General features: G+C 61.1%; 98 protein-coding genes, 2 tRNA genes and 1 rRNA gene (2 of these 101 cut by a window edge). 46 read left to right on the forward strand and 55 right to left on the reverse strand.

Annotation, left to right across the window (positions count from 1 at the left end; all coding sequences use genetic code 11):
- Nucleotides 1-87 (reverse strand): 16S ribosomal RNA (locus BR24_RS13515); it reaches 1,467 nt to the left of the window's first position.
- 582 nt (nucleotides 88-669) lie between these two features.
- Here BR24_RS13515 and BR24_RS13520 point away from each other — a divergent pair.
- Together BR24_RS13520 and BR24_RS13525 are read left to right on the forward strand one after the other, a co-directional pair.
- A complete protein-coding gene (locus tag BR24_RS13520) occupies nucleotides 670-1,539 on the forward strand; it encodes an AraC family transcriptional regulator (protein ID WP_496542011.1) in 870 nt (289 codons plus the stop codon).
- Between the two features lie 14 nt (nucleotides 1,540-1,553).
- On the forward strand, nucleotides 1,554-2,018 hold the full coding sequence (locus tag BR24_RS13525) for an AraC family transcriptional regulator (protein ID WP_496542012.1): 465 nt from the start codon (nucleotides 1,554-1,556) through the stop codon (nucleotides 2,016-2,018).
- Nucleotides 2,019-2,075: 57 nt separating this feature from the next.
- Here the strand turns inward: BR24_RS13525 and BR24_RS13530 are convergent, their stop codons facing one another.
- A complete protein-coding gene (locus BR24_RS13530; protein ID WP_496542013.1) occupies nucleotides 2,076-3,458 on the reverse strand; it encodes an aminopeptidase in 1,383 nt (460 codons plus the stop codon).
- 261 nt (nucleotides 3,459-3,719) lie between these two features.
- Between BR24_RS13530 and BR24_RS13535 the strand changes: the two genes are divergently transcribed.
- Nucleotides 3,720-4,541: a hypothetical protein gene (locus tag BR24_RS13535; RefSeq protein WP_496542014.1), complete on the forward strand. Its 822-nt coding sequence runs from the start codon at nucleotides 3,720-3,722 to the stop codon at nucleotides 4,539-4,541.
- A gap of 134 nt (nucleotides 4,542-4,675) precedes the next feature.
- On the opposite strand, the gene selA is transcribed toward BR24_RS13535, so the two are convergent.
- Nucleotides 4,676-6,070, reverse strand: coding sequence for an L-seryl-tRNA(Sec) selenium transferase (gene selA, locus BR24_RS13540; protein ID WP_496542015.1), 1,395 nt, complete (start codon nucleotides 6,068-6,070; stop codon nucleotides 4,676-4,678).
- A gap of 30 nt (nucleotides 6,071-6,100) precedes the next feature.
- The gene (locus BR24_RS13545) at nucleotides 6,101-7,318 is read right to left on the reverse strand and encodes a bifunctional folylpolyglutamate synthase/dihydrofolate synthase (protein ID WP_496542016.1); all 1,218 of its coding nucleotides are present in this window, start codon (nucleotides 7,316-7,318) and stop codon (nucleotides 6,101-6,103) included.
- 112 nt (nucleotides 7,319-7,430) lie between these two features.
- Between BR24_RS13545 and BR24_RS13550 the strand changes: the two genes are divergently transcribed.
- Nucleotides 7,431-7,507: transfer RNA gene (locus BR24_RS13550), tRNA-Arg, on the forward strand.
- Nucleotides 7,508-7,845: 338 nt separating this feature from the next.
- Here the strand turns inward: BR24_RS13550 and BR24_RS13555 are convergent.
- Complete coding sequence (locus tag BR24_RS13555; RefSeq protein WP_496542017.1) at nucleotides 7,846-8,553, reverse strand: hypothetical protein; 708 nt, start codon at nucleotides 8,551-8,553, stop codon at nucleotides 7,846-7,848.
- A gap of 227 nt (nucleotides 8,554-8,780) precedes the next feature.
- Here BR24_RS13555 and prxU point away from each other — a divergent pair, with 227 nt between their 5' ends.
- Nucleotides 8,781-9,503: a thioredoxin-dependent peroxiredoxin gene (gene prxU, locus BR24_RS13560; protein WP_496542018.1), complete on the forward strand. Its 723-nt coding sequence runs from the start codon at nucleotides 8,781-8,783 to the stop codon at nucleotides 9,501-9,503.
- A 67-nt stretch (nucleotides 9,504-9,570) separates the two neighbouring features.
- Here prxU and BR24_RS13565 read toward each other — a convergent pair whose 3' ends face one another.
- The 4 genes from BR24_RS13565 to BR24_RS13580 form a co-directional block, all read right to left on the reverse strand.
- The gene (locus BR24_RS13565; RefSeq protein ID WP_496542019.1) at nucleotides 9,571-10,584 is read right to left on the reverse strand and encodes an electron transfer flavoprotein subunit alpha/FixB family protein; all 1,014 of its coding nucleotides are present in this window, start codon (nucleotides 10,582-10,584) and stop codon (nucleotides 9,571-9,573) included.
- A gap of 16 nt (nucleotides 10,585-10,600) precedes the next feature.
- Nucleotides 10,601-11,407, reverse strand: coding sequence for an electron transfer flavoprotein subunit beta/FixA family protein (locus BR24_RS13570; RefSeq protein WP_496542189.1), 807 nt, complete (start codon nucleotides 11,405-11,407; stop codon nucleotides 10,601-10,603).
- A 557-nt stretch (nucleotides 11,408-11,964) separates the two neighbouring features.
- A complete protein-coding gene (locus BR24_RS13575; protein ID WP_496542020.1) occupies nucleotides 11,965-13,812 on the reverse strand; it encodes a 4Fe-4S ferredoxin in 1,848 nt (615 codons plus the stop codon).
- Nucleotides 13,813-13,866: 54 nt separating this feature from the next.
- Complete coding sequence (locus BR24_RS13580) at nucleotides 13,867-15,951, reverse strand: acyl-CoA dehydrogenase family protein (RefSeq protein WP_496542021.1); 2,085 nt, start codon at nucleotides 15,949-15,951, stop codon at nucleotides 13,867-13,869.
- 221 nt (nucleotides 15,952-16,172) lie between these two features.
- Here BR24_RS13580 and BR24_RS13585 point away from each other — a divergent pair, with 221 nt between their 5' ends.
- The 3 genes from BR24_RS13585 to BR24_RS13595 all read left to right on the forward strand — a co-directional run bounded on the left by BR24_RS13585 (nucleotide 16,173) and on the right by BR24_RS13595 (nucleotide 21,313).
- Nucleotides 16,173-19,997: a class I adenylate cyclase domain-containing protein gene (locus BR24_RS13585; RefSeq protein ID WP_496542022.1), complete on the forward strand. Its 3,825-nt coding sequence runs from the start codon at nucleotides 16,173-16,175 to the stop codon at nucleotides 19,995-19,997.
- Nucleotides 19,998-20,120: 123 nt separating this feature from the next.
- A complete protein-coding gene (locus tag BR24_RS13590; protein WP_496542023.1) occupies nucleotides 20,121-20,906 on the forward strand; it encodes an urease accessory protein UreH domain-containing protein in 786 nt (261 codons plus the stop codon).
- Entirely contained in the window at nucleotides 20,903-21,313 is a 411-nt protein-coding gene (locus BR24_RS13595; protein WP_496542024.1) for a MarR family winged helix-turn-helix transcriptional regulator, read from the forward strand. Before BR24_RS13590 ends, BR24_RS13595 begins: the two co-directional genes overlap by 4 nt.
- Here the strand turns inward: BR24_RS13595 and BR24_RS13600 are convergent.
- From BR24_RS13600 to BR24_RS13610, 3 genes are all read right to left on the reverse strand, one after another.
- Nucleotides 21,300-22,805, reverse strand: coding sequence for a sensor domain-containing diguanylate cyclase (locus tag BR24_RS13600; protein ID WP_496542025.1), 1,506 nt, complete (start codon nucleotides 22,803-22,805; stop codon nucleotides 21,300-21,302). The genes BR24_RS13595 and BR24_RS13600 overlap by 14 nt on opposite strands.
- Before the next feature lie 74 nt (nucleotides 22,806-22,879).
- A complete protein-coding gene (locus BR24_RS13605) occupies nucleotides 22,880-24,271 on the reverse strand; it encodes a sigma-54-dependent transcriptional regulator (protein WP_496542026.1) in 1,392 nt (463 codons plus the stop codon).
- Entirely contained in the window at nucleotides 24,264-26,672 is a 2,409-nt protein-coding gene (locus BR24_RS13610) for a c-type heme family protein (RefSeq protein WP_496542027.1), read from the reverse strand. Before BR24_RS13610 ends, BR24_RS13605 begins: the two co-directional genes overlap by 8 nt.
- A gap of 257 nt (nucleotides 26,673-26,929) precedes the next feature.
- Between BR24_RS13610 and BR24_RS13615 the strand changes: the two genes are divergently transcribed.
- From BR24_RS13615 to BR24_RS13635, 5 genes are read left to right on the forward strand one after another with little or no spacing between them, the layout of a single operon-like run.
- Complete coding sequence (locus BR24_RS13615; protein WP_496542028.1) at nucleotides 26,930-28,561, forward strand: YeiH family protein; 1,632 nt, start codon at nucleotides 26,930-26,932, stop codon at nucleotides 28,559-28,561.
- A 14-nt stretch (nucleotides 28,562-28,575) separates the two neighbouring features.
- Nucleotides 28,576-28,755 carry a hypothetical protein gene (locus tag BR24_RS13620; protein ID WP_496542029.1) on the forward strand — a complete coding sequence of 60 codons (180 nt, stop codon included), beginning with the start codon at nucleotides 28,576-28,578 and terminating at the stop codon, nucleotides 28,753-28,755.
- A 57-nt stretch (nucleotides 28,756-28,812) separates the two neighbouring features.
- A complete protein-coding gene (locus tag BR24_RS13625) occupies nucleotides 28,813-29,259 on the forward strand; it encodes a universal stress protein (protein WP_496542030.1) in 447 nt (148 codons plus the stop codon).
- Between the two features lie 40 nt (nucleotides 29,260-29,299).
- A complete protein-coding gene (locus tag BR24_RS13630) occupies nucleotides 29,300-29,878 on the forward strand; it encodes a hypothetical protein (protein WP_496542031.1) in 579 nt (192 codons plus the stop codon).
- 12 nt (nucleotides 29,879-29,890) lie between these two features.
- The gene (locus BR24_RS13635) at nucleotides 29,891-30,196 is read left to right on the forward strand and encodes a hypothetical protein (RefSeq protein WP_496542032.1); all 306 of its coding nucleotides are present in this window, start codon (nucleotides 29,891-29,893) and stop codon (nucleotides 30,194-30,196) included.
- Nucleotides 30,197-30,699: 503 nt separating this feature from the next.
- Here the strand turns inward: BR24_RS13635 and BR24_RS13640 are convergent.
- From BR24_RS13640 to BR24_RS13665, 6 genes are all read right to left on the reverse strand, one after another.
- Nucleotides 30,700-32,457 carry an ABC transporter substrate-binding protein gene (locus BR24_RS13640; RefSeq protein WP_496542033.1) on the reverse strand — a complete coding sequence of 586 codons (1,758 nt, stop codon included), beginning with the start codon at nucleotides 32,455-32,457 and terminating at the stop codon, nucleotides 30,700-30,702.
- A 108-nt stretch (nucleotides 32,458-32,565) separates the two neighbouring features.
- Entirely contained in the window at nucleotides 32,566-32,838 is a 273-nt protein-coding gene (locus BR24_RS13645) for a DUF2160 domain-containing protein (RefSeq protein ID WP_496542034.1), read from the reverse strand.
- A gap of 21 nt (nucleotides 32,839-32,859) precedes the next feature.
- Nucleotides 32,860-33,663, reverse strand: a complete 804-nt coding sequence (locus BR24_RS13650) for a carbohydrate ABC transporter permease (protein WP_496542035.1) — start codon at nucleotides 33,661-33,663, stop codon at nucleotides 32,860-32,862.
- Nucleotides 33,660-34,541 carry a carbohydrate ABC transporter permease gene (locus tag BR24_RS13655; protein ID WP_018125623.1) on the reverse strand — a complete coding sequence of 294 codons (882 nt, stop codon included), beginning with the start codon at nucleotides 34,539-34,541 and terminating at the stop codon, nucleotides 33,660-33,662. The genes BR24_RS13650 and BR24_RS13655 overlap by 4 nt, the downstream gene beginning before the upstream one ends.
- Before the next feature lie 11 nt (nucleotides 34,542-34,552).
- On the reverse strand, nucleotides 34,553-35,641 hold the full coding sequence (locus tag BR24_RS13660) for an ABC transporter ATP-binding protein (protein WP_496542036.1): 1,089 nt from the start codon (nucleotides 35,639-35,641) through the stop codon (nucleotides 34,553-34,555).
- Between the two features lie 17 nt (nucleotides 35,642-35,658).
- Nucleotides 35,659-36,741: an ABC transporter ATP-binding protein gene (locus BR24_RS13665; RefSeq protein WP_496542037.1), complete on the reverse strand. Its 1,083-nt coding sequence runs from the start codon at nucleotides 36,739-36,741 to the stop codon at nucleotides 35,659-35,661.
- Between the two features lie 233 nt (nucleotides 36,742-36,974).
- Here BR24_RS13665 and glpA point away from each other — a divergent pair, with 233 nt between their 5' ends.
- The 6 genes from glpA to BR24_RS13695 all read left to right on the forward strand — a co-directional run bounded on the left by glpA (nucleotide 36,975) and on the right by BR24_RS13695 (nucleotide 44,654).
- Nucleotides 36,975-38,528, forward strand: coding sequence for an anaerobic glycerol-3-phosphate dehydrogenase subunit GlpA (glpA, locus tag BR24_RS13670; RefSeq protein WP_496542038.1), 1,554 nt, complete (start codon nucleotides 36,975-36,977; stop codon nucleotides 38,526-38,528).
- The gene (gene glpB / locus BR24_RS13675) at nucleotides 38,525-39,805 is read left to right on the forward strand and encodes a glycerol-3-phosphate dehydrogenase subunit GlpB (RefSeq protein WP_496542039.1); all 1,281 of its coding nucleotides are present in this window, start codon (nucleotides 38,525-38,527) and stop codon (nucleotides 39,803-39,805) included. The genes glpA and glpB overlap by 4 nt, the downstream gene beginning before the upstream one ends.
- A gap of 1 nt (nucleotide 39,806) precedes the next feature.
- Nucleotides 39,807-41,444, forward strand: coding sequence for a 4Fe-4S dicluster domain-containing protein (locus tag BR24_RS13680; protein WP_496542040.1), 1,638 nt, complete (start codon nucleotides 39,807-39,809; stop codon nucleotides 41,442-41,444).
- The gene (locus BR24_RS13685; protein WP_496542041.1) at nucleotides 41,444-42,223 is read left to right on the forward strand and encodes a heterodisulfide reductase-related iron-sulfur binding cluster; all 780 of its coding nucleotides are present in this window, start codon (nucleotides 41,444-41,446) and stop codon (nucleotides 42,221-42,223) included. Before BR24_RS13680 ends, BR24_RS13685 begins: the two co-directional genes overlap by 1 nt.
- Nucleotides 42,224-42,292: 69 nt before the next feature.
- Nucleotides 42,293-43,804: a glycerol kinase GlpK gene (gene glpK, locus BR24_RS13690; RefSeq protein ID WP_496542042.1), complete on the forward strand. Its 1,512-nt coding sequence runs from the start codon at nucleotides 42,293-42,295 to the stop codon at nucleotides 43,802-43,804.
- 55 nt (nucleotides 43,805-43,859) lie between these two features.
- Nucleotides 43,860-44,654: a hypothetical protein gene (locus BR24_RS13695; protein WP_496542043.1), complete on the forward strand. Its 795-nt coding sequence runs from the start codon at nucleotides 43,860-43,862 to the stop codon at nucleotides 44,652-44,654.
- Nucleotides 44,655-44,713: 59 nt separating this feature from the next.
- On the opposite strand, the gene acs is transcribed toward BR24_RS13695, so the two are convergent.
- Nucleotides 44,714-46,633 carry an acetate--CoA ligase gene (gene acs / locus BR24_RS13700; protein WP_496542044.1) on the reverse strand — a complete coding sequence of 640 codons (1,920 nt, stop codon included), beginning with the start codon at nucleotides 46,631-46,633 and terminating at the stop codon, nucleotides 44,714-44,716.
- Between the two features lie 106 nt (nucleotides 46,634-46,739).
- Nucleotides 46,740-47,609: a LytR/AlgR family response regulator transcription factor gene (locus BR24_RS13705; protein WP_496542045.1), complete on the reverse strand. Its 870-nt coding sequence runs from the start codon at nucleotides 47,607-47,609 to the stop codon at nucleotides 46,740-46,742.
- Nucleotides 47,610-47,838: 229 nt separating this feature from the next.
- On the opposite strand from BR24_RS13705, the gene BR24_RS13710 reads away from it, so the two are divergent.
- The 3 genes from BR24_RS13710 to BR24_RS13720 are packed head-to-tail and all read left to right on the forward strand — an operon-like array spanning nucleotide 47,839 to nucleotide 51,444.
- A complete protein-coding gene (locus tag BR24_RS13710) occupies nucleotides 47,839-48,726 on the forward strand; it encodes a methylenetetrahydrofolate reductase (RefSeq protein ID WP_496542046.1) in 888 nt (295 codons plus the stop codon).
- Nucleotides 48,727-48,765: 39 nt separating this feature from the next.
- Nucleotides 48,766-49,509, forward strand: a complete 744-nt coding sequence (locus BR24_RS13715; RefSeq protein WP_496542047.1) for a metallophosphoesterase family protein — start codon at nucleotides 48,766-48,768, stop codon at nucleotides 49,507-49,509.
- A 42-nt stretch (nucleotides 49,510-49,551) separates the two neighbouring features.
- The gene (locus BR24_RS13720) at nucleotides 49,552-51,444 is read left to right on the forward strand and encodes a molybdopterin-dependent oxidoreductase (RefSeq protein ID WP_496542048.1); all 1,893 of its coding nucleotides are present in this window, start codon (nucleotides 49,552-49,554) and stop codon (nucleotides 51,442-51,444) included.
- Between the two features lie 2 nt (nucleotides 51,445-51,446).
- Here the strand turns inward: BR24_RS13720 and aat are convergent, their stop codons facing one another.
- From aat to BR24_RS13745, 5 genes are all read right to left on the reverse strand, one after another.
- Nucleotides 51,447-52,160, reverse strand: a complete 714-nt coding sequence (aat, locus tag BR24_RS13725; protein WP_496542049.1) for a leucyl/phenylalanyl-tRNA--protein transferase — start codon at nucleotides 52,158-52,160, stop codon at nucleotides 51,447-51,449.
- A gap of 2 nt (nucleotides 52,161-52,162) precedes the next feature.
- Entirely contained in the window at nucleotides 52,163-52,552 is a 390-nt protein-coding gene (locus BR24_RS13730) for an acyl-CoA thioesterase (protein ID WP_496542050.1), read from the reverse strand.
- A gap of 7 nt (nucleotides 52,553-52,559) precedes the next feature.
- Nucleotides 52,560-54,815 carry an ATP-dependent Clp protease ATP-binding subunit ClpA gene (gene clpA, locus BR24_RS13735; protein ID WP_496542051.1) on the reverse strand — a complete coding sequence of 752 codons (2,256 nt, stop codon included), beginning with the start codon at nucleotides 54,813-54,815 and terminating at the stop codon, nucleotides 52,560-52,562.
- A 5-nt stretch (nucleotides 54,816-54,820) separates the two neighbouring features.
- Nucleotides 54,821-55,135, reverse strand: a complete 315-nt coding sequence (gene clpS / locus BR24_RS13740) for an ATP-dependent Clp protease adapter ClpS (protein ID WP_496542052.1) — start codon at nucleotides 55,133-55,135, stop codon at nucleotides 54,821-54,823.
- 73 nt (nucleotides 55,136-55,208) lie between these two features.
- Nucleotides 55,209-55,802 carry a class IV adenylate cyclase gene (locus BR24_RS13745; protein ID WP_496542053.1) on the reverse strand — a complete coding sequence of 198 codons (594 nt, stop codon included), beginning with the start codon at nucleotides 55,800-55,802 and terminating at the stop codon, nucleotides 55,209-55,211.
- A gap of 38 nt (nucleotides 55,803-55,840) precedes the next feature.
- Between BR24_RS13745 and crcB the strand changes: the two genes are divergently transcribed.
- Nucleotides 55,841-56,215, forward strand: coding sequence for a fluoride efflux transporter CrcB (gene crcB, locus BR24_RS13750; RefSeq protein ID WP_496542054.1), 375 nt, complete (start codon nucleotides 55,841-55,843; stop codon nucleotides 56,213-56,215).
- Between the two features lie 48 nt (nucleotides 56,216-56,263).
- Nucleotides 56,264-56,602: a DUF190 domain-containing protein gene (locus BR24_RS13755; RefSeq protein ID WP_496542055.1), complete on the forward strand. Its 339-nt coding sequence runs from the start codon at nucleotides 56,264-56,266 to the stop codon at nucleotides 56,600-56,602.
- Here the strand turns inward: BR24_RS13755 and BR24_RS13760 are convergent.
- The 19 genes from BR24_RS13760 to BR24_RS13850 all read right to left on the reverse strand — a co-directional run bounded on the left by BR24_RS13760 (nucleotide 56,599) and on the right by BR24_RS13850 (nucleotide 75,350).
- Complete coding sequence (locus BR24_RS13760; protein ID WP_496542056.1) at nucleotides 56,599-57,672, reverse strand: protein-glutamate methylesterase/protein-glutamine glutaminase; 1,074 nt, start codon at nucleotides 57,670-57,672, stop codon at nucleotides 56,599-56,601. The genes BR24_RS13755 and BR24_RS13760 overlap by 4 nt on opposite strands.
- 29 nt (nucleotides 57,673-57,701) lie before the next feature.
- Complete coding sequence (locus BR24_RS13765) at nucleotides 57,702-59,951, reverse strand: chemotaxis protein CheA (protein ID WP_496542057.1); 2,250 nt, start codon at nucleotides 59,949-59,951, stop codon at nucleotides 57,702-57,704.
- 84 nt (nucleotides 59,952-60,035) lie between these two features.
- Nucleotides 60,036-62,138 (reverse strand): methyl-accepting chemotaxis protein, encoded by a 2,103-nt coding sequence (locus BR24_RS13770; protein WP_496542058.1) that lies wholly within the window; start codon nucleotides 62,136-62,138, stop codon nucleotides 60,036-60,038.
- Nucleotides 62,139-62,345: 207 nt separating this feature from the next.
- Complete coding sequence (locus BR24_RS13775) at nucleotides 62,346-62,867, reverse strand: DUF2062 domain-containing protein (RefSeq protein ID WP_496542059.1); 522 nt, start codon at nucleotides 62,865-62,867, stop codon at nucleotides 62,346-62,348.
- Nucleotides 62,868-62,874: 7 nt separating this feature from the next.
- Nucleotides 62,875-64,923 (reverse strand): elongation factor G, encoded by a 2,049-nt coding sequence (fusA, locus tag BR24_RS13780; protein WP_496542060.1) that lies wholly within the window; start codon nucleotides 64,921-64,923, stop codon nucleotides 62,875-62,877.
- On the reverse strand, nucleotides 64,920-65,714 hold the full coding sequence (locus BR24_RS13785; RefSeq protein ID WP_496542061.1) for a hypothetical protein: 795 nt from the start codon (nucleotides 65,712-65,714) through the stop codon (nucleotides 64,920-64,922). The genes fusA and BR24_RS13785 overlap by 4 nt, the downstream gene beginning before the upstream one ends.
- Before the next feature lie 30 nt (nucleotides 65,715-65,744).
- Complete coding sequence (locus BR24_RS13790; RefSeq protein WP_496542062.1) at nucleotides 65,745-66,479, reverse strand: outer membrane protein assembly factor BamD; 735 nt, start codon at nucleotides 66,477-66,479, stop codon at nucleotides 65,745-65,747.
- A 3-nt stretch (nucleotides 66,480-66,482) separates the two neighbouring features.
- Complete coding sequence (gene trxB, locus BR24_RS13795) at nucleotides 66,483-67,403, reverse strand: thioredoxin-disulfide reductase (RefSeq protein WP_496542063.1); 921 nt, start codon at nucleotides 67,401-67,403, stop codon at nucleotides 66,483-66,485.
- Nucleotides 67,404-67,407: 4 nt separating this feature from the next.
- The gene (gene trxA / locus BR24_RS13800; protein ID WP_496542064.1) at nucleotides 67,408-67,728 is read right to left on the reverse strand and encodes a thioredoxin; all 321 of its coding nucleotides are present in this window, start codon (nucleotides 67,726-67,728) and stop codon (nucleotides 67,408-67,410) included.
- Between the two features lie 144 nt (nucleotides 67,729-67,872).
- A complete protein-coding gene (gene tsaD, locus BR24_RS13805; RefSeq protein WP_496542065.1) occupies nucleotides 67,873-68,940 on the reverse strand; it encodes a tRNA (adenosine(37)-N6)-threonylcarbamoyltransferase complex transferase subunit TsaD in 1,068 nt (355 codons plus the stop codon).
- A gap of 3 nt (nucleotides 68,941-68,943) precedes the next feature.
- Nucleotides 68,944-69,966, reverse strand: coding sequence for a class 1 fructose-bisphosphatase (gene fbp, locus BR24_RS13810; RefSeq protein ID WP_496542066.1), 1,023 nt, complete (start codon nucleotides 69,964-69,966; stop codon nucleotides 68,944-68,946).
- Nucleotides 69,967-69,985: 19 nt separating this feature from the next.
- Nucleotides 69,986-70,780 carry a hypothetical protein gene (locus tag BR24_RS13815; RefSeq protein WP_496542067.1) on the reverse strand — a complete coding sequence of 265 codons (795 nt, stop codon included), beginning with the start codon at nucleotides 70,778-70,780 and terminating at the stop codon, nucleotides 69,986-69,988.
- Nucleotides 70,781-70,782: 2 nt separating this feature from the next.
- Entirely contained in the window at nucleotides 70,783-71,598 is an 816-nt protein-coding gene (locus BR24_RS13820; protein WP_496542068.1) for a tetratricopeptide repeat protein, read from the reverse strand.
- The gene (locus BR24_RS13825; protein ID WP_496542069.1) at nucleotides 71,582-71,911 is read right to left on the reverse strand and encodes an FtsB family cell division protein; all 330 of its coding nucleotides are present in this window, start codon (nucleotides 71,909-71,911) and stop codon (nucleotides 71,582-71,584) included. Before BR24_RS13825 ends, BR24_RS13820 begins: the two co-directional genes overlap by 17 nt.
- Nucleotides 71,908-72,180 carry a hypothetical protein gene (locus BR24_RS13830; RefSeq protein WP_496542070.1) on the reverse strand — a complete coding sequence of 91 codons (273 nt, stop codon included), beginning with the start codon at nucleotides 72,178-72,180 and terminating at the stop codon, nucleotides 71,908-71,910. Before BR24_RS13830 ends, BR24_RS13825 begins: the two co-directional genes overlap by 4 nt.
- Before the next feature lie 17 nt (nucleotides 72,181-72,197).
- Nucleotides 72,198-72,782, reverse strand: a complete 585-nt coding sequence (gene pgsA, locus BR24_RS13835; RefSeq protein WP_496542071.1) for a CDP-diacylglycerol--glycerol-3-phosphate 3-phosphatidyltransferase — start codon at nucleotides 72,780-72,782, stop codon at nucleotides 72,198-72,200.
- A 9-nt stretch (nucleotides 72,783-72,791) separates the two neighbouring features.
- Nucleotides 72,792-73,667 (reverse strand): Mrp/NBP35 family ATP-binding protein, encoded by an 876-nt coding sequence (locus tag BR24_RS13840; protein WP_496542072.1) that lies wholly within the window; start codon nucleotides 73,665-73,667, stop codon nucleotides 72,792-72,794.
- Nucleotides 73,668-73,696: 29 nt separating this feature from the next.
- On the reverse strand, nucleotides 73,697-74,719 hold the full coding sequence (locus tag BR24_RS13845; RefSeq protein ID WP_496542073.1) for a DUF368 domain-containing protein: 1,023 nt from the start codon (nucleotides 74,717-74,719) through the stop codon (nucleotides 73,697-73,699).
- Nucleotides 74,709-75,350, reverse strand: coding sequence for a protein-L-isoaspartate(D-aspartate) O-methyltransferase (locus tag BR24_RS13850; RefSeq protein ID WP_496542074.1), 642 nt, complete (start codon nucleotides 75,348-75,350; stop codon nucleotides 74,709-74,711). Before BR24_RS13850 ends, BR24_RS13845 begins: the two co-directional genes overlap by 11 nt.
- 157 nt (nucleotides 75,351-75,507) lie before the next feature.
- Between BR24_RS13850 and BR24_RS13855 the strand changes: the two genes are divergently transcribed.
- A complete protein-coding gene (locus tag BR24_RS13855; RefSeq protein ID WP_496542075.1) occupies nucleotides 75,508-75,933 on the forward strand; it encodes a CBS domain-containing protein in 426 nt (141 codons plus the stop codon).
- 121 nt (nucleotides 75,934-76,054) lie between these two features.
- Nucleotides 76,055-77,386: a M23 family metallopeptidase gene (locus BR24_RS13860; protein WP_496542076.1), complete on the forward strand. Its 1,332-nt coding sequence runs from the start codon at nucleotides 76,055-76,057 to the stop codon at nucleotides 77,384-77,386.
- A gap of 78 nt (nucleotides 77,387-77,464) precedes the next feature.
- On the opposite strand, the gene queF is transcribed toward BR24_RS13860, so the two are convergent.
- On the reverse strand, nucleotides 77,465-77,965 hold the full coding sequence (gene queF / locus BR24_RS13865) for a preQ(1) synthase (protein WP_496542077.1): 501 nt from the start codon (nucleotides 77,963-77,965) through the stop codon (nucleotides 77,465-77,467).
- A gap of 166 nt (nucleotides 77,966-78,131) precedes the next feature.
- Here queF and BR24_RS13870 point away from each other — a divergent pair, with 166 nt between their 5' ends.
- The 14 genes from BR24_RS13870 to BR24_RS13935 all read left to right on the forward strand — a co-directional run bounded on the left by BR24_RS13870 (nucleotide 78,132) and on the right by BR24_RS13935 (nucleotide 96,324).
- Complete coding sequence (locus BR24_RS13870) at nucleotides 78,132-78,773, forward strand: queuosine precursor transporter (RefSeq protein ID WP_496542078.1); 642 nt, start codon at nucleotides 78,132-78,134, stop codon at nucleotides 78,771-78,773.
- Between the two features lie 236 nt (nucleotides 78,774-79,009).
- Nucleotides 79,010-79,597 (forward strand): TetR/AcrR family transcriptional regulator, encoded by a 588-nt coding sequence (locus BR24_RS13875; protein WP_018125667.1) that lies wholly within the window; start codon nucleotides 79,010-79,012, stop codon nucleotides 79,595-79,597.
- A 486-nt stretch (nucleotides 79,598-80,083) separates the two neighbouring features.
- Nucleotides 80,084-80,386, forward strand: a complete 303-nt coding sequence (locus tag BR24_RS13880) for a phage regulatory CII family protein (RefSeq protein WP_496542079.1) — start codon at nucleotides 80,084-80,086, stop codon at nucleotides 80,384-80,386.
- Nucleotides 80,387-80,434: 48 nt separating this feature from the next.
- Nucleotides 80,435-81,481: a PDC sensor domain-containing protein gene (locus tag BR24_RS13885; protein WP_496542080.1), complete on the forward strand. Its 1,047-nt coding sequence runs from the start codon at nucleotides 80,435-80,437 to the stop codon at nucleotides 81,479-81,481.
- Complete coding sequence (locus tag BR24_RS13890; protein WP_496542081.1) at nucleotides 81,478-83,541, forward strand: hybrid sensor histidine kinase/response regulator; 2,064 nt, start codon at nucleotides 81,478-81,480, stop codon at nucleotides 83,539-83,541. Before BR24_RS13885 ends, BR24_RS13890 begins: the two co-directional genes overlap by 4 nt.
- 102 nt (nucleotides 83,542-83,643) lie before the next feature.
- Nucleotides 83,644-83,952 (forward strand): Hpt domain-containing protein, encoded by a 309-nt coding sequence (locus BR24_RS13895; RefSeq protein WP_496542082.1) that lies wholly within the window; start codon nucleotides 83,644-83,646, stop codon nucleotides 83,950-83,952.
- A gap of 19 nt (nucleotides 83,953-83,971) precedes the next feature.
- A complete protein-coding gene (locus tag BR24_RS13900) occupies nucleotides 83,972-86,377 on the forward strand; it encodes a hybrid sensor histidine kinase/response regulator (protein WP_496542083.1) in 2,406 nt (801 codons plus the stop codon).
- Nucleotides 86,377-87,594: an HDOD domain-containing protein gene (locus tag BR24_RS13905; RefSeq protein WP_496542084.1), complete on the forward strand. Its 1,218-nt coding sequence runs from the start codon at nucleotides 86,377-86,379 to the stop codon at nucleotides 87,592-87,594. Before BR24_RS13900 ends, BR24_RS13905 begins: the two co-directional genes overlap by 1 nt.
- Nucleotides 87,584-88,738, forward strand: coding sequence for a response regulator (locus tag BR24_RS13910; protein ID WP_496542085.1), 1,155 nt, complete (start codon nucleotides 87,584-87,586; stop codon nucleotides 88,736-88,738). The genes BR24_RS13905 and BR24_RS13910 overlap by 11 nt, the downstream gene beginning before the upstream one ends.
- A 91-nt stretch (nucleotides 88,739-88,829) precedes the next feature.
- A complete protein-coding gene (locus BR24_RS13915; RefSeq protein WP_496542086.1) occupies nucleotides 88,830-91,169 on the forward strand; it encodes an ATP-binding protein in 2,340 nt (779 codons plus the stop codon).
- Nucleotides 91,166-91,687: an alpha/beta hydrolase gene (locus BR24_RS13920; protein WP_496542087.1), complete on the forward strand. Its 522-nt coding sequence runs from the start codon at nucleotides 91,166-91,168 to the stop codon at nucleotides 91,685-91,687. The genes BR24_RS13915 and BR24_RS13920 overlap by 4 nt, the downstream gene beginning before the upstream one ends.
- Nucleotides 91,688-91,749: 62 nt before the next feature.
- Nucleotides 91,750-94,500 carry an ATP-binding protein gene (locus tag BR24_RS13925; protein WP_496542088.1) on the forward strand — a complete coding sequence of 917 codons (2,751 nt, stop codon included), beginning with the start codon at nucleotides 91,750-91,752 and terminating at the stop codon, nucleotides 94,498-94,500.
- 147 nt (nucleotides 94,501-94,647) lie between these two features.
- On the forward strand, nucleotides 94,648-94,944 hold the full coding sequence (locus tag BR24_RS13930) for a phage regulatory CII family protein (protein ID WP_496542089.1): 297 nt from the start codon (nucleotides 94,648-94,650) through the stop codon (nucleotides 94,942-94,944).
- 114 nt (nucleotides 94,945-95,058) lie between these two features.
- Nucleotides 95,059-96,324, forward strand: a complete 1,266-nt coding sequence (locus BR24_RS13935) for a class II fructose-bisphosphate aldolase (RefSeq protein WP_496542090.1) — start codon at nucleotides 95,059-95,061, stop codon at nucleotides 96,322-96,324.
- A 77-nt stretch (nucleotides 96,325-96,401) separates the two neighbouring features.
- On the opposite strand, the gene BR24_RS13940 is transcribed toward BR24_RS13935, so the two are convergent.
- From BR24_RS13940 to BR24_RS13955, 4 genes are all read right to left on the reverse strand, one after another.
- Nucleotides 96,402-97,361, reverse strand: coding sequence for an ABC transporter substrate-binding protein (locus BR24_RS13940; RefSeq protein ID WP_496542091.1), 960 nt, complete (start codon nucleotides 97,359-97,361; stop codon nucleotides 96,402-96,404).
- 105 nt (nucleotides 97,362-97,466) lie between these two features.
- Nucleotides 97,467-98,942, reverse strand: coding sequence for a betaine-aldehyde dehydrogenase (gene betB / locus BR24_RS13945; protein WP_496542092.1), 1,476 nt, complete (start codon nucleotides 98,940-98,942; stop codon nucleotides 97,467-97,469).
- 18 nt (nucleotides 98,943-98,960) lie between these two features.
- Nucleotides 98,961-100,601 (reverse strand): choline dehydrogenase, encoded by a 1,641-nt coding sequence (gene betA / locus BR24_RS13950; RefSeq protein WP_496542093.1) that lies wholly within the window; start codon nucleotides 100,599-100,601, stop codon nucleotides 98,961-98,963.
- A gap of 19 nt (nucleotides 100,602-100,620) precedes the next feature.
- Nucleotides 100,621-101,403: a FadR/GntR family transcriptional regulator gene (locus BR24_RS13955; RefSeq protein ID WP_496542094.1), complete on the reverse strand. Its 783-nt coding sequence runs from the start codon at nucleotides 101,401-101,403 to the stop codon at nucleotides 100,621-100,623.
- A gap of 351 nt (nucleotides 101,404-101,754) precedes the next feature.
- Here BR24_RS13955 and BR24_RS13960 point away from each other — a divergent pair, with 351 nt between their 5' ends.
- Nucleotides 101,755-103,683 (forward strand): methyl-accepting chemotaxis protein, encoded by a 1,929-nt coding sequence (locus tag BR24_RS13960; protein WP_496542095.1) that lies wholly within the window; start codon nucleotides 101,755-101,757, stop codon nucleotides 103,681-103,683.
- Between the two features lie 73 nt (nucleotides 103,684-103,756).
- Here the strand turns inward: BR24_RS13960 and BR24_RS13965 are convergent, their stop codons facing one another.
- Nucleotides 103,757-104,506, reverse strand: coding sequence for a nidogen-like domain-containing protein (locus BR24_RS13965; RefSeq protein ID WP_496542096.1), 750 nt, complete (start codon nucleotides 104,504-104,506; stop codon nucleotides 103,757-103,759).
- Between the two features lie 405 nt (nucleotides 104,507-104,911).
- Between BR24_RS13965 and BR24_RS13970 the strand changes: the two genes are divergently transcribed.
- Complete coding sequence (locus BR24_RS13970) at nucleotides 104,912-105,559, forward strand: outer membrane protein (protein ID WP_496542190.1); 648 nt, start codon at nucleotides 104,912-104,914, stop codon at nucleotides 105,557-105,559.
- Nucleotides 105,560-105,860: 301 nt separating this feature from the next.
- On the opposite strand, the gene BR24_RS13975 is transcribed toward BR24_RS13970, so the two are convergent.
- The 4 genes from BR24_RS13975 to BR24_RS13990 form a co-directional block, all read right to left on the reverse strand.
- Nucleotides 105,861-105,947, reverse strand: a tRNA-Leu gene (locus BR24_RS13975).
- A 110-nt stretch (nucleotides 105,948-106,057) separates the two neighbouring features.
- Complete coding sequence (locus BR24_RS13980) at nucleotides 106,058-106,396, reverse strand: tRNA-binding protein (RefSeq protein ID WP_496542097.1); 339 nt, start codon at nucleotides 106,394-106,396, stop codon at nucleotides 106,058-106,060.
- 141 nt (nucleotides 106,397-106,537) lie between these two features.
- Nucleotides 106,538-107,020 (reverse strand): 4Fe-4S ferredoxin, encoded by a 483-nt coding sequence (locus BR24_RS13985; RefSeq protein ID WP_496542098.1) that lies wholly within the window; start codon nucleotides 107,018-107,020, stop codon nucleotides 106,538-106,540.
- Nucleotides 107,010-107,987: a 4Fe-4S dicluster domain-containing protein gene (locus BR24_RS13990; protein ID WP_496542099.1), complete on the reverse strand. Its 978-nt coding sequence runs from the start codon at nucleotides 107,985-107,987 to the stop codon at nucleotides 107,010-107,012. Before BR24_RS13990 ends, BR24_RS13985 begins: the two co-directional genes overlap by 11 nt.
- A gap of 190 nt (nucleotides 107,988-108,177) precedes the next feature.
- On the opposite strand from BR24_RS13990, the gene BR24_RS13995 reads away from it, so the two are divergent.
- Complete coding sequence (locus tag BR24_RS13995; RefSeq protein WP_496542100.1) at nucleotides 108,178-109,590, forward strand: sigma-54 interaction domain-containing protein; 1,413 nt, start codon at nucleotides 108,178-108,180, stop codon at nucleotides 109,588-109,590.
- A gap of 240 nt (nucleotides 109,591-109,830) precedes the next feature.
- Entirely contained in the window at nucleotides 109,831-111,144 is a 1,314-nt protein-coding gene (locus BR24_RS14000) for a citrate synthase (protein ID WP_496542101.1), read from the forward strand.
- A gap of 74 nt (nucleotides 111,145-111,218) precedes the next feature.
- On the opposite strand, the gene BR24_RS14005 is transcribed toward BR24_RS14000, so the two are convergent.
- On the reverse strand, nucleotides 111,219-111,974 hold the full coding sequence (locus BR24_RS14005; RefSeq protein ID WP_496542102.1) for a substrate-binding periplasmic protein: 756 nt from the start codon (nucleotides 111,972-111,974) through the stop codon (nucleotides 111,219-111,221).
- A 173-nt stretch (nucleotides 111,975-112,147) separates the two neighbouring features.
- Between BR24_RS14005 and BR24_RS14010 the strand changes: the two genes are divergently transcribed.
- On the forward strand, nucleotides 112,148-114,850 hold the full coding sequence (locus BR24_RS14010) for a bifunctional acetate--CoA ligase family protein/GNAT family N-acetyltransferase (protein ID WP_496542103.1): 2,703 nt from the start codon (nucleotides 112,148-112,150) through the stop codon (nucleotides 114,848-114,850).
- A 1-nt stretch (nucleotide 114,851) separates the two neighbouring features.
- Nucleotides 114,852-115,343: the 5' portion of a glycosyltransferase gene (locus tag BR24_RS14015; protein ID WP_496542104.1), read on the forward strand. The gene runs 606 nt beyond the window's last position; 492 of the gene's 1,098 nt are visible here — the first part of the coding sequence; the start codon lies at nucleotides 114,852-114,854; its stop codon lies off the right edge, out of view.

Genomic DNA, 115,343 nt, shown 5'->3' on the forward strand with positions numbered 1-115,343 from the left:
CTCCCGAAGGAGACTTTCTCGCACGACTTGCATGTGTTAAGCACGCCGCCAGCGTTCAATCTGAGCCAGGATCAAACTCTCCAGTTGAATAACTTGGAGTATTAGTTTGATCACTCTCGTCACAAGCTGACCCTAACGGGTCATGTGATTAAGCGATCTTTCGCTCAACTCGCTATTTAATTGTCAAAGACCGAAGTTCCGTTTCTCGGAACGCCTTGCCGAAGCAAGGAAGGGCAAACTATGTTTTTGCGTCGCCCCTGTCAACCGTTTTTTTAACTTTTTTTCGGCCGCCCCGTTTGGGACATTCCGAAAAGCCGCTCCGGCTAACCGCTCGATATATTTGGAAAGAACAAGTCGCTCCGTTTGGCCCGTGCGGGCTGCCCCGTCGCGACGAAGAGAGGTTCTACGGAAACACCCTTCACAGGTCAAGCGCTTTTTTCGAAAAAATGCGCTTTTCTTTCATTCGATTTTCAAGATGTTGATTTTACACACTTATTTTGAAGGTCTTTTTGGGCCTCAAATTGCCCTTTCGTGCCGCATCGGGCATTATCGCATCCTTGGCCCTGTGCATGCCTGTCCATGTGAGGGCTTTTCACCCCCGTTTTTGATGAAATTCATCAAGCTGAACCTGCCGAACCCGACTACACAAAGGGCGAAAGGACACAGCAAATGAAGCCTACGACTTTATCATTATATAAAGAACGGCTCATCAAGGTGATGAACCATCTCCACGAACATCTGGACGAGGCTCTTGATCCCGAAGCCATCGCCGCCATGTCGCACTTCTCGTTGCCGCACTTCCACCGGGTGTTCAAATCCGTCACCGGGGAGTCGCTTGGCGAACATGTCCGACGGTTGCGACTGGAGCGTGCCGCAATCCGGCTGGCCTATGAGGTTCAACCTGTTACACGCTGTGCGTTCGATGCCTGCTATGAAACAGTAGAATCCTTCAGCCGGGCCTTCAAATCGCATTTTGGCGTTACGCCGTCGACGTTCAGGTCGCGGCACATGAAGAATCAGCGGTTCGGAATGACCGAAGCCGAGGTGGAAAGAGCCCTCAACACGCTGCCTGACATTGATGTGAATCGGACACGACTTGGAGAAATCCACTGTGCGTTCATAACCCATATCGGGCCGTACAAGGAATGCGAGTACGCATGGCTTCAGCTCTGCGAGTGGGCAGAGAGACGGGGGCTGATGCAGGACTCAACCGATTTCTTCGGCATCTGCTACGATGACCCGAGCATCACACCGGGCGAAAAAATCCGCTACGAGGCATGCATCTCCGTCCCCGAGCCGGTCGAACCGGACGGCATCGTCGGGAGCAAGACGCTCCCGGAGGGACCCTACGCCCATATTCGCCATGTCGGCCCTTACGATCACCTTGAGGCCGTCTACACTGACCTGATGGGGCGGTGGCTGCCCCACAACTCGGCGGCCATCGGGACCATCCCGTCACTGGAGTTCTATCGCAACGATGTCCGCCACACCCCGCCCAATCAATTGATAACCGACATATACCTGTCCCTTGAACCATGAACGGAGGTACCAGCATGGACGTTTCCATCGACACTCTGAATCAACTCACCGTGGCCTCGGTCCGCCATGTCGGCCCGTATCCCGAATGCGGAAAGGCATGGGAATCCCTGTCCGCGTGGGCCGGACCGAAAAGTCTCTTGAACGAATCCACCGCATTCTTCGGCATTTGCCACGACGACCCGAGGCAGGTGCCCGAGGACCAACTTCGATACGATGCCTGCATGACCGTGCCCGAAGACCAGAAAGGGGAAGGCGAAGTGACCATCCTCACCATCCCCGGCGGCAATTACGCCACGCTGCTCTACCAAGGGCCGTACGATAATCTGGGCGAACAGTGGATGGCGCTTTTCGAGAAAGGCCTCCCGCAACTCGACAAGGAGTTCGACTTCACCCGCCCCTGTTTTGAACAGTATCTGAACGATCCGGGGCACACCAAGCCTGAGGATCTGCTGACCAAGCTCCACGTTCCTGCCAAATAGAAAAAGGGGGCTTCGGCACAGTGCCGAAGCCCCCTTCCCATATAATATGTATATGTACTAGTTTTTCAGGAACTCCCTGAAAGCCTGCGTGGTGGCATACAAGTCCGCCTTGGATGCGAGCTCGAAAGGGCTGTGCATCGAAAGCACCGGCATCCCGACGTCGATGATATCCATACCATATATGGCAAGGAACTTTGCCACGGTTCCCCCGCCGCCCATGTCGACCTTGCCGAGCTCGGCCATTTGCCACGGCACTTCCGCACCGTCGAAGATGGAGCGCAACCAGCCGATGAACTCGGGATGCGCGTCGTTGGCCCCGACCTTGCCACGGTGGCCGGTGAACTTGTTGAAGCACGGCCCGTACCCGAGGAAGGCCGCATTGCGCTCTTCGTGCACATCCTTGAAGTTCGGATCCACGGCGGCGGCCACATCTGCCGAGAGAGCCGTACCGTTCATCATCACTCGCGAGAGCTTGGCGCTAGGCTCCCAGCTTTCCAGCAGTTCGTCCAGTGTATACTCGAAGAAGAGCGACTTGGCCCCGGTGGCGCCGTCCGAACCGATCTCCTCTTTATCCCAGAGCAGCACGATCTGCGTGAACTCCGGCTCCGGTTCATCGAGCAGGGCCTCCAGCGCGCAAAAGCAGCTGGAGCGGTCATCGTGGCCATAGCCGCCGATCATGGAGGAGTCGAGCCCGACATAACGCGCAGGTCCGGCCGGCACCGCCTGCAGCTCCGCGCTGATAAGGTCCGATTCATCAATTCCGTAGCGGTCGTGCAGCAGCCCGAGTATCATGTGCTTGACCCTCGACCCTTTTTCGGGCTTGCCCTCGCCCTCTCCGAGCAGCGGCACCGTACCGAGAACGACATTGAGCTTTTCCGCTTCAAAGGCTTCCGAGACCTTCTTCTCCATATCCTTGTGGGCAAGATGCGGCAGCAGGTCCGTCACTGTCAGCACCGGGTCTTCCGGCTTTTCGCCCACTTCCACGCGAACCACATCGCCGTCGCGTTTGACGACGACACCGTGCAGAGCAAGCGGCATGGTCAGCCACTGATATTTGCGGATGCCACCGTAATAGTGCGTTTTGGCGAGGCAGATTTCCGTGTCCTGATACAGGGGCCGCTGCTTGAGATCGAGGCGCGGTGCATCGGCGTGCGCCCCGACCAGTCGGAACCCTTCGGAAAGGGGTCTGCGCCCCTTGCGCGCAAAAAAGCCAGTCTTGCCCCGCTGAATGCGCATCACGGCATCGGCCCCGAAGTCTTCGACAAACCCGGCCTGCTCCGCTCTTCTGCGGGCGTAGTTCATGACCAGTCGTTCGGTTTTGCAGGCCGACAGGAAGTCAACGTAACGGGCGGCCATTTCATCCATGGCGGAAATGTCGGCCTCGGAGGCATAGGTCTCCCATGCGTTCTTCGGCGTATATTCCAAATGGGATTTACTCATAAGGTATTCCTCTCTGTTTTCGGAAGCGTCCTGTGAATGAAGCTATTTCTCGTGGCGTTCACCCGACGCAATGTATCGGGCCGAGTTCGGACTGCTCCCGTCGGGAGTCAGGGATACTATGTTCGGCGATATTTGAAAAGGCGGGGAGAAGATACGTACGTCCTATGTCAACAGGCGTCTACAACCCCAATATGCCCGTCGAGCAGCCAGTTTTACCATCGGCAGAATCCCCGTGGTATATTAACTGAAAAAGGAGATACTATGCCTCACTCGAACAGCAAGGATTGGATTTTTTATGAAGACGGAGCTGTCGAACCCGTGCGAAAAGACCAAAGCATCTACCTGAAACAACGAGGAAAAGGTATTCCGGATTGGTACGTTGATCGAAAACCAACCTCATGGAATCCTTCAGACGAAGGGTTATCATTCACAACGAACCATCGGTCAAAGGACGCCCCCAGGCCTACTCCCAATCGAGGCAAAATCGGGGGCACTTTGATCACAGGACATGTACCGACAGTTACAGCTGAGAATACCGGCTTTTCCGGTGGCATTCACGGATCGCGAAAAACCTCCGCAAAACGAAATGGACCTAGTTCCAATCATAGCTATGCTATCGCTCAAAAAATCTACAACAAAAACAGGAACGAAGAATTCGAAAGTTTTCTATACTCCGGGCAAGCTCGTGTAGGCAAGGCTCTCTCAAACCTTACCAGCCGAGCACCTCAAGCAATTGGTAAAGCATTCAGTCGAACTTATGACGAACTTACCAGTAATGAAGACATTCATAACGGGCTAAAGTTTGGGGTAGGAGCAGCATGGGACGTAACACAGGAAGTGGGTAAGGAAGTAGGGAGCAAAGTAGCGGGGGCCATATCAGAGCAATTGGCTCTGGACCGCATTTCTCATCTAAAGCATGGGAGAAAGCTAAAGGACATCCTTTCCAAACCATCCGTTCAATCAGCTAGAACTGCGTATGACCTAGGGCGACAGGTAGCTGACGGAGTTTCTGAGTACGAAGAAATGGCAAAGCGTATTTCCCAAAAAGTATCCAATCGAAGGAAGGATGTTTATGGCGAATAGGCATATGCCAACCTTGAACGCCCCACAGCACTGCAGTCACTTATCGTAGCTTTTTGCAATCTGGAAGGAATCCCAAATAAAAACCGGACATCCCGAGCTCGGGATGTCCGGCATGAAAACAATTCGGTAGGCTTCTATGATATCGCCTGACGGATGGCTGTCGCCACGAGACGGTATTCCTTGGGATCAAGCGTGCGCGGGTCCAGGCAGAAGACGTCGTCTTCGATGCGCGCCACCAACGGCGGTTCCGTATCCAGAAGCCGCTGCTTCAGTTCCGGAACGCTCAGGTCGCGCGGCTGGACCGTCACGAGAGCCGTGTCCAGATCCTGCTCCGGAAACGCGCCGCCGCCCACTCGGGAAACACCCTTCCTGACGCCCACATCGACCGCTTCGCCCAGTTCGTCACGCAGGACCCTCGCAAGACGGTTGGCGCGGCCACGCAGGTTCTTGTACGGCATGGTGATCATTTTTAGGGTAGGCACGCTCGTCCCGACCTTGTCCATGTCCAGATACAAACGCAAGGTGGCCTCAAGGGCGGCGAGGGTCATCTTGTCAATGCGCACCGCACGGTTGATCGGGTTTTTCTTGATCATGTCGATCCAGCGCTTGCGGCCGACGATGATCCCCGCCTGCGGTCCGCCGAGCACCTTGTCCCCGGAAAAGGAAACCACATCCGCTCCCTGCGACACCACCTCCTGCACGGTGGGTTCGTTGATCAGCCCCATACCGTCGAAACGGAACAGACTGCCGCTTCCCAGATCTTCCAGCACAGGCAGGTCGTACTTGTCGCCCAGCTCGCGCATTTCGGGCAGAGACACTTCCTTGGTGAAACCTATCAGCCGGAAATTCGATGTATGCACCCGCATGAGCGCGCCGGTATTCTCGTTGATCGCGCCCTCGTAATCCTTGACATGCGTGCGGTTGGTGGCTCCCACCTCGTGCAGAATGGCGCCGGTCTTGGACATGACATCGGGAATGCGAAACGAACCGCCGATCTCTACGAGCTGTCCGCGCGAAACCACGACCTCGCGCTCCTTGGCCAGCGTTTCCAGCATGATGAAGACTGCGGAGGCGTTGTTGTTGACCACCAGCGCGGCCTCGGCCCCGGTGATGTCGCACAGGAGCTTTTCCACGTGGCTGTAGCGGCTGCCCCGCTCACCGGTGTCGAGGTCGAATTCGAGATTGGAATAGTGCGCGCAGGCCTCCACCACAGCGTCGACGGCCTCTTTGGCCAGCAGCGAGCGGCCCATGTTGGTGTGCACGACCACCCCGGTGGCATTGAGCACGCGCCTGAAGTGCGGGCGCGCCTTGGTGCGAACGTAGGCCTTGATTCTCGGCACGAGAGCGTCCGGCGCCAGGGCGGCCTCTTCGGAGATGACACCGCTGCGGATCTCTTCTCGGCAGACATCCAGAAATTCATTGACCAGACCGCGCAACAGCGGGCGCGGCAGTTCCTTCATGTCCTGCTCGTCGTCGAGGGCGGTCAGGACCGCGTCCACCGAGGGCAGCTGCCTGAATAGATTGGACACGTATATTCTCCTTGGCTGTCGTGCGTTTGGCTACGGATTCAGAAGCTCCGGATATACCGAATAAACGTCGCCCAGTAAATACAGGGAACCGCAGACAAGGATCGGGCCGATTTCGTCGAGCGCCTGAGCCAGCGCGGTGCGGATATCCGCTGCCGCGACCGCCCTGCCGCCGAGAGCTTGCGCAAGCTCGCCGGGCTCTGCGGCGCGATCCCAGTCGGCACGGGTCACGATGATCCTTTCGGCCTGCATGGATTCCAACAGCGGCAGCATGGCCCCGATATCCTTGTCGGCCATGCAGCCGAAGACGATACTTTGCAGGCGGACACTTTCAGTACGCAGGGTCTTCGCCAGCGCCTTCAATGCATGGGCGTTGTGCGCTCCGTCCAGAAATACCGTTTTACCCTCGATGCGGCCCTGCTGAAAGCGTCCGGGGATGAATGCCCGCGCAAGGCCGGAAGCCTCGGCCGTCGGATCAGGATGCAGGCCGGAGCGCCGCGCGAAGCGACGCCACCCTGCAAGCGCGAGGCGGGCGTTGTCACGCTGATGGCCTCCCTTGAGTCCCAACTCTCCTTCCGGCATTTCGGCCTGCTGAACGCAATTCGACAGGGACGCGCCGACTTCAGCGGCACGGTGTTGCAGAACCTCCAACACGGCAGGAGCCTGCGCGGCGGTCACCGCCTCACCGCCCGGATGCATGGCTCCGGCCTTGTCCGAGGCAATGGCTTCCAACGTCCCACCGAGTACTTTTTCATGGTCCATTCCCACAGGAGTGAACACCGTCACCCCCGGACGATACACATTGGTGGCGTCGAACCGCCCCCCCAGCCCGGCCTCCATAACGGCAACATGAACGCCGGCGGACCGGAACGCCTCCATGGCCAGAGCCGTCTGGAATTCGAAATAGGTCAGCTCCTCACCACCGGGAGCATCAATTATGATACCGGCAAGACGAACCCACTCCTCACGAGGCAACATCCGGCCGTTGACGCGAATACGCTCTCGGGGCGTGACGAAGTGCGGCGAGGTGAATAGACCGGTTTTCAAGCCATGGGCCCGAGCAAGCGACTCGATGAAGGTGGACGTGGACCCTTTTCCGTTGGTGCCGACCACATGGATGACCGGAGGCAGTCCGTCGGTCCCGGCAGCGTCACGCAGGCGCTCCATCCTGCCAAGGCTCAGATCCATGCTGAAAAGCCCAAGCTCGTCCATGTAGTTCCGCAATGCCCGGTAGTCGGCGATTCGCGCCATGATCCACCCTCCTTCAGTCAGTGTGTGCAGGTGGGAATAACAGGAATGCTTGCGAATCGGAATCGCTTTTCTCTTGACCGTTGCTCCCGACTCCATTACGAAAATGCCGCACGCGCCCGTAGCTCAGATGGACAGAGCAGGAGCCTTCTAAGCTCTTGGCCGGGGGTTCGAATCCTCCCGGGCGCACCACGAATTTCAGGCGGCGGCACTTAAGTGCCGCCGCCTTTTTCATGGTCAAAAAAATTGGCCCTCCATAGGAGCACTGCGTCAAAGGTACAGTGATTTGTACTATCGCCATTCAATCACCTCGCCAGCCACTCAACACCAAAACACTGAAAACACTACACTTAAACAGATAGAATCCTTCAAACAACTTTTGGCACGGCAAATGCTAGGTTTAGCATACCTTCTTTCTTTTGCAATTTGCACCAAGACTCCCGGACGGTCCGGGAGTTTTTTGGTTTCAGGACATCAAAAAAGGCGCAGCCCATGGGCTGCGCCTTTTGTGGTTGTGTGGATGTCGGCAGCTATTCGGCAAGACCGCTTTCATTGATATCTTCGGGATGATCGGGTTTCACGGGCGTGGCATCCGGATCCTCCTCCACCTGCAGGTAGTCCGGCAGGTCCACTTCGTCGCCCGAAGGCTGAACTTCGGAGGCTTCTTCCTTGACAATATCACTGCCCAGATCGGTTTCGACCGGTTCGAGGGAGCCGGTCCCCCCCGACTCGGATGAGGATTCGGGAGCCTTGAACTCCCGGACGGTCTTGACGCGGCGCTCCTGCTCCGCAATACGCATATCAAGGTCTTCAATCATGTGGCGGGTTTTCTTCACCTCCGCCTCCAGCTCGAACCGCTCGTTTTCATTCTTGAGTCTGTCGGCGCGGTATTCGTTGAGCGCCTTCAAGTTCTTGGCCGGGCCTCCGAGCTTCTGCGCCTCAAGAGCTTCGAGCTTGGCGATCTCGACTTCGATTTCACGCTTTTCGACCGCGTTCTCCGCCAAGTCCTCCTTATGTTCCGCGAGCTGCTCCTGCTGTTCCGCACGGCTGGTCCGCAGTTCGGCAAGCCTGAGTTCCTCCTTGGCCAGATCAAGCCTGTCCATGGCCGAATAGACTTCGCCCATTTCCGAGGAAGGAATCTGCCCCATCAGCGAGTCATCCACTCCGCCGAACACCCCGGTTGTGGTACATCCGGAAAGCAGTCCCAACATACAGACGGCGCTCAATATCTTTTTCATTACGTCCTCCAAGACGGTAATTCCATTACTCAGTTACATGCAAATGGCTGATTCTCCGCCACATACCCCTAGTCCTGCCCGAAGGCAAGCTTGTGCAACCAGCCGGTCTCGATAGATTATAACCCTCCGAACCTTGCGGAATTACCCTCATGCAATAGAATGAGACCATCATCCAACCCCCTTTTGATCAGGACCGTCGATATCGGTCTTCAAAACAGGAGGATATCATGCCGGACAAACCCATCGGCTGCGCCCGCCCCACCGGCGGCGTAGTTGGCGAACCGGCCCCGAGCCGGGACGCATCGGCAACCCCGGAACCTCAAGGAGGACCGACCATGATCCAAGTCGGCAAGAAAGCGCCGGACTTTGTCGCGCCCGCATATTTCGAGGGTGACTTCACATCCGTCAGACTTTCCGACCAGCTCGGGAAGTGGGTGGTGCTCTGCTTCTACCCGGGCGATTTCACCTTCGTCTGAGCAACCGAGATTTCGGCGGTCGCCGAAATGAACGCTCACTTCGAAAAGCTCGGCGCACAGGTGCTTTCCATGAGCGTGGACAGCATGTTCGTGCACAAGATGTGGGTAGACCACGAACTTTCAAAGATGGTCGGCAACGGCAAAGTCCCGTTCCCCATGCTCTCGGACGGCGGCGGAAACGTGGGTCGCGCCTATGGCGTGTACGATGAGGACGCGGGCGTCGACGTACGCGGGCGCTTCCTTATTGACCCGGACGGCGTGGTGCAGGGCTTCGAGGTGCTCACCCCGCCCGTGGGCCGCAACGTGGGAGAGACCCTGAGGCAGATTCAGGCCTTCCAGCTCGTGCGGGAATCTCAGGGGGCGCAGGCCACTCCCTCCGGCTGGCACCCCGGCAGAAAAGCCCTCACCCCCGGCCCGGATCTCGTTGGTCGCGTCTGGGAGGAGTGGACCGTGGACATGGCCTTCGACGACTGATTCAGCCACCAAAAAAGGGAGCGGCCACGGCCGCTCCCTTCTGATCATCCGTCTTCGCTCCGGACGCTTAATCCTGAAGAAGCTCGTTGACCTTCTCCATGATCGCGAAGGCGTCACCGACATACAGCACGTCGGCCTTGCCCTGTGCCCAGCCGCAGGAAGCATCCTTGTTGATGGCCCGACGCTCCTGAATGAAACGCCACCCCACAACGTGCGGTTCCTCACCATGGCAGCAGGTGGCAAGCCCCTTGGTATGACGCGGCGTGGAACCGGTCTGCCCCACCTGATGCAGATGTGTCAGGAAGGAAATGACCGCCTGCCCCTCGCCGGAGATGTCCACGAGCGACTTGGAAGAACCGAGGGAGGCCTTGGTGCTGTCAAGGAAGCCCTTGATCACGCCTTCGGCGCGCTGCACGTGGATTTCCCCGTCCTCCTGCTTCTTTGTCCAGCCCGCGCCGGTGACGAACAGCATTTCCGCATCCGGGCGTATGGTCTGCTCGTCCACGTCCGGAGCCTTGATGCCGGTCACGGTGCTGCGAGTTGCGGATTCAGCCTCCACCGCCTGCACCTCGACATGTCCGGATTCGGAAAACGCCTCGTAACAACCCGGAGAAAGCGTCACGATCCAGGGACGCCCGTCACGCGAAAGCTCGCCTTTCATGCGCTGGCGATAAAACCAACGCTCGGCCACGGCCTTGCCGTCCTTGACGGAAACACCCGTGCAGTGCGTATCCACGCGACCATCCAAACGAACCGCCACGCCCGGCAGCGCCCGGCTGAACCGCATGGTCGCCGGAGCCACCACGATGTCCGCGCCGCTGGCCTTCACTAACGCTTCGCAGGCACTCACATCCGTCGCATACCGCGACTGACCGAACGCCTCGCCGAAGACACCGTAAAAACTCGCGCCGCAACCTGCCACGCTGTCCGCAGCAGCCTGCACATCCGCGCCCACAAGTCCCGCATGAAGCTCGACGCCCAACCCTTCGGCCAGCGCCTTGGCAGCCGTCAGCGTCTCAAGCGCATTGCGGGAAAGCGTTCCGTCAGCCTCTGTGTGGGCAAGAAAAAGTACTTTGCTCATTCCGGAATCCCTCCTGCTAGCTGCGGATCCATTCCACGATTTCACGGGCGATGTCCTCGGCCGGAACATCCTTCACCACACGCGTCTCACGACGCTGTTGCGGCAGCTCAACCGAACCGAACGACAGCCCTGAAGCATCCATGTCGGCCGCCTTGGCCTGCTGCAACGCAGGCATGATCAGACGCATGTTCTGCATCCCCACCTGCGGGTTGTTCGGCGGCTCAGGCAATTCGCCCGTAGCCCAGCCCAGCACAGCAGGCGCGCCGTCGCAAACCGCAGTCTGCCACGCGCCGCCCTCCACGCGCTCAAGAATCTCGAGCGAACCGTCGTCGCCCACAGCCAGTTTGTCCACGCCCTGGAACTGCTCGGAAACACCCAGCCGCTCCCCGACCATCTGCATCACCGCGCCCGAACCACGCGAAGCCGACTGCCAGCCGCCGAAAACAAGCATCTTTTCCTTGTCCAGACCCGCAATGCCCTCGATCGCACCCGAAAGCACCCGGGCCACCTCATAGGAATCATCAAAGCCGGAAGCCGGACCGTCCACGCAAACCAGCTCGAAAGGAACCTTCTGCGCCACATTCATCATCACCTGCTGCAACTTGGCCTTCGGCCCCAGCGTCACCAGCCAGACCTTGGACCCTTCATGCTTCTTCGCCAGCTCGGCAGCCTCAAACAAGGCATGCCCGGCCCAGGGATCAAGCACGGCAGGCAGCATCATTTCATTCTTCAGGGCAGGCCCGTCGGCACCCTGAACCGGCTCCAGCGTCTGAAGCGGGTCGGGAACGATGGAACCGCACACCACGATGTGGAATTCGCTCATGGAGTCGCTCTCCTTGCGGTTGTTGATATCCACTTTTTAAAAGCCGGGACAATTCATATTTGCCTCCGGCGGCTTAAGAACCTTTTTAGGAAAAGGTTCTTAAGAATCTCCAAAAACTTCTGGCTTGCCAAGCCGCTTTGCCGCTTTCCGGCAACCTAGGACCGTTGCGGCTTGGCGGTCCCCTGTGGCCGGTGGCTTCGAAACAGGATAGGTAGCCAGCATCGTTGCTGTTCACCATCCCACGACACGGGAAGGCTTGCCTCCGGCGGCTCAAGAACCTTTTTAGGAAAACGTTCTTGAGAATCTCCAAAAACTTCTGGCTTGCCAAGCCGCTTGACGGCCTTCCGACAGCCAGTGCCTCGTCGCGGCTTGGCGTAGCATCACAAATCATCCGGCTTTCCCGCACTCTTCCGCCATCCCTCGCCCTTTGGCATCGGCCGGGGACGGGGGCGTCTGCTTGCAGCGACTCCGTCCCCGGCCGATGCCAAAAGGCAACACAGGGATTCCAAAGGGGGGCCGCCCCTTTGGTCCGCCTGAAGGGCCCGCCGGAGGCCCCTTTAATTCTCGGCGGAGTGCAGCCCTCCTGATCCTGCCTTGAACCGGACGTTCGTCTTTTCCGGGTCTTCGGGATCGGGTTTGCTGCAGTTCCACATGCATGCGCCGCAGTGCACGCATTTCTCGCGATCAAAAAGCGGAACGCCGCCTTCGGGATTCACGGTGATGGCCTGTCCGGAGCAGATTTCAGTGCAGACCTGCTCCCGGCAGGATTCGCAGTAGTAATTTTCAGTGAAGGTGACGTGATCGGCGTAGCCGGGATTCGCGACGACCTTGCCGCCCATGAGCAGCGCGTCCTGATGCGAGATGAGAAGCTGTCCGTCCAGCGGGATCTCGGGCCACCCGGCGCGATCCATGAGCGCGTCGTGCAGGGGCTCGCCCTTGAGCTTGCATTGCTTGCGTATCTGGAGGATCTCGGTGGCCGGGATGACTCCCTTGTAATATTCTTCCACGGTGGGGAAACGCTCCCACGGGCGTTTGGATTTACCGGGGAGGTTGAGCTTGCCTTTTGTCAGGCCGCTGATGCCCATGCCGATGAATCCGAGCACGGTATTCAGGGTGAAGGCGTCGCGAGATTTCGTGGCTTCTTCGGCTTCTTCCTGAAGCCACGAGGTGCGACGGCGACGCACGTAGGCTTCGTCGAGATTGTCTTTGGTGTAAGGACGCCCTTCCTTCATGAGGTCGAGAACCGCTTCGGCGAGCATCTTGCCGGAAGCCCACGCTTCGTCCACGCCGGAGCCGGAAAGAATGTTCGTGGTTCCGGAGCCTTCGCCGATTCTGGCAAAGCCGTCGCCGACGAGATGTGGCTCGCCGCGCAGGCCGTCTTCCTGAAGAGATTTGGCGCCCCAAGACCGCAGGGTGCCGCCTTCAAGATGCTTCCAGAGGTACGGATGCATCATCCAGTGCTGCATGTAGCGATATGCGGTGCGGACCGGATTATCGAACCATGAGGGGACGAAAATTCCCAGTGAAGCGGAGTTGTCGGGGTAGACATAGAGGAATCCGAAGATTTCCGGCTCGGGATATCCGATGGTGTGCAGCACGGTTCCCGGCTTGAGCTGACAGTTTTCGGGCAGATCCACCACGGCTTTCATGCCGACGGCCCATTCGCGGCGGTGTTTGCCTTCGGGCAGGCCGATCTTCTCGTCCAGTTGCTGGCCTACGGCACCGACGGGACCGTCACCGATGACGGTGAGCGCGGCCTGAACGTCCATGCCGGGCATGAAGGTGGCTTCGGGGTTGCCCTGCTTGTCCACGCCCTGATCGCAAAGGCGCACGCCCTTGACCGCGCCGTTTTCCACGAGCGGCTCGGCCACGGGGCTGCCGGGCCAGACTTGCGCCATCCCCGACCCCATGACCTCCGAGCCGACCCATTGCATGAATTGCCCCATGCTCATGACGAATCCGCCGTGCTTTTGCAGGAACGGCGGGATATACGGCAGCTCGAAGGCTTCATCCTTCTTGAATTTGGAAAGCGCAAAGTCTGCCGTCCTGAGCGCGGCTGGGCGGCGACTGGCGCCGATCGGGTCCATGAGATAGGCAACGCGCTCTTCGGTAATGTCGTGGGCCAGGGGAATCCGGGAAAGATCGAGGTCGGGATAGGACTCGCGAATGGCGCGGCCCTTGGTGACGATGCCCGAAACGCCGAAACCGATGTCGTCGGCCCGTTCGTAACAGAGAATCTGCGGCGGCATTCCGGGCATGACCTTGCTTTCGGCCACCGGGGTGCCGTCCTCATTCATCATCGCGCGGGTCATGTGGGTCAGAAACGCGGCGGTGGCGGGACCAAAACCCACACAGACGATGTCCGCTTCCATGACCATCCTCTCCGGCAGGGGCATGTCGCTCATAATGTAGTACTCCTGAAAAACGCCGCCCGGCAGGACCGGGCGGCATGATGTTCTCTAGAGGGGGTAATCCAGCGCTTCGGGAATCATGACCTCGGCAACGGCTCTTCCGGCGCGGTCCTTGGCCATTCTTGCACCCGCCATGCACCCTTCGACCTTGCTGCGCAGCTGCACGAACTCGTTCAGCGGGAGCGGGCAGCACCCCTCGCCGCCGCAGTCTTCGGGAGCCTGTGCAAAGCCGAAACAGAGCTCGGAGCAGATACGGGCGGCCTCACCGGCTGCGCGCACGGCCTGCACGTGGCAGATGTCCTTGTAGAAGGCTACGAGATCATCCAGCCCTTCGGCCAGCGTCGGACTCATGGGGCCCTTGTCCATCAGCTCGACGACGTCCTGAATGAGGTAATAGGGGCCGAGCAGCCAGCCGAGCGCGTCGGCCATGGGGAAAGTCACGCCCTGCCGCTTGCCGTGGTACAGCTTGCGGCCTTCGGCGTCCTTGCTCTTCTGCAGGTGGTCCATGGTCCACTGCCACAGCTCCAGCGCCGCGGCCAGCGAGTAGGCGCCCATGCCGGGACGTTCGCCCCCGATGCGGCGCAGCTGCCCGATCCATGCGGAGACCGTGGCCTGAAACACGTCGCTGGTCATGGTCATGGTCATGTGGCGGCGCTGCACGGCTTCGGGACCTTCGTAGGTGGCCTCGAGCTGGGAGTCGCCCCACTTCTGCATCAGGAAACCGGGGCAATCCTCGGTGATGCCGTAGCCGCCCACGAGGCTGATGGCCTCGCGCATGACCGTGGCGCCGACGCCGGTATTCCAGAGCTTCACGCCGGGATTGAGGATGCCCGCCATGGCTTCCATCCATGCGTACTTCACGAGGGGGTCGCCTTCCAGTTCGGCCAGTCTGGCCGCATCCTGTTCGGCTTCGGGCAGGTGAATCTGCTCCACGTACTCAAGCACGCGGTCCTTCATCTTGCGAAGGGCCATCATCTGCTTGCGCGGGCTGGTCACGCCCTGTTCTTCGAAAATCCGTTCCTTTTCGCGCTCAATGGGGTCGAAGTCATCGGCAAGCCTTGCAGCCGCGAATCCGAGCGATGCTCCGGCCTCGCCGCTGGCCCAGACGTCCACCAGACGCTGCAGGGCGTCCTCGCTCTGCTGGATGCCCTTGTCGAAGCGCGGGGAGCCGGGGTGCGCCGCGTCGCCGCCGCGATAACGGGTGCGATGATAGCGAATGACCGGCTCGACTGCCGAGAGCAGCTTGGCGGTGGTCATAAGCCCAACGGGGATGCGGGTACGGTGGAAGACCGACCCGATGATTTCGGAATGATTGTATTTGGGGACAATCTGCCCGTCCACCACGTCGTAGCCGCCGATGATGCGGCTCGCCGGCACCCTGAGAGAGAGCACCGGATCGCGGGTGGAGGAAAGCTGGTGCACCATCTTGAGGGTGGGCGCGCCGCGGTCGAAGGTTCCCTCGTCCTCTTTTTCGAGGATGATCATACAGGAGCCCTTGATGCGCTCGTCGTCGGATTCGACGGCCGCAGTCACGAAGTCTGCGAAATCCATGTTGGTGATGAACCGGCCGCGTTTCTCCACGTGCAGAATCGGCTCGTCGCCGTCCCACTCCGCAACGCTGACTCTGCCCGCCACAACACCGGTGTCCACGCCAACATAGGGGAGCGGCTCCGTCAGGGCGAAGGCGCCGCGGCGAACCTCCCGGTCCTCGCCGGGCTGAGGCGGGACGCACTGGGACATGTAATGGTCACGCTGTTCGTCGGTGCCCTTCTCATGGATGGGCGCCAGCGCCAGGTTGTTCGCCAGCGAGCAGGTGGCCGCTCCGCCGTCCACCCAGGACAGCTCGAAAGCAACCAGAGAGAGCGCGAGGTTTTTGGGGCCTTCGATGTAGCCGCCCTGATGCGGATCCATGAACAGGGCGGTAAGCCCGGACTGGTCGAACGCAGTGAGCAGCTCGGCTTTCTGGTCGGTCCATTCGTGGGTATTGCGCGCGCCCTCGGCCACGAGCTTTGCGACCACGCTGCGGGCAATGGAGCGGGCTGACTGGACGGTCATCTGCAGATCGTACCGTTCGGCAAAACGCCACATGATCTGGCGCACGTCGTCGCCCGGAAGGGTGCGGAGTGTGTACATGTTCAGCTATCCTGAAATTGGGTGGGTTGTATGAAGAAAGACGGACATGACATTGAATCGGGAAGTTAGGTCATTCCACACCTGTAGTCAAAACCTTTCTGCCGGTTAAACGGCAGTTTAAGGCGCCGCTACCAACGGTTCCGACCATTTTTCGCGCCGATTCGGTTTTGACATGCCCGTCCCCCAGAGGCACTATGTGGAAATCGCATAAGGAATGACCGATGGCTCCCGACAACGTCGAATACACACAACGGATGCGCGCCCTTCTGGCAGCCAAGGAAGACGTCGGAAACGACGACGGCGCCTCCCTTTGCGCCGAGGCGCGCGCCCTGAGCAATCATGCCCGCAGAAAGGACGACGAGAGCGCCGACCTGCTCAAGGGCGAAGCCACGCTGGTGCTGCATCGTGTTCTCCGAGCGCGAAACGGCATGCCCGTGATGGCGCGCAACGTGCTCGAGACCCTGTGCGAGATGGGGCCTTTCGGTCGGATGCTGGCAGGACGCCACGTGCGCTCCGGCTCCGTCTCTTCCACCGAGCTCGCCGGAATGCTCGGCTCCCTTTCCGTTCCGACCCGGCTGGACATCGCGGACGAGATGCTGGCCGAGGGGGTGGAGGAGATGCCCCGCGGGGCACGTGAAACCGCCGACATGCTGGTGGGCAGCATCCGCAAGGACGAGGCGGAGGAGGTCGCCCGCTGGCTGGCCCGCCTCGGCACCCTCGGCAGGACCGTGTCCCACCCGCTCGCCATGTCCGTCGGCAGGATAGCCCTTGGCGCAGCCCAGCCCGCCGCACAGAAGGCGCAGGCCGCTCTGGCCCTCGGCGGATTCGGTGCGGAGCAGCAGATCCAGCAGACCCTGCAGGAGTCCCTGAGCCGCAAGGCACCCGACACGGAACTGCTGGAGGCGGCGGACCGCATCCTGGCCGCCAGCCATCCTTTCCGAAAACAGCTGACGCAGGCGGGAATCAAGGCGGGCGGCGCAGCCAGAAGGATGGCGACGCTCATGTTCGCCACGTCGACGCTGCCCGGAAACGGCAAGGTCCTTGCCCGACTGTACGAAACCGGCCGCAGCGAGACTGCCGCCCGGACCGCCGCCATGCTCCCCCCCGACGAGCTCGGCTCCTTTTTCAAGGCCCTGTCGGGCAAAGTCCGCACCGCGGCCATTTCCGAGATGTTCACGGCCGCGGCTGAAGCCCTGCCCGCCGAACTCATCGCCGCCCTGAAACATGAGTCTGCCCGCAGCCCCAAGCAGACTGCTCCATTTCTTGCCTTCGCGGAAAAAACGCGCGACCGCGCAAAACCATCCACTCGCTCTGCCGGACGCTGCCGCTCTGCTGTCCCGGAGCAGAAGGGACTCTTCGACCGCGTCTTTCGCGAAGGCAGACACCGTAAACTGGAACGCCTGTTCGACGACGGCAAGCTCCGCGACAGCGAGATGTCCATGCAGATTCTCAAGGACCGTGAAGTCTCACGGTACAACGGGAAAGACTGCTCCATACCGGAGTCGACCATCCTTCAGTGCAGCTTCGACCATTGCGCTTTTTCCGACTGGTCCTTCCGTGACGTTCACTTTTCCGGCTGCCACTTCAGTAAATGCACTTTTTTGCGCTGCGACTTCCGTCAGGCCCGGTTCTGCGGCTGTTCATTCAGCAGCTGCACGTTCGAGGACTGCGACCTGAGCGCCACCGGGATGCACCGCACGGCCCTCGCGCACTGCGTTCTCACCGCCTGCAACCTGCAACGCCTGACCGCAACGGCGTTCACGCTCACCTCTAGCCAGATACGGGAAACGAGCTTCCGGTCCGCCCACTTCCGAAAAAGTCGGTTTTCCGCCAACAGCTTCCGGCACAACACCTTTGCACGCGCACTTCTTGCGGACTGCGTTTCGACCGGGAATGAACACTACGGCAGCTCATTCATCAATGCAGGCATTTTCGGCACCTCGTTCACAAACCCGTCATTTCTCGACTGCATCGGGGACGGCCTGACAGTCGAAGACGCGGACACACCCAACTCCTTTATGCTGGAGGCCGCGCTCAACACGGTGAAGTCCAGGATAGGCAGGAGCACCGCGCAAACGCCTCAGGCCGTGCAATGCGCGGAAGGGTGTGCGGTGGCCGCCCGCGCGCTCATCCGGCTGGCACGCCATATTCAGTACACCACGCGCGAAAAGCAGATGCTCGCCAACAACGAGCGGCGACTCGCCAGCGCCTTCCGCAAGATGCTGCCGGACCAGCGGGATTTCCTGAGCGTACTGCCTGAACTGCTCCGCTCCGACATATTCGAGCGGACGGCGGGGAAAATCGCGCCCGCGCCGTTCAAGGTCTGGGGGCACGCCCCGACGCTGGCCTCCGCAACCATGGTGGACAGCACGCTCGGCACTGCGGATTCGGCTCCGGACAAACCGCAGGGCACTATCGCCGCCCTGTATGCCATGGGCAGCATGGGCAGCGTGGCGCAGACCTCGTCCTCGGACCTCGACTGCTGGCTCGTCGTCGAATCCGGCAGCGCATCGCGAGACGCGCTCAAGCGGCTGGAACAGAAGTGCCGCGCGCTGGAGGCGTGGGCATGGGACGAGTTCTCGCTCGAGACGCACTTCTTCATCATGGACGAGAACGATGTGCGTGAAAACCGCTTTGGCCTGAGCGACTCCGAGAGCTCCGGTTCGGCGCAGGCCATCCTGCTCAAAGAGGAGTTCTACCGCACGGCGCTTCGGTTGAGCGGCAAGAATCCGGTCTGGTGGCTCACCGATCCCGGCGCCACTGACACCCGCTACGCGAGCGCGGTTCCCCATGCGCTTGCACACCCTCTGGCCGGAACCCCGCGAATGACCGACATGGGCCACCTGCGGCAGATTCCTCCCGGTGAGTTTTTCGGGGCGGCGCTGTGGCAGATGATCAAGGCCATCCATTCTCCGTTCAAGTCCGTCATGAAGCTGGGGCTGCTCGAACGCTACTCCACGCACTCCGACAGGCTCTCGCTTGCCGATCTCATCAAACAGCGGCTTCACGAAGGGGAAGCAGGTTCGGGAAGGGTGGACCCCTATGCGTCCATGTATCTCGAATTGAAGGAATTGTACGGTGAGCGAGGAGATTCCGCCGCCACCCGGCTCATTACGGAATCGTTTCTGCTCAAGGCGGACCTCACCACCCTGCCCTACTTCCGCAACCTGCCTGCCACGCCCGAGGCGCACAGTCTGGTGGAACTGCTCTTCGGCAACGGGTACGTCGCTCCCGAAGTGGTCACCTGCGACAATGCGCCGTGGACCTTCTCGCAGTCTCTGGAGGCCGGGCACGCGGTGAGTGAATTCATGACAACCGCTTACCGGCGCATCCATGCCATGATCAACCGCACCGGAGACACGGCCTCGCTCATAACGCCGGAGGACCTCACCCGCCTCGGCAGGCGCATCGTGGCGAACTTTTCTCGCAAGCCGAACAAGATTCCCCGCATCCCGTTTATCGACGTGGGCATGGACAAGTTTTCCGTACTGCGCTTCGAGGTGGAGAAACGCAAGGGCGCCGGCCCGCTCTGGAAGGTAAAGGGAGCCCAGTCGCAGGGCAAGACTGCCACGCGCGACATGCAGGAACTGCACGCCGGCTCCAACCCCGCCGCACTCCCCGCATGGCTGGTGGCCAACCGGCTCTTCCGGCCCGGGATGCTCATACAGGCGGACCGAAGCATCGCCCCCGTGGCAACGACAGACCTGCAGCTGCTGCTGTCCCGGATGCACGACTTCTTTCCCTACGAAGAGACGTTCGAAGGTGACCTGGACGAGGGACTCAACCCGGAGCGAGTGGTCCGCGCCTTCCTGACCGTCAACCTCGGCCAGCCGCTCGAACTCAAGTACATCGCCGACCTTTCCGTCGTCTACGCCACCAACTGGGGCGAAATGTACTGCCGCACCTTCGCCGAACCGGCCCCCACGGAGACCGAGTACGCAAGCCACTTCCTTCACAACGCCCTTGAACAGCCCCCGGCTGACGACATAGAGATCGAGGCATTCGCACCGCGCGGCTCACACGCCCCACGCATCAACATCATCTGATCCCCCTCGCGCTTTCCCGCCGAAACGGCACCCCTTTTCAATCGATCTCGCCGGAGAAATATCTTGACTTTCAAACTTCACGAAGGCAATCAATTTTGAAATTCAAACTAAACGGGAGCCGAAATGGAATTCGATACCATGCTTTTCGTCGCCCTTCAGTCCAGTCTGGTTCTCGGACTGATACACGGCGTCAACCCCTGCGGGCACTCCTGGCTTGTGCTCGCACCTTTTGTCACGGGAGACGCCAACGGTTGGCGCGTCACCAAACTGACCACCGCGTTCATTGTGGGGACCGCCGCGGGGTGCATCGCCATCGGCATAGCTCTTGGCTGGCTTTCCACGGGGTTGCCCGAGAGCACTCGACACATTGCCGATCTCATCACGGCCTCGGTTCTGGTAATCCTCGGCGGCATCCTCATCTGGAAACCACACCTGCTGCACAGCCATGACCATGACCACGAGCACGGGCACGGCCACCATCATCACGAACACTCGCATGATGGCCATCATGACCATGCGCACCACGACCATCACGACCACCATGACCACGAGCATCACCACGGATGTTCCTGCAACAAGCCTCTTTCCTCCAGAAAATCAACCGTGTACGGACTGGCCGTGCTTGGCTTCGTGAACATGATCGTGCCCTGCCCCACGGTAGCCATCATGTATTCCTACGCCATCGATTCAGGCAGCGTGCTCAAATCCACGGCCGTATTCGGATCATACGCCATCGGCACCGGCATCGCCCTTGCCGGGGTCATCTACGCCATTTTCAAGGTGACGGAACTTATCAGAACGCTCCAGAAGCCGTGGATCGAGACCATGGTCATGCGCACGGCCGGCGTCATGACCGTTGCCTTCGGCCTGTACTCCTTCTATATGGACGGCGCGGGAGCCATAGCATGACGCACGAACTCAGCCATCTCATAGTCGAATTTTACGAACGCCTTTCCTCGTGGGAGCACGGCGTGGTGCGCGACAAGGGCCTCACCCTGCCCCAGATGCACACGCTGGAAATCCTCGGGGCCAACGGCCCCATGCGTATGAAGGAGCTTGCGGGAAGAATGGGGGTCACCACGGGGACCCTCACGGTGATGATCGATCGCCTCGTGAAGAACGGACAGGTAGAAAGACGACCGCACGATACAGACCGTCGTTCCATCATCGTCGCCCTCACCGAGTCTGGCAGAACACTTTTTGCGGAACACGACGATCTGCACCTGCAACTGACCGAAGAATTGACCGCCGGGCTGACACCCGATGAGTTGGAGGCGTTCGAGGCGACCCTCCGCAAGATGATCAGGGAGTTCTGACCTTTTCAAGACAGCAGACCCGGTTGCGTCCGGCCCGCTTGGCTTCGTAGAGGCTGTCGTCGGCCCGGGAAATCACCTCGTCAGCCGTGATGTCGGATTCTCCCACACAGGAAACTCCGAAGCTCGCCGTCACCCGCAACCCGCTTTCACCGTTCGGCAGGCGCAGGCCCTCGATGGCGCCGCGCAACTTCTCCGCTACCCGCATGGCTCCTTCGTGCCCTGTGCCGGGCAGCAGCAACGCGAACTCCTCGCCTCCGAAACGGCAGACCATGTCTGGCCTGCGCAGGTGATCTTCCAGCAGTTCGGCAATGGAGACCAGTGTCCTGTCCCCCACCTCGTGGCCGTGCCGGTCGTTGACCTGCTTGAAATGGTCGATGTCCAGCATCACGAAGGCGAGTCCGCCCCCGTAGCGCTTGACGCGTTCGAACTCCTTGGAGACTTCCGCCATGAAGACTCGTCGGTTGAGCAGTCCCGTCAGGGGATCCGTGGAGGCCATGACTTCGAGCTTTCCACCGAGCTTGTGCAGTTTGGCCTGTCCACGAATATGCAGTACGCTCAGTATCCCCACCACACCCAGCATGACGAGCGCGGCAAAGCCGAGGAACATCGTGTCTCGCTTCCATGAGTCCATAACCTCCCGCTCGGGAAAACTTGAAAAGACCATGAGCGGAAGCGTCTGCAACCTGCTGTACCCCACTATGCGCAACTGCCCGTCGAAGGGAGAGCGAACCCTGAACGACCCTGAGGAGTGGGAGGTCTCGTAAAGTTCTTTCAACAACGGGTAATGCTTGCCCACAAGCGCAGCATGTCCCGGGATGCGGGTGATGATGTTCCCTTCGCCGGTGGACACGAGCAGCGTCGCGCCTTCCGGGTAGGCCAGATCGCTGTACATGTCGTGCAGGGCGTCGACATTCACGATGGCGACAAAGATGGCGTCGATGGATCCATCCGGCTTGCGCACCGCCCTGCTCACTCCGAAGAACCATTCGCCTTCGTGAACCTTGGAAAGCAGAGGCCTGCCCACGAACAGCCCGCTCCGGGAGGCCCGGTGTCCCAGAATATAATCGCGGTCGCCCACGTAAGGCGGTTCCCCGCTTCCGCTCCAATGCAGAATGTTCCCGTCGGCATCCGCCACGAGCAGGTCCATGAGATACTCATTATCAATACGGTACCGCTGAAGGAGGGAGCTGAACCGATCGTCGTGGAGACCGTGCTCTTCCCCGGCAAAGTCAAGCATGGTTGCAACGCTGACAAGGCCGTTGAGCACCTCGCCGATGCTCATGAGGGTCTTCTCGGTCTGGCCGGCGGCTATGCTGGAGATGAAGCGGAGATTCTGCCGGGCATCCTCTTTGACTGCCCGGTATGAGGTGTAGGCACTGAAAAGAAAGAGCACCAGAACTGAGAGGAACAGGGCGGCGGCAAAGACCCAGGACAGGTACACCTGCCTCTTCCCCTGCCCGCTGAAGCTCTGTTGTTCGCCAATGCCGACCATGCCCCTCTCCCGGTGCTAATAGTCCCTTATTCAAGGAATACAGGAGAAGGGACACAGGTCAAGCAAAGAGTTGACTAGCGGAAACGGTCAGGCGAGAGGTCGACGCGCTTGAGTATTTTCTGGAGCGCGACGCGGCTGAGTCCGCTGATACGCGCAGCCTCGGAGACGTTGCCGCCGGTGGCCTCCAGCAAACGCCGGGTGTAGGATCGCGTAAAATCGTCCACAACAGCCGCCTTGGCTTCCTTGTAGGAGGACAACTCGCCCGGCCCCTCCCCGGAGACGCCGTTTTCCGCCATGCGCACCACCGGCAGGGTCACGCGATCTCCGGCGGCGAACACGGCTAGCCGCCGCACGAAGTTCTGCAGCTCGCGCACATTGCCGGGCCACGGGCGGGCCGAGAGGTATCCCAAGGCCTCGGGACTGGGCTCCTTGGGCTTGGTGCCAAGCTCCGCACAGGTCATTTCAAGAAAGTGATGCACCAGCAGCGGGATGTCTTCGGTCCTCTCGCGCAGGGACGGGACGGTTACGGTGAGCACGTTCAGACGGTAATACAGGTCCTCGCGGAACTCGCCCTGGCGCATGCGCTCTTCAAGGTCGCGGTTGGTGCTGGCGAGAATCCGCACGTTGATGGGAACGTTTCGGCTCGCGCCCACCGGCCGAATCTCCTGCTCCTGAAGGCACCTGAGAAGTTTTGTTTGCAGTCCCATGGGCAGGTCGCCGATTTCGTCCAGCAGCAGGCTTCCGCCTTCGGCATTGACAAAGAGACCTTTTCTGGCTCGGTCCGCTCCGGTAAAGGCTCCCTTGACGTGGCCGAAGAGCTCGCTCTCCAGAAGGTGCTCGGGAATCGCAGGGCAGTTCACCGCCACCATGGGATTCTCGGTTCTTGCGCTCAGGCGATGCACCACGCGGGCCGCAAGCTCCTTGCCGGTTCCAGACTCGCCGAGGATGAGGACCGTGTAGTCGGACTGGGCCACGGCGGCCAACGAATCCTTGAACCTGCGTATGGCCGGGCTGTCCCCGACGATGCAGTCCATCTCGGTGCGGCAGGCCAGCAGGCTCCTGAGGCGTTCGTTTTCGCCCAGAAGCCGACTCCGCTCCAGCGCCTTTTCCGCCACTCGGAACAGGGCCTGCGGTTCCACCGGCTTGGTGAGGAAGTCGTAAGCCCCCTCCTTGAGCGCCCGCACCGCCTGTTCGATGGTTCCGTGCGCCGAGAGCATGACGATGGTTGTTCCGGGCCACTGATCGTTGATGCGGCTTACCAGCTCTATGCCGTCCATTTCGGGCATCTTCAGGTCCGAGATGACCACGTCGAACGGCAGGTCCTCCATGAACTCCAGCGCTTCCGCGCCGGAATGACAGGCCACTATGCGCTCATTCGGGTACCGGCTCTCCAGCAGGCGGGCAATTCCGCTTGCGAAATCCGGCTCGTCGTCCACAACGAGAATGCTTGTCTTGTCTTTAGCCATTCACTGTATCCTGATTGGCGCCTTGCGCCTTGTTGAAACGTATGGTGAACACCGCGCCGCCGTCATTGGCGACCTCGATGCTGCCGCCCATATCCTGCAACAGGCCGTAGACCACGGCCAGCCCGAGTCCGGTGCCCTTGCCCACTTCCTTGGTGGTGAAGAAGGGCTCGAACACGCTGTCCAGCACCTCGGGGGGAATGCCCGGACCGGAGTCGCTGACCTGCAGCGCGGGCCGCCCCAGCTCGTCCCGGAAGACACGGAAGAGGATGCTTCCGTCCTGAACCACGGCATGCAAGGCATTATTGAAGAGGTTTGCCAGTATCTGCCCGAGCGCCTGTCCGTCAACCGAGGCACCCTCGAATTGCGGGTCCACGTCAACGGCGACGTCGATATTGCGGTCCTTGGCCTGTACGCTGAGCACGTTCACGGTGTCCTCCACCGAACGGGCCAGGTCCACTTCCCCGCCTTCCTCGCCCTTGGCGGGGCGAGCGAAGTCAAGCAGATCGCGCAGCACGTTCTGGGCCTGCGTGGCGTGCTTGAGGATGACGTCGGCGTCGCGGCGGTTCTCATCTCCATGCGGGCCGTTCTTCAACAGTTCGCCGTAGCATTTGATAACGCCCAGAGGGTTGTTCATCTCGTGTGCGAGCCCCGCCGCGAAACGCCCCACCGTTGCGAGCTTCTCGCTCTGTCGGACGCGGGCCATCATGCGGCGCTCCGTCGTGACTTCGCGCACATAAACCACGGCACGGGAGTCGTCGGCCACGGGATAGAAGCCCACCACGAACTGACGGTTGTCCACGGACACCTCCTCGGTGGAGATCAGTCCGCGCCGCAGCGCCTCGGACGGGCAGTCGTCGCCCTTTCTCGCATACAGCACCGGCAGAAGTTCGGACACGCCCGCACCGCCGAGTTCCACGGCCAGATCACGGGCGGCGGCGTTGGCCACGACCACGGAACAGGAGCCTTCCAGCAGAAGCAACGGGTCGGCGATGCCTTCAACGATGGACTGAAGCATGTCCTTCTGACGCAAGAGGTTGTCCAGTGCGCCGAGGTTTTCCATGGCGATGCCGAGCTGGGTGCCCAGCGCGCGCATGATGTCGCGGTCCTTGTCCTCGAAAATGATGTCGCGGTCCCACCAAAGGGTGAGCAGCCCTTCCGAAGCCGTGGAGGTGGCCCCCACCGGCACGAAAGCCAGTCGCTTGCCGAGGAACGGCTCTCCTTCCACCAGAACATCCTTCCAGTTGTCCGGGAGCGGCGGGTGCTCCTGCTCCTCGGGCCACGCGTAGCGGTTCTGCGAAGCCAGCATACAGGTGAACTGCGCGCCCCGGGCATCGAAGCGGCGGGCCAGGAGCGGCAGGCAGTAGCGCCACATCTCCTTTCTGGATTGGCTTCGGTTCAGGCCGTCGATGAGCTGCACGAAGAGCGTGACGTCGGCCTTGCGTTCGAAGGCTTCCCGACTGAGTTGCTCCGTACGCATGGCAACGGTCCGCTCCAGATTCGCGGCGTTGTCGCGAAGCTGCTGCTGGACGGAGAGCAGGTGGTCGCCCAGCTCTTCCATGCCGTGCACCATTTCATCGATTTCGTCGGAGTGCTCCATGCGTTCGAGGGCCTGCACTTCATCCTTGCCGCCGAAGCGATCACGGAAAACCTGTGTCAGCCGTTTCAGGTTGGCGGAAACCAGCCTGTTGAAGAAGACCTGCACCACGGCGAAGAACATGATCATGCCCACGCCGTAGATGCCGATATAGCCCACGGTTGCGTCGCGTATCTGGGTGACGGCGTCGTCCACAGGAAAACCCACGAGGTCCACGCCGTCGATGGCGCCTGCCTCGCGTCCGAACCCGCGCTCCCTGCCGTACCGCTCCAGAAGCACCTGCGGCGCCTCTTCGGGCTCGCCATGGCAGTGCAGGCATTTCTTGTAGAAAGTGACGGGACGCGCGGTTATGAAAAATTCATCCTCGCCGATTCTGCGATACCCTTCCCACTCTTGCTGGTCCGGGTTCTGACGGAACCTGTCGAGCAGCTCCAGCTCGAGCCCCCTTGCCTCGTAGTCGGGATTGCGGGCGTTAACGGAGACACGGCGGTACAGGACCTCCGAATCCTCAAGGGTCACCCTGTCCATGACGTTTCTGGATATGAACGAGGAGCTCATGGCCTCAATGACGAATTCATCCTTGGGCAGCACCCCGAACATCTTGGGCCGCAGGTCCTCGCGCACGTAACGCTGGACGGAGTCGGCCTGCGCAAGGGCGAGCTTGGCCCGGTCGCGGACCTCGGAATCGAGCAGCGACTTGAGATGAAAGTACATGCTGGCGGAAAAGAACACGCCCATCACGAGGACAATGGTCCCAAGGCCGAGCAGGAACTTCACCTGCAGTGTCTGGGGCCTCAATACGGTCATCTGCGATACACCTCTGAATGGAAGAATAAGGGTTTCATACTAATGCCGGGATTCATTTGTGGCAAGGGCGGTGAGAAAAAGCCCCGCTTCGCATAGCCGGGGCAACACGTGCAAACAAAAGTATGCAATCACCTCTCGTCGTGTTTTTTTCGAAGTCAGCAAAATCAACATGTTACCAGCATGTGAAAGTTGGTACGCGGCTTGCCTAAGGGGGAGCAACCTTGTTTCAAACCCTAAACCCTCAGGGGAGGAGATTTATGGCAAGCTCTGATGTCGGACGTCCAAGCAACGTCCCCGTATGGATCCTCAGCGGCATCCTGCTGCTGTACGGATTCCTTGTTGCAAGCGGGGCTTTCACCCCGATGCTCAAGGCTCTCAATGTCCACAAATCCGTGGACCTCATGGAAGTGCTCGCATTCACTTTCGGCGGTCTCGGACTTGTAACCGCCATGCTGCGTGCCGGTCGCATGACCAAGCCCCAGACCAACCTGGACACCTTCGTCCTGGAAACCATCCCGGGCATCATGTTCATCGTCGCACTCGCCATGGGCATCCGTTGGTTCGCCGAGCCGATGGTGACGATGATGTCCAGCGCCCTGGTGCCGGTTCTCGGTTTCAAGATCCACAAGGTCCTGAACCTGAACTACGTCGTCCTGGGTATTCTGGTCGGTATCATTATCACCAACAGCTGGGGGATCCCCAAGTTCGCCGCCTCTGGCGTCAAGACCGCACGCTTCGTCCTGAAGATGGGCGTCATCCTGCTGGGTGCCCGTTACTCCTTCGCGGAACTGGCCAAGCTCGGCATGGTCTCCGTCTGGATGATCGGCTTCTTCGTTCTGGGAACCGTCTTCTTCGTGCTGTTCCTCGGCAAGGTCTTCAAGCAGCCCAAGTCCATGACCGGTGTCCTGTCCGCGGGCATGGGCGTCTGCGGCGTCTCCGCGACCGTTGCCTGCGCCCCGGTCGTCAAGGCCCGCTGCTCCGAAATGGCCTACACCATCGGTACCATCCTCGGCTTTGGTATCCTCTGCATGTTCGCCTTCCCGACCATCGGTAAGCTCGTCGGCATGAACGCGACGCAGTTCGGCGCATGGGCCGGTACCGGTATCCTGAACTCCGCTCAGGTCGCCGCCGCATGCCTCGCGTTCAACGCCGTTGACATCAAGACCCTCAAGGTCGGTGAAATCTTCAACATCACCCGCGTGCTGTTCCTGCCCATCATCGTTCTGGTGCTGGCAAGCTGGTTCGGCAAGGCCGCAGGTCAGAAGCTGTCCTTCAAGGAAGTTGTCATCGACAAGTTCCCCATCTTCATCATCGGCTTCCTCCTGCTGTTCTTCATGTCCTCCATCGGACTGTTCTCGCCCCCGGGCCACTACAAGGGCAAGTACCTCGACTTCAGCTACAACCAGCGCACCGAAGTCACCCCTGAAGAGCTCACCGTTCTCCAGAACGCCAAGCTCGAAGGCCTGCTGCCCGAAGAAAAAGCTGCCTACAACGACCTCGTGAAGCAGCATCAGATCGCCGGTAACTTCGAAAACCGCGACAACAAGGACCAGTTCGACGCCACCGCGCGCAAGCGCATGGCAGGCATCGAGTCCATCCTGGCACGCGCCAAGGGCAAGGAACTCACCATCAGCGCCGACGTGAAGTCCGCTCTGAAGCACGCCGTCAAGCAGGTCCACAAGAAGTCCAAGACCGTCGTCACCCTCACTGACGCCATGGTCTGGTTCTTTGCCTACGGCCTCATCGGCCTCGGCATGCAGATCACCCGCAAGTCCCTCGCTCAGGCGGGCGGCTGGCCGCTGGTGATGGGCGCCATTTCCGGCGTGACAAAGGCGACCCTGTCCTTCATTGTCGTCATGTACTTCGTCAAGGACGTCGTCCTTAAGTAAGTGGAGGAGTAATAATGGAAGAAAACGTGAAGCTTGAAAAAGAGAACTGCCCGGTCTCCGACGCGGACCAGCAGGACAACGAAGAACGCGCGCTCTCCGTCTTCGCCTCCGAAAAGAACGAAGACCTGACCGCACTCGTCCTGGTTCTCATTGTGACCTTCTTCGTGCTGCTTTTCACCAAGTGGCTCGTCTAAAATAACCCAACCCCGGGGGGAGTTCCCGAACTCCCCCCGGATACAAACGAGACAAGCATGTTCAAGAAAATCCTTCTCGCCACACACGGAACACCCGGAGCCCGCAAGGCCGAAGCCCTCGCTGCCGACTGGGCCGAACGGACCGGAGCCGAGCTGCTGGTGCTGAGCGTCGCCAACGAGGCATGGAAAGACATGACCTGCGACGACTGGCTCAACACCTCCACCACCCGCAACACCTTCGGCGGATACGTGGAGGGACAGATCAGCGCGGAAGTGGACCGTCTTCATTCACGCATTCGCGAGGACATGCAGGACATTTCCCCCCAGTTCGCCTGCGTGGTGGGCAAGCCTTTCGAGGCCATCGCCGCCGTCGCAGCCGAAACCGAAGCCGATGTCCTCGTCATCGGCGCCAGACAGAAGAAGCAGGCTCCGGGCTTCAAGGACCGGGTGACCGCCAAGGACCTCCACCCGCTGCTGCCCTGCCCGCTCGTCGTCGCCCCGTAAATACTTGGCTCCAAGACCGCGCAGAGATACAGTAAAGAATATGGATACCCCCACCGAAAACATCTGGATGCCCCTGAACCTGCCCTGGAAGCAGGACTTCTGGGAGGAGCTCAACTCCATGAAAACCATGCGGCTCAATCCGCACTGGCACATCACGGAGAGCGAGACAGTCAGAGGCACGGGAGACGGCGCGGCATACGACATCGACGATATTCTTTCGGATCGCCAGTACACGATCCATGTCATGACCGCGTCCGGTCCCGACCACTGGGAAGCCCGCTTTGGCGAAACCGGACTCGTCATCCGCGCCCGCTCGGAAGAGAACGGCGAGAACACCGCCCTCAGCTTCGAAATAGACCAACGTGACGAGGAACCGGTCATCAGCCGCGAGCAGGTCGCAAACCTCATCGAGCACTGGCTCCCCAGCATTCGCGAATACTATCGACTTTTCACCGCCGACACGTGGCGCAACCGCTTTTTCCGCTTCCTCATGAACAAGGTCATGCTCAGCATGAACCCCACGCAGCGCCGCATCTGCGCGTTCATGTTCAAGCTGACCGTTCTTGAAGCGTTGCTGATCATCGTGCTCGGCGTCGGTTTCTACTTTTATGCCAACTAAAGGAGGCACCCTGTGAACGACAACCGCTCCATGCTTTTCTGGCATTTTTTCGTCGGCCTCGGCGCCATAAGCTACCTCTCCATGGGATTCATGCTGCTGTACCAATACGCCGCCGTGACCATGGACCTTCCCGGCCGCTTCCTGACCGTGCTTCACGACGCCAGCGGCGACTGGTGGCTGGACATCCAGTGGTCTCACCCGGTCATGATCGGGTGGGCCGCCTGCGCCTTTATCGCCGCCTGCGGGTACGCCTTCTGGAAACGCAACGACAAGCGCTCCTACCGCGAACCCGAAGTGGAGAGCCAGCCCGGATTCTAGAATAGCGGACTCAGTCCCTTCCGACGACGCACTACGTCAACCTTACGGAATGCCGGCCCCCCATCCCCTGTATTCCGGTTGTGTCGCTCCGAAACGGTAGGGACTTTTTCCATACCCTGTTGAAGCCCCCTCTCAGCCGGTGCGCGGAACGCCCCATTCCGCGCACCGGCACCCCTTTTTCGAATCACTTACGAGCCACCCCCTCAAATTACAGCCTGCGACTTTCTGGCACAAAAGTCCCGGACGCCCTCGCAGGTGCAACGGGTTTCCCCACTCTCCCGCATGGCAAAGCCTCTTTTCAGCTGTCTTGCTGTCTCGCTGTCTCGCTGTCTCGCTGTCTCGCTGTCTCGCTGTCTCGCTGTCTCGCTGTCTCGCAAGCACACCACGCTCTTCGCGGGCGAGTGTCCAGCAACTATTGCTTCCATCCCTCTCGCTAACCACGAAGCACAAAAAAAGGGAGCATCCAGAAGGATGCTCCCCGTATTCGTCAGTTGGTGCGTACCTTAGCGGACGCGACCTTCACGCCAAGCCTGAAGCAGCTCGTCGTACTTGACGGTTTCGCCCTGCGGCTTCTCGTTGTCCAGCTTGGGCTTGGGAGCGCCGGGCTGGTTCAGCCAGTATTCGCGGGACTTCTTGGGATTCAGCTTGGGACCGCACTCGCCGAGGACGTCCGCACGCTCGAGGCGGGCAAGGACCTTGTCCATTGCAGCGGCAAGGTTGTCCATGGCTTCCTGCGGGGTCACTTCACCGGACAGGGTTTCACCGATGTTCTGCCACCAGAGCTGTGCCAGCTTGGGGTAGTCGGGAACGTTGGTGCCGGTCGGGGTCCATGCCACGCGGGCCGGGCTGCGGTAGAACTCGACCAGTCCGCCGAGCTTCGGAGCCATTTTGCCCATTTCCTCGGTCATGAGGTCGGATTCACGGATGGGAGTCAGGCCTTCCATGGTCTTCTTGAGGGAAGTGGTCTTGGCCACGCAGAACTGGGCATAGAGCCAGGCAGCCTTCAGGCGCTTTTCCGGGGTGGACTTCAGGAACGTCCAGGAACCGCAGTCCTGATAGCCGAGCTTCATGCCTTCTTCCCAGTAGGGACCGTGCGGGGACGGAGCCATGCGCCACTTGGGCAGCCCGTTTTCGTCCACGACCGGCGTGCCGGGCTTGGACATGTCCGCGGTGAACGCGGTGTACCAGAACATCTGCTGAGCGATGTGACCCTGTGCGGGGACCGGGCCGGACTCATAGAAGGTCATGCCCAGCGCTTCCGGCGGAGCATACTTCTGCAGCCATTCCATGTATTTGGTCAGAGCGTAGACGGCAGCGGGGCCGTTGGTGGCGCCGCCGCGGGCAACGGATGCGCCTGCGGGACGGCAGTCTTCCACGCGGATTCCCCATTCGTCGACGGGCTTGCCGTTGGGCAGCCCCTTGTCGCCGGCACCGGCCATGGAGAGCCATGCGTCGGTGAAGCGCCAGCCGAGGTCGGGGCTCTTCTTGCCGTAGTCCATGTGACCGTAAACGCGAACACCATCGATTTCCTTCACTTCGTTGGTGAAGAAGTCGGCGATGTCTTCATAAGCGGACCAGTTCACGGGAACGCCCAGCTCGTAGCCGTACTTTTCCTTGAACTTGGAACGCAGTTCGGGGTCCTGGAACCAGTCATAGCGGAACCAGTACAGGTTCGCGAACTGCTGGTCGGGCAGCTGGTAGAGCTTGCCGTCGGGACCGGTGGTGAAGGAGGTACCGATGAAGTCGTCGAGATCCAGAGTCGGCAGGGTGACGTCCTTGCCATCGCCGACCATGAAGTCGGACAGCGGCAGCACGAAGCCGTAACGCATGTGGGTACCGATCAGGTCGGAGTCGTTGATGTAGCCGTCATAGATGTTCTGACCGGACTGCATCTGCGTCTGGATCTTCTCGATCACGTCACCTTCACCCAGTAGGTCGTGGGTGACCTTGATGCCGGTGATTTCGGCGAAGGCCTTGGCCAGCACCTTGGATTCGTACTCGTGAGTCGCGATGGTTTCGGAAACCACCTTGATGTCCATGCCGCGGAACGGTTCGGCAGCCTGAATGAACCATTCCATTTCCTTCATCTGCTCTTCCTTGCTCAGACTGGAAGGCTGGAATTCGGAATCGACCCATTTCTTGGCAGCCGCTTTGTACTGGGCGTCATCGGCCGAGCTCACCGTAGCAGTGAGCATGAAGGCCATCATGACCGCGAAGGTCACGACGATGCGCCAGTGTGATTTGGAAAGACGTGAGACCATAACCTATCCTCCCTGGTTAGAATGTTGCTTGTAACATCCTTAACAACATCCGCTCGACCTCCACAGTAAAGGCCTCACGGATTCAAACCGCAGTTTTTTACCCCTGTCCTACCCCCAACGCATGACCGTGGCAACCCATGCGGCGGCGATACCCACTCCGTACCAGAGCGGCAGATCCGTCAGCCCGAGCCATGCGAGGCAGATGTAGCCGCTGCCGAGCAGACCGATGAAGAGACGGTCTCCCCTTGTGGTGACGATGGGCAGAAAGCCCTTGCGCGCCACAGTGGGGGAAAGCACCTCCCACACGGTCATGCAGCAGAGCATGACCCCTATGAAGACGAAGAACCAGGCCGTAACCGGCGTCCATACCATCCATTGCATAACTGTACCTCCGTCTTCCTTCTACACCCGGCCCAGGGCGAAGCCCTTGGCCATGTAGTTGCGGACGAACCAGATGACGATGGCGCCCGGGATCATGGTCAGCACGCCGGCGGCGGCCAGTCCGCCCCAATCCATGCCGGAAGCCGAGACCGTGCGGGTCATGGTTGCGGCGATGGGCTTGGCATTGACCGCGGTGAGCGTACGCGCCAGCAGCAGTTCCACCCAGCTGAACATGAAGCAGAAAAAGGCGGTGACGCCAATGCCTGAACGAATCAGCGGGATGAAGATGGTGGTGAAGAACCTCGGGAAGCTGTAACCGTCGATGAACGCGGTCTCGTCGATTTCCCTCGGAACGCCGGACATGAAACCTTCCAGAATCCAGACCGCGAGCGGCACGTTGAACAGGCAGTGCGCCAGCGCAACCGCGATGGACGTGTCGAACAGTCCGACGGTCTGGTAGAAGTTGAAGAACGGCAGCAGAAACACCGCCGGGGGGGCCATCTTGTTGGTCAGCAACCAGAAGAACATGTGCTTGTCGCCCAGGAAATTGTAACGGGAGAACCCGTACGCCGCGGGCAGCGCCACCGAAAGGGAGATGATGGTGTTCAGCGCCACGTACTTCATGGAGTTGATATAGCCGGTGTACCACGAGGGATCGGTAAAGATCATGGCGTAGTTCGCCAGCGTGAAGTTCTCGGGCAGCAGATTGAAGACCGAGAGGATTTCGTCCGTCGTCTTGAAGGACATGTTGACGAGCCAGTAGATCGGCAACAGCAGGAAGAACAGATAACAGATGAGAGCAAGCGTGCGTTTTCTTATCCTCATTGCTCCTCTCCTTTACCGAGGTTGATGATCGAGGTGTAGAACACGAAGCAGATCAGCAGCACGATCAGGAAGTAGATCAGTGAGAACGCCGCTGCCGGGCCCACGTCGAACTGCCCCACGGCCATCTTGGTAAGGAACTGGCTGAGGAAGGTGGTCGAGTTGCCCGGTCCGCCGCCGGTGAGGACGAACGGTTCCGTGTAGATCATGAAGCTGTCCATGAAACGAAGCAGCAGCGCGATGAGCAGCACGCCTCGCATCTTGGGAAGCTGAATGTAGCGGAAAACCGCGAACCGCGAGGCTCCGTCGATCTTGGCCGCCTGATAGTAGGCTTCCGGGATCGCCTGAAGTCCGGCATAACACAGCAGGACGATGAGCGGCGTCCAGTGCCAGACGTCCATAATCAGGACTGTCAGCCAGCTGTGAACCGGGTCGGCGGTGTAGTTGTAGGATATGTTCAGCACCTCGTTCAGGGTCACGCCGGCCAGCCCGATGTCCGGACGGCTGAAGACCACCCAGATGGTGCCGACAACGTTCCAGGGAATCAGAAGCGGCAACGCCAGCAGCACCAGACAGGTGGATGCGGCAACGCCCTTTTTCCTCGGCAGCGTGAGCGCCACGGCGATTCCCAACGGAATCTCGATGGCCAGAACACAGAACGAGAAGGTCATCTGTCGGAACAGGGCGTCGTGCAAACGCTCGCTCCGGAGCATTTCCTTATACCACTCGGGGCCGACGAACACGCTCATTCCCGGCCCGAGGATGTCCTGAACCGAGTAGTTCACGACAGTCATGAGCGGGATGATGGCGCTGAACGCGACCACGAGGAACACGGGCAGGATGAGGAACCAGGCCCGGTTGTCAGACCATTTCTGCTGCATGCTTCCTCCCCCTATTTGGCCAGCCGGCCGTCGATGAAGATCTTGATCTTTTCCGGCGGCAGGAACACCTTGCAATCGTCCGCAGGGAGCTCCTGATCCTCGGACACGCGGGCCTTGAAGCTCGCGTCGCCCAGAGACAGGGTGACGATCTTGGCGCTACCCTGATCCTCGACGTTGGTGATCCTGGCATCGAGCCCCTCGGCGTCCTTGCCGCGAATCTCAATGTACATGGGCCGGATGCCGAGCTCCACCTTCGACGAGCCGGAGGCGTCCGCCGCACGGCGCGTGCCAACGCCCGGAACGGGAATCTCCAGTCCGGCCGCCTTGGCGACGCCGTCTGCAACGGTACACTCCACGAAGTTCATGCCCGGGCTGCCGATGAAGTACCCCACGAACGTATGCTCGGGGTGCTCGAAGAGCTCTTCGGGCGTGCCTATCTGCACCAGCTCGCCCTCGTACATGACAACGATCTTGTCGGCGAAGGTCATGGCCTCCACCTGATCGTGCGTCACGTAGATGAGCGTGTGCTCGAAGCGCTTGTGGATTTCCTTGAGTTTGCGGCGAAGCTGCCACTTGAGGTGAGGGTCGATGACGGTGAGCGGTTCGTCAAAGAGAATCGCCGCCACATCGGAGCGGACAAGCCCCCGGCCAAGCGAAATCTTCTGCTTTGCGTCCGCGGAAAGCCCGGCCGCCCGCTTGTTCAGGTCGGCGGAGAGGTCGAGGCTGTCCGCGATCTCCAGCACCCGCTTGTTGACCTGATCCTTGGGAACCTTCCGGTTCTTCAGGGGGAAGGCCAGATTTTCGTACACCGTCATGGTGTCGTAGAGCACCGGAAACTGGAATACCTGAGCGATGTTCCGTTTTTCCGGCGGCAGCTGGGTCACATCCTTGCCGTCATACAGGACCTTTCCGTGCGAGGGCACGAGCAGTCCGGAAATGATGTTGAGCATGGTGGTCTTGCCGCAACCGGACGGCCCGAGCAGGGCGTAGGCCCCGCCGTCGTCCCAGGTGGTGTGAATACGCTTGAGGGCGTAATCATCGGGCACCTTGGGATTGGCCATGTAGCTGTGGGCAAGCTCATCGAGTTCAATGCGCGCCATTGCGCTCCTCCCGAAGTCTAGTCGGCCCGCACCGGGGAAACCAGCAGGTTGCCCGATTCGCCGAAAACATAAAAGTCGTTGGGATCAAGATAGACCGACACCTCGTCGCCCACGCCGTACTGATGCACGCCGACCTCCTGCGCCACCAGCGGCACATTTTCGTAGGTCATGTGAACGAACGTCTCGGATCCGTTGATCTCCGAAAGCCCCACTGTGCCGTCGAAGCGCACGGTCCTGCCTTCCTGCCCCTTGAGGAACAGGCGGTTGGACCGCATGCCGAAGCGGTACTTGCCCGGCTCCAGGTCAGCCAGTCGCCCCTGCTGCGGAATGACCTGCCCGTCGCCGATGCGCACCTTCCCGTCCTCGATAACGGCGGGCACGAAGTTGATCGGCGGGTCGCTGAACACTTCGGCGACCTTGGTGGTGGCCGGGTTCAGGTAGACCTCCGCGGTGGGCCCCGTCTGCAGGATGCGCCCCTCGTGCATGACGATGATATCACCGCCGAGCATGAGCGCCTCCGTGGGTTCGGTCGTGGTATAGACCACGATGGACTCCCGGCGTTCGAAGATCTGCTGCAATTCCTCGCGCAGCTCTTCCCGCAACTTGTAGTCCAGGTTGACCAGCGGCTCGTCGAGCAGCAGCAGCTCCACCCTCTTCACCAACGCGCGTGCGATGGCACAACGCTGCTGCTGACCGCCGGAAAGTTCCGCGGGCAGCCTGTCGAGCAGGTGCTCGATGTGCAGCATCTTCGCGGCCTCCTGCACGCGCCGCTTGATCTCGGCCCGCGCGGTCCCCGCAATCTTCAGCGGCGACGCTATGTTTTTGAAAACAGAGAGGGAGGGATAGTTTATGAACTGTTGATAGACCATGGCCACGCTTCGCTTGCGAACCGACATGCCCGTCACGTCCACGTCGTTCATCACGACGGAGCCGTTGGTTGGTCGATCCAGCCCCGCCATGATGCGGAGCAGCGAGGTCTTCCCGGCCAGCGTCCGCCCCAGCAAAACGTAACGCCTGCCGGGCTCCAGTTCGAGGTTGATGTCTTTTAAATGAATTTCCTGTCCGACATATTTGTCGACGTCCTTAAGAACAAGCCCCATATGCACACTCCAGCATTCAACTTTCGGTTCCGTAAGCTCAAACCGAAGAACCAGCGAAACGTAACACCTGTTTAACACAGTCTCAACAAAAAACACTCTCCAACTCTGAAAATTCACAAGCAAATCGCGATTTGCGAAACCGCAATTCGCCACCGGGAAAAATCCGTGGCGATTCAGCTCTCCATCTGCTAGTTTGGTCCTCCGAAAATGCGGCACCATTGGAGCTGAAACACATGGAAACACAAGTGCTGATCATCGGCGGCGGCGCCACCGGCACCGGGCTGCTCAGGGACCTTGCCCTGCGCGGCGTCCCCTGCCTGCTGATAGAAAAACGCGACCTCAACGCCGGTGCATCCGGCGGCAACCACGGTCTGCTGCACAGCGGCGGCCGATATGTCTCCGGCGACGCCGAGGCGGCCATCGAATGCCGGGAAGAGGGCGAACTCCTCAAGAGGCTCGCTCCGCAATGCATTGAAGAGACCAACGGCCTTTTCGTGGCCGTGGAAGGCGACGACGAGGGGTTCGCCTCGGAATTTCCCTCCCACTGTTCGCGCTGCAACATACCCTGCGAAGAAATCGACCCCGAGGAAGCCAGGCGGGTGGAACCGTATCTTTCCGAAAGGACCGTCGCGGCCTACGAGGTGGAAGACGGAGCCATAGACCCCTTCATGCTCGCGCTGGACAACGTGGCGCACGCCGCGACATTCGGGGCAAGGGTCATGCGCAACACGCGCGTTACCGCCTTCGACACCGACGGCGGACGCATCACGCGAGTGCACGTCTTCGACGAGACCGAAAAGTGCGAGCGCACCATCGAGGCCGAGGTCGTGGTCAACGCTTCCGGCGCCTGGGCCGGTGAGGTCGCTGCCATGGCGGGAGCGCAGGTCGGCGTGGTCTGCTCCAAGGGCACGCTGCTCGTGACGCAGGACCGACTCTCGACCCGCGTCATCAATCGGCTCCGCAAACCTTCGGACGCGGACATTCTCGTCCCGGGCGGAACAGTGTCGATTCTCGGCACCACCAGCGTCAGGGTCGACTCTCCCGACGACGCCGTCCCCACGCGTGAAGAGTGCGTCCGGCAGGTTGAGGACGCCATGCGGATGATGCCGGTGCTGGAGACCACGCGCTACGTCAGGGCCTACGCGGGCATTCGCCCGCTCATCAGCCTCGGCGGCAGTGACGACCGCAACGTGAGCCGCGGCTTCTCGCTCGTGGACCACTCCGACGAAAACATCGACAATTTTATCACCATATCCGGCGGCAAGCTCACCACCTACCGCCTCATGGCCGAAAAGACGGCCGACATGGTCTGCGCCAAGATCGGCGTCTCCAAACCGTGCGTGACCCGCACCGAGCCGCTGCCGTCCTCCGTTTCGGGACGCTGGACCGAACCCGGCCGCGCCCCTCGCGAGTTCGCTACCGGCGACGCCAGAAGCGAGGTCATGCTCTGTGAGTGCGAGCTCATACCGCGGTCGGTCATCGGCGAGGTGGTCCGTGGACTCGGCGACATGCGCGGCAGGTCGGCGCTGAACGCGGTCAACCTGCGCAGCCGCATGGGCAAAGGCCCGTGTCAGGGCGCCTTCTGCGGCCCGAGGGTTACTTCATTTCTCTATGACGAGGCAGTGGTCAGCGGCATGGACGGTCTCGCGGAGCTCAAATCCTTCACCCAGCGCCGCTGGAAAGGCCAGCGCCCCGTCATGTGGGGCCGCACCGCCGAGCAGACCGAGCTTCAGGAAGCGCTGCACTGCGCCCTGTTGGAACTGGAACTCACCGGAGATCAAGAATGATCGACATATCCTGCGATGTGATGGTCATCGGGGCCGGGCATGCCGGAATGGCCGCCGCCCTCTTCGCCGCACAGAAGGGGCTGTCGGTCGCCCAGGCCGGGACCACCGGAGGCATCGACTTCGGCAGCGGCTTCATAGACGTGCTCGGGGTGCATCCGGCAGCGAAACTGCTGGAGCACGACGACCCGTGGGCGGCCATGGACTCCCTGCGCCGAGAGATCCCGGACCACCCGTACGCCCGGCTCAAGACCGACGACATCAAGGAATCGCTGCGCGAATTCATCGCGTTTCTCGACGCTCAGGGGCTGCCCTACGGCGGCGACGGCAAGACAAACCTGCGCCTGCCCACTCCGGCGGGCACGGTAAAGCGCACCTGCCGGGCCCCGCAGACCATGATCCCCGGCGCCGACGCGCTGGGACGCAAGGCCCCCTGCCTCGCCGTGGCCTTCGACGGCCTCAAGGGGTTCAGCGGGCACCAACTCACCGAAACGCTGGGCAGGCACTGGCCCGCCCTCAGATCCGCCACCATCCGGTTTCCGGGGCTGGACGGAGAGCTGTTCCCCGAACACATGGCCCTCGCGCTCGCCGACGCCAAACGGCGCGAAGCGCTTGCCGAGGCTGTCCGCCCGCACCTCGGTGACGCGGGGTTCGTGGCCTTCCCCGCCATGCTGGGCATCCTTGACTGCACGAAGGTGACGACGCACCTTTCGGAACTGCTGGGCGCCACCGTCTTCGAGATCCCCACGCTCCCGCCGCCCATCATGGGAACCCGGCTGCGTGCCGCCTTCGACCACGGGCTCCCCGCCCTCGGGGTGCGCACCCTCAGCCAGAAAACGGTCCGGGGCACGCAGAAGCATCCGTCCGGCGGGTTCACCTTCACCGTCGGCGGCGCGCGGGACGAATACCGGGTGTCCGCCCGTTCAGCCATCCTTGCCACCGGCCGCTACTTCGGCAAAGGGCTCCGGCAGGAGATGCACGGCATCCGCGAGACCGTCTTCGACATCCCCGTAGCGCAGCCGTCCGGTCCCGAGGAATGGTATTCGGAAAAGTTCTTCGATCCCAAAGGACACCCCGCGGACCGCTCGGGCGTCCGTTTCGACTCCAGCTTCCGCCCACTCGGGCCCGACGGACAGGTCTATCATCAGAACCTGCGGGCCGCAGGAGCCATCCTGTGCGGACACGACTGGATACGCGAAAAATGCGGCACCGGGCTCGCGGTGGCCACGGCCTGGAAAGCCGTACAGTCTTTGACCGAGCAGCTAGGGGGAGGCAACTGACATGGACCTGTTCTACGCCGCCCTCCTTCCCGTTCTCGCCCTGGCGGTGCTCGGCCTCGCCTTCCGCGCAGCCCGCGCCATGCGCTCCCGGCTCGACGGCGTGACCGGACTCAAGGAACGGCTTTCCGCCCTTCCCGGCATCGCGGCAACGCTGCTCTCACCCAAGGGCTGGTTCGACATCCTGACGCTGCGCCGCTCCTTCGGCGGCGGTCCGTGGCGCTGGATAACGGCGGCCCTGATACACGCGGGATTCGTGGGGCTGCTGGTTGTTCACGCCTTCGGCCCGTGGACCGCGAACCTTTTCGACCTGTACTACGAGGCCACGCTCGATCCGTTCTATTTTCTGAGAGATGTCTTCGGCTTCATGCTCTGCCTCGGGCTGCTGATGGTCATCTGGCGCAGGCTTTTCATGCCGCGTCTCAGACGCATCACCCGCCCCATGGACTGGGCCCTGCTGATCGTCGTGGCGGGCATCGGGCTTTCCGGCGTGTTCTGGCAGGCTGCGAAGTCCGTCTCTCCCGCAGCGTTCGAGCGCATGACCGACGAATACTTTTACGGCGGGGAAGAAGAACTCGCCGCCCTCAAGGCTGTCTGGACCGTCGATTACGACGTGGTCTTCCCCCGGCGACCCGACACGTCGCCGGAAACGCTGGAGCTGGGCCGCGAACTCAATGCGGACTCCTGCTCCAGCTGTCACGCCCCCGCGTCTTCGGCCTTCATGTCGTCGGCGGTGGCGAAGGCGCTGTCGCCGGCCGCACCGGCGCTGGAACGCGTCGACGCGGCCGCAGCGCTCGGAACGCTTCACGGCTTGTTCATTCTCGCGGGGATACTGCTGCTGCCCATCGGCAAGTTCGCCCACGTGGTGACCACGCCGCTGAACCTGCTCAGACGTCGCGGCAGGAGCGGTTCCGAAGCAGACCGCAAACGCGCTGCCGGCGAGATGGAAGCCGCGCGTCAGGAAGGGCTTGCCGCCTGCACCCACTGCGGGGAGTGCTCCCTGCGGTGCAGCGTGGCCCCGGCCTACGACGTGCTCGGCATCAGGCCGGTGCTCCCTTCGGAGAAACTCGCGGACCTGGGAGCATACGCCTCCGGCCGCCTCACCGGCAAACGACTCGACGACTTCGGCTCCGGCAGCCGCATCTGCTCCCAGTGCGGGCGATGCACCGACGTATGCCCCTCCGGCATCGACCTGCAGGACCTCTGGCTTTCCTCGCTCGAGCGCCTGAAGGAGGAAAAACTGGCCGGACCGCAATACTACATGCCCGGCAAGTCTCCCTCGCAACGCATGACCGCCCTCCGCGGACTGGCCGAATCAAAAGCCGAACGCGCCCGGTCCGAGAAGCTCGTGGCGCGCAAGGAGTCGTATCTCGGATGCGTTCAGTGCACCACGTGCACCAGTGTCTGCACCGTGGTCAACGCAAGCGCCAACCCCGCCCGCGAACTGGATTTCACGCCCCAGCAGGTCATGAACCTGCTGCGCATGGGGCTGGTGGACCACGCGCTGGGCGCGGGAATGACGTGGAACTGCGTCACCTGCTACAAGTGTCAGGAACACTGTCCGCAGGGCGTCCCGGTTGCGGACGTGCTGTTTGAGCTTCGCAACATCGCCAACGCACGGCTCCGAGAAGGAGAGGACTGATGCAATTCGCCTGGTTTCCGGGATGCAAGATATCATACCATCAACCGCAGTACGGCCGGGACGCTCTGGACGTATGCGCTGCGCTCGGGCTGCAGCCCTCCTCCATGGAATTCAACTGCTGCGGCTGGCCGCTCAGGCAGGAGAGCCTCCGCACATCCGCGCTGGCTGCTGCGCGCAACTTTGCCCTTGCCCACGCAGCGGGGCTGGACATCGTCACCCCGTGCAAATGCTGTTACGGCAACCTCAAGGTCATGGCGCACAAGCTTCAGACACTGCCGGAATTGCGCACGACGGTTGATGCACACCTCCAGTCGGAAGGACTTTCCTTCACCGAAATCCCGAGAGTGCTCCACCTGCTCACCGTCATGGACCGAAAACTCGACCGGCTCAGGGAGCTTGCGGGCAACGGCCTCGGCGGCAGCCCGGTGGCGGCCAGCTACGGCTGTCACGCCTTGAGACCCTCCGAAGCCACGGATTTCGACGATCCGCTGGCGCCGACGGTTTTCGAGCGAGTCCTCAGGGCGCTGGGGGCCGACCCTGTCCCGTGGCAGCTGCGCGTTGAGTGTTGCGGACACTTCATGCGCGACCGCAACGACGCCATGGCCGACTCCATCGGGTTGGGCAAGCTGCGGGGCGCGGCAGGAGCGGGAGCCGAAACCGTGGCAACGGCCTGCACCTATTGCCAGATGCAGTTCGAAGGCCTGACCGGCGACGAGGACCTGCCTGCCGCCGAGACGGTGGCTTCGCTGGCGCTCAGGGCTATGGGGCGCAAGGACTGATCGAAATGACGCGGGGTCGCCCGCTGACGGATACGGTACATTCACTTCAGGACGAACCAAGGAGGAACCATGGCACAGTATGTCGGAGCCGTGGACCAGGGGACTACCAGCAGCCGATTCATCATTTTCGACAAGCGCGGCCGCATCGTCGCTCTGGACCAGAAGGAACACGAGCAGATATTTCCCAAGCCGGGCTGGGTCGAACATGACCCCATGGAGATCTGGCGCAACACGCAGGACGTGATAAAGGGCGCCCTCGCCAAAGCCGGGATCAAGGGCACCGACCTCGCCTCCATCGGCATCACCAACCAGCGCGAGACAGTGGTGGTCTGGGACGCCAACACGGGCAAGCCCTACTACAACGCCATCGTCTGGCAGTGCACCCGCACCCATGAAATCTGCAAGGAGCTCATGAAGGACGGCGGTCAGGACCGCTTCCGCGAAAAGACCGGTCTGCCCATCGCGACCTATTTCAGCGGCCCCAAAATCAAGTGGATCATGGACAACGTCCCTGAAGCGAAAAAGGCTCTGGAAGCCGGGACCGCCATGGTCGGCACCATGGAGACGTGGGTCATCTGGTGGCTCACCGGCGGCCCCAAGGGCGGCGCGCACGTCACCGACGTAACCAACGCCAGCCGCACCATGCTCATGGACCTCAAAACCCTGAAATGGGATCAGGAAATCCTCGACCTTCTGGGCATTCCCATGGGCTGCCTGCCGCGCATCGTACCATCTTCCGACGCCGACACATGGGGCCCCACCATGGAGGACGGCCCTCTCAAGGCCCGCGTTCCGGTCTGCGGCGCTCTCGGCGACCAGCAGGCCGCGCTCGTGGGGCAGACCTGCTTCGAGATCGGCGAGGCCAAGAACACCTACGGCACCGGCTGCTTCCTGCTGCTCAACACCGGCCACGAGCCCGTCATTTCCAAGAACGGCCTGATCACCACCGTGGCTTATCAGCGTAGTGACCGCAAGCCCGTCTACTGCCTCGAAGGCTCCATCGCCATCGCCGGCGCGCTGGTACAGTGGCTGCGCGACAACCTAGGCATGATCGACGACGCGCCCGAGGTGGAGGAGCTGGCCTCCCAAGTGGAGGACAGCGGCGGCGTGTACATCGTTCCGGCGTTTCAGGGCCTGTTCGCCCCCTACTGGCGACCCGACGCGCGCGGCGTCATGGTGGGGCTGACCCGATACGCCAACAAACACCATATCGCCCGCGCCGTGCTGGAGGCCAACGCCTACCAGACCAAAGACATCGTCGAAGCCATGAACAAGGACTCCGGCGTGGACCTCAAGGCCCTCAAAGTGGACGGCGGCATGGTGCAGAATGATCTGCTCATGCAGTTTCAGGCCGACGTGCTCGACGTGCCCGTGACCCGGCCCAAGGTGGCGGAGACCACCTGCCTGGGCGCGGCCTACGCTGCGGGCGTTGCGGTCGGATTCTGGGACAGTTTCCACGAGCTGCGCGAGAACTGGGCCGAAGACAAGACCTGGAAGCCCAACATGGACCCCGAAGCCCGGGCCAACGGCTACGCGGGCTGGCAAAAGGCCGTGGAACGAACCTACGGCTGGGAAGAATAACGACCATCAGGGGGGCGGTCCGACAGGACCGCCCCTTTCCCATGACAGCCCGAACATGCCCATACCGAACAATCTGATTCTGGGTCTCGCCGCAGGCTACCACTTCGGCGATCTGGCACCCTTTGTCCTCTCGTGGAAGGAAGCCGCGCCAGCTTCGCGACTTGTGCTTTTTACCAGCCCCACCACACGGCATACGGACCGGCTCCGGGAGCTTGGCGCGGAAGTCATCCCCTTCGAACGCCCCGCAGAGTTCGCGACCATCCCCTACAACGGCTACCGCTACCGGCTTTACCGGGATTATCTGCGCGCCAGCGACCTATCCTTCAAACGAATCCTGCTCACCGATGTCCGGGACGTTCTGTTTCAGACCGACCCCTTTGGCATTGCATGGCCTCATGGCATCAACGCAACGTTTGAAGGAGCCGACATGACCATCGGACAGTGCCCGCACAACAGTCACTGGGTGAAAAGTCACCTCGGCCCGCAGGCGCTGGACTTCCTGCGAGATGAACCCATTTCCTGCTCCGGCACCACAGTCGCCGATCAGGACACCATGTTGGAATACCTCGACGCCATGATCGAACGCTCGGCGGGATTCACCCCCGGAAACAACATGGCGGGATTCGATCAGGCAATTCATAACATATTGATCAGAAAGGATTTCGATTCAAGAACGACTTTTCACGACAACTCCGGGCCGATTCTCACGTTGGGCTATCACCCCGGTGAACCGGAGCGTGACGAGGCTGGGATGGTGCTCAATGCTTCCGGAAAGCCTGCGGCCATCGTGCATCAGTATGATCGAAAGCCGGAGCTGTTCCGGTATGTGCGTCGGCGATTCACGAAATAGCGGTTTCGTGAAAGCGCAGAAAAGCCCCGGTCCGTTGCGGATCGGGGCTTTCGTTTTGATCAGGAATCGTCTTCCATTCCGGTGAGGTCGCCTATCTCGGTGCCTGTTTCCTCGGCCTTGAGCACTCGGCGCATGATCTTTCCGGACCGTGTCTTGGGCAGCTTCCTGCGGAATTCTATGGACTTGAGCACAGCCACCGGACCGAGTTCATTGCGGATGTGCCGCTTGAGGTCCTTGATGAGCTCGTCGTCTTCCTCCGCGCCGGATCGCACCACGACGAATGCCTTGGCGGCCTCGCCCTTGATGGTGTCCGGCACGCCGATGACGGCTGCTTCGGTCACATCGCGATGCGCCCCGAATGCGGCCTCCAGTTCGGCGGAGCCCACACGGTGGCCCGCGATGTTGATCACGTCGTCCGCTCGGCCCTGAATCCAGATGTAGCCGTCCTCATCGCGCCGCGCCACATCCCCCGCAAAGTAGCATCCGGGGACCTTTTCGAAGTATTCGCGGTAGCGGTCCTCGTCGTTCCACAGCCCGGTCATCATGGCGGGCCACGGCTCGCGAATCACCAGCAGGCCGCCCTTGCCCGCCTCCACGGAATTTCCCTCTCGGTCCACGACGTCCGCCTTCACGCCCGGCAAGGGCTTGGTCACCGATCCGGGCTTGAGCAGCGAGATAGGCAGCGGGCTGATCATGAACATGCCGGTCTCAGTCTGCCACCAGGTGTCGATGACAGGACATTCGCTTCGGCCGATGTTCTTGTAGAGCCATGTCCACGCCTCGGGGCTGATGGGCTCGCCCACCGATCCGAGCAGGCGCAGGCTCGACAGGTCGTGCCGCTTGGTGTGCTGCACCCCGAACCGCATGAGCATTCTGATGACCGTGGGCACGGTGTAGAAAATGCTGATGCCGTACTTGGCCACGATGTTCCAGAGCCGATCGGCCTGCGGATAGTTCGGATGCCCCTCGTAGATGACGGTGGTGGTCCCAGCCAGAAGAGGCCCGTAGACAACGGCGCTGTGGCCCGTGACCCAGCCGGGGTCCGCAGTGCACCAGAAGATGTCCGTGGGCTTTACGTCGAAGACGGTGGTCAGGGTGCGATGAACGCCCACCATATAGCCGCCGTGGCAGTGCACGATACCCTTGGGCTTGCCCGTAGTGCCGGAGGTGTACATGAGGAAAAGCGGCTCGTGCGACTCCATGACCTCGGTGGGCGCGGTGTTGCGCTCCTGGCGGACAAGGTCCTCGTACCAGAAGTCACGGCCGTCCACCATGTCCACGCCGACCTTGGTGCGTCGCACCACCACCATGGATTCCACGCAGTCGGCGCAGGCGCCCACGAGAGCCTCGTCCACGGTATCCTTGAGGCGCAGCACCTGCCCGTTGCGATAGAAGCCGTCGGCGGTGATGACCGCCTTGGCCTGCGCGTCGTTGATGCGCTGGCGCAGGGCCTTGGCCGAGAATCCGGCGAAGACAACGGAATGCACCGCGCCGATCTTGGCGGCGGCAAGCATGGCCACCACGGTCTCCGGCAGCGGCGGCATGTAGACCACCACGCGGTCGCCCTTCTGCACGCCGAGGGTGCGCAGGGCGTTGGCGAAGCGGTTCACCTCGCGGTAGAGCTCAAAATAGGTATATTTCCTCGAATCGCCCGGCTCGCCTTCCCAGATGAGCGCCAGCTTGTTCTTGTTGGCGGTCTCGATGTGACGGTCGAGGCAGTTGTAGACGATGTTGCAGCGCGCTCCGGGAAACCAGCGGTAGAACGGCTTTCTGGAATCGTCCAGCACGCGGTCCCAGCGCTTGAACCAGTCGAGCTCGTCCGCCGCCTCTTCCCAGTATCCCAACGGATCGTACTCGGACTGGCGACGCGCGGCCCCCAGCTCCTGCGGATTGACGTTGGCCTCGATCACGAGCTGCGGCAGGGGACGAAAGACGCGCTCTTCCTGCAACAGGCTGTCGAGGGTTTCGAAACGATCCATATTTCCTCCTCGCGCGGCCTCAGGTGGTCCGCGAGTCTGTTTCAACACAACCGGGCCGCCAACACCCGCCCTATTCGGTGAGCGGATGCCCGGACCGGATGAACGGTCAAAGCCCCAGAATCTGCTTGAGTTCGGCTATGCGCCTGCGGCTTATGGGCAGCTCGATGCGTGTGCGCCCGGTGGTCCGCAGCATGAAGTTGCTGCCCGGCATACTGGCTATCTCGGTGACCGTATCCAGATTCACCAGATATTTGCGGTGCACCCGGAAAAAGCCGAACGGTTTCAACCGGTCTTCGAGATGCTTGAGGCGGTAGTTCGTGAGAAGTTTCTGATTGGCGGTGTGCACGTAGGAATAGTCCTCGTACGCCTCGATGAAGATTATCTGCGAATAGGGAATGAGTATGACCCGGCCGTCCTGATTGACCGCCAGCTTCTCCAGTTCCGGCCCGCGACTCTGGGACTCGTCCCATGCCTGCCTGAGCGCGGCGAGAAAATGGTCCTGCTCGTCCTCACCGAGAGGGAGCTGAACCGTGGCCTCGTCAGCGGCGTTGCCGTCATCCGGGGAGTCCTCCCAGTGCTCCGGCTCCGGCACTTCCCGGTACTTGGTCTTGAAATCGGACAGCCGGTCGATGGTCCGGGCGAGGCGTCCGCTGGCTGGGGGCCAGAGCAGATAATCCGTGGCCCCGAGCTCGAAGGCGGCGTAGGCCTGCTGCTCGGATTCGGAAATGAAAATAAGGGCGGGCCGGTTCTTACGCCCGGCCAGCATCTGCGCCAGTTCGATGCCGTCGGCCCTGCCGGGCAGGTCGGTACCGAGAAAGAACGCTCCGTAAGGAATGGCATCCAGCAGCTCAAGCGCCTCGAACGCCTCGACTGCCTCTCCCACCACTTGCAGGAAAGACACCTCGGCCAACTGCGACCGAAGTTCGGCCCGCACCTGCGCGTCTGGATGAATCAGCAGAGTCTTCAGCTTTGGCATGACCGCAACACCGGAGCTTCATTCACTATTCGAAACCCCGCCTCCCACTGTATCCCTACCGGGATTTGCCTCTGTTCGCAAGCATCCGGCCCGCCAGAGGATCACGGCTTCTTCAAATGCCTTTCTCTTCCTCCTTCCGTACAGGCTTGACTTTCTGTGCACACGCATATAAATGATTAAATCAAGATATCTCAATATAAACATTTAAGCATACACTTTCGGAGGAGCCATGCTTATTCACGAAGCCTGCCGGAACTCGTGCCGCACCGACGGCCCGTTCATTTCACTGGAATTTTTTCCCCCGCGCAGGCCGGAACTCATGCCGAAGCTGCTGGAGTCCGCCGAGAAGCTCAAAACCCTCCAGCCGCTCTTTGCGGCAGTCACCTGCGGTGCCGGAGGCGGCGGCGCCACCGGAACCCTCGAAACCGCCGCGAAGCTCTCCGACATCCTCGGCTTCACGGTCATGCCGCATCTCACCTGCGTGCACCATACTCCCGAATCCGCGCGTGAGGCCGTGCGGGCGCTCAAGGGCATGGGCATCCGCAACGCCCTCGCGGTTCGCGGCGATCTTCCCGAAGGGATGGACGCCGCTCCAGAGGAGCTCCGACACGCCACCGACCTCGTTACAATCATACGACAGGAAGCCCCGGAAATGGCCGTGGGCGTTGCAGCGTATCCGGACATTCATCCGGAATCCGAGACTGCGCAGCACGACGTCGAGATGCTTAAATTCAAGCTCGACAACGCCGAGTTCGGCGTGACCCAACTCTTTTTCGACAACCGGCGCTACTTCGATCTCGTGGAACGGCTGGAAGGCATGGGCTGCGCCAAACCGATCATTCCCGGCGTACTCCCCATCCGCTCGCTCGGGCAGATCCGGCGGCTCATGACGCTTTGCAGCACCCCCATTCCCGGAGACCTGCTCTCGTCCATCGAGAAGGCCCACGAACAGGGTGGCGACGAGGCCGTCCGTGAACTCGGACTGAACCACGCCGCGCGGCAGCTTCGAGACCTCGCGGCAAACGGCGCGCCGGGAATCCACCTCTACCCGTTCAATCAGGCCGAGCTGTGCCTCGAACTGGCACAGCGGGCCGGACTTTTGTCCCAATCCCCGTAAGGTGTTGCCCGCGCGGTCCGGAGAAGCTATCGTTGCCGAATGAAGAAATCACGCCGCATAGCGGTCATGTCCGACATTCACGGCAATCTGGAGGCCTTCCGGACCGTGCTGGGCGACATCGACAGCCTCGGGATTGAACACATCGTCAATCTCGGAGACATCGTGGGCTACGGCCCCGACCCACAGGCCTGCGCCGACCTCGTGCGCGAACGCAACATCGAAACGGTCATGGGCAACCACGAGCAGGGGCTGATAAACCAGATGTACCTGTCGAGATTCAACCCAATCGCCCGCGACATGCTGCTCAAGACCCGCGCACTGCTCGACGATGAGACCGTGCAGTGGCTCATCACACGGCCCAAGAGCCTCAGCTTCGACGACATGCGTTTCGTACACGGCACCCCCCCCGATCTGGTGGGCGACTACCTATGGAAATACAAGGACCGCTACGGCGACTTGCGGCACGCCTTTCCCGAGCGCGTGTGCTTCGTGGGTCATACCCATGAATTGCGGCACATCGCCCTCGGCAAAGAAAGGGCTTGCTGCCGCAAGCTCTGCGCCGGAACCGTGACCCTCTCGGCCGACGCGCGGCACATTGTCAACGCTGGAGCCGTGGGACAGCCTCGCGGCAACGGCCCGGACGCGAAGTATGTCATCTACGACCCAGCCTCCGGCGAGCTTGAAACCAGATTTCTGCCCTACGACACGGAAACCACGGCCGGGAAAATCCGCCGGGCAGGATTCCACCCCGCGCTCGCCGAACGGGTTCTCAGGGGTTGCTAGACCGCACTTGACCGCCCGGAGAAAATTCCACATCCTCCGCGGATGAAACACAGTGCATGCACCTTCGACTGTCCGGACAGCTGCTCGTGGCTGGTGGACGCTGACGCGCAAAAGATTCGCGGCAATCCCGAGCATCCCTTCACCAGCGGCTTTGCCTGTCCCAAAGGACAGCGCATATTCCGGCGCATAGAGGCCGAAGATCGCATCACCACTCCGCTGTTGCGCCGCGGCAGCCATTTCGAGCCCGTGGGCTGGAATGAAGCGCTCGCGCTGTGCGCGGAAAAACTGAACGCGATTCAGGATAATCCGAAAAAGGCGCTGCATCTGCGCGGGTTCGGATACCGCGGCGTACTCGGCATGGCCAGCGTCGCCTTCTTCAACGCATTCGGCGCGACCCGCACCCACGGCTCTCTCTGCGACGACACCGGCATCGCCGCCTGCGAAGCGGACTTCGGAGTGCTTGCCCACAACGACCCGTCCGACATCCCCAACGCCCGCCGCATCGTGAACTGGGGCAAGGACTTCAATCGCAGCTCCATCCATACCGCGGCACTCGTGAAGCAGGCTCGAAAAAACGGCGCTTCGGTCCTGACGGTTTCCATCGGCGGCGACGAGACAGCCTCTCTCTCCGATACCGTCATCCGCATCCGCCCCGGCACGGATCGTTTTCTGGCCGCCGCCGTTCTGGCCCTGCTGCTTCGCGAAGACCGGGTCAGTGAAGCCATGCTCGCCCGGTGCGCCAACGGAGCCGAGTTTACGCGTCTGGTCAGGGAGCAGGACATCACCACGCTCTGCCGGGCCTGCGACGTTTCCCCAGACGCGGTGCGCACGCTGGCGGAATGGTATGCCGACGAGGCTCCCCTGACCTCCATCATCGGCTGGGGGCTGCAGCGGCACCTGCACGGGGGCGAGGCCGTGCGGTTCATCAACGCGCTGTCAGTGCTCTCCGGACATATCGCCTCACGGGGCAACGGCGTCTACTACAACATCTCCTCCAACAGGAACTTCACCAAATGGAAGGCCGACGGCCCCCATGACGGCCCGACGCGGAGCTTTCTCGTGCCGCAACTGGCTCGTGAACTGGAAAATGCCGAGCCTGCCGTGGATTTCTGCTGGATAGACGGTTTCAACCCCGCCAATCAGGTGCCGGACGCCGTGGCAGCAGCCCGCGCCATTAAACGCATCCCCTTTACCGTATGCGTGGAGGCGTTCATGACCGACACCGCCATGCGAGCGGACCTGATCCTGCCGCCCGCGCTGACCATGGAGCGCGAGGATATCCTCGGCTCCGCCCTGCACAACTATGTGAACCACTCCGCCAAGGTGGTGGAACCGCGCGACGAGGCCCGGTCCGACTTCGAAGTCCTGCGCGAACTGGGCTCAAGGTTGACCACCCCAATCACATTCCCCGATGCGGAAACATGCCTTCGCAGCTCGCTCCAAGGCTCCGGCATCGACCTTGATGAGTTGCGCAAAACAGGATTCGCACGGAGCAACTGGCCGCAGATTGCCTTTGAGGATCTCCGTTTCGGCCACGAAGACGGCCTGTACCGGTTGCCGGAGGCGCTCTCCGATGCACGCGGACGCGACGCGAACTATCCGCTGACGCTCATGACGCTGGTACGCCGCGAGGCCATCCACTCACAGATTCCGGAAGAAGACCAGACGGAACTCCTGACCGCACGAATCTCGCCCGAGAACCCGTTGCGCAAGGGGCTGAACACGGACGACCCCGCCCTGCTGGAAACAGCGGCCGGGAGCATGCGTGTGATGGTGAAGGTGGAGGAGGGCATCCACCCCGAGGCCGTCATCGTGCGCCGGGGCGGCTGGATGCGTCACGGCAGGAATCCCAACGCCGTCATTGCGGATCATGTCACGGACATGGGCGGCGGCGCAGCCTATTACAGCCAGCGCTGCACATTGAAGAACGGGTAGATTCAGTTTCGGGAGGGAGCGTCCGCAGCGTCTTCGCAAAAGTTCCAGTGCCCTTCTCTCGTGGGCTTGCGGACCGCCTTGTCGAGCATCTCGCGGAAGCGGTATCGCGGCACTTCCCGCGCGCCGAAGCGGAGCAGGTGGTCCGTGGTCTGCTGACAGTCCACGAAGTCGAATCCCCACCGCTCCAGCTGACGAACCAGCGTCACAAAGGCGGCCTTGGACGCATCCGGGCAACGGAAGAACATGGACTCTCCGAAAAAGGCCGAGCCGATGGAGATGCCATAGAGTCCTCCGACCAATTCATCGCCGCACCACGCCTCCACGGAGTGCGCATAACCCAGATCATGCAGGAGGGTGTAGGCCTCGACCATCTCCGGAACCAGCCAGGTCCCTTCCTGATCGGGCCTCGGCGTCTCCGCGCAGGCGGCTATGACCGAGCGGAAGTCGCGGTCGAGAGTGAAGGTGTAGCAGCCGCGATTCAGGGTTCGACGAAGGCTTTTAGGGACATGAAGCTCGGAGGGGATGAGTATCAGGCGTGGACTGGTGGACCACCACAGGATAGGCGAATCCTCGGCGTACCAGGGAAAAATGCCGTTGGCGTAGGCGGTGAGCAGACGCGTCACAGACAGGTCGCCGCCCACGGCGAGCAACCCGTCCGGCTCCGCTTCGTCCGGGTCGGGAAACACTGGATCCTCGAACAGCCGGTAGATCGCCAAAGTCAGCCTCCGACGGTCAGCGAGTGCGCATCCGGCTCTGGCAGCGGCGTCTTCCTGCCATTTTCATCCAGACGCACGAACACGACCTTGGTTTCGAAGATGAACTTTTCCTCCGTACCGCCGGGCTCGTCGCCGTAGACGCGAACCCGGTAGGTCACGGAAGTGGTCCCCTGCTTTTCACGCTCCACGTTGAAGCGGACGATGGCACCGCAAGATATGCGCGCGCGAAACTGCACCTCGTCCATGGCCACGGTGACCATGGTGCACCCCCGGTAGTCGAGGGAGCAGAACAGCCACGCGAACTCGTCCACCCATTTGAGGACGATGCCCCCGAAGAGATACCCGTGATGATTCAGGTGCTCCGGGCGCACCACCCTGTAATTGTCAACCATGTCCGCCCTAGTAGCTGAACGTGAATTCGTCGTTGACGAAATCGACCTGCACGATGCCGCCCTTCATGAGTTTGCCGAAGAGCAGTTCGTCCGCCAGCGGGTCCTTGATTTCGCGCTGAATGGTGCGACCCATGGGACGCGCGCCGAAAGCCGGGTCATGCCCGAGCTTCGCCAGCTGCGTCCGCGCCGCAGGGGCCAGTTCCACGGTAACTCGCCGCTCGGCCAGCTGACCGTTCAGTTCGTCGATGAACTTGTCCACGATGCGCTCCATGACCCAGTTTTCCAGCGAATCGAACTGCACGATGGAGTCGAGACGGTTGCGGAACTCGGGAGTGAAGAGCTTCTCCACGGCCTTGAGCGCGCCGGACTTGCGGTCGTCGTCCTCGTTGCGGGTAAAACCGATGGCGCCCTTGGACATTTCCCGCGCGCCCGCATTGGAGGTCATGAGCAGGATCACATGCCGGAAGTCCGCCTTGCGGCCGTTGTTGTCCGTCAGCGTGGCGTAGTCCATGACCTGCAACAGGATGTTGAACACGTCCGGGTGCGCCTTTTCGATCTCGTCGAAGAGCACCACGCAGTGCGGCTGCTTGCGGATTCCCTCGGTGAGCAGGCCACCCTGATCGAAGCCAACGTAGCCCGGAGGCGCGCCAATGAGCCGCGCCACGGCGTGCTTTTCCATATACTCGGACATGTCGAAGCGCAGGAAGCCGACGTCGAGCTTGTCCGCCAGCTGGCGGGCCAATTCGGTCTTGCCCACGCCGGTGGGACCGGTGAGCAGGAAGCTGCCCACGGGCCGTCCCGGCTGCTTCATGCCCGCGCGGGCTCGCTTTATGGACTTGGAAAGCTGGTCCACGGCGTTGTCCTGCCCGAAGACCACGCCCTTGAGTTCGCTCTCGAGGTTCTTCAGGCGCGTGCGGTCGTCGCCGCTGAGACGGCGGGCCGGGATGCGGGCCATGCGCGCGATGATCTTCTCGATGTCCGAGATGGTGATCTTGTCGCCCTTGCGCCTCGTGCGGCCCAGCTTGTAGAGCGCGCCCGCCTCGTCCATCACGTCGATGGCCTTGTCGGGCAGATGGCGCTCCGTCAGGTGACGCGAGGAGAGCTCGGCCGTGGCCTTGAGCACCGGCAGGGTGTAGGTCACGCCGTGGTACTCTTCATAGCGGGGCTTGAGCCCCTTGAGGATGTCCACGGTCTCGTCAACCGACGGCTCCGGCAGCTCGATCTTCTGGAACCGGCGCGACAGGGCGCGGTCCTTCTCGAAATGATTCTTGTATTCCTCGTAGGTGGTGGAGCCGATGCAACGGATTTCGCCAGACGCGAGGAACGGCTTGAGGATGTTGGAGGCATCCATGCTGCCGCCGCTCACGGAACCGGCGCCCACGATGGTGTGAATCTCGTCCACGAACAGGATGGCGTCCTTGCGCGGCTTCAGCTCTGCCAGCACGGCCTTGAGCCGCTTCTCGAAATCGCCGCGATACTTGGTGCCCGCCAGCAGCGCACCCATATCCAGCGCCCAGACCTCTGCGCCGAGGAATTCCTTGGGGACGTTGCCTTCGACGATGTGCAGGGCCAGTCCTTCGGCCATGGCGGTCTTTCCCACGCCGGGGTCACCCACGTAGATGGGGTTGTTCTTGCGACGGCGGGAGAGCACCTGAACCGTACGCTCAAGCTCGGCCTGTCTGCCTATGAGCGGGTCTATGAGGCCCTGCGCGGCGCGTTCGGAAAGATTGGTCGCGAACTCCTCCAGCGCGCCCTTCTTTTCATCACCCTTTGGCTCGGCCTCTTCGGCGGGGTCCCCCACGCGCTCGGGGAACCACGGACGGGGGTCCTCGTCGACGCCGTGCGAGATGTAATCCAGCACTTCGAGGCGAGAAACGTCGTGCGTCCTCAGGAAGTAGACCGCGTAGGAGTCCTCCTCGTCAAACATGGCCGCAAGCACGTCGCCCACGTCCACCACGTCGCGTCCGGCAGCCTTCTTCTGCCACACGGCGCGCTGGAGCACGCGGCGCACGCCGAGCGTCTGCACGACCTCGGTCTCCACCTCCACGGGCAGGGACTCCATATTCTGGTCGAAGAACACCCCGAGCTGCTCACGCAGTTCGGTGACGTCCGCACCGCAGGACGTGAGTATTTCCACGCCCGATTCCTCGTTGGCGATGGCGAACAAAAGATGTTCCAGGGTGAGGAACTCGTGATTCCTCTCCTTGACTTCGTTGACCGCGCCCGTCAGGGCGCTCTCTAAGGCCTTACTCAGCATGGTCATAGCCGTTATTCCTTCTCCATGGTGCATTTGAGCGGGAATCCCGCACCACGGGCGAGCCGGTGAACCATGTCCACCTTGGTCTCGGCCACTTCCGCCGTGTACAAGCCGCAGACACCCACTCCTTCGTGGTGGACCGCCAGCATGATGCGTGTGGCCTCGGCCTCGCTTTTGTGGAACACCTTCGTCAGAATTTCCACAACGAAATCCATGGTGGTGTAATCATCATTGTGCAGGAGCACCTTGTACCGGGACGGCTCCTTCACCTCGTGCCGTTCGAGCACTTCCGACTCGAATCCGTCCCCGGTGTACTTTCTGCCCATTGTAAACGCTCCGTATCAAACTTTTTCAGCTTCAATATAAATACGCCCGCGCCGCATGTCGAGGGGCATCTGCTCAAGTTTCCGTTTCTTCCAGAAGACGCGCCCGCTCGTCCTCGTCAAAGACGAAGCTCTCCTGTAGCGGCAGACCTTTTTGCTCAATCATTTCCAGATTGAGGGCGTGATACGTCAGCAGGCAGGCCTCACAGACATCAAGCCCGATCCGCTTCGCGCAGGCTTCGATGCCTTCCTCATCCCCTTCAACTTCGGCAAAGTTGCCGAAAGGCAGGGTGTCGAGACAGACCGCACAGCCACCCAAACGCCACTTCTCCCGGACCTTCTCGTAGGCAAAGGCGACACGGTATCCGAGAGCCTCCAGACAGTCACGCATGGCCTCGAAGTCGCCCACCGGCGTCTCGTGTTCTTCAAACACCTTCACGACATCCGACTCCCCCTTTCCCGGAGGGACCTTGACGGTCAGCACCGCGCTGTCTCCCTTGCGGCGCAGCCGGAGCAGCTTGCCTGCGGCCTTCAGATCGCGCCCGGGGGTATCGAAGACGATATTGGATTCAAACCACCTGCCGATCCGCAGGGCTCCTTCCGCCTGAAGGCGATCCCGCACGGCGCCGTGGTCCGCTTCCCTGTATTTGAGTTCCTTTTCGAGTGCCACTTTGCTTTCTCCCGGGCCGGTGCTACAAACCGCTCATGATGAAGAAGATACTTCTCATTGCAGCGGGTGGCGCCGCCGGCTCCATTTGCAGATATTACGCTGCGGGGCTGGCCCAGCGTCTGGCCGGGACCGGTTTCCCCGCAGGGACCTTTGCCGTGAACATGGTCGGCTGCCTGCTCTTCGGCGCGGTCTGGGGGTTCTTCGAAAGCCGCATCGGCCTCGGCGGGGACCTGCGCCTGCTTGTGCTTACCGGTTTTCTGGGCGCATTCACCACGTTTTCGACGTTCATGTTCGAGTCGGCACAGCTGGCAAAGGCCAGCCAGATCGCCATGGCCGCGCTGAACATCGGGGGACAGGCGGCCGTGGGGCTGCTGCTCGTCTTCGGCGGCATGGCCCTTGGCAGACTGTTGTAGAGAAATACGGACCGCCCTTCAAGCGGGCCGCAGCAGACGGAGGTAGACATGCATCTTCCGGCTCAGGCGGAACGGCTCAGGATTTTCATAGGAGAAGCGGACCGCCATGGCGGCAGGCTGCTTTCCGAGGTGATAGTGGAAGAGGCCCGCAAGGCCGGACTGGCCGGGGCCACGGTACTTCGCGGCATCATGGGATACGGAGCCAACAGCCGGGTGCGCTCCTCGAAGATACTGCGGCTCTCGGAAGACCTGCCGCTTGTCATCGAGATAGTGGATACACCCGAAAAGATCGACAGCTTCCTCGAAACGCTCGACCGCATGGTGACTGAAGGCCTGGTGACCCGGGAGCCGGTCGAGGTGATGTTCTACCGGCACTCGGCCGACTAGCGGCACATGCTGACGACCTCGGCCGCGATGCGACCGAGCGGCAACACCTTGTGCACCCCACCGGTCTTGATGGCTTCCTGAGGCATGCCGAAGACCACGCAAGTGGCTTCGTCCTGGGCGATGGTGTAGGCGCCGGTGTCGAAGAGTTCACGCATTCCCTTGGCGCCGTCATCCCCCATGCCGGTCATGATGGCGGCGACGACGTTCTTGCCTCCGTACCGGGCTCCGGAACGGAACAACACGTCCACCGAAGGTCTGTGGCGGGAAACAAGCGGCCCGTCCTTGATCTCCACGTAATACTTGGCCCCGCTCCGCTTGAGCAGCATGTGCTTGTTGCCCGGCGCGATGAGCGCCTGCCCACGCTGCATGGGCGAACCGTCCACGGCTTCCTTGACGCTGATGTCGCAGATACCGTCGAGCCGTTGCGCAAAAGCAGCGGTGAAATGCTCCGGCATGTGCTGGACGATGGCCACGGGCGGGCAGTTGGCAGGCAGGGCCTCCAGAAACACGCGAAGCGCTTCGGTTCCGCCGGTGGATGCGCCGATCAGGGCGATCTTTTCGGTTTTCTGAACCGGAGAGCTCCCCCGCGACGCGGGGATCACGGCATCCGCATCCAGTTTGGGCTGCGGCTTGAGCGGCTGTACCGGCGGACGCGCCTTGCGGCGGCGGGTCATGGCGGCGGCCTTCACCGCATCAACGAAACGGATTCGCGATTCCTCAAGAAACTTCTTGGTGCCGACCTTGGGCTTGGAAATGATTTCCACCGCGCCGTACTCAAGAGCCTTGAGCGCGTTTTCGCCCCCCTCTGCCGCCATTGAAGAGCAGATCACCACCGGGATGGGGTGCTGCTTCATGATCTTGCGCAGGAAGGTCAGCCCGTCCATGCGGGGCATCTCGATGTCCAGCGTTATGACGTCCGGAACTTCCCTGCGGATCTTTTCCGCAGCGGCAAAGGGATCGACAGCGGTCCCCATGACCTCGATGGCCGGGTCCGATTCGAGAATACTCTGAAGTGTCTGGCGGACAACCGCTGAGTCGTCGACGATGAGAACGCGAATCTTCTTGTTCATATGCCTGTCACCGTATGGCGGTAGGTGGTTTAGTTGAGGCTGGACTCCGCCACTATCCGGCGCACCAGCCTCGGGATGTCGAGTATGAGAGCAATGGAGCCGTCTCCCTTGATGGTGGCTCCCGAAATGCCTTCCACGTCCTTGTACACCCGGCTGAGACTCTTGATGACCGTCTGATGCTCGCCGATAACCGTATCGACCACTATGCCGATGCGGCTGCCCTCGACGCCAGTGATGACGATCTGCTCGATGGGCGGACTTTCGCCCTCGACTTCGAAGAACTCCCTGAGGTGCACGTAGGGGACGATCTCGCCCCGCAGATACATGATGCGCTGACCTGACTCGTCCTCGTTGCGATCCACGTTGGACAGCTCCACGCATTCCTCCACGAGGGAGAGCGGGATGACGTAGTATTCGTTCTCCACGCGCACCTGCAATCCGTCGATGATGGCCAGCGTCAGCGGCAGGCGCACCGTGATGGTGGTGCCCTTGTCCGGGGCGCTGTCTATGTCGATGGTGCCACGCAGGCTGTCTATGGCCCGCTTGACGACGTCCATGCCCACGCCGCGACCGGAGACGTTGGTCACCTTTTCGGCGGTGGAGAAGCCAGCCTCGAAGATGAGCTTGAAAATCTCCTTGCGGCTCAGGTCGGCATCGGGGGTGATCAGTTCGCGCTCAATGGCCTTGGCCTTGATGGACTCGGGGTCCATGCCCTTGCCGTCATCCGTGATGCGGATCAGCACCTCGCCGCCCGAATGTTCCGCGGAGAGCAGGATCATGCCGCCTCTGGGCTTGCCTTTGCCCTCGCGCTCTTCGGGCTGTTCTATGCCGTGGTCTATGCTGTTTCGCAGCAGATGCACGAGGGGGTCGTTCAACCGCTCGATGACCGTCTTGTCCAGCTCGGTCTCCGCGCCGTTGGTGGAAAGAGTGATTTCCTTGCCGAGGTCGGCGGAGAGGTCGCGAACCAGCCTGCGGAACTTGCTGAAGGTGGTGCCGATGGGGAGCATCCTGATACCCAGGGTGGAATCCCTCAGCTCGTCGGAAAGCCGCTCCAGCTCCTCGGAAAGCGCCGTAAGGGTCGGATCGGAGCGCTCACTGACCATCTGGGATATCTGGGCCTGAACGATGACCAGCTCACCCACCAGATCCACGAGATAGTCCAGCTTCTCGGCCGCCACCCGAATGCTGGAAACGGCCTCCTGCCGTTGCTTGGTGGCTACCGTCTCGCGGCTCTTCTTCTGGTCCTTGACCGCATTGTCAACGTCCTCGGCCTTTACCACGCCCTTGCGGACAAGGATTTCGCCGAGGCGATCACTCTCCTCACGCTCCTCCTCTTCCATGGCGGAAGACTTGGGGGGCTCGGCAGCCGCGGAAGGCTCTGCCGCAGGCGCCTCTGGCGCTTCCGGCTCGTCAGCGGCCGAAGCAGCCTCGGGTTCGACGGTCTCGAGTTCTGCAGGCTCTTCCGACGTTCCCGGCTCCTGCGACTCCTCCTGCTCCTGAACAACGGGCGCCGCGGGGGCAGGAATCTCGCCCTCGGATGCGTATTCCGTCACATCGAGATCGATGTCGGCGTCGGTGAACAGGAAAATATCCTGAATGTCGTCTTCACCCCTGTCCGTGTCCAGCCGAATTTCCCAGCCCTGCACGCCGGGCACGTCGCCGGGTTCCACGCGGACCATCATGGTTCCGATCCGCTCCAGTTCCGAAAGGATCGGCTCCAGGGTCTCGCGTTCTGCGGCGCCTTCGGTCCGCGGCGCGATCCGAAGGATGAAATGCTTGAGGTCCGACTGCGGCTCGGCCTCTGCGGGCTCCTCCGGAGAGACTTCCTCGGGGACCTGCGCCTCTTCGGCCGGGGATTCGGAGGGAGCCTCGGCGGGGGCGGTATCCTCAACAGGTTCACCAGCCACAAGCCGCTTCAAGCCGGCAAGGATCGACTCCATCTCCTCCGGATCGACTTCCGTTTCGGAGCCGGCATTGTCGAGCATCTTCTGAATCTGGTCCCGAGCACGGAACACGAGGCTGATGAGGTCAGTGCTGACGCCCAGCTCCTCCGCACGCACAAGGTCCAGCACCGTTTCCACCTCGTGAGTGAACTCCGCGATATCGTCGAAGCCGAACATGGAGCCCGACCCCTTGATGGTGTGCAACGTTCTGAACACCCGGTTGACGAGGTCCATATCCTCCGGGCTTTCTTCGAGCTCCAGCAGCGCGCCTTCCAGTTCTCCCAGAAGGTCGTAGGCTTCCTCTTTGAATATCTGCCGGTTCAGATCGTCGGACATCAGGACAGGCTCCTTGAAGCGTGGCTTGGGACTTTTCGTTCTGACAAGATACCGTAGCGCATGTAACTTGTCCTTGCCAGTGCGTTATTTTTTGCCGAGAAAGCGAATTTCGGCACGGGCAGTCTCTTTGTCGAACGGTTTGACGTTCACTGAAATCTTCTCGCCCTTGAAGTCCGCGGCTCCCTGCAGGATGCCCTCGAAGTAGTCGAAAAGGCCGCGGCTGGAGCGATAGTTCATGAACAGCGTGTCACCCTTGTCCTCGTATGTGAACTTGGGCGGCTTGATTCCCGGCACGTCCTTGGTGAGCTGGGCATGCAGCTCGTTCATGCGCAGGAAGAATTCCTTGAGGGACTCGTCCTTGAAGTGGCGCTTGTACATCCTGTAGAACTGACCGACCGTAAAGCGTCCCAGCTTCAGGAAGAAGTCCCTCGGCGTACCGCCCACCTTGTCGGCAACCACTTCGGCCATCTGGTTCAGGACGGTATCGGGATAGCTGCCCGTGGGTAGGAAGACCGGGTTGCCAAGCTCGTTCTGCATGTGGTCGTAAACGTCCTGCCCGTATTTTTCCTTGACGAAATCCTGTGTTATCTTGGGCAGAATCCCCTTCATGACTCCGTCGGACTGGCGCAGTTTCGACTGATCGCTGCTGCCGCTGAAGTCCATGGAGACAGTGAGCAGTTCCTGTGCCAGCTCCGCGAGGTCCCTCGTGGCGCTGGCTGCCTGCCCTGCTCCCTCGTCCGCTTCGCGCGCGACGTAGGCGATGTCCTCGATGCTCTGGCTGATCTCCTCTGCGGCCGCGGACTGTTCCTCGGCAGCAGTGGCGATCTGGGAAACCCGGCTCACCATGTCCTCGATGCGCCCCATAATCTGCTGAAGGGATTCCCCCGCACGGTTGGAAAGGTCCGTGCTCTCCTGCACTTCCCTTTCGGTCTGCGTCATGCTCGACATGGCATGGTTGGACCGCTCCTGAATCGTGTGGATGGCCTCTTCCACTTCCTTGGTGGCGCTCATGGTCTTTTCAGCCAGCTTGCGCACCTCGTCTGCCACCACCGCGAACCCGCGACCGGCCTCGCCCGCCCTGGCCGCCTCAATGGCGGCGTTAAGGGCCAGCAGGTTGGTCTGATCGGCGATGTCATTGATAACACCTATGATTCGGCCGATCTCCTCGGCCTGAGAGTCAAGCTGTCCCACCACCTGCGAGAGCTTGCCGGAGGACTCGGAAACCTTGTTGATGGAGGTCACGGCCTGCGAAACCATCGAAACACCATCTTCGGCGGAGACGCGAGCCTCGTCCGCGGCCTTGGACGTGGCCGAGGCGTTCTGCGCGACCTCCAGCACCGTGGCGGTCATCTCCTCCATGGCCGTGGCGACGGTGTCGGTCTGGCCGCTCTGCTTCTGGGCTCCGCGGGCCTGCTCGTCAGCGGATGCCGAGAGCTCTTCGGAGGCCGAGGCGACCCGCTCCGCGAGGTTGCTGATCTCTCGTCCGACGGAGAGGATGCGCTCCTGCTGCTCCTCAAGCCGCTTCTGACCTTCCATCACGTCGTGCAGGTCAATGAACGACGTCACCGCGCCCCTGATGTCGCCCTTGTCGTCAAATATGGGGGCCACGAAAATCTTGAGCCGATGCACGCTGCCGTTCCAGAGCTCGACATCCGAAACCGTTTCGATCTCCTTCCCGTTAGCCAGCGCCTTGTCGGTCACGGCCTGCCCTTCCCGGTTGTAGAAGGCTTTGCTCACAGTAAAACCGATGATCTGCTCGCGGGGCTTTCCAAGCAGGTCGTTCACCGACTTGGTGGCGATGACTATTCGCCCTTCCCGGTCACAGGCAAGAACCGGGTTCCCCACCACCTGCAGCGCGGTGCGATAAAAATGATGCTCGTCGAGCATTTCAAGCCGCTTGCCCTCCAGAACCTGCATCAGCCCTTCAAGCTCGGTTCCGTTGGCGGCCTCCTGCAGACGGCTCAGGTCCTCATCCTTCGAAAGCCCTTGCGCCAGTGCGGTCAGCTTGGGGGCCGCGGAGCGACCGAAAAACAACGAGACTGCAGCCAGCAGTGCGGCTGTCCCGGCGCAACCGTAAACCAACGCTCCCGAGTCCATGGCAGCGCCGCCGACCGCCCCGAGAGAAAGCAAGACAGTCGCCAACGGCAGAACAACTCCGGCCACACCTCTCCAGCCACCTGCAATCATTGTTTTTCCTCCGTAAAGAGAGCAATTCGAAAACGCCGCAAAAAGAGCACGCGAGTTCAAGGGGTACTGGTTATTTCTGTACTTTCAATCATGTGGAATTGCAACGCGAGAAGAGAAAAAAAGGGTGAAAATAACACCTTAGACACACAACCGTTCCGCAATGAAAAAGCCCCCCGGCAGGGCCGGGGGGCTTCGATGAGTTCAAGGCTAAAGGCGCGTTCGTTTTTTGAGCATCCGCAGCGCTTTCTGCTTCCTGTACTTTCTCACTGAATACAGCGTCACGAAGTAAACGACAATCGCAGCAGGGACTCCTATCAGCAACCCGCCCGCGAGCATGACGCTGAACATTCCCCAGCCAGTTTCGATGAGCTGCTCCATCTCCAGCTTGCCCGGATCGAAGACGATCCCTTCCACGGGCAAGACCGTTTTGCCGACCTTGAAGAGAAAGAGGTAGAACGGCACCATGGTGAAGATATTGGAATAGCAGGTTGCCAGCCATGCGGTGAGCTTGTTGACCCGCATGACAAAGGCCAGCGCGATGACCGTCACGCTCTGGAACGGCAGGATCGGCAGAGCGCCGATGAGCACGCCCAGCGCCATCGCCATTGCGAGATTCCGCGCCGAGGATTTTTGCCTGAGCACGCGCAGATACCAGTAGCGCGACGCCCGTTTCAAATCTATCCAGAGCCGCCTCATGCGCCCTGCGTTCAGGTACCTGCGTCTGCTCATGGGAGGACTAGTCCAGGACATCGAACCGGTCGAACTTCATGACGAAGCCGGCCCTGCCCTGCGTGGCGGAACGCAGATCCGTCGAAAAACCGAAAAGCGAGGCGAGCGGGGCATCGCCGGTAACCAGCTTCTGTCCTGCGCGGTCCACCATGTTGCCGACGCGGGCGCCCTTGCTGCCCATGAGACTGATGACCTCTCCCACGAACTCCTCGGGCACGGAGATTTCCACGCTCATGATGGGCTCGAGCATCCTTGGGCCGGAGTCGCGCAGTGCGCTGCGGACCGCCATGGACGCCGCCATTCGGTATCCCGCGGGCGAGGAGTCCCCCTCCTTCTTGCGCAGCCCAAGCACGCGCACCCGAACATCCTGCACCGGATATCCCTTGACCACGCCGCTCTGAAGCGCGTCGTCCACACCTTCGGCCACGGCTGCGAGCCAGGCATCGGACCAGAGGTCCGGGTCCACTTCAAAGCTGACCTCGCGCCCCTTGCCGCGCTCAAGCGGCTCCACGGAGAGTCGGACGCAGCCGTAATGCACGACCTCGCCCAGTTCGCGATCGAACTCCTCTTCGGCCTCGGCCTTGGCCCCGGGAGTTTCAAGGTAGACCACCTGCGGCTTCCCGGTCCGGGGTTCGAGGGAATACTCACGCCGCAACCGCTCCAGAACCACTTCGAGATGCAACTCGCCCATTCCGGAGAGGATGACCTGTCCAGTCTCCTCTTCCTCCTCCACCACGAGGGTGGGGTCTTCGAGCAGGAACTTCTGAAGCACTTCCTCCAGCTTGTCACCCTCCTCGGAATTTCGCGGTTCGATCGCCACGGAAATGACCGGCTTGTACTCGTCGATGCGTTCCAGCAACGCGGGCGACTCCTCAAGGCTGAGGGTGTCGCCGGTGCGGGCGAACTTCATGCCCGCCGCAGCAACGATGTCCCCGGCAAAGGCGGTTTCGAGCTTTTCCTTGCGTCCGGCGTGCAGGTGGAACAGACGGGCCACCCGCTCCTGCTTGCCCTGCGTTGCGTTGTAGACCGTATCCCCGGCATCAATGCTGCCGGAGTAGACACGGATGAAGGCCAGCTTACGCCCGGAGTCCATCGCCACCTTGAAGACCAGTCCGGCAAGCGGCCCTTTGGTGTCGCATTCGTAGGAAACTGTATTGTGGGTCTCTTCGTCCGTAGCCAGCGCGGGCGGAGTCTCAAGCGGGCTGGGGAGGTAGTGCACCACGCCGTCCACCACGGGCTGCACGCCGCAGTTCTTGAGCGCCGAGCCGGCAAAGACCGGGACGATATCGCGCCTGAGAGTGAGCTCGCGCAACGCCTTGCGGATGCGGTCGGCCGGGACCTCTTCGCCGCCGAGGTACAGGTCGAGCAGTTCCTCGTCCACCTCGGCAGCGGTCTCCACGAGCCGCTCTCGCCACTCCGAAAATCTTTCGACCTCCTCGTCGGTGAGGTCGTATTTCTCCACTTCCGAGCCCTGCTCGCCGGTGAACTCTAGCCGCTTGAGTTCGATGAGGTCGAAAACGCCCCTGAAGTCCTGTCCTTCCCCATCCGGTACGGTCACGGGCACGGGGTTGGCCTTGAGCTTGTCCACCATGGAGTCGAGAACTGCGGTGAAATCCGCGCCGAGCCGGTCCATCTTGTTCACGAAGGTGATCTTGGGAACCCGGTATCGCTCCGACTGCCGCCAGACCGTTTCCGACTGCGGTTCGACGCCGCTCACGGCACAGAACACCCCCACCGCTCCGTCGAGCACGCGCAGGGAACGCTCCACCTCGATGGTGAAGTCCACATGGCCCGGCGTGTCGATGATGTTGACCGTGCCGTCTTTCCAGAGGCAGGTGGTCACCGCCGAGGTGATGGTGATGCCCCGCTCCTGTTCTTCGGGCATGTAGTCCATGGTGGCGGTCCCCTCATGGACTTCCCCGATGCGGTGGATCTTGCCCGAGTAGTAGAGAATGCGCTCCGTCAGCGTGGTCTTGCCGGCGTCGATGTGGGCGATGACGCCGATGTTGCGGAGCTTTTCCAAAAACTTGCGAGTCGGTCCCTTCGCTTTGCTCACGACAGTCCTCCGAGTGTCCAGCGGGTGCGGTTCGTCAGAAAGAGATCACGGGACATGGTGGTATGGACCCAGCAGGCTTCCATGCCCGGCCCGGCAAGGAAATCCGCCTCGAGGAGCCGGTCGCTGAAGACCGCCTTGAGGGGCGCGCCCTTCATGCCGTCCAGTTCCTCGGGGGAGTCCACACGGACAACGCCCTCGGGATGCATGAAGTCGAGTGCGTCCATGTCCGGCCCGTCCCCGACGACGCAAGCGGGTGTGCCGGGGTCCCGCCAGACGGTCAACCCCGGATGTCCGCGAAAGTCTTTGATCGCGTCGCCGAGACACAGGACGACGCCGCGCGCGCCCGTGTCGGTAAAATTCTGAACAAGAGAAAGGAGCTCACCCTCCGCCAGCTCGGCCACGTCTTCCTGGCCTGCCAACTCGAGGGCCGTAAGCTGGGCCTGCGTCCAGCCGCTTCCGGCGTGCACCGTCAGAACGGCCGAGACACCCGAGGCCAGCGCGGGCACAAGCGCCGAGAGCAGCCGCGCGGGCGAAGGCGCCGCGTCATCCGTCACGAGCACGCAGAAGTCCGCCGGAGCCTGCACCGCCTCGACGGTGAAGCCCGCACGGTATTCATGCGAGCAGGCCCGGGAACGCAGGGGATCAGGTCCCCACCATTCCCAGGCCCGGGCTATGCATGTCTTGAGAAGCGCGCGACGATGCGGCGGCGTCGCTTCATAGGCATCGGCAAAACGGTCGTCCTCGGGTACCCGCTCCGCCAGCCATTCGGGAAACGTGAAACCATGATTCATGTTCGTTCCCTCCGGCCCGTGGGGCCCGGGTTAAAGCCATTCTCGAAGCCAGAGGAACCAGCTGTCCTGAATCTGCATCCGCTCTTCTTCGGACAGCGTCTTCTGGTATTCGAAGTAGGCCTGTTTCGCCCGCTTGCCTGCGTAGTCACGAAGGTCCGGGATATCCGAGAAGTTCTCCACCACATACTGATACCGGTGCCACGCGGGCCCGAACTCGCTGCGGGTAAAGAAGAAGTCGGCCACGAACAGCTCGTGCTCCGCGAGAATGCGGCGGCAGCGCTTGATGTATTTACGTGCCTTTTTGCCGTATTCGGTGTCCGGATAGGCCTGCTCTACCCTGTAGAAGTACTCCAGACCTTCCTTGATGTTATCCTGACGGCGGTCGATGGACTCGAACTGATTGAGGTTACTCATCCCGATCTGGAACAGAACATAGGGCATCTGTTCGCTTCCGGGATGCATAGCCTCGAATTCCTTATAGTTATCGACAGCCTGAATGTACTTTTCGTCCATGTAGAAGGCGTCCGCCAGTCCAAGCTCGCCTTTGACGGCATAGGGACTGAACGGGAACCTGTCCTTCAGCTTGGCGAAGTAGTCCTGCGCGGCCTCATAGTGCTCTTCCTGCATTGCGTCGAGACCCGCTTCGTAGAGTTCGAAGGCGGTGTCTTCGGGCGGCGGCAGGAAATAGTAGTCTATGAGACTGCAACCAGATGCCAGCAGAACAAGCATGATGCAGCACGCCCTGAAGGCGGCGACGGCGCGCATACGCTAGTCCTCAAGCTGCTCGAGGTAGGTGAACGCGGAAGTGGCGGCGGTGGCTCCGTCGCCCACTGCGGTGGCTACCTGTCGGCAGAGTTTGGAACGAATGTCCCCAGCGGCGAAGATGCCCGGAACATTGGTGAGCATTTCGTTATCGGTGAGGATGCCGTTCTTGTCGCGCTCCACCTCTTCGGGAACAAAGTCCATGATGGGCTCGAACCCTACGAAGATGAACACGCCGTCCACATCGATGGTGGAAGTTTCGCCGGTCTGGACATTGCGCGTTGCCACCCCCTTGACCTCGGTGTCGCCGACGATTTCGTCCACGACGGTGCTGCGCACCACCTCGATCTTTTCGTTGGTGAAGCACTTGTCCTGATAGCAGACCGCGGCACGGAAATCCTCGCGGCGGTGGATCAGGTAGAGCTTGCGCACGAGACGAGCGAGATACAGGGACTCCTCCAGCGCGGAGTTGCCGCCGCCGATGACGGCCACGGTGCGGTCGCGGTAGAAGTTGCCGTCGCACAGGGCGCAATAGGACACGCCCCGACCGATCATTTCCTGCTCGCCGGGGATGCCCAGCTTGCGGTAGCGGGCGCCGGTGGCGAGGATGATGGACTTGGTGCGCACCACTTCGTCGCCCACGGTCATCTCGTGGTACGGATTCCCGACCTTGATGGATCGCACCTCGTCGTTGAGCATGTCATGAGGATACAGATCGAGCTGCTTGGCGAAGTAATCCGCCAGCTGCCACCCTTCGAGTCCGTCTGGGAACCCGGGGTAGTTCTCGATCTTCTCGGTCATGAGCACCTGCCCGCCGGGGGAGAGCTTCTCGACCATCGCGGTCTTCACGCCCGCGCGCAAAAGATAAAGGGCAGCCGTCATACCTGCCGGCCCGCCCCCTATGACAACGGCGTCGTAATCACGCATGGAATTACAGGGCCTTTTTGGTGATCATTTCCTTGATGCTGCTCTTGGAGACAGCGCCGGTGCTCTGGTCAACCACTTCACCGTCCTTGAACAGGATCAGGGTGGGGATGGCGCGGATGCCGTACTTGCCGGGGGTGCCGGAGTTCTCGTCCACGTTCATCTTGAGCACTTTGACCTGACCTTCGTATTCGCTGGCCAGTTCGTCGATGACCGGACCCATTGCGCGGCACGGACCGCACCAGGGAGCCCAGAAATCGATCAGCACGGGAACGTCGCTCTTAAGTACTTCCTGTTCGAAGTTGGCGTCGGTGAGTTGTTCAGCCATGAGATAGCTCCTTTCATTTTGTCCGGCAGCGCCGGTGTACTGTCTTTTTTGTTCCTGCCTTTGCGCAGGTGATCCGAGTCAATAGAAATAGTGTCCCCTATGCGCCCTGTCAAGCAGGAACGGGGAAACACCCGCTTCTTCGGACTATTTTGCAATCCAGTCGTGCGGCACGGTACGCCCGCGCGGCACGGCTTCCAGAGAAAGATCATGATACATGTCGCGCCGGGCGAGCATCTCTCCCGCGGCGGCGACCATGGCGGCGTTGTCGGTACACAGGGAGAACCCCGGCAGCACCAGCTCAACGCCCTTTTCCCGCGCCAGATTTGCCATGAACCCGCGGATCATGGAGTTCGCTGCAACTCCGCCCGCGACCACGAGAGCCCTTGCGTCGGGCACCTTCTTCAACGCGCGCTCCACCTTGATCCGCAAGGTGTCGGCCACGCTCCAGTTGAAGGACGCGCACACGCCGGATAGTCTCGCGCGCCTGTCGACATCAAGCTCATCCAGCGCCGAGGCCTCCATGCGCTCCAGCACCAGCTCCGGGTGCTTGCCCACGTAGTTCGCCACAGCCGTCTTGAGCCCGCTGAAGCTGAAGTCGAGGCTGGCGTTGTCCACATAGGCCCGCGGGAAAAGCGACGTGTCAGGCTCGGACTCCTGCCCCAGCTCATCGAGGTGCTTACCGCCGGGGTATGGAAAATTGAGGAGTTTTGCGACCTTGTCGAAAGCCTCTCCCGCGGCGTCGTCGAGGGTTCTGCCGAGCAGCTCGAACTCGACCGGCGAATCCACGCGATACGTATGAGTGTGCCCGCCGGAGACCAGCAGCCCCACGGCCGGGAAGACAAGCTCACGTTCGAGCGACGGAGCCAGCAGGTGCGCCCAGAGGTGGTTGACCCCCGTAAGCCGGGCGCCGGTGAAGAGAGACAGGGTCTTGGCAAAACTGACTCCCACCAGCAGCGCGCCGAGCAGCCCCGGACCGCGAGCCACGGCGATGGTATCCAGCTCATCCGGGCTTTTTCCGGTGCGCTCCATGAGCGTTCGGAACAGGACCGGCAGCACCCGAAGGTGCTCGCGGGAGGCGATCTCGGGAACCACGCCGCCGAACACCGCGTGGACGTCCACCTGCGAGGCCAGTTCCTGCGCCACGAGGCGACCGTCCTCGACGAGCGCAACGGCGGTCTCGTCGCAGGAGGTCTCGATACCCAGCGTCAGCATCAGCTATCCCTTGGCGTCATGTTCGCGATAGATTTCGCGCACCTTCAGGACGTCCTCGCGAGAACCTATGAACAGCGGCGTGCGCTGGTGCAGGTGGTCCACTTCCAGTTCAAGGACGCGGTTGCGGCCGTCCACGGCCATGCCGCCCGCCTGCTCCACGATGAAGGCCATGGGGTTGGCCTCGCAGGTCAGGCGCAACTTGCCCTTGGGCTTCTTGGGATCGCGGTTGTCCGCCGGATACATGAAAATCCCGCCGTAAATCAGGTTGCGGTGGAAATCCGCCACCAGCGAGCCAATGTAACGCCCGCTGTAGGGCTTGCGGCGGTTGTTGTCCGTGGACTTGAAATATTCGAGTATTTCCTTGGTCGGCTCATCCCAGTAACTGTAGTACCCCTCGTTGACCGAGTATACGCGGCCCTGCTCCGGGATACGAATATTGGGGTGCGACAGCAGGAACTCCCCGACGCCGGGGTCGAGCGTGAATCCGTGAACTCCGTCTCCCGTGGTGAAGACGAGCATGGTTGAGGTGCCGTAGAGCACGTACCCGGCGGCCACCTGGTGCAGCCCCGCCTGAAGCACGTCCGAGGAGAGCAGATGGCTGTCCTCGGGGCTCACGCGCTTGAAGATGGAGAAGATGGTCCCGATGTTGACGTTCACGTCGATGTTGGAAGAGCCGTCGAGCGGGTCGAAGATGCAGACGTAGTCGCCCAGCGGCAGTCCGTGCGGCACCTCGATGATGTCCGCGTTTTCCTCGGAGGCCATGGCGCAGAGCACGCCGGAGCGGGCCAGCCGGTGGATGAGGATGCGGTTGGCATACTCGTCCAGCTTCTTGACTTCTTCGCCCTGAACGTTGGTCTTGCCGGTAAAGCCGAGCACGTCCACGAGCCCCGCCTTGTTCACTTCCCGGTTGATGATCTTGGCCGAGAGCACGATCTCGTTGAAAAGTCGGGTGAACTGTCCTGTGGCACCGGGGATGCGTTTCTGGTGCAGAAGAAGATGTTCGGTGACGGTTACCTGCTGAGGCACGCTGACTCCTTCGTCGTCTTTAGAACCACCAGATTTCGCCGTCCGCTCCGGGATCGACGCTTTCCGTGGCGTAGATATAGCAATCCTGCCCGAGATACCGGGCAAGCCAAGTATAATATTTGTCGCCCACCTTCACCTGCCCCTGAACGTCATCCTCGAGGACTTCGTCCCACGGGACTTCCAGCAGGCCCTTCCGGTCGACTTCCCCTGCATTCACCGACCAGACGTCGCCTCCGGGGTGGATAACCAGCAGCTCCGAAGGCTCGGGGCTCAGCCTGATGAGGCTGCGCGGGTCGAACCCGGCGATGATCAGCCCCTTGAAGCTCACATCCTCAAAGTAGGGTGTGCCGATATAGAGCTCGGGACCGAGGTCAGGGTAGTCGGCCACGGTCTTGATGAACGTCCGCCGCCACTCGGCCTCGAACACAAGCGGTTCGCTGAAACGCTTGAACGGCACTTCAGGACGCTGTTCGATGATCTTGCCGTCCTTGTCGGTCACGATGAGCCGGTTCACCCACGGAAAGCGCACGAACATGAGGTCCTGCCATTCCTGATCGGGCATGGTGTCCTTGTCTTCAAGGAAACGGGTCATGGACGCGAGCGGACCGTCCACGGGCGTGAAGAGCTTGGCGAGCTTTTCCTGATTCGGGTTCTCGAATTCATAGGCGTCGGTCTCGATCTCCGGCTTTACGTCGACCCAGCCCTTGGCCTCTTCGAAAGAGCCCTTCATGTACTTCTTGGTATCGTACCAGGCTTTGCAGCCGGAGGTCGCCAGCACGGCGCCGACCAGCATGAAAGCGATCAGTCGTTTCATTTTCATTCCCGGGGGCTCCCCCGCTCCGCGGCCCGCGCCTCGAAGCGCGCGGCGAGCATCTCCAGCGTGCTCAGGAGGCGGCTCTTGGAGTGCGTGCTGAACGGGTCTTCCCCTGCTTGGTTCGTTTGTCCGCCGATCTGCGCCTGCAGCTCGGCGATTCGTTCCTCGATGGCCGGACGGGACTCTGCCGGGGCGGACGCGAGAAGGTGCCTGTATATCTCCAGCGCACCGCGGTTGTCGCCCTGCGACGCCAGCAATTCCGCCATGGTTCTGGTCTGCAGGCTCCCGCTGTCGGGCCGGACCACGTCTTCTTCATCGATGTGCCCGTCAAGCTCCTCGACCTCGGGCATGGTCGGCATGGCCGGCTCGGCCGCGGCTTCGCCGGAAGGCGCGGGGAGCGGTTCGCCAACAAGCCGACCCGAGAGGGAGCCGATACCTTCGAAAACAACGTCGGTCCAGTTGATCTTTTCACCCGAGAGGTTGGCGGAGACCAGCATCAGAAAAACCGCCAGATCGCGGTTTTCCGTGGTAAGGCTCCTGGCCCATGTACGCCAGAAGGACTGGTTCTCCCGCAGCGGCGACACGGCCCGGTCGAGGTGGGAGTGCACCTCCTCTTCCCGTCCGAGCTCGGAAAGCACGTGGATCAGCAGCAGGCGGGCCTCGAAGAAGTCCGGGTGCCTGTCCAGCCCCTTCCGCAGCGTTACCGCCGCGTCGTCAAGATTGCCGAGCTCGACGAAGAGCTTTGCCAGCGGAAAGAAGACCTTGGAACCGGGTTCCAGGGAAAGGACTTCCTGATACCATTCAATTTTCGCTTTCATCGTTCGCCTCTGGGCCTTTATTCCCCGGTTCGGGGAACACGTACAGTATTTCGCCCTCTCGCACGAAGTTCAGCCGTTCCCTGACTATCTTTTCCTGATATTTCTCGTCATTCTTGAGGCGTTTGATCTCCCGGGTCAACTCCACGTTGCGCTCCTCGGCCTTTTCAAGCCGCCGGACCAACTGGTCGTGCCGGTCCTTGAGGTCCGCATACGCGAAAATGCTCTGGTCGCTCCAGAGGAGTCTGAACAGCAGCAGCAGGTTGACGGCGACCAGCACCGCCAGAACCATGTTCCGGGCGACATCTCGCATCATTGCAGCCTTGAGTCGTCAGTCGCGGCGGTTTCCGACACGGCCCCCTCAAGTTCCTTGAGAAAGTTTTCCGTGGCCTTCTCGATGCGCCGGACGTCTTCCTCACCGACCCCTTCCACGTCGATCTTGCCGAGGAAGGATTTGAGCACCTCGAATTCCTCGAGCAGGGCATCGCCCAGCTCGAGTTGCTCCAACTGCGGCTCCAGCTCCAGAATGGTGCGGAGACAGTTGGTGATGCGAACAAGATGGTTGGTCAGGTCGTTTCCGGCCATTTCCGCCTCGATTGCGATCAGTTCTCCTCAGATACTAACCATGTTTTATAAAAACTGTACAGATAGTTCGCTCCGGAAATAACCGTGAGGGCCACCGCAGCCCAGAACAGAATCTGCCCCGGAATGCGCACATCGTACCCCATGAAGGGGTAGTGCCAGAGCAGCGGCACCATGGCGAATATCTGCAACACCGTCTTGAGCTTGCCGAACTTGTCCGCTGCGATGACCTTGCCCATGTCGGAGGCCACGGCGCGCATGCCGGTGACTGCCACCTCACGGCCCACGATGATGATCACGGCCCACGCCGGGACTCGCCACTCCGGGCCGAGGCGCACCAGCATGATCAGGATGGAACAGATCAGCAGCTTGTCCGCCAGCGGATCCAGAAACTTCCCGAGATTGGTGATGGTATTCTGCTGACGGGCTATCATGCCGTCGAAAAGATCCGTCGCCGAAGCGATGATGAAAAGCACGCAGGATGCGTAGGCCCAGAATCTGGCACCGGTCCACAGTTCCAGATACAGCAGACCCACGATGACCGGAGCGGCCACGATGCGGGTCAGCGAGAGACAATTGGGCAGGTTGAGTACCTTGTTGGCCATTTGTTCCGCCTAATCGGGAGTGGAGGCGGCTGCCTCCAGACTGTTTTCCGCGGCTTTCGCCACGTTGTCGGCCAGCTCGAGGAAGGCCTTCTTGGCAAAGGAGTCCTCTTCGAGCAGGACTACCGGCACGCCACGATCTCCAGCGACAACCGTGGTCGGATCAAGCGGGATGCCGCCGAGGAAGTCCAGCCCGTAACGTTCGGCCAGTTCGCGGCCGCCGCCCTTCTTGAACAGGTCGATGCTCTCGTGGCAGTGCGGACAGACCATGCCGCTCATGTTCTCCACCACGCCGAGGATGTTGGCCTTGGCGTACTGGAGGAAATTGATCGATTTGCGCACATCCGAAAGCGACACCTCCTGCGGCGTGGTAACCACGATGGAGAGCGCCTCGGGGACGGTCTTCATGACCGTCATGGGCTCGTCGCCGGTGCCCGGAGGCGAGTCGATGACGAGAAAGTCCAGTTCCCCCCACTGCACGTCGGAGATGAACTGCCGGATGGCCGAGGTCTTCATGGGGCCGCGCCAGAGAACGGCCTGATCCGGGTCCTCCAGCAGGGACTCCATGGAAACCACGGAGAGATTGTCGTTGTACTTCTTGGGCATCACGAGCGACCCGCGCTCGATGTCGAGGGTGCCTGAAATGCCGAGCAGGTTCGGGACGCTCGGGCCGTGAACATCCACATCCAGAATACCTACCTTGTACCCCTTGGCCGCAAGCGCGGCGGCGACATTCACCGTCACCGAGCTTTTGCCCACGCCGCCCTTGCCGCTCATGACGAACAGCTTGTGCCTGATGTTCTTCAGGGTCGAGCGGATAAGCTGGTTCTGAATTTCGTGCTTGGCGTTGGCGTCGCCGCCTGAGCAGGATTTGCAGTTCTCACTCACTGTATTTCACCTTTTGCTTGTCGGACATTTCAACCGGCCGCCCGTTCCCCGCGGCGCTCCCTCGCGGAAAGCCTGTCGAGCAGGAAAACGGCGGCGGCCCCCGTCAAAGCGAGCAACACGGCCAGCCAGAAGGCGCCGTCCACCGCCGGGGGCAGAATATTCTGTTCGCTCAACACATGCACCTTGCCGCGGATGACGGTGCTCTCCAGCACCTCTTTCCACGGCCAGACCTTGCGCAGTGCGCCTATCATGAACCCGGTCAGCACGCTGACCGTCGCCGCGTGCCATCTGCCCAGAAGATAGTGCAGGATGCGCGAAAACACAACAATGCCGCAGGCCGCGCCAACAGCGAATATGCCGATGGTCGCCAGACTCCCCGGATCGAAGGGATTGCGAAGCGCGCCGGTGACATAAGCATATTTTCCCAGCAGCAACAGAATGAACGCTCCGCTGATGCCCGGGAGAATCATGGCACAGATGGCGAGGGAACCGCAAAGGAATATGAACCACGGCGTCTCCGGCGTTGTCACAGGGATCATCCCCACCAGCCAGAAACTGAAGACGGCTCCGGCTGCGAGACAGGTGGCGTTGGCTGCGCCGAGCCCTCCCGCCCTGCGGCCCACGACCACCACGGAAGCCGCGATGAGTCCGAAAAAGAGCGCCCATACGTGTACCGGATGGTTGAGAAGCAGGTGATGTATCACGCGCGCCATGCCGACCACTGCCACCCCGATGCCCAGCAGCAGGCTCAAAAGAAAGCGCAGGTGGATACCGGACAGCGCCCCGGCCAGATCGAGCCGCAGCAGCTTCCGGAGAAATTCGAGATCAAAGGAGCGGATGGCCTCCACGAGGTCGTCGTAGATGCCGGTGATGAAAGCGATGGTCCCGCCGGAAACGCCCGGAATGATATCGGCCGCGCCCATGCACAGCCCTTTGAGGCCAAGCAGCAGCGCAGCCGGGAGCGAACTCGGGCCGGGGGATGCCATGAAGGCGGATTTCAGGGGGGACTGTTCGTTCACGGGCCCTTCGGGGTGTTTGGGTCTACCAGCCATGCGAACCGACCAGGTCCACGAAGGCCACATCGCCGAGGTCCTGCTCCTCGACCCTGCTGTCCTGCTTGATGACGAGCACCAGCCGCTGCCGCCGTCTGGAATCGCCCACCGGTATCACCAGTCGTCCGGGGTCGGCGAGCTGGTCCACCAGCGGCTGCGGCACCTGCGGCCCGCCCGCCGTCACGATGATGCGGTCGTACGGGGCTTCCTCGGGCCAGCCGAGCGTCCCGTCGTCCAGCTTGGGCCGTATGGAGAAGAGGCGCATGTCGGCAAAGCGCTTGCGCGCGGCGAAAAACAGCTTCCTGATGCGCTCCACCGTGTGCACCTCGGCGCCCATATGCGCCAGTATTGCGGCCTGATACCCCGAGCCGGTGCCGATTTCCAGCACTTTCATGCCCGGCCGTACCTGAAGGATTTCGCTCATGAGGGCCACGATATAGGGCTGCGAGATGGTCTGCCCTTCGCCGATGGGCATGGGCGAATCGGAGTAGGCCTTGGCCGCCAGCGCAGACTCCACGAACTTGTGCCTCGGCACCGCACGCATGGCTTCGAGCACCGCGGGATCGCTCACCCCGCGTGCTTCAATCTGGTCCTTCACCATGCGCTCGCGCGACCTGCGCGGATCTATCATTTCCCCTCCCGAGGCCTTACGATCGTATCGTGCTGCGGATGCTTACCCCATTTTGGCCGCAAGTCAACATTTCACGCCTCGCGGCCGGGCGGTTATCCTTGACAGCCCCATGGCGTTGCGGGATGCTCCAAGCTGAGACAAACCCACGGAGGTAGCCATGTTCACGATCTGCGACTGGATGTCCAGCCCCGTCTTTTCGCTTTACGAAACGGACACCCTGCATCATGCAAAGTCATTGATGAACCTCCAGCGAATCCGCCACATCCCCATCGTGGACGCCGCCGGTCGCTTTGTCGGCCTCATCACGCACCGGGACATTCTCTCCGCGACCATTTCCAAGCTGGCGGACCTCGACGCCGATACCCAGCGCGAGATCGACTCGGGCATCCCCATCCGGGAGATCATGCGTGTGGACGTGCACACCTGCACGCCGGAGACACCGCTCAAGGAGGCCGCCGAGATTCTGCTCAACCACAAGTACGGCTGCCTGCCGGTACTGGAGGAGGGCAGACTTCAGGGCATCCTGACCGAGGCCGACTTCCTCAAGCTCGCCATCGACCTCATGAACGCTCTGGACCGCTGACGCATAGCCGCATCCCCTCCGGGTGCGGGTTCGATCAAAGTCCTCTTGTCTTCCCGGCCCGCCATGTGTAGACATATTCTAGATTATTACGCAACGGAAAACACCGGGAGACCATACAACCATGAGCCATGATAAGAAATCCAACATCACGGGCTACCTTTTCACACTGCTTGCCGTGGCCGTGCTGGCCGCGGGCAGCTGGTTCGTCTTTCGAGACACCCAGCCCCCCGCGCTGAGCATCGCCCCCGACACTGCGGACATCAACCGCGAAGCCGAGATCACCATCAAGGCGTCCGATCCGGGCAGCGGCCTCAAATGGGTCGAAGCCAAGGCCGTTCAGGACGGCAAGGAGCACACCCTTTTTCGCAAGGAGCTGCCACAGGGAACGGGCAGCTTTACCCAGACCGTGGTCTTCGACAAGGAGCGCGTCAAGGAAGGCGGGTTCACCCTCGAAGTCACCGCACGCGACGCTTCCCTCTATCCTTTCGGAGAGGCGGGAATGTCTTCGGCCTCCAAAGAGTTCACCCTCGACGACACCGCGCCGCGCATCTACGTGAAGACCCACACCACCAACCTGAACCAGGGCGGCACCGGGGTCGTGGAGTTCGCCCTGTCCGAACCGGCCGGGAAGGTGGGCATCAAGGCCGGCGACCGTTTCTTCCCCGCCTATGAACGCGAGGGGACGCAGGACCGCAGCTACTTCTGCATGTTCACCCTGCCCTGGGACACCTCGCCCGCCGAGTTTTCTCCGATCATCACCGCCGAGGACAAGGCGGGCAACGCCGCAGGCCGCTCCTTCAACTACCACGCGAACCCCCGCAACTTCCGCAGGGACCGCATCGGCCTGTCCGACGGCTTCATGGAGCGCGTGCTGCCGCAGTTCACCGACTTTGTCAGCGACGTCCAGGGCGGCCTGCTCGAACAGTATGTGAAGGTCAACAACGACCTGCGCAAACAGAACGCCGAGAAGATTCGCGAAATCGGCCGCGATACCGCCTCCGAGCCGCTGTGGGAGGGCGAATTCAAGCGCCTGCCCAATGCCGCCAACCGCGCCCGCTTCGCCGACTATCGCGACTACATGTACAAAGGCAAAGTGGTGGACAACCAGACCCACCTCGGCCTCGACCTCGCCAGCATCCGCCACGCGCCCATTCCGGCCGCCAACACCGGCAGGATCGTGTTCGCGGACTTCTTCGGCATCTACGGCAACTGCGTCATCATCGACCACGGCCTCGGCCTGCAGACGCTCTATTCGCACATGAGCCAGATCGACGTGCAGCCCGGAGAGGCCGTGAGCAAGGGCGACATCATCGGCCGCACCGGCGCCACCGGGCTGGCCGGCGGCGATCATTTGCACTTCGGCGTCTACGTATCCGGTACTCCCGTCCAGCCGTTGGAGTGGTTCGACGGCCACTGGATCAGGAACAACATCAGCCGAAAGCTCGGTAACTAGACTGGCAACCATACGCAAAACGAAAGGCCGCTCCGATTCCGGGGCGGCCTTTTTGCATGCAATTGCACGAAGCGGCAATCACCCTTCGTGCCTTCCGCTCTCTCTTTTCCAGCTCTCAACGTAATCCCGAACCGCTCCGAGCATCTCGGAGTCTTCCTTGAAACGCTCGGCGAACACGTGCAGACGGGTGCCGCCGCGCGGCGCGAAAAGGCCCTTCACCCGGCACCAGTGTGGCTGCAGGACGCTGAAGAAGTCATCCAGCATGGAGTTGGTGATCGTTTCCATGAAGGATTGATGATTCCGGAACGCGAACATGTAGAGTTTGAAGCTCTTGGATTCCACGATGTGCCGGTCGGGGACATATTCCACAATGATGGTGGCAAAGTCCGGCTGGCCGGTCACCGGGCAGAGGGAGGTGTACTCCGGAAACTCGATGGAAACCATGTAGGGGCGGTCGGGGTGATTGTTGGGGAAGGCCTCCAGGATGTCCGCCGAAGGACCTTCCAGCCTGTACCCGGTCTCTCCGCCCTGGCCCAAGGTTTTCAGATGAACAGTCTGATCCTTGCTCTTGGTGGTCATGAAAATGCTCCTTTTAAGTGATTGTGAGGCGTCCTTTTTGACTTTTCGAGGGCGTACTGGCAAGTCTTCGTGCAGGGTAATGTACCGCCGGGGACTGTCTTCCCCCAAGCGGAACGGAGCATCCCGCTCCATCCTTCACGGAATGTACATCCTACAAGGAGTCGTCATGGAACCTGTTTCCCGCAGGGGCTACACCCTGCTCGTCAGCCTGTTCATAGGCTCGCTCGTGGCTGCGGCCTTCATATCGAGCAAAATCGTCACCATTTTCGGACTCGCGGTCCCCGCCGGGGTGCTGGCCTATTCCATCACCTTCGCGGCCTCGGACATCATCGGGGAGGTATGGGGACGCGAAAGCGCCTCGGAAGTGGTGCACGCGGGACTGGCGGCAATGGTAGCCGCCACGGTGTTGGCGTATCTCGCCGTCGAGTGGCAGGGCGCGGCCTTCTGGACCGGACAGGAGGCCTTCGCGTCGGTCATCGGCAACACGCCTCGGATCGTGGCAGCTTCGCTTTGCGCCTACTTCGTCAGCCAGCGAAACGACGTCTGGCTCTTCCACGTGCTCAAGCGGCTCACGCGGGGGCGTCACCTCTGGCTTCGCAACAATCTCTCCACCATGGTCTCCCAGCTCCTCGACTCGACCATCTTCGTTACGGTCGCGTTCTGGGGCGTAATGCCGGTGGGCGAGATCATTCTGGGCCAGTGGGCCGCCAAGATGCTCGTTGCGGCCCTCGACACCCCGGTGGTTTATGCCGGGGTGGCCGCCCTGAGAAACATCGGCACCAAGCCCGAAGCACAACCCGCGACCTGATGGTATTCGCCCCGCTCATCATGAGCGGGGCAAGAAAAACGGCAATGGCCACCGAGGGCGATATCCAGCGTTTCCAGATTGTTATATTATTCACAACCCCCGAGAGCCCGCGCGCTCTCTAGTTTTTTGAAAAAAATCGCCCTGACCTATTGACACTGATTGATCGATCAATATATGACTGACTCCAGGTTGATTGACGAATCAATCAAAACCGTCCGGACACAAAGGCTCGTACTATGACAAAGAAGGAATCCATCCTAACGGCTGCCCAGGAGGCCTTCGGGCAAAACGGGTACTCAAGAACGACGATGAAGGACGTCTCCACACGTGCAAACGTCTCGTTCGGGTTGGTTTCTCACTATTACGGGAACAAGCAAGACCTGTTCATCGCAGCGGGCTCGGCCATGGTCGACAGCGTTATCGAGCACCTGCGGGAAGCGACCGGAAACGCGAAGAACGGACTGGACGCGATTCATAATTACATGACCGCGTATTTCGACTTCACGAATGCACACAGGATGACGTTCCCGGTCCTGTTGCGCTGCTCGCCCTTCTCCCACATCGAGCCGGGAGTGGACGCAAGCAGGGTCGCTGAAAAGTTTCAGGTCATTATCGACACCATTCGGGAGTGTGTGTCGATGGGAATCACGGATGGAAGCATCAGGGAAATGCCGGTCGAAGAAGCGTCCCTGATCATCTACGGCAATATTGTCGGTGCCGTAAGGACCAAGCTCCTCACCCCTTACGGCACCGACAATATATACGACGAGACCACGAAGTTCACGCTTCGCAGTCTCAAGCCGCAGTCAGCGGATTGCGGATAAGGGTGACAAAAAGATTTTTCGGACACTACGTCAACCGAATTGCCTGGGGCTTCAAATTTAGGAGCGGCTCGAGCGGGTCCCGCAGTCCCGCATCGAACACCCAAGCGAATTAGCCATCAATCGGACACCTCCGAACGGCGACAGAACCGGACCGCAACCCTATTCTGTACCGACCCCCCTGTCTGATTTGGCCATCAACCGGGCCACCCTCCCGGGAACGGGGCGACTCCCAACAGAGTCGCCCCGTTTTTTTGTGTTGCACCATGCAACACCTGCGACATAATACAACACCATGCGACACCTGAGACACTTCCTGCGACAATTTCGGACTCAGCCATTTCCGAAGCGTTATCTTTAGACTTTTTATAACCGGTTACAATAAATGACTTCCCGCTGAAAACACACGTCAACCCGAGTCTTGGCACACACCTTGCTTTTAACAAGAGACCGCCTGCCTGACGCAGGCACCAAAGCAATGGAGGAACCATGCTTAGCAAGAGTGTCACCAAGGTTGTTCAGGACTGCATTCTCGACAGCGGCATCCAGGCCAAAGACGTGGCCGAAAAGATCGGCAAGCCCTACTCCACGCTCATGAGAGAGATCAACCCGTTCGACTCCAGCGCGAAGCTGGGAGCCGAGACGCTGCTCGACATCGTGCGCGTGACCAAGGACACCCGGCCGCTGCGGTTCATGGCTGCGGAAATGGGATACGCGCTCGAATCCGTTTCCCGCGATGATTCTTCCTATAATTACGCAGGAGATGTTTACGAAACCGCGGAAGCGGGCTAAATTTCCTGCAGGGTGCGATTCAGCATCCGGTAACGTAGCGGGAGAACCATGCCCAGTGTTCCGGTTTCGCCAATTCGAGCCGCGCTGACGTTTTTTCTGGCGGTTCTGCTCCTGTCTGCTTGCTCCGGGCAGCAGCAAGAGGATTCCTCATTCTCGGCGCAGCGCAGTCAACTCAAGGCAGTTGCCGATCGCATGGAGCGAGAGCTTGCAGCGATCCGGCAGGAGGCCGACCGGCTTGCCTCGGCTCTGCTGGAGGCCAAGCGAGGCTGGCAGGCCCCCCCGGACAGCGAGGCCGCAGCAAAATACCGTCTGGACGACAGCGGCGTTTTTTACAAGCACGTCAGGGATGGCAACTCTTCACTCTGGGTTTCGGGACATGTCCCGCTCAACGACAGGGTGAAGAGCGCCGTCTTCTGGACTGCGGACGCGGAGCCGGCCTTTCAGGACGCCTGCCGGAGCCATCGTGCCGTGGTACAGGCGTATTTCAACAGCGCCGATTCGCTCAACCGGATATATCCCCCTTTCGACAGCCTCGGCATGTTCCCGTCCGGAATGGACATCACCGAATTCAACTTCTACTACCTCGCCGACGCGGAGCACAATCCCGAGCGCGAGGCAGTATGGATTCCCGAGCCATACGTTGACCCCGCCGGGAGAGGCTGGATGATTTCCGCCATCGCGCCGGTCTACGATGAGGACACGCTCCTTGGCGTGGCCGGGCTTGATGTAACGGTCAAAACGCTCGCCGACCGCTTCCTCACCGGAGAAAATCTTGACACGATTCTCGTGGACCAGAAAGGCGTGGTCATCGCGGGGCGGGAGCGGCAGCTCTCCCTGCTGTGCCTGCCCCCGCTTCAGGAGTTCAAATACTTCGATTCCGTCCGGCAGGATACGTTGCGGACGGAAGACTACAACCTCCGCAACAGCCGCTGCCGGGAAATCCGCACGGCAATGGCTCCGCTCCTTGACGGAAAGGCCAACAAGGCAACGGCGCGCCATGAAAGCAGAGAGCTGGTCTTTCTGAGCGAGAACCTCGATGGATTGGACTGGAAACTCATCAGGATCATCCATCCGAGACGAGGGGGAGGATCGTGAGTCGAACCGTGCAGAGTTCCGGTCTCCTGCTCGCCGGTTTTTTCGGGATGATCATCATCCTTTATGCCGGGGCGGCAATCGTGACTTTCTTCGTCGTGTCCGACACGCTGGAGTTTCAGGAGGAGAATCTTCTCGAACAGGCGCGCCACAGCGGACGCCACCTCGAACTCCGGCAGCGGCACTTTCTGGAAGACCTGAAAAGTTTCACGGCCCTCGGGTTCTTTGAGGGTTTCCTTGAAAGCGACGACAGCATGGACCGCGAAACCACCCGGCTGAAACGCTTCTACGCCCGGCATCAGAAGCAGATCCGCCGGATCACGGTTCAGGACTCCCGTGGCCGCTGGGCAAGCATCCTCAGAACGCAGGACAGCTATTACCTCATCTCCCGCGACCACGAGAGCGGCCCCCTGCTCTTCAACAACAAGACGTTCAAGACCTTCAGGCAGGGCGTGGAGGCGAGCCATGTCATCCCGGTGATGGATGACAAGGGCCGGGTGGACTACCGGGTCATCGTCACCACGAGCCTGCCCGAGATGTTCCGGGCCGAGCTCGGCCACATCTACCTGAATCCCGACAGCAGGCTCTGGGTCACCGACTGCTCGGGGAGTATCATCTACTCCAGCGATCAGGAGTCCGGGAGGACCTTCAGCGGCCTGATTCCGGAGTCAGTGGCCTCGGAGATCGCATCCGAGATATGCATGGGCTACGAGGGACGCCGGCAGCACCCCGTGGACGGGGACGACAGCACCTTCATCACCGCCTTCTACCCCGTTCGCACGGCCAGCGACACGTTCGGGCTGGCCTTTTCCATGAACAGCAGTTCCCTTTACGGCAGCATCCTCGACGAGGCCCTCGCTCTGGCCGGGCTCTTTTCAGTGGCGCTGGCCATGTCCGCCATATTCTTCCGCACGCTCTTGCGCCAGCGCGAAGAGGCCGCAAAGCAGGCGGGCATCGCCAGCAAGGCCAAGAGCCGCTTTCTCGCCAACGTCAGCCACGAGATAAGAACGCCGATGAACGCCATCTCCGGAATGGCCCAGCTCCTCGACCGGGATACGGACCTGAACGAGACACAGCGCGAGAACGTCCGAATGATCCTTACCGCCACCGACAACATGATGGAGATCATCAACGACGTTCTGGACATCTCGCGCATCGAGGAAGGCAGGCTGGACCTCGCTCCGGTCGCCACGGACCTGCGCCGGCTGGTTTCCGAACTGGTGGAGATGCACGCCGTCACCGCAGGACAGAAGAGTGTCCGGGTGGAAAAGGTCTTCAGAGACATTCCGCGCTGGGTGCAGGTCGACCCCCTGCGTCTGCGACAGGTGCTGATCAACCTCATCGGGAATGCGGTCAAGTTCACCGATCAGGGGACGGTGACCGTTACCGTCTCGAATGAAGGTCCGGGCGGTCATATTGGGACGCACAAGCTGCTCTTTCGCGTGAGCGACACTGGAACCGGCATCTCCGCCGAAGACATGGAGCGCATATTCACTCCATTCACGCAGGGAAGCGACGAGACACGGCGCTACGGCGGTTCGGGCCTCGGCCTGACCATCTCCAACAGGTTGCTGCGACTCATGGGCAGCCGACTGGAAGCCTCGAGCACCCCCGGCAGCGGAAGCACCTTCGAATTCCATCTTGAACTGTCTCCGGCAGAGCCCGGCCCGGAGCAGGAGACACCCGCCGAAAAGGAGCAACCATCCATGGAGGATACCCGCGTTCTCATAGCAGAGGACATGCCCATGAACCGTCTGCTGCTGGAAAAGAGCCTCGGCTCCATGGGCATCCGAAACGTCGACTGCGTCACCAACGGCGAGGAGGCGGTCGAGAAAGCCCTGAGCGGCCAGTACGACTACATACTGATGGATGTGCGCATGCCTGTCATGGACGGCCTCGAGGCGTCCCGCCGCATCCGCTCCGCAGGCATCGCGACGCCCATTATAGCGCTTACGGCGCAGGCAATGGACGAAGACCGCAAGGCCTGTCTGGACGCAGGCATGAACGCATATCTGCCCAAGCCCTACAAGCTGGACGACCTTCGGGACATCTTCGAAAGATGACACGATACGCACGGTGCGAAAATCATGTTGCCCGAGCGGTGATTACGGTATTCTCCACCCCGGCAGTCGCGCCTCAACCCTGCAACGGATGACGGAGTACGCATGTTACGCAAGATCACTCAGGAATATTACATCCGTGAATTCCAGCTGGGGCCGGAAGATGTGGAAGACCTCATAGAGGCGGCGGAGAGCACCCTGCGCGACAGCGTCGCGGCGCTGGCCGACTGCATCGCCCGAAGCGGCTCGGAACAGGAATTTCGCGAAGCCGCCCACGCGCTCAAGGGCAACCTCATGAACATGGGGCTCAAACCGCAGGCGGAACAGGCACGGCTCATCGAAGCCGCCTCCGACGATCCTGACGAGGCCGCGCCGCTCTTCGAGAAGCTCCGGCAGGAACTGGGCACCTTTTGACATTGCGAGAGACAGCCTGATGAACTACCGACCGAACGTACTGCTCGTCGACGACCAGAAGCTCACCCACGCCATCATCGGCAAGGCGCTGGCGGAGATGGACCTCTCGCTCATGAGCGCCACTTCCGGCCGCGAGGCTCTGGGCATCATCCGCGAAACCGACGTTTCCCTCGTGCTCATGGATCTGATGATGCCCGGCATGGACGGCATCGAGACCGCAAAACGCATCCGGGAAGCCATGGCGCCCCGGCTCGTGCCCGTCATTTTCATAACCGCCGCCTCGCCAAACGAGGACTCGGTACGCCGCGCCTACGAGATGGGCGCCGTGGACTTTCTGTACAAGCCGGTGTCCCCGCCGGTGCTCAAGGCCAAGGTCGGCGTGTTCACCGAGCTGCACCGGCAGCGCATGGAACTCGAGCAACGCAAGGAAGAGTACCGAGACATCATCGAGTCGGTGGCTACAGGCATCCTTACCGTCGACATGCAGTGGCGGGTTGCCGAGGCCAACAGCTCGGCCTGCGCGCAGTTTCAGCTCTCACGCGAAGAGTTCATCGGCACCGGCGTGGAGGAAATCCTCGGCTGCGAAGGACAGGACCTCACTGAGGAGATTTCCGACCTGCTGGACAACAACGTGGCCTTCGCCATGGAAACCCTTGGCCATCGCAGCGACGGGAGCCACTTCAACGCCGACCTTCGCGGAACGGCCGTCATGGCACAGGGCGCGCCCTGCGTCCTGATGTGCGTCAACGACGTTTCCGCCTACAAACGCAACGACTCATCCTGTACAACGGAACCGGTTGCCGGTGCCGTCCGCCCGGGAGAGCGCCAGCCCGGCCCCGAGACACTCAGGGAGTGCCCTCCCGCTCCGGATCACTCCGCCATCCTCGAGGCGGTACCGGTCCCGGTCTACTTCAAGAATCTTCAGGGCGTTATCGTCGGCTGCAACCATTCCTTTCTGGAAGTATTCGAACGCGAGCGCGAACACATCATCGGCAAGAACGTGCACGAACTGCTCCCCGAACAGGTGGCGCAGTCATTCGAGCTCTCGGATCAGGGGCTGCTCGCCGGGCACACGAAGCTGCATACCGTTCACGCCGAGATCAAGAACAGCCACGGGACGCCGCTGCGGCTTGCCTTCCAGAAAACCGTCTACTCGACGGACGGAGTCGCCCCGAGCGGGATTGTCGGAATCATCACCGAAATATCACGCAAGGACGACAGCAACACTCCCGTTCAGGACAGGGACGACCTCTTCGAAGCGGTGCTCTCGGGCATGAGGGCGGCGGTCCTGCTCTATGATCAGGAAACCGGTATTCTGGAGGAAGCGTACGGCGTAGCCGAAGACCTGCTGGAAATGTCGCGCAGCGAGATGATCGGGCACCCCTTCACCGAGCTGGTCTGCACCAGACTGACCTGCCGGGACTGCGACATGTGCCGCAGCTTGCAGGAGCCTCTCCTGCTCAACGAAATGGACACGCGCCTCAAGCGCAGCGACGGGGTCGCGGTGCCGATTCACAGGTCCGTATTCAGGATATCCTTCGGCGGTCGAGACAAGTCGGTCGTGATCATGCTGGACAATTCCCGACGCAAGCTCCTCGAACAGCGGCTCACGCGAGCGCAGAAACTCGAATCCCTCGGCACTCTCGCAACCGGTCTGGCACATGAGGTCAACACGCCCACCCAGTACGTGGGGGACAACCTGCGCTTTCTCGGAGAAGCCACCGGCGACCTCTTCACGATCCTCGATACCCTGGAGAAACGACGCGCCGGGCTGAGTCAGGATTATCCCGATATACTCGAGGTCATCGACAAAAAGGACTACTCCTACCTTAGGCATGACATTCCCGAGTCCATCGACCAGTCGCTGGACGGCATCGACAAGGTGACCAGCATCGTCCGAAGCATGATGCAGTTCTCGCAGCCGGGCAAGGGACGCTGGGGGCGTCACGACCTCAACGCCGCAGTCCGGGACACCATCAACATCACCCGGAGCGCCTGGCGCAAGTGCGCCAGCGTGGACACCAAGCTCGACGACTCGCTTCCCAACATCCATTGCGATGCGGGCGAGATCAATCAGGTCATCCTCAACCTGATCATGAACGCTACCCACGCCATGGCCGACAAGTACGGCGAACAATGCAGCGAGCACGGCACCATCACCGTTTCCACGCGCCATGCCGGCGAAGTGGCCGAGCTGGTTGTGGAAGATACCGGCATCGGAATTCCCGATGAGATCATGGACAAGATTTTCAATCCGTTCTTCACCACGAAGCCGGTCGGGAGAGGGACCGGACAGGGACTGAGCATCGTCCACGCCGCCGTGGTGGAGCGGCATTCGGGCAGCATCGACGTCACTTCGTCCCCCGGCGAAGGGACCCGCGTGCGCGTCCTCCTGCCCTTTGTGAAGGACGAGTTGGAGGGATGATGAAACACGTTCTGTTCGTGGATGACGACAGGAATGTCCTCAGCGGCCTGCGTCGGATGCTTCGCAGCATTCGCAAGGAATGGGACATGGATTTCGCGCCGGGCGGTGCCGAGGCCGTGGACATGCTCAAGGAGAAGGAATACGACGTCGTGGTCAGCGACATGCGCATGCCGGGAATGGATGGCGCACAGCTTCTTGAGAAGGTTCAGGAGAGTTCGCCGGAGACCGTGAGGATCATCCTCTCGGGGCACTCCGAACCTTCCGTCGTGATGCGCTCCGTGCGCACCGCACACCAGTTTCTGAGCAAGCCATGTTCATCCGAGCAACTCATGAAGACGTTGGAGGACTCCTACCGGCTGCGTCAGCTGTTGAGCAGCCCGCGCATCAAGGCCGCCGCTTCCGGTCTGGAGACCCTGCCGAGCATCCCTGACCTCTACGACAGGATCCTCAGAGAGATCGAGCGTCCGGGGTCATCTCTGGATCAGGTGGGCGAGATCATAGCCGAGGACGTGGGCATGACGGCCATGATCCTGAAAATGGTCAACTCATCGTTTTTCGGTTTTTTCCGCGAGATAACCAGCCCGGGGCAGGCCGTGAGCCTGCTGGGCGTGGAAGTTATCAAGGCGCTGGTGCTCAGCGCGCACCTCTTCTCGTCCTTCGACGCCGAAAAAGCGGCTCCGTCGTTCTCCATGGAGAAATTTCGCGCCCACAGCCTCATGGTCGCCAAGCTCAGTGAAGCCATAGCCGAGCACGAAGGCCGCTCCAAACAGGAGCGTGAGCAGTGTTCGGTGGCCGGCATGCTGCACGACATGGGCAAGCTGCTCCTGAGCACGCAGACGCCCACCCAGTACGAGGAAGTTCTGGCGGCCGCGAGGGCTGCCGGCATGGCGGAGCATGAAGCCGAGCAGCGACTGCTTGAGGCCACCCACGGGGAGGCAGGCGCATACCTGCTCGGCCTGTGGGGCGTGCACGGGGAGATCCTCGAGAGCGTAGCCTTTCATCACTCCCCCCGATCATTGCCCGCCGAGACGTTTTCACCGCTGGCAGCGGTTCATGCGGCAGACTATTTCGAACACAAGCACATGGACATTCAGGGAGAGACCGCCTGCGAACTCGACATGGAGTACCTGCGGCAATGCGGCCTTTCGGACCGGATAGAAGAATGGGACGCCCTGTGCTCCAGAATCATCGAAGAGGTGAACGCTCATGACGGATAAGACCGTACTGTTCGTGGATGACGAACCGAACATTCTCGCGAGCTTCCGGCGCAGCCTCGGCAGGAAGTTTTCCATCGACCTCGCGCAGGGACCGGATGAGGCACTTGAAAAGATCAAGAAAAACGGACCGTACGCCGTCGTTGTGAGCGACCTCAAGATGCCCAAGATGAACGGCATCGAACTGCTGAGACGCGTCAAGAAATCTTCTCCGGACACGGTCCGCGTCATCCTCACGGGACATGCCAACCTCGACGCGGCCATATCCGCCGTGAATGAAGGCAGCGTGTTCCGCTTCCTCACCAAGCCCTGCGACACCGAAACCCTGGTCACCATGGTCAAGGCTTCGCTGAGGCAGTACAAGCTGGTCACCGCGGAAAAGGAGCTGCTCCGCGGCACCCTGCGGGGAAGCGTCAAGCTGCTCACCGACATCCTCGCGCTGGTCACGCCCGAAGCCTTCGGCCATACCGAGCGCATAAAGCAGATCGTCGTCGGCACTGCCAACGAGGCGGGGCTGGACAACCCGTGGCGGTACGAGCTGGCCGCCATGCTCTCCATGGTGGGGTACATTTCCGTTGATCCCGAAATCCTCGATAAGAAGTTCAACAACGAGCCCCTCTCGCCGGAAGAAGAGCAGATGCTGGCGATGCACAGCGCCGTGGCCACGGGCCTTCTGGAGAACATCCCCCGGATGCAGGAGGTCATCGACGCCATCGCCGCGCAGGACGACAGGTTCGACGAGAACCCGGAACAGCCGGTGGGCGCGCGCCTGCTGCGTTTGGCCGGCGACTACGAAACCCTCGAACGCGCGGGGCTGGACAAGGACGAAGCCATGGACCGCCTGCGCTCCGACGCCGGTTGCTACGACCCCGAGCTGCTCCGGGCGCTCGAGCGCATGGTCTTCGCCGAAGAGGGGCTGATCCCCATGAGTCTGACCTTCAAGGAGCTCAGGGTTGGCATGCTGCTGACGGCCAACGTGACCACCGAGGACGACGTGCTGCTCATGGCCAAGGGACAGGAACTCAACGAGGTGAGCCTTCTCAGGCTGCAGAACTTCGCCCGCAACAACACCATAAAGGAACCAATAGATGTCCGGGTTTCGGTTGACCACGACAGCGCGGAGCACGAGGAACGAACCTCCGGCTGAAGCCACTTTTTGAAGGATTGACACCCCTTACAGGTGTGCTACCGTTCAACCAGTTTCGACTATTCGTTCATCGAATCCCCCCGGAGGTACCTTGTCCCCGTTCGGAAAGCGCAGCGGCACCAACATGCCGAACACCATGGGAGTGCTGAGCAGGCGCTTTTACAAAACCCAGATTCTCAGCGTAGGCATCATCCTGCTGATCTTCACGCTGTTGTATATCGCGGTCAACGGCTACCGGCTCCGCACGCAGATCGACAGCCGCATCGAAGGTATCAGCGGGCTGGCCTCCACCAGCCTGACCTCCGCGGTCTGGCAGGTGGACCACGCCTCCATCCGGGACTTCGTGGATGCCCTCTTTCTCGACAAGAACGTGGCCTACGTCAGCGTCATCACTGATGAGCGCAACGTCATCAAGCGGGTGCGCACCCCCTACCGGGGCATGGACTTCAGCGACTTCACGCAGGACTCCGGCTTCCTGACCCGCAGTGTCGAGATCAAAAAGTATTCAGAATGGATAGGAACATTCCGAGTAGCCGTGACGCTTGAAAGCATCTGGTTCGAGGTGGCGGTCAACGCCGGGCTGTCGCTGGTGATGGCCATCGTACTGGTCTCGGTCATCTCGCTGACCAGCATCATGTTCACGCGGCGCAAGATATTTCTGCGGCTGACCACGCTGGCGACAACCGCGCGGTCAATCGCCGACGGCAACACCGACTCGCCGATCAAGGACACGGCGAACGACGAGATCGGCGAACTGGCCGGAGCGCTGGAGGACATGCGCCACTCACTGAGTTCGCTCATCGTCAGCCTGCGCGAGGCCAACGTCAAGCTGCGGAACCAGTCCGCCACGCTCGAGGCCGAGGTCAAGGAGCGCACGCTGGAACTGGAAAAGAAAAACGAATCGCTGAACACGGCCCTGCGAGACGCGAGCGAGGCCCGGCTTCAGGCGGAACAGGCCAGCCGCGCCAAAAGCGAATTTCTTGCTGGCATGAGCCACGAAATCCGAACGCCCATGAACGCCATCATAGGCATGGCCGAAAGTCTGACGGAGACAGGCCTTGACGAGACGCAGCTCGAGTACGTGGACGTCCTGAAACATGCGGGCTCCTCGCTGCTCACGCTCATCGACGACATCCTCGACCTCTCCCGCGTGGAGTCCGGCAGAATGGAGCTGGAAAACATCGACTACCGGCTCAAGGCGGTGGTGGAACGCTCTGTGGCGCAGATACGCCCCAAGGCCGCGCACAAGGGAATCTCCCTGAAAACCGAGTTTTCCCACGATCTGCCCGAAACCCTCATCGGCGACCCGACCCGGCTCGGACAGGTGCTCATCAATCTTCTCGACAATGCCGTGAAGTTCACCCCCGAAGGCGAAGTGCGGCTATCCCTGCACCCTTCCGGAGAAAACGGCGACATGCTGCTGGCCTCGGTCACGGACACTGGCATCGGCATCCCCGCGGACAAGCTCGAGTCCATATTCGAATCCTTCACACAGGCTGACGGCTCCACCACGCGGGAGTTCGGCGGCACCGGCCTCGGCCTTTCCATCTGTCGCAAGCTCGTCCACCTCATGGGCGGTCGCATCTGGGCGGAAAGTGAACAGGGCAGAGGCACCAGCTTTTTCTTCACGGTACCGCTGCGCAAAAGCGCCGCGCCGCCGATTCGCGAGGAGTCGCGATCGCTTGAGCAGCCGGAGCTCGCCCCCTGCCGCATCCTGTTGGTGGAGGACTCCCATTACAACACGTTCGTGGTGCAGACCTACCTCAAGGGAACCGCCTGCACCGTCACCGAAGCCGCCAACGGCCAGGAAGGGGTCGAGGCGTTCGAAAGTGGCAATTTCGACCTGATCATCATGGACATGCAAATGCCCGTGATGGACGGGTTCACGGCCATGGGAACCATCCGGGAAATGGAGCGGCAACAGGACCTGCCGCGGATCCCCATCCTTGCCATGACCGCGCACGCTCTCGCCTATGAGGCAGAGCGCTGCATTGCGGCCGGGGCCGACATGCATCTGCCGAAGCCGGTGCTCAAGCACCAGCTCATCCGGGCCATTCACGAGCTCTGCCACCGGAAACCGAAGCCGCAGGAAGCCTCTTCCGAGGCAAACGGCGGCGCCCTTCAGGACGATACGCCGCCGGAGATCCAGGCGCTCGCCCCGCGTTTTCTCGAAAGCATGCTCAGGGAACTCGCCCAGTGCAGCCCCAAGGCTCACTCCGGCGACACGGAGGAGTTGCGCCGCTTCCTTCACAAGCTCGAAGGCGAGGCCGGTGCTTTCGGCTTCCCGGACCTCGACAGTCGGGCCAAGCGCCTGCACCGCGCCGCCCGGGCCGACGATATCGAAACAATCTCCACTCTGCTGCCTCGGCTTAAGGAGGAAATGGAACGCCTGCTCGAATCCGTTCGCGCACAGCAGCCGGACGAACAATGAGCGGGCTCGTGGTCTGGGCTCACGGAGCCGAAGCTCCGCCCTGGGGAACCAAGAGCTTGCGGCTCGCAGCCGTGGCGGCCGAAGCGGGGTTCGAGTTTCAGGCACCGGACTTCAGCGACCTGTCGGACCCCGATGCCAGAGCCGAGCGCCTCGCGACGTTGGTCCGGGAGCTGCGGCCCGACGTCCTCGCAGGTTCGAGCATGGGTGCTTACGCCTGCCTGCGAGCAGCCTCCCGCGGCGGGAATGTTTCCGGACTCTTTCTCACCGCTCCAGCTCTCTTCATACCGGGCTATGCCGTCACCGAGTTCAATACACCTGATGTGCCGACAGAGGTAATACACGGCTGGCGTGACGATATCGTTCCAGTGCAAAACGCCATCCGCTTTGCGCACAGACACAGGGCCACCCTGCACCTTCTTGACGCCGACCATCGGCTTGCCGGACGGACCGAAGACGTGGCGGACTTTTTTCGGCTGTTCCTGAACTCCCTCCGACGAGGGGCACCCTGTCGGGGATGACGGAATCGGTGGACTAGTGTAGGATCACTCCGGTCGGGATACCATCAAGCCGGGACCGGAACATGCCGAAGATCAAGGGCTTCAGGTCAATTGCCTCGCAACTCACGTACGGGTTCATCCTCCTCGCGGTGATATCCGTTTTCACGTCAGGCGGCCTGCTTCTCACCATCGCCCACAACTTTACCTCCCAGGACAGGCAACGGCTGCTCTCCCTCGAAGGAAGACTCGCCGCCGAGCGCATCAACGGATACTCCGAAGGACTATTCAACCGGCTGAACTATCTGGCAAACATACCGGACATCATGGGACTGCCGCCGGAATCGGTGCGGAGTCTGCTTGAAGGGCTCGCACGACTGAACAGCGCCTACACGGCCTTGTGCGTCGCTGATCTCGACGGCACCCCGGTGGCAACGGCGGGCCGGGACATCCCTTCCGAGCTTGCGACCAACGAAGTCTTCTCCATGGCCGCCGAGTCCCGCTTCAACGCCATTGGCCCTCTGGAAACGCTCCCGGGAAGGGACGTCCCCGCCATAGAGGTCGCGGTTCCCATCCGCGACGACAGCGGGATCACCAAAGGGGTCTTCTGGGCGCGAATAAACCTCAAGTACCTGATGCTCGTGCTCGGCGATCTGCCCATCGGCAGGACCGGGTACGGATACATCCTTGATGACCGCGACTTCGTCATCGCGCTGGACGCCAAAGGCGACCCGTTGCTGAAGAAGCTCGAAAGCGACCAACTTGCCGAACGCTTCGCCCGCGGGCGGGGCTATGGCGCAAGAGGGGAATCATACACGGGCTTCAGAGGCGAGAAGGTGCTCGGCACCATGTCTCCGGTCACGAGCCTCGGGCTCAGGCTGATCGTGGAAATGCCGCAGGCGGAGATTCACAAACCCCAGCGCATCATGATCAACGCCATGGGAGCGACGCTGCTCATCCTCGGCCTGCTCGGGGGGCTCTTGGCGTACTATTATTCCCGGCGGGTGGTGACTCCTCTGAACACCCTGACCCGCGCGGTGGAACAGGTGGGCAGAGGAGACCTGAGGATTTCCATGGATTACGACAGTCCCAACGAGCTCGGGATTCTCGCTCGCAACTTCAACACCATGACCTCACGGCTGCGGGAACTGTTGCAAAACCTCAACGAGGAGATCCACGAACGCAGACAGGCCGAAAAAGCCCTGCGACTGGCGGAAGAGCGCTACAGAAGCATCTTCGAGCGGGCACAGGAAGGCATCGTACAGGCAGACGCCGACGGCAACTTCATCATGGTCAACCCAGCCGCGGCCAGAATTTTCGGCTTCGACACCCCCGAGGCGCTGCTCGAATTCACCAAACAACAGGCCGAGAGCCTCTACGTGTACCCGCCCCAGCGCTCGCATTTCATTGATACCCTGCGAAAAGGCACCCCGGTGGGAGGTGAGGAAATCGAGATGGTCCGACGCGATGGGGAACACATCTGGGTGTACATTCTTGCTCAACCCATCACGGATGCCGATGGTCGGCTGCTGCGGATCGACGCCACGTTTCAGGATGTCACCGAACGCCACAAGGCCGAGGACGCGCTCGCCGAACTCAACGCCAACCTCGAACGAACCGTGCAGCAGCGCACGCACGACCTCTTCAGCAAGGCGCAAGAGCTTGAGGAGGCCAACCACAGGCTGCGGCAGCTTGACAGGATGAAATCGGCGTTTCTTTCCTCGGTGTCCCACGAACTGCGCACGCCGCTTACCTCGATACTCGGCTTCGCCAAGCTCATCCGCAAGGAGTTCCAGCGCACCTTCTCCAGAAGCTGCAAGGACGATGACAACCTTGAACGCAGGGCCTACCGTATCGTCAAAAATCTTCAGGTCGTGGAAAAGGAAGGCGACCGCCTGACAAGGCTTGTCAATGAAGTGCTGGACCTGAACAAGATCGAATCCGGAAAGGTCGACTGGCATTACGAGGATGTGGACATCGAGGAGCTTGTCGGCCATGCCGCTTCGCTGGTGCAAGGGCAGTTCTCCGGCAAGCCCGGGGTTGAACTGCACGCGCAGGCCTCGCCCGATATGCCCCTGATCCGGGTGGATCGCGACAGGATGACGCAGGTACTCATAAACCTGCTCAGCAACGCCGAAAAGTTCACCGACTCCGGAACCGTGACCATCAGGGCCACCGGGCCGGGATCGAACCTCGTCAGAATCGAAGTGGCCGACACCGGGCGCGGCATCCACGAAGAAGAGTTGGAAGCCATCTTCGACAAGTTCCAGCAGGTGCGCCAGGGCGACACGCTGCGCTCAAGCCGACAGGGAAGCGGACTCGGGCTGGCCATCAGCAGAAACATCGTGGAACACCACGGCGGGCGCATCTGGGCCGAGTCCCGGCCCGGGCGCGGAAGCACGTTCATCATCGAGCTGCCGCTCGTCTTCGCCTCCGACGAGGACCAGCCCGCCACGCACGCCGCAGACGAGACGGCGCCTCTCGTGCTCGTGGTGGACGACGACGCGGGCCAGCGCCACTACCTTTCGGGCATTCTTTCACGGGCAGGCTTCAGAACCGAGACCGCAGGCGACGGCGGCACGGCGCTCAGGCTTGCACGCCGGATGCGCCCGGACCTCATCACCATGGATGTCATGATGCCGGGCATGGACGGCGCGGAGACCGTGGAATGGCTGAAGAAGGACCCCGAGCTCGCGGACATACCGGTCATCGTGCTGACCGTCATTCAGGACGAAAGCCGAAACATCGGTCAGGCAAGCCTGAACAAGCCGGTGGCGCCGCAGCGACTCATCGACACTGCCCACGCACTCCTAAACATCGGAGACAACAATCGATAACCCACCAAGCCGTGCCGCGGAACATCATGGCATGTTATAATCTGGCACTCGAAATGGGTTTTTCGCACATCCGGTTTGACCAATTTTCTCACCCTGTGATACGTTCGCACTAAGCTTCAATAATCAAAGCAGTGGAGGGTGGAGAACATGTTTGAAAAGAATCTAACCAAGAAAATGCAGGACGTGGTTCTTGACGGTCAGATCGCGGCGAAGGAGGTGTGCCGCAAAATCAACAAGCCCTACTCCACCCTGCTTCGGGAGCTCAACCCCTTCGACACTCACGCCAAGCTCGGCGCCGAGACCATGTTCGACATCATCCGCGTCACAAAGAACGTGGCGGTGCTCGAATTCATGGCCCGCGAACTCGGCTATTCGCTCAAGCCCACCGGTGAAGAGCAAGCGAGCAAAAAGAGCAAGAGCGACGGCGCAGCCATAATGATGTAACGGTTTCTTGTCAGAACCGCCTTAGAAATCCCGGGACACTCTTTGACTTTTCCCGGGGTTTCGTATTTATTTGTCCCTTTGTACGGAGAATACACCACGAGGAGGATACAGGGCATGTCCCAAACCAAATTCGAACAGGCGCTGGCCTTTGGCCGTCCGCCGAACATTCAGGAACTCTTTCCCAACTCGCAGGCCCTGATCGTCAGCGGGAAAGTCATTGACCGCGCCTGCCTGAAAAAAGGCAAATGCATGACCATCGCGGCCAACGGCCGCAACATCTTCGTCATCGAAGGTGCCCTCAAGGCAGCCCAGAGAGCCAATGCTGCCCTTATCCTTGAAATCGCCCGCAGTGAATCGACCTACTGCCCCACCAACATGTGGAACCTCGCCCGCCGGGTGGACGCGCTGTGCAACCAGTACGGCATCACCATCCCCGTGGCGATCCACGCCGACCATTACGTCATAAAGAAATGGGACGACGTGGCGGTGGCCGAGAGGGAGATTCCTACGCTTTTCGATGCTGGCATCACTTCTATCGCCGTGGATGCGTCCCACCTCCCCGACGACCAGAACCTGCTGGCAAACATCAAGCTGAACCCGATCATCCCCGACTGGGCCGGCTACGAAACCGAGGTGGGCGAAATCAAGGGCAAGCACGGCCTCTCCACCCCGGTGGAGGCCAAATTCCTCATCGAGGGCTTGAACGCGCACGACATTTGCCCCGACTGGATCGCCATGAACAACGGCACCACGCACGGCATCGAGGACACCGGCGGCGGCATCCAGGTGGAGCTGACCGCTGAAATCCACGAGGCCATCAAGCCGTTCGGCACCTCCGGCGCCCAGCACGGCACCTCGGGCAACCACACCGACCGCCTCCAGCGTGTTGCGGAGGAAACCCGCACCACCAAGGCCAACGTGGCAACCGCCCTGCAGATGATCGGTTTCGGCGTGAAGGTCAACGACTACGGCAACGCCATCATGACCGACGGCGAGTTCGAAAAGGTCGAAGGCCGCGGCATGAGTGAAGAACTCTGGGAAGAAATCACTGAGTACGCCAAAGCCAACAACCTCAAGGGCGGCGACTATAAGAAACTGAACCTGCCCTTCGAGCGCAGGCTGCTGGGCGAACCCCGCGAAGTCCGTGAGCGCATGGCCAAGGCCATCGAGGACTTCATCTACGACCTGCTGGTCAACGTCTTCAATGCCGGCGACACCGCCGATCTGGCCTACGATTTGCTCATCGAAGCCGGTTCGCACGATCTGGGCCCCAAGGTGGGACGCGTAACCGATCCCGCGGAATGGACCGAAGAGAAAATCCGCGAGAAGGCAGCCGCCATCGACACCGACAAGGGTCCGGAAGGCGACTACGACGACTAGACGACTCAAGTCACCGAGCACAAACAAGCCCCCGCTTCCGAGGAAGCGGGGGCTTTCGTTTTCCGCGAGAGTGTGTGCTAGTCGACCTTTTCGAGATAGGATTCGAAGGCCGGGACGGCGGGTTCGCCGTCAACGGTGGTCACGCCGTCGAGCCAGCGCTTGTAGGTCTCGGGGTTGTTTTCAACCCACTGCAGACCTGCTTCGCGCGGGCTGAGGGAGCCGTTTTCGTGCAGGGTGGTCATGATCTGGTTCATCATGGAGATGGGGAAGGTCATGTTCTTGAGCAGCTTTGCGGCATTGGGATTCTCTTTCTGGAATCCTGCGCGGATATTGGTCCAGACGGTTGCGGTGCCGTCGTTGCCGCCGAAGGTCTCGGCGGTGCTGCCCTTGAGGTAGGTCATGTCGATACGCTCGTTCATGCTGTGGGGTGCCCAGCCGAGGAACACGGCCCATTTTTCGTCCTTGGTATAGGACTGCACCTGCGCGAGCATACCGGCTTCACTGGACGGGACCAGCTTAAATTTGCCGAGACCGAACATGTCTTCGTCGATCATTTTCTGAATGATCTGGTTACCGTCGTTGCCTGCCTCGATGCCGAAGATCGTCCATTCGAGCTTATCCCCGAATTTGGCAATGTCCTTGAAGTGCGTGAGACCGGCCTCGGCGCAATAGGAAGGCACGGCCAGCGTGTACTTGGCGCCCGGCATGTTCGCCACCCAGTTGAGCACGCTGCCTTCTTCAATGTAGGGCTCCACCATGGAGGCCTGAGACGGCATCCAGTTGCCCATGAAGGCTTCTGCATCGCCCGTGGCCATGGCCTTGAAGGCGATGGGAACGGATACCATGAGGTTTTCGGCGTTGTAGCCGAGGCTGTCCAGAATGGAGACGGCCAGCTCAGTCTTGATGGTCACCCCGGTCCAGCCAACGCTTGCAATCTTGATCTTGTCTTTCGCTGCAAACGCGCCGGTTGCGGTGAAGGTGAATACTGCTGCGACGAGAACGACAGCGGCGAGAATTCGCCTGAAGGGGTCCAACATCATAACTCCTCTGTTACGGTTAACAGGGGCGGAGCCGCCTCTGGGACGGCTCGACGCTACCCGGTATTAAAAAAAGACGCTTTGCGCATTACGGTTTCCGTCCGCCTATGCGCCGAACCAGTTGAGCGCCTTGGTCGCATGGTTGCGATAGACATGCTTGACCTCGGTGTACTCCTCCAGCCCCATGCGACCCAGCTCACGGCCGAGACCGGACTGCTTGTAGCCGCCCCAAGGGGCCTGAACGAAGTAGACGTTGAAGTCGTTGATCCAGACCGTGCCGAAGCGAAGCGCCTTGGAAACGCGCTCGATGCGGTTGGGATCGTTGGTCCAGAACCCGGCGGAGAGACCGTAAACGGTGCTGTTGGCACGCTTGACCGCCTCTTCCTCGGTGCTGAACTTTTCTATGGTGATGATGGGGCCGAAGGTCTCCTCCTGCACGATGCGCATATCGTTCTCGCACTCCGTGAACAGGGTCGGCATATAGAAATAGCCGTCCTTCAGGGCTTCGTCGTCCGGGCGACAACCGCCCAGCAGAAGCCTGGCGCCTTCCTTCTTGCCGATCTCGCCGTAGTCTTCCACCTTGGCGAGGTGTTCGGCGGAGGTCAGCGGTCCCATCTGCGTGTCGTCGTCAAAGCCGTTGCCCAGCTTGATGCGCTCCATGCGCTTGCGAAGCTCCTCCACGAAACGGTCGTGGATGCCCTCCTGCACGAGGATGCGCGCTCCGGCGGAGCAGATCTGTCCGGCGTGGAAGAAGACCCCGTTGAGGGCGTAGTCCACGGCCAGATCGAAGTCGGCGTCGTCGAAGATGATGTTCGGGTTCTTGCCGCCGAGCTCCAGCGCGACCTTCTTCACGTTGCCGGTGGCGGCGCGCATGATGGTCTTGCCGGTCTCGATGCCGCCGGTGAACGAGATGAGGTCCACATCGTGGCTTTCAGACAGCTCGGCGCCCACTTCGGCACCGGGGCCGAGCACGGTGTTGACCACACCCTTGGGGAATCCGGCCTCTTCGGCCAGTTCAGTGACCTTGATGGTGGTCAGCGGCGTGATCTCACTGGGCTTCATGACCACGGTGCAACCCGCCGCCAGCGCGGGGGCCATCTTCCACGAGGCCTGAAGCAGCGGATAGTTCCACGGCGATATCTGACCACACACGCCCACCGGCTCGCGCATGACGTAGCTGGTGGTGTCAGGGACCGGGGACTCGATGACCTCGCCGCCGTCCTTGTCGGCCAGCCCGGCGAAGTAGCGGAAGATGCCCGCGATGTCGTCCATGTCCCAGCGGCTTTCCTCCACCGTCTTGCCGGTGTCGAGGCTTTCCAGCCGGGCCAGCTCCTCGTGGTCGCGCTCGATCAGCTCCGCCAGCTTGAAGACCAGCCGGGCGCGCTCGGCGGCCGGGGTCTGGGGCCAGCCGCCCTCGTCGAACGCGCGACGAGCGGCGGCAATGGCCCGGCGGGTCTCGTCGCGTCCCGCTTCAGGGACGCTGGCGATGACCGATGAGTCGAACGGGTTCAGGATTTCGCGCTCCTTGCCGGAGTCCGCGGCCACCCATTCACCGTCTATGTACATTTTCTTGCGAATCATGGGATGCTCCCGTGAGCCTTAGGCTTCGTCGTGCTTGTAGTAAGGCACGTTTTCCGGAGCCAGCGGGGTGTTGCCCAGAATCATGTCGGCGGCCTTCTCCGCGATCATCATGACCGGAGCGTAGATGTTGCCGTTGGTGATGTAAGGCATGACCGAGGCGTCCACCACGCGCAGTCCGTCCACGCCGTGCACGCGCATTTCCGGGTCGGTGACGGCCATATCATGCGTACCCATAGCACAGGTGCAGCTCGGATGATATGCGGACTCGCCTTCGCGGGCGACGAAGTCGAGGATCTCCTCGTCGGTCTGGGCCTGATCGCCCGGGGCCAGTTCGCGGCCGCGCAGCTCGTCGAATGCGGGCTGGGTCATGATCTCGCGGGTCTTGCGGATCGCTTCCACCCACTCGCGACGCTCCTGCTCGGTGGAGAGGTAGTTGAACAGGATGCTCGGGTAGTCGCCCGGATTGTCGGACTTGATCTTCACGTGTCCGCGAACGTCCGTGTTCATGGGGCCGACGTGAACCTGATAACCATGCCCTTCGGCCGGAGCCGAGCCGTCGTAGCGGATGGCGATGGGCAGGAAGTGGTACTGCAGGTTCGGGTATTCCACCTGGTCGTTGCTGCGAATGAATCCACCCGCCTCGAAATGGTTGGTCGCGGCTTCGCCGGTGTGTCCGAAGAGCCATTTGAGACCGATCCACGGCTGGTTGTACCATTTGAGCGCCGGGTACATGGAGACCGGCTTCTTGCAGGCGTACTGCACGTAGAGTTCGAGGTGATCCTGCAGGTTCTCACCCACGCCGGGCAGATCCTGGACCACGTCGATACCCAGGGAGGACAGCTCGGAGGCGTTTCCGATACCGGAAAGCTGAAGCAGCTGCGGAGAGTTGATGGCGCCGCCGCAGGAGATGATCTCGCCGCCGTAGGCCTGCATGGTGCGGCGACCCTTGGTGTACTCGACACCCACGGCGCGCTTGCCCTGGAACAGGATGCGGTTCGTGTGGGCCTTGCATTTCACGGTGAGATTGCGGCGGTTCTTGACCGTATGGACGTAGGCGCGCGCCGCGTTGTGGCGACGGCCCTGATAGGTGTTGCGGTCGAACTTGCCGAAGCCTTCCTGCTGATAGCCGTTCACGTCCTTGGTCAGCGGATAGCCAGCCTGCTGAACGGCGTTGAAGAACGCGTTGAACAGCGGGTTGTCGCACTCGGGAGTGGTCAGGTAGAGCGGCCCCACGGCGCCCTGGTACTCGTCGGCACCGGCGGTGCGGCACTCGAAGCGGCGGAAATACGGCAGGCAGTGCGCGTAGGACCAGTCTTCCATGCCGTCGTCCTTGGACCACTTATCATAATCCATGGCGTTGCCGCGGATGTAGATCATGCCGTTGATGCAGCTGGATCCACCGAGGACCTTGCCGCGCGGCTGATAGATGCGGCGGTTGTTCATCCACGGCTCCGGCTCGGACTCGTACCACCAGTTGTAGGTCTTGCCTGCCAGCGGATAGGTCAGCGCGGCGGGCATGTGGATGCGGAAGTCCAGACGATGGTCGGGACGCCCGGCCTCCAGCACCAGAACCTTGGTCTTGGGGTCCGCGCTGAGGCGGTTGGCGAGCACAGAGCCCGCGGAACCGCCGCCGATGATTATGTAATCGTAATGTTTCATGGTCGCACTCCGTTTGTGGCTATTCACTGATTTCGTTGAGGAAGGGCATCTCGTTTTCCTGCCGTGTCCCGTTCCTCTCCTCGACGCATTGGCGCAGCAGGACATAGTGATGTCCAATGAACGAGAGGGCGCGCATCGGCTCACCCGCTGCAATGGCCCGTGCCGTATCGCTCCAGTTGGCGGCCGCCTTTTCACGATACACCGGATCTTCATACAGCGCGTAATCGTGGGAACTGAATCCCATCTGCAGGGCGTGCATCACCCACTCGAAGAGCGGGTTTCTCGCCATGCGCGCCAGCATTATGTTCAGCTTGCGGTCCAGCTCACCGGCCTCGTTCAGGTCGGGAGCGGAATCGCGAAGCATTGCCTCCAGTTTTCTGGCACCCCGGTACAGCTCTTCCTTTTCGGAGCTCTCCGCGCGGGCGATGGCCAGCTCGGTTATGGAGCGGTCCATGCTCTCGCGAAACTCGATGAGCTTCTCCGGGTCAAAGGGATGCTGCTTCAAAAAGAGAGTCAGCGACTCGGACACGTTGTCCACGCCGATTTCGCGCACATAGGCTCCGCCTTTTGCGCCCTTCTTCACTTCCAGCAAGCCCTTCTGCTTGAGTATTTTGATCGCCTCGCGCACGACGCCCCTGCCGGTCCCGAACTGGGCCTGCATGTCACGCTCGCTCGGCAGCCGCTCCCCCGGAGCCAGCCTGCCGTCCATGATGGCAGCCTCCACCTGAAGGGCGATCTCCTCAGTGGCGCGACCCATCTTTACGGGCATGAACAAATTCTGGGCATCAATAACAGCACTCATTGGTATTACCTTATTTCGAAAATTTGGGGCAAAAAAACCACTTTTCTCGCGAAAACATGTCCGTTTCGCTCAAATGGTACGACCATTAACTGCCACCCTCTCGTTCGGTTGTCAACCCTCCCCTTATCCTCGTTATGGGAAACCTCATACACCCCACAAGCAAACACCCGTTTAAACTGGTTTTTTGATTTTCCATCTTATCAACCCTTTATAATCGTTATAATGCCTTCACAGTTATGCCTTCATGAGGTACCCAGAAGACAGGGACAATGTTCGAAGCCATTCGGAACGGGCGGGCCTGCATGACACTTTGCTACAGTACTCAGGTCATTTCCGGTGCTTCAAAAACCTATGGGGAAAAACATGTTCAAGTGGCTCAACGGCAGTCTTGCCCGCGCAATTCTTTTTCCACTGATTACAATTGTCGTTATCAGTGTCGCGGCGCTGGTATATTACGTTAACGAATCTTCATACAAACTGGTACTCGACAGCGAAACGCAGGCTGCCGCCAGTCAGGCCGACGCCATACGCTCCGCACTCGGCATGTTCATTGAGGACAGCGGAGCAACGGCGAAATCGCTGGCTGCAAGGGAAGATGTCATCTCTTCCATGAAAAACGGAGACTCGCGCACCGTCTCGATTCTGGAGAATCTGGCGCGCAACAACGAGAACCTCTGGGGGGCTCTGGCCTTCGGCCTTGACGGGACCGTTACCGGCGGCATCACGGGGGACGGGTCACGTGTTTCCGGAGTGGATATCAGCCAAAGGAACTATGTCCGGTCCGCGCTCAACGGAGAAGGTCAATACATCTCCGAGATATTCAGGTCCAAGACCGGGGACGCGCTGCTGTTTGCCATCAGCGTCCCGGTTTACGATGAACAGCGCAACCTGCTTGGCGGGATTGCGCTTCTGGCCAACTGGGAGGGCTTCACCAAAAAGTTCATCGATCCGGTCGTTATCGGTCATGAGGGATACGCTTTCATCTTGGACTCCGAAGGACGCTTCATCCACCATCCCAAAAACAAATCCCTCATCCTGAGCGATCAGAGCAACAACTCGTTCGTACGCGAGGCACTTCAACGCGACAACGGCATGATCTTCTATGACTGGCAGGGCGACAGCAAGGTCATGGTTTTCCGCACAGATGCCCACACCGGCTGGATCATCTGCATGAGCGCCTACGAAAAAGATCTCGCCTCCGGGGCAGTCCGTCAGGGATACACCCTCGCCGGAGTTGGGGCGGTCAGCGTTCTCATCATCATCGCTCTCATCGTCATGCTTCTGCGCAGGCTTGTGGTGGCGCCTGTGACCATGGGCATGAACGTCTCGGCACAAATGGCCGACGGGGACCTCCGCAACCAGACCGATTCGGACTCCGCCAACGAGCTGGGCCGCCTCATGCGCTCACTGGGTCGGATGACCCGCTCGCTCAAGAACATCGTGGCCCGCGTGAAGGGCGCCGCCGAGCTGGTGGCTGCCGGAAGCGAGGAGCTCGCCGCCGCCGCGGAGCAGATGTCCGAAGGCAGCACCGAGCAGGCCGCTTCCGTGGAGGAGATCGCCGCCTCCATGGAGGAGATGACCGCCAACATCACCCAGAACACGCACCGCGTGAAGCAGACCGAGGACCTCGCGGTCCAGACTGCGAAAAACGCCACGGAAGGCGGCGAGGCCGTGCGCCAGACCGTCGAAGCCATGCGCAACATCGCCGACCGCACCTCCATCATCGAGGAGATTGCGCGCCAGACCAACCTGCTGGCCCTGAACGCCGCCATCGAGGCCGCCCGGGCCGGCGAACACGGCAAGGGTTTCGCGGTGGTCGCCGCGGAAGTCAGGAAGCTGGCCGAACGCAGCGGGGTCGCCGCCAGCGAGATCAGCGAACTCACCGGCGACAGCCTGCACATCGCCGAAAAGGCCGGACACATGCTGGAGACAATGGTTGCGGACATAGACCGCAACAAGGAGCTGGTGCAGGAAGTGAACGTCGCAAGCCTGCAGCAGAACGACGCCGCCCAGCAGATATCCGAATCCATCCAGCACCTCGACACGGTGGTGCAGAAGAACGCCTCCCTTTCGGAAGAGGTCTCGGCCACGTCGCAGGAGCTTTCCGGACAGGCGGTTCAGTTGCAGGAGACCATGGAATTCTTCAAACTGGACGTCGACCACTCATCTGGAAACAACGGCCGGAAACAAATCAAGGTGGAAACGAAAAAGGCACGGAAGGCTGAACCCAGAGCTCTGCCTTACAACGAGGAAAGCCAAGAGGAATTCGAACGCTTCTAGGGCCCACGCCAAAGAACGTCAAAAGGCGGCATCCATCGGGGTGCCGCCTTTTTTTGCATGTTTCACCTCGCATTCACCTGCGGGAATAGCGCCTGCCAAAGAGCATGACGCCCAGCAAGCCTGCGGCGAGCAAGCCGATCGTGGCCGGTTCGGGGACCGGGTCGGGCGTAAGGACCTGACCGTTGCGGATTTCAAACAGATAACGTCCCGCCTCGTCGACGTTGGTGCCCGCAGCCAGGGCGTTGGGGCCGCCGTCGAGGAAGGCGCCGTTGACCCGCGATCCGGGGAATTCATAGAAAGTACCCGCACCGTTCGAGTATCCCACCGCGGCAGAAGTCCCGCCTACTCCTCCGGTGCCGTCTGAGGCGTCTCCGGTCTCCCATTGAATCTGACCGTAGTTGAACTCCATGTCGAAATCACCCGGATTGATGTCGCCACGGTCGCGCAGGACCACCTGGAAGGTGTTCAGCAGGTCAGTGTTCTGGGCATAGTACCCCACTTCGAACCAGTTCACGCCGAAAGCGTTGCGGCCGCCGAGCAGGTCCTGTCCATAGGTCAGGTTATTGCCGGAACGGGTGTCCACGTCCGCAAAGAACGGGGCTATGAGCGGAGTCGCCGAGGTCTGGATGCCGAACGGCGTGTAGGTGCTCATGGACGAGTTGAAGGTAATGTTGCCGTTGTTGTTCACGTACGCCTGACTGTAGTTGATTCCCGAAAAGTTGATGGTGAAGCCGAGGTTCACCGCCCCGGTCGAACCGTCGTCATTGCCTGCAAGGGTGGAACCGTCGAACAGCCCGGTCCGGATGGCCGAGGCCTCGGTCACGCTCGCACCTCCGCCCACTGCGAGGAATGACAGCAACAACACTGTTGATACGTAACAAAGCAACCGCGTGCTCACTGGGCACCTCCTTTCGTCGATGGATGCTTTTCTGGCCGCCCCCTTCCTCAGGGACCCCTCCTGACTCAAGCAAAAAACATTCCCCGAAAAGTAGTGTGCAATCTCGGGAAATTACCCCAAAAACACCTCCTGAAAACGGTAAATTTTCCCGACAGAACCGTAAGCAAAATCGACGCAGCAGGACAACAAGATCGACCGAGCAACTTTCCAAACATAAACTCGTTAGAACGGGTTGACTGCCCCCGCTGCAGGAGATACGGGACAATAAGGAAAGAAAGGAGTGAAGGGATGAAAAAATTCGGGACAATTCTTGTTTGCTTGAGCGTCATGATGCTTGCCTTCGCAGGCACGGTTCAAGCGCAGAACGGTGGGTTCTACGGTGCCCTCAAGGCCGGTGGAAGCTGGATGGACCAGAGCGGTCCGGGCGTGAGCGACAACGCCACCTCCGCCATTACCACCAGCACTGACTGGGATGACGACGGAGCCCTGTTCGGCGCGGCCGTTGGCTACAACTGGGTCGACATGGACGTTCCGGTCCGCACCGAGCTTGAGTACATGTACCACACACCCATTGAGTACAAGTACACCAACAGCAGCAACTCGACCAGCTTCAAGAACGAAATCACGGTCCAGACGGTGTTCGTGAACGCTGCCTGGGACTGGCACAATGACACGGACTTTGTGCCCTACGTCACCGCCGGTGCGGGTGTGGCCATCATCGATGAAGACTACAGCGCATCCGGAATGACCCTCTCTTCCTCCAGCGACACGACGACCAACTTCGCATACAACGTTGGCGCCGGTGTGGCCTGGGAGATGACTGAGAACTGGCTCCTTGATCTCAGCTACCGCTACGAGGACTATGGTAACACCTCGGGTTCCGTCACCGGATCTTCCACAGGCCTGACCGAGACTTTCGACAAGGTTAAAGACCTCTCGAGCCACAACGCCATTCTTGGTATCAGATACCAATTCTAGAGACTAGAGAACGCCTGCTTACGAAACCCCGTCTTCGGACGGGGTTTTGTTTTTGGTTTCACTGGTGTTGTTACCAGCAAAACTCAGGAGTGCCGACATGGTATTCTTGTGCAAGCTCCTCCCGCTACACCCTCTCCGTGCTTTCAGGGTCTCTCAGGTCCTGTATCGCACACCCCAATGGCGCGCCCCACGCCGAGAAGCTATCGCCGTACACATCGCGAGTTGATCCACCTGCCGCGCTCCCCAAAAGAAGCACATAAAAAAGCTCCGATCTTTCGATCGGAGCTTTATACTAGCGGCTTGGTGCCGAAGAGAAGACTCGAACTTCCACGGGATCGCTCCCACATGAACCTGAATCATGCGTGTCTACCAATTCCACCACTTCGGCACGCGGAGAATGTGTTTATATTCTCAGCCCCTGCTTGGCAAGCATTTTCTGCAATTTTTTTCCATGAATTGTACAAACGCTTGCGGCATGTATCATTGCCTAAAGCAGAGCTAGCAAAGACGAGCCCCGTTCGGTACGGCACGATCCGGACCGACGAGAACCACGGCCCCGTCATCGTCATGCAATCCGGTGACGAGACACTGAGACATGAACGGGCCGACCTGTTTCTCCGGAAAGTTGACCACGGCCACAACCTGACGGCCTACAAGCGCATCCGCGGCATATTTTTCAGTGATCTGCGCGCTGGACTTGAGCACGCCGATCTCCGGACCGAAATCCACCCACACCTTCAACGCAGGGCGCCTCGCCTCTGGAAACGCCTCGGCCCGGACCACGGTTCCGCAGCGCAACTGCACCTTGTCAAAATCCTTCCATTCTATCGTATCCATTCCGGTTCCTCCGAGACCGTCAGGTAGCACTTCAGGCCCGCAAAGCCGAGCATGGAAACAGGCTACCTCGTGCAACCGAGCGTCGTGCGGCCAAAACCGACGGCTAGTCCTGTCAGGACGAAGTCCAACAGGAGGCAACGCCTAGTTCGACACCCCGCGGCGCCGAAGAGCGACGTACGATTTGCGCCCGGCCATGCGAACCGCCAGCGCCGCCGCTCCGAAGATTGCCGCAAGACCGAGGTGTGCCACATCCAAAATCATGGTCTCAAACGGTCCGAAGGGAACGCCGGGCAGGTTCTTGTACATTCTGGCGGCGCCGGTCAGGACCAGAGCGAGGACGAGAGCGGCCCGCATCATTCCGCTTCCCGTCAAACGGAGCTCGAGACTCCAGTCCCTGACCCAGCGCACGACCATGTAGGAGAGGAGGGCGATGAAAAACATTGCCGCAAGATAATGCAGCTTGTGTACGATGAATGGGTCCCCGGTCCAGGCCAGTCCGGGTATATCACTAAGGTAATACCTGCGCGCCAGCGGCATCTGCAAAAGGCCCGTAACACCCAGAAACGCCGTCAGCGCGACGAACACTCGAGCCAGCTGCTTGGACAATCCGGTCCTACTCGTCATTTTTATCCTCCCGCCCCATAAGCGCGGAGCCGAGTCCCAGCATGCCGGCGGCGATTCCGGCCACTGGCGCCAAGAGCGTAGCGGTCGCCAACGTGGTTTCATCGTTCATGAGATTCTCCACCGGCTCCAGATGCGGCCTGCCCTTGCCCTTTTCCACGGCATTGTTCAACAGCTCGAAGGGAACAGGGGAAACATAGAACGTGTTGGTCCCTCCATTCTCTTCGGCCCCGTAAAGGAAGCCGCCGGTCTTCTCCGCGAGCGCCTCAGCTCTTTGCAGGACTTCTTTTCTGGGGCCGATGGTCTGCACCTGCACGGGACAGACCTCGATACACCCCGGGAGCTTGCCGTCCGCAATGCGTTCGCGACACCGGTCGCACTTGTACATGACACCGTTTCCGGCGAATCCGGGCATCAGGCTGCGGTAAAGCCCCACACCGCTCTGCCGCTGCGGAATGTCCCAAGGACACACGGACCGGCACTTGGCCCCGCCGAGACAGACCTCGTCATTGATGAAGGTGATGCCGCGCTCGTCCGTGCCACAGGCTCCGAACGGACAGAGATTGGCGCACGGCGCGTTTCGACAGTGCATGCACCGCCGCGGCACGTGAATGGTGCGTAGCTCGCCCTCATGCTCCACCTCCGCGGTCTGGATGTAAAGCCAGTTGTAGGGAGTGAGCCTGTCGTCCACGTCCCGTCTGTCCGACCAGTCCTCCACCTTGACCCGCTTTTCGGGATGCATGACGGGAAACGGCTTTTCCGGCTCGGGATAGCGGTGCGCGTTCACGTCGCGACACGCGTACACGCACTCGCGGCAGCCGATGCACTTGGACAGGTCCAGAAGCGTGGCCAGCTCTTCCCCGTTCCGAGCGGCCCGCACAGTGCCCGGAAGAAGCGCCGAGGCTCCACCGATGCCGACGCTCTTGAGAAACGCGCGGCGGCTGAAGCCACTTTTTTTCGTTTCAGGCATATAAGCTCCGTTATGACTGGCTTGTATTCAGGCGGCTCGTGGCCGCAGTCTGTACAAAGCATGCATCATGCCAGTTCTCAACACACTCCGATGCAGGCAATTATATTGCTGATCGGGACATTCCACCCGCATTGCGCTTGCCATTTTGCACAACTGTACATAGACATATGATTAAACAGGTGGTCAAATAATGACGGAGCAGGAAATCCTCAGGCATCTGCCGGAAATAGTGAACACCATGAACGACGGGCTGTTTCTGGTACGCCCGGACGGAACCATCATGATGGTCAACGACGCGCTTTCGCGCATCACGGGGTATTCCCGCGAAGAGCTGCTGGAGAGCCCGTGCAGCGTGTTGGAGTGCGACATCTGCCGCATCGCCCGGCGCAAGGGCAGCAAGCACTGGTGCGCCCTGTTCCGGTCGGGCAAGGAGACCTCCCGCAACTGCCACCTGCGGCGCAAGGACGGCACCATCGTCCATGTGCTCAAAAACGCCGCACTCCTGCGCGATGAGCACGGCACCGTCCTCGGCACGGTGGAAACCCTGACGGACGTCACCGAGATCGATCGCCGCGAGGACACCATCCGCCAACTCTCTCGAATGTTCGATCAGGACGGTGCCTTTCACGGCATGATCGGCCGCACGCCCGTCATGCGGCGCACGTTCGAGCTTATCGAGCGCGCGGCCGGGAGCGACGCGCCCGTCATCCTGTTCGGGGAATCCGGCACCGGGAAGGAGTTGGCGGCCCGGGCCATCCACGACCTCGGACCGAGAAGTGAAGGACCCTATGTGCAGATAAACTGTTCCGCCCTGAACGAATCGCTGCTTGAATCCGAGCTTTTCGGACACGTAAAGGGAGCGTTCACCGGCGCGCACAGCCACCGGCGCGGGCGCTTCGAGGAGGCGGGCGGAGGCGACGTCTTCCTTGATGAGATCGGCGACATTCCCCATTCCATCCAGATCAAGCTGCTCAGGGTGCTTGAGACGAGAACCTTCGAGCGCGTGGGGGAGAACCAGCCCAGAAGGCTGGACGCCCGCATCATAACCGCCACCAACCAGAACCTTCCCGAGCTCGTGGCGCAGGGCCGTTTCCGGCAGGACTTCTTCTATCGCATCAACGTCATCCCCATCGAACTGCCGCCACTGCGCCGGCGTGCGGAAGACATCCCCCTGCTGACCGACCACTTCATCAGACGTTTGAACAGCCGGCGCTCCCGACCGGTCACGGGACTCTCCCCGGAAGCCATGGACATGCTCATGCGCCACCCCTGGCCCGGCAACGTCCGCGAACTCAGAAGCGCCCTCGAGTACGCCTTCGTGGTCTGCGACGGCGACACCGTCACCCCGGAACACCTGCCTTCGCTCCTGATGACGAAATCCGCCGCTCATTCCGATTCGGAACCGGCCCCACTGCTCTGCGCCCCCCTCTCTGGCGAAAACGATACCGTAATATCGCGAGAAAAGGCAGAACTGCTGACTGCGCTGAGAGAAAGCGCCGGAAACAAATCCGAAACCGCAAGACGCCTCGGGATCAGCCGCGGCACCGTGCTCAACAGGATGCGAAAACACGGAATCGACACGAAAAAGATCATTACTGAATAAAAACTGACCGCATCTAGCGGCACTCAACCACCACAAATTACATTTTTGCAAAATCGTCAAACAGAACAGACTTTACTTTTTTCTCATTTGTGGTATCAGGGGTGTTCAAAACGGGTACCAGACCATTCTCTCCACCCGTTTCCCAATCCCGGCACCAGTTCTCGTACATTCAGGGCCTTTCTACCCAGCCCATCGTACCGGTGCGAACACTGCCGCCCAGCGGTTTTCAGGAGGTCATAGATGCTCAAGGACAACGAAAAAGTCAGCAACAAGACGGCATACCTCATACTGGACGGAACCACCTATGAGCTTCCGGTCATGGTCGGTTCCGAAAGGGAACACGCCATAGACATCCGAAACCTGCGCAAGGAAACCGGGCACATCACCTACGACCCCGGCTACGGAAATACCGGCTCCTGCGCCAGCGCCATCACCTTCGTCAACGGCGAGGAGGGCGCGCTGCACTATCGCGGATACCCCATCGAAGAGATCGCGCAGAACGGCTCGTTCATCGAAACCGCATGGCTGCTGATTTTCGGCAGGCTGCCCAACTACGACGAACGCCAGCGCTTCCGCGACATGCTCACGGACAACGAACTGTTGCATGAGGACCTCAAGCACCACTTCGAGGGTTTTCCGTCCAACGGACACCCCATGGCCATCCTCTCCGCAGTGGTCAACGCGATGGGATGCTACGACCCGCAGCTGCTGGAAATCCAGACGCGGCAGGAGTTCGCCCTCGCCGCCGCCAAGGTCATCAGCAAGGTGCGCACCATCGCGGCATGGGCCTACCGCAAGTCGCAGGGGCTGCCCTTCATGTACCCCGACCCGGAGCGCTCATACTGCCAGAACTTTCTGCACATGATGTTCTCCGAGCCGTACAGACTGTACAACCCTGCTCCGGAGGAAGTGCGGGCCCTGAGCCTGTTCTTCACCCTGCACGCGGACCACGAGCAGAACTGCTCCTGCTCCACTGTGCGCATGGTCCAGTCCACGCAGGCAAACCTCTTCGCCTCGGTTTCGGCGGGCATCTGCGCCCTGTGGGGACGTCTGCACGGCGGCGCCAACTCAGCGGTCATAGACATGCTGGAGGAAATCCGCAGCGGACAGGAAGACATCAAGGGCTTCCTCGAGAAGGTCAAGCGCAAGGAAACGCGACTCATGGGCTTCGGTCACCGCGTCTACAAGAGCTTCGACCCGCGCGCCCGGATTCTGCAGGAGGCCGCCCACGACCTGCTCAAGGCCAAGGGCATCAAGGACGACCTGCTCGACATCGCCATGGAACTCTCCGAAGAGGCACAGAGCGATGAATACTTCACCAGCCGCAGTCTGTATCCCAACGTGGACTTCTACTCCGGCATCATCCTGCGTGCGCTGAACATTCCGGTGAACATGTATCCGGTGATGTTCGCCATCGGCCGCATGCCCGGCTGGATCGCCCACTGGTACGAGGCGCACGGCGCCGGCCTCGAAAAAATCCACCGCCCGCGCCAGATCTACGTCGGCGAAACCCGCCGCTCCTACACCAAGATGGGTGACAGGAAAGACGGATAGCCCCCCGCAACGCCAAAAGGCCCGCCCCGGAATTCCGGCGGCGGGCCTTTTTACGAGCAAGGACCTTACGGCAGTCAGTACCCTTCGATGCCGTGCCGCCTCATGATGGCGTCGTAGGTTCCGTCGCTTTTCATTTCCTTGAGCACGTGGGAAAAGCCTTCGGCCAGTTCCTCTGTGACGGCCTTTTTGGAAAACGCCAGATAGGCCGGGACCTCGTCCAGAAACGCCGGGGTATTATCTTCGTTGCGCACGATCTCGAACCGCTCGCCGAGGACGAAGTCGCGGAGTATGCGTACCGCGTGCAGGTAGTCGGTGAGGAAGGCATCCACTCTGCCGCCCATCAGCTTGGCCATGTTGTCCGCGGCTTTTGCCGTCGGCTCGACTCTCTTGAACACGTCGCCGCTGAGAATCCGCTCCAGCTTCGGGCCGTAGTAATAGCCGCGCCCCACACCCAGCCTGATATCCGAGGCATTGGACAGATCACTTTTGAGCATCGTGTCGGCATCGCTGAGGACAACGGCCACGGTGCGCTCCATCCACAGGGGCTCGTCGGGGTACCGCAGAAACTGCTCCCGCTCCGGCGTCCTGACGGCGTAGAATATGGCATCGGAATCGCCCGTGCGCACGTCGTTCACCGCCCGCTTCCAGGGAACGACCCTGATTTCGAAATCATATCCCATCCTGTCCAGCCCATGCCGAACCACATCCACAAGAGCTCCGTGCACGGAGTTCCCGAGCGTATAGACCAGCGGCGGCGCTTCGAGCGTCACCACCTCCAGGTGGTTGGCGCGAGCTCCCGTCCCCGAGAAAAACAGCAATGCAATTCCCATGAGGAATGCCACGAAAGAGGATTTCATATATGCACGCTACCACAACTGCTCGCCTGATTCCAACCCTTCCCGTGCGGCTACCTGACACGGTCATGGTTGCGCAGGAGCTCAAAAACAGGATACCCTTGACGAAATAACTGCATCGTCCACGCATTCAACCCGCAGAGAGGCACATGAGCGTCATCAATCTGGACCATCTCTTCAACCCGAAGTCCGTGACAGTCACCGGAGCGACCAACGACCCCGCGGACCCCGGCGGCCTTGTCATGAAAAACCTCATGGGCGGCGGCTTCTCCGGCCCGGTCATGCCCGTCTCCGCCGAGGCCGAGGCCATCTCCGGCGTACTCACGTACAAGAGCGTGAACGACCTGCCCAAAACCCCGGACCTTGCCGTCATCGCGGACCCGCTGGACGAGGTCCCCGAAGTGCTGCGCTCCCTGCGCGAGCGGGGCACCCGCGCGGCGGTACTGGTCGGTTCCGGCTTTTCCCGCATGGCTCCCGGCGAGCGCGAAGAGTTCCGCAAGACGGTCAGAAACGTCGCCAATCCTCCGGACATGCGAATTCTCGGCCCCAAGAGCCTCGGGTTCATGGTCCCTTCGCTCAACCTTAACGCCACGCTTTCCCACTCGCGGGCGACCCCCGGCAAGCTGGCCTTCATCTCACAGTCAGACAGCCTGTTCGCCACAGTCGTGGACTGGGCGCGTGACAAGGGTGTGGGCTTCTCGCATCTGGTTGCGCTCGGCGCACGCCTCGACGTGACCTTCGCCGACATCATCGACTATCTCGGCACAGACCCCATGACGCGCTCCATCATGGTCTACGTGGAATCCATCCATGACGCCCGCGAGTTCATGAGCGCGGCACGCGCCGCATCGCGCAACAAGCCCGTGCTGGTGCTCCGGCCGGGCAAGGCGCTTGACGCCCTGCCCTCCTGCTCGCTGGATCAGGGGCCCTGCGTCCCCGGGCTGACCGGCGAAATATACGACGTGGCCTTCCGGCGCGCGGGGATGCTGCGCGTGGAGACCATCGACGAACTTTTCGACGCGGCCCGCACCGTCTCCACCCCGAGGCACGCCAAAGGACGACGCCTTGCCGTGCTGACCAACGGCGCGAGCGCGGGCGTCATGGCAGCTGATCGCCTGCTGGCAGGCGGCGGCGAGATGGCCGAGTTTTCCGAGGAAACCCGCAAGGCGCTCGAAGCGCTCCCCGGCGGCAGAAACGCGGCCGTCAACCCTGTCGGCATCCCCTTCAATGCGGACGGCGAGACCTATTCCGAAGCGCTCAAGGCACTGGTCAAAGACAAGGGCGTGGACGCGGTGCTGGTGATGCATGTCCCATGGGCCGCCCAGCCGGAGGCGGAGACCGCGGCTGCGGTCGCAAAGGCGTTGAAGCGCGTCAAGAAGCTCGTGCTGACCGCATGGCTCGGCTCCGGCGACGCATCGGACGAGGCCCGTGCGGAATTCGCGAGCGCAGGCATCCCGACCTACGAATCACTGACGCAGGCGGTGCGCGCCTTCCTGCACCTCGCGGACTACCGGTTGAGCCAGAACCTGCTCATGGAGGCCCCGGACTCCCTGCCGACCGACTTTTTCCCTGACACCACCACCGCCCGCAACGTGGTGGAGAAAGTACTGGGTGAAAACCGCTCGGAGCTGAGTGAGACCGAAGCCAAGGACGTGCTCGCGGCCTACGGCATCCCGGTGGTGGAGACCCGTTTCGCGGTTTCCGCCAAGGAGGCGGTCATCGCGGCGGACGAGCTTGGCTATCCGGTGGCCGTCAAGGTGCGCTCGCCGCAGATTTCCCAGCCGTTCCACGTTGGCGGCGTGCTGCTGGACCTTGAAACGCCGGAGCGGGTATGGGAGGGCGCGGCTACGCTTCTGGCCCGCGTCAACAGGGAGCGGCCCGACGCATACATAGAAGGCTTCATCGTGCAGAAGATGGGGCGCAGGCCCGGCGCGCACGAGCTGTTCGTCGCCGCGGAGACCGACCCGGTCTTCGGCCCGGTGCTCAAGACCGGGCACGGCGGCATGGCCCGCGAGGTCATTCAGGACTCGGCCCTCGCCCTGCCGCCGCTGTCCATGACACTGGCGCGCGAGGCTGTCCGCCGCACCCGCATCAGCCATCTGCTCTCCGGCACGCCCACGCAGCCACCCGCCGACATCGACGACATCTGCCTTACGCTTATTCAGATTTCTCAGCTGCTCATCGACGTTCCGCAGATCAGCAATCTGGACATCAACCCGCTCTACGCGGACAACGAGGGCGTTCTGGCCCTCGGCGCGGACATCAGCGTCGCCCCCTACGACAAGGACGGGCAGTCGCGGCTCGCCATCCGGCCCTACCCCCGCGAGCTGGAGGAATGCGTCCAGACGCGCGACGGTCGCAAGGTCACTCTGCGCCCGATCCGGCCCGAGGACGAGTCCACCCACCGGGAGTTTCTGGCGAAGCTCTCGGACGAGGATCTTCGGATGCGCTTTTTCGGCGTGGTCCGCCGCGACTTCGACCACAAAGATCTGGCCCGGTTCACGCAAATCGACTATGACCGCGAGATGGCCTTCATCGCCACCGCTCCGGACGAGAACGGCGCCCCGGAGACCCTCGGCGTCATGCGAACCAATACGCGTCCCGACAACTCCGAGGCGGAATTCGCCATCGTGGTCCGCTCCGACCAGAAGGGAACGGGGCTGGGCAGCCTGCTGTTCCACAAGGGCATCGAATACACGCGAATGCGCGGCACCGAGGAACTCACGGGCCAGACGCTGGCCGAGAACAAGGCCATGCAGGGGCTGGCGAAGAAGTTCGGTTTCAGGATCACCCCGGACCCGGACGACCGGGACGTGGTGAACATGACGCTCGACCTGTCGGAGGGCCAGTAGCGTGCCGCACTCGGACCCCAAGGCGAAGATCATCCACCATACGGCCCTTCAGAAACGCGGCGGCGCACGGCGCGTAGCCCAGATTCTACGCGACTGTCAGCAGGGCGAGGGCATCGACGCGCGCATGAGCTTCGAGATTCCAGAAGACACCGCGTTTACCGGCACCCAGCCCATCGACTTCGGCCGCAGGCTGGAGTCGGATCAGGTGCCGCACCTGCACGCCAGCGCGGACTGGCCCTCGCTCCTCAAATCCATCCCGCGGGACACGCGCTGCATCATCACCCTGCACGACTGCAACCTCATCACGGGCGGCTGCCCCTTTCCGCTGGACTGCCCGCACTTTGAAAAGGACTGCGAGGATCCTTGCCCCAGAGGGTTCCCGGCGTCCTACGAAAACCGCCGCATTCGGCGTGAAAGGCTGGACAGGCTGCAGCCGACGCTCGTCTCGCCGTCCCGCTGGCTGGCGAAACTGGCGCGTAAAGCACTGCCGGGG

The sequence above is a fragment of the Pseudodesulfovibrio halophilus DSM 5663 genome (assembly GCF_059568665.1).

What these genes read in the sequence shown, in the direction of transcription:
- BR24_RS13720 (WP_496542048.1), top strand. Translation starts at nt 49,552, where the DNA reads ATGAAACACAGTGCATGCACCTTCGACTGTCCGGACAGCTGCTCGTGG.
- BR24_RS13655 (WP_018125623.1), bottom strand. Translation starts at nt 34,541, where the DNA reads ATGCAGCAGAAATGGTCTGACAACCGGGCCTGGTTCCTCATCCTGCCC.
- BR24_RS13650 (WP_496542035.1), bottom strand. Translation starts at nt 33,663, where the DNA reads ATGAGGATAAGAAAACGCACGCTTGCTCTCATCTGTTATCTGTTCTTC.
- BR24_RS13875 (WP_018125667.1), top strand. Translation starts at nt 79,010, where the DNA reads ATGACAAAGAAGGAATCCATCCTAACGGCTGCCCAGGAGGCCTTCGGG.
- BR24_RS13610 (WP_496542027.1), bottom strand. Translation starts at nt 26,672, where the DNA reads ATGACCGTATTGAGGCCCCAGACACTGCAGGTGAAGTTCCTGCTCGGC.
- BR24_RS13525 (WP_496542012.1), top strand. Translation starts at nt 1,554, where the DNA reads ATGGACGTTTCCATCGACACTCTGAATCAACTCACCGTGGCCTCGGTC.
- BR24_RS13545 (WP_496542016.1), bottom strand. Translation starts at nt 7,318, where the DNA reads ATGGCGCGAATCGCCGACTACCGGGCATTGCGGAACTACATGGACGAG.
- BR24_RS13785 (WP_496542061.1), bottom strand. Translation starts at nt 65,714, where the DNA reads ATGAATCATGGTTTCACGTTTCCCGAATGGCTGGCGGAGCGGGTACCC.
- BR24_RS13910 (WP_496542085.1), top strand. Translation starts at nt 87,584, where the DNA reads ATGACGGATAAGACCGTACTGTTCGTGGATGACGAACCGAACATTCTC.
- BR24_RS13660 (WP_496542036.1), bottom strand. Translation starts at nt 35,641, where the DNA reads ATGGCGCGCATTGAACTCGATGAGCTTGCCCACAGCTACATGGCCAAT.
- BR24_RS13695 (WP_496542043.1), top strand. Translation starts at nt 43,860, where the DNA reads ATGCCCATACCGAACAATCTGATTCTGGGTCTCGCCGCAGGCTACCAC.
- BR24_RS13760 (WP_496542056.1), bottom strand. Translation starts at nt 57,672, where the DNA reads ATGAACAAGAAGATTCGCGTTCTCATCGTCGACGACTCAGCGGTTGTC.
- BR24_RS13630 (WP_496542031.1), top strand. Translation starts at nt 29,300, where the DNA reads ATGGATACCCCCACCGAAAACATCTGGATGCCCCTGAACCTGCCCTGG.
- glpB (WP_496542039.1), top strand. Translation starts at nt 38,525, where the DNA reads ATGATCGACATATCCTGCGATGTGATGGTCATCGGGGCCGGGCATGCC.
- BR24_RS13665 (WP_496542037.1), bottom strand. Translation starts at nt 36,741, where the DNA reads ATGGGGCTTGTTCTTAAGGACGTCGACAAATATGTCGGACAGGAAATT.
- betA (WP_496542093.1), bottom strand. Translation starts at nt 100,601, where the DNA reads ATGAAACATTACGATTACATAATCATCGGCGGCGGTTCCGCGGGCTCT.
- BR24_RS13710 (WP_496542046.1), top strand. Translation starts at nt 47,839, where the DNA reads ATGCTTATTCACGAAGCCTGCCGGAACTCGTGCCGCACCGACGGCCCG.
- tsaD (WP_496542065.1), bottom strand. Translation starts at nt 68,940, where the DNA reads ATGCTGACGCTGGGTATCGAGACCTCCTGCGACGAGACCGCCGTTGCG.
- clpA (WP_496542051.1), bottom strand. Translation starts at nt 54,815, where the DNA reads ATGACCATGCTGAGTAAGGCCTTAGAGAGCGCCCTGACGGGCGCGGTC.
- BR24_RS13990 (WP_496542099.1), bottom strand. Translation starts at nt 107,987, where the DNA reads ATGCCTGAAACGAAAAAAAGTGGCTTCAGCCGCCGCGCGTTTCTCAAG.
- pgsA (WP_496542071.1), bottom strand. Translation starts at nt 72,782, where the DNA reads ATGGCCAACAAGGTACTCAACCTGCCCAATTGTCTCTCGCTGACCCGC.
- BR24_RS13580 (WP_496542021.1), bottom strand. Translation starts at nt 15,951, where the DNA reads ATGTACACACTCCGCACCCTTCCGGGCGACGACGTGCGCCAGATCATG.
- BR24_RS13585 (WP_496542022.1), top strand. Translation starts at nt 16,173, where the DNA reads ATGGCTCCCGACAACGTCGAATACACACAACGGATGCGCGCCCTTCTG.
- trxB (WP_496542063.1), bottom strand. Translation starts at nt 67,403, where the DNA reads ATGCGTGATTACGACGCCGTTGTCATAGGGGGCGGGCCGGCAGGTATG.
- BR24_RS13900 (WP_496542083.1), top strand. Translation starts at nt 83,972, where the DNA reads ATGAACTACCGACCGAACGTACTGCTCGTCGACGACCAGAAGCTCACC.
- BR24_RS13605 (WP_496542026.1), bottom strand. Translation starts at nt 24,271, where the DNA reads ATGGCTAAAGACAAGACAAGCATTCTCGTTGTGGACGACGAGCCGGAT.
- BR24_RS13935 (WP_496542090.1), top strand. Translation starts at nt 95,059, where the DNA reads ATGTCCCAAACCAAATTCGAACAGGCGCTGGCCTTTGGCCGTCCGCCG.
- BR24_RS13870 (WP_496542078.1), top strand. Translation starts at nt 78,132, where the DNA reads ATGGAACCTGTTTCCCGCAGGGGCTACACCCTGCTCGTCAGCCTGTTC.
- BR24_RS13535 (WP_496542014.1), top strand. Translation starts at nt 3,720, where the DNA reads ATGCCTCACTCGAACAGCAAGGATTGGATTTTTTATGAAGACGGAGCT.
- BR24_RS13790 (WP_496542062.1), bottom strand. Translation starts at nt 66,479, where the DNA reads ATGCGCGCCGTCGCCGCCTTCAGGGCGTGCTGCATCATGCTTGTTCTG.
- BR24_RS14010 (WP_496542103.1), top strand. Translation starts at nt 112,148, where the DNA reads ATGAGCGTCATCAATCTGGACCATCTCTTCAACCCGAAGTCCGTGACA.
- BR24_RS13730 (WP_496542050.1), bottom strand. Translation starts at nt 52,552, where the DNA reads ATGGTTGACAATTACAGGGTGGTGCGCCCGGAGCACCTGAATCATCAC.
- BR24_RS13530 (WP_496542013.1), bottom strand. Translation starts at nt 3,458, where the DNA reads ATGAGTAAATCCCATTTGGAATATACGCCGAAGAACGCATGGGAGACC.
- crcB (WP_496542054.1), top strand. Translation starts at nt 55,841, where the DNA reads ATGAAGAAGATACTTCTCATTGCAGCGGGTGGCGCCGCCGGCTCCATT.
- BR24_RS13625 (WP_496542030.1), top strand. Translation starts at nt 28,813, where the DNA reads ATGTTCAAGAAAATCCTTCTCGCCACACACGGAACACCCGGAGCCCGC.
- BR24_RS13755 (WP_496542055.1), top strand. Translation starts at nt 56,264, where the DNA reads ATGCATCTTCCGGCTCAGGCGGAACGGCTCAGGATTTTCATAGGAGAA.
- BR24_RS13645 (WP_496542034.1), bottom strand. Translation starts at nt 32,838, where the DNA reads ATGCAATGGATGGTATGGACGCCGGTTACGGCCTGGTTCTTCGTCTTC.
- glpA (WP_496542038.1), top strand. Translation starts at nt 36,975, where the DNA reads ATGGAAACACAAGTGCTGATCATCGGCGGCGGCGCCACCGGCACCGGG.
- glpK (WP_496542042.1), top strand. Translation starts at nt 42,293, where the DNA reads ATGGCACAGTATGTCGGAGCCGTGGACCAGGGGACTACCAGCAGCCGA.
- BR24_RS13820 (WP_496542068.1), bottom strand. Translation starts at nt 71,598, where the DNA reads ATGAAAGCGAAAATTGAATGGTATCAGGAAGTCCTTTCCCTGGAACCC.
- BR24_RS13615 (WP_496542028.1), top strand. Translation starts at nt 26,930, where the DNA reads ATGGCAAGCTCTGATGTCGGACGTCCAAGCAACGTCCCCGTATGGATC.
- BR24_RS13970 (WP_496542190.1), top strand. Translation starts at nt 104,912, where the DNA reads ATGCTTGCCTTCGCAGGCACGGTTCAAGCGCAGAACGGTGGGTTCTAC.
- clpS (WP_496542052.1), bottom strand. Translation starts at nt 55,135, where the DNA reads ATGGGCAGAAAGTACACCGGGGACGGATTCGAGTCGGAAGTGCTCGAA.
- BR24_RS13770 (WP_496542058.1), bottom strand. Translation starts at nt 62,138, where the DNA reads ATGATTGCAGGTGGCTGGAGAGGTGTGGCCGGAGTTGTTCTGCCGTTG.
- BR24_RS13680 (WP_496542040.1), top strand. Translation starts at nt 39,807, where the DNA reads ATGGACCTGTTCTACGCCGCCCTCCTTCCCGTTCTCGCCCTGGCGGTG.
- BR24_RS13775 (WP_496542059.1), bottom strand. Translation starts at nt 62,867, where the DNA reads ATGAGCAGACGCAGGTACCTGAACGCAGGGCGCATGAGGCGGCTCTGG.
- BR24_RS13575 (WP_496542020.1), bottom strand. Translation starts at nt 13,812, where the DNA reads ATGAGCGACATGCCCCTGCCGGAGAGGATGGTCATGGAAGCGGACATC.
- trxA (WP_496542064.1), bottom strand. Translation starts at nt 67,728, where the DNA reads ATGGCTGAACAACTCACCGACGCCAACTTCGAACAGGAAGTACTTAAG.
- BR24_RS13570 (WP_496542189.1), bottom strand. Translation starts at nt 11,407, where the DNA reads ATGAGCGAATTCCACATCGTGGTGTGCGGTTCCATCGTTCCCGACCCG.
- BR24_RS13600 (WP_496542025.1), bottom strand. Translation starts at nt 22,805, where the DNA reads ATGGTCGGCATTGGCGAACAACAGAGCTTCAGCGGGCAGGGGAAGAGG.
- BR24_RS13565 (WP_496542019.1), bottom strand. Translation starts at nt 10,584, where the DNA reads ATGAGCAAAGTACTTTTTCTTGCCCACACAGAGGCTGACGGAACGCTT.
- BR24_RS13815 (WP_496542067.1), bottom strand. Translation starts at nt 70,780, where the DNA reads ATGAAACGACTGATCGCTTTCATGCTGGTCGGCGCCGTGCTGGCGACC.
- BR24_RS13555 (WP_496542017.1), bottom strand. Translation starts at nt 8,553, where the DNA reads ATGAAAAAGATATTGAGCGCCGTCTGTATGTTGGGACTGCTTTCCGGA.
- BR24_RS13850 (WP_496542074.1), bottom strand. Translation starts at nt 75,350, where the DNA reads ATGATAGATCCGCGCAGGTCGCGCGAGCGCATGGTGAAGGACCAGATT.
- BR24_RS13765 (WP_496542057.1), bottom strand. Translation starts at nt 59,951, where the DNA reads ATGTCCGACGATCTGAACCGGCAGATATTCAAAGAGGAAGCCTACGAC.
- BR24_RS13825 (WP_496542069.1), bottom strand. Translation starts at nt 71,911, where the DNA reads ATGATGCGAGATGTCGCCCGGAACATGGTTCTGGCGGTGCTGGTCGCC.
- BR24_RS13595 (WP_496542024.1), top strand. Translation starts at nt 20,903, where the DNA reads ATGACGCACGAACTCAGCCATCTCATAGTCGAATTTTACGAACGCCTT.
- BR24_RS14005 (WP_496542102.1), bottom strand. Translation starts at nt 111,974, where the DNA reads ATGGGAATTGCATTGCTGTTTTTCTCGGGGACGGGAGCTCGCGCCAAC.
- BR24_RS13985 (WP_496542098.1), bottom strand. Translation starts at nt 107,020, where the DNA reads ATGACGAGTAGGACCGGATTGTCCAAGCAGCTGGCTCGAGTGTTCGTC.
- acs (WP_496542044.1), bottom strand. Translation starts at nt 46,633, where the DNA reads ATGGATCGTTTCGAAACCCTCGACAGCCTGTTGCAGGAAGAGCGCGTC.
- BR24_RS13980 (WP_496542097.1), bottom strand. Translation starts at nt 106,396, where the DNA reads ATGGATACGATAGAATGGAAGGATTTTGACAAGGTGCAGTTGCGCTGC.
- BR24_RS13830 (WP_496542070.1), bottom strand. Translation starts at nt 72,180, where the DNA reads ATGGCCGGAAACGACCTGACCAACCATCTTGTTCGCATCACCAACTGT.
- BR24_RS13620 (WP_496542029.1), top strand. Translation starts at nt 28,576, where the DNA reads ATGGAAGAAAACGTGAAGCTTGAAAAAGAGAACTGCCCGGTCTCCGAC.
- queF (WP_496542077.1), bottom strand. Translation starts at nt 77,965, where the DNA reads ATGACCACCAAGAGCAAGGATCAGACTGTTCATCTGAAAACCTTGGGC.
- BR24_RS13860 (WP_496542076.1), top strand. Translation starts at nt 76,055, where the DNA reads ATGAGCCATGATAAGAAATCCAACATCACGGGCTACCTTTTCACACTG.
- BR24_RS13705 (WP_496542045.1), bottom strand. Translation starts at nt 47,609, where the DNA reads ATGCCAAAGCTGAAGACTCTGCTGATTCATCCAGACGCGCAGGTGCGG.
- BR24_RS13930 (WP_496542089.1), top strand. Translation starts at nt 94,648, where the DNA reads ATGTTTGAAAAGAATCTAACCAAGAAAATGCAGGACGTGGTTCTTGAC.
- BR24_RS13920 (WP_496542087.1), top strand. Translation starts at nt 91,166, where the DNA reads ATGAGCGGGCTCGTGGTCTGGGCTCACGGAGCCGAAGCTCCGCCCTGG.
- BR24_RS13880 (WP_496542079.1), top strand. Translation starts at nt 80,084, where the DNA reads ATGCTTAGCAAGAGTGTCACCAAGGTTGTTCAGGACTGCATTCTCGAC.
- BR24_RS13715 (WP_496542047.1), top strand. Translation starts at nt 48,766, where the DNA reads ATGAAGAAATCACGCCGCATAGCGGTCATGTCCGACATTCACGGCAAT.
- BR24_RS13640 (WP_496542033.1), bottom strand. Translation starts at nt 32,457, where the DNA reads ATGGTCTCACGTCTTTCCAAATCACACTGGCGCATCGTCGTGACCTTC.
- BR24_RS13590 (WP_496542023.1), top strand. Translation starts at nt 20,121, where the DNA reads ATGGAATTCGATACCATGCTTTTCGTCGCCCTTCAGTCCAGTCTGGTT.
- BR24_RS13855 (WP_496542075.1), top strand. Translation starts at nt 75,508, where the DNA reads ATGTTCACGATCTGCGACTGGATGTCCAGCCCCGTCTTTTCGCTTTAC.
- BR24_RS13925 (WP_496542088.1), top strand. Translation starts at nt 91,750, where the DNA reads ATGCCGAAGATCAAGGGCTTCAGGTCAATTGCCTCGCAACTCACGTAC.
- BR24_RS13940 (WP_496542091.1), bottom strand. Translation starts at nt 97,361, where the DNA reads ATGTTGGACCCCTTCAGGCGAATTCTCGCCGCTGTCGTTCTCGTCGCA.
- BR24_RS13995 (WP_496542100.1), top strand. Translation starts at nt 108,178, where the DNA reads ATGACGGAGCAGGAAATCCTCAGGCATCTGCCGGAAATAGTGAACACC.
- BR24_RS13520 (WP_496542011.1), top strand. Translation starts at nt 670, where the DNA reads ATGAAGCCTACGACTTTATCATTATATAAAGAACGGCTCATCAAGGTG.
- BR24_RS13895 (WP_496542082.1), top strand. Translation starts at nt 83,644, where the DNA reads ATGTTACGCAAGATCACTCAGGAATATTACATCCGTGAATTCCAGCTG.
- BR24_RS13685 (WP_496542041.1), top strand. Translation starts at nt 41,444, where the DNA reads ATGCAATTCGCCTGGTTTCCGGGATGCAAGATATCATACCATCAACCG.
- BR24_RS13905 (WP_496542084.1), top strand. Translation starts at nt 86,377, where the DNA reads ATGAAACACGTTCTGTTCGTGGATGACGACAGGAATGTCCTCAGCGGC.
- BR24_RS13885 (WP_496542080.1), top strand. Translation starts at nt 80,435, where the DNA reads ATGCCCAGTGTTCCGGTTTCGCCAATTCGAGCCGCGCTGACGTTTTTT.
- betB (WP_496542092.1), bottom strand. Translation starts at nt 98,942, where the DNA reads ATGATTCGCAAGAAAATGTACATAGACGGTGAATGGGTGGCCGCGGAC.
- BR24_RS14000 (WP_496542101.1), top strand. Translation starts at nt 109,831, where the DNA reads ATGCTCAAGGACAACGAAAAAGTCAGCAACAAGACGGCATACCTCATA.
- BR24_RS13960 (WP_496542095.1), top strand. Translation starts at nt 101,755, where the DNA reads ATGGGGAAAAACATGTTCAAGTGGCTCAACGGCAGTCTTGCCCGCGCA.
- BR24_RS13845 (WP_496542073.1), bottom strand. Translation starts at nt 74,719, where the DNA reads ATGGCTGGTAGACCCAAACACCCCGAAGGGCCCGTGAACGAACAGTCC.
- BR24_RS13955 (WP_496542094.1), bottom strand. Translation starts at nt 101,403, where the DNA reads ATGAGTGCTGTTATTGATGCCCAGAATTTGTTCATGCCCGTAAAGATG.